This window comes from Sphingobacterium sp. ML3W, assembly GCF_029542085.1.
In the GTDB taxonomy this organism is placed as follows: domain Bacteria; phylum Bacteroidota; class Bacteroidia; order Sphingobacteriales; family Sphingobacteriaceae; genus Sphingobacterium.
The window spans coordinates 2,767,155-2,882,497 of record NZ_CP107036.1; the positions used below are offsets into that span (position 1 = coordinate 2,767,155).

88 protein-coding genes and 1 pseudogene (2 of these 89 cut by a window edge) are annotated in these 115,343 nt (G+C 41.1%); 44 read left to right on the forward strand and 45 right to left on the reverse strand.

The window, feature by feature from the left end:
* From OGI71_RS11900 to OGI71_RS11925, 6 genes and pseudogenes are all read right to left on the reverse strand, one after another.
* A protein-coding gene (locus OGI71_RS11900; RefSeq protein ID WP_282255675.1) for a hypothetical protein crosses the window boundary here: on the reverse strand, positions 1-701 show its start. It extends 1,711 nt beyond the left edge of the window; 701 of the gene's 2,412 nt are visible here — the first part of the coding sequence; it begins with the start codon at positions 699-701; its stop codon lies off the left edge, out of view.
* Positions 702-754: 53 nt separating this feature from the next.
* A pseudogene (locus OGI71_RS27115) lies at positions 755-2,757 on the reverse strand (DUF5054 domain-containing protein).
* 352 nt (positions 2,758-3,109) lie between these two features.
* The gene (locus tag OGI71_RS11910; RefSeq protein WP_282255676.1) at positions 3,110-4,975 is read right to left on the reverse strand and encodes a RagB/SusD family nutrient uptake outer membrane protein; all 1,866 of its coding nucleotides are present in this window, start codon (positions 4,973-4,975) and stop codon (positions 3,110-3,112) included.
* A 25-nt stretch (positions 4,976-5,000) separates the two neighbouring features.
* Positions 5,001-8,174: a SusC/RagA family TonB-linked outer membrane protein gene (locus OGI71_RS11915; protein ID WP_282255677.1), complete on the reverse strand. Its 3,174-nt coding sequence runs from the start codon at positions 8,172-8,174 to the stop codon at positions 5,001-5,003.
* Between the two features lie 285 nt (positions 8,175-8,459).
* Positions 8,460-8,849, reverse strand: coding sequence for a hypothetical protein (locus tag OGI71_RS11920; protein WP_282255678.1), 390 nt, complete (start codon positions 8,847-8,849; stop codon positions 8,460-8,462).
* A gap of 11 nt (positions 8,850-8,860) precedes the next feature.
* Positions 8,861-10,261 carry an MFS transporter gene (locus OGI71_RS11925; RefSeq protein WP_282255679.1) on the reverse strand — a complete coding sequence of 467 codons (1,401 nt, stop codon included), beginning with the start codon at positions 10,259-10,261 and terminating at the stop codon, positions 8,861-8,863.
* Between the two features lie 77 nt (positions 10,262-10,338).
* Here OGI71_RS11925 and OGI71_RS11930 point away from each other — a divergent pair, with 77 nt between their 5' ends.
* The 3 genes from OGI71_RS11930 (at position 10,339) to OGI71_RS11940 (ending at position 13,084) form a co-directional block, all read left to right on the forward strand.
* Positions 10,339-11,187, forward strand: coding sequence for an AraC family transcriptional regulator (locus OGI71_RS11930; protein ID WP_282255680.1), 849 nt, complete (start codon positions 10,339-10,341; stop codon positions 11,185-11,187).
* A gap of 510 nt (positions 11,188-11,697) precedes the next feature.
* On the forward strand, positions 11,698-12,273 hold the full coding sequence (locus tag OGI71_RS11935) for a cyclic nucleotide-binding domain-containing protein (protein WP_282255681.1): 576 nt from the start codon (positions 11,698-11,700) through the stop codon (positions 12,271-12,273).
* Positions 12,274-12,388: 115 nt separating this feature from the next.
* Entirely contained in the window at positions 12,389-13,084 is a 696-nt protein-coding gene (locus OGI71_RS11940) for a type 1 glutamine amidotransferase domain-containing protein (protein ID WP_282255683.1), read from the forward strand.
* A 155-nt stretch (positions 13,085-13,239) separates the two neighbouring features.
* On the opposite strand, the gene OGI71_RS11945 is transcribed toward OGI71_RS11940, so the two are convergent.
* From OGI71_RS11945 to OGI71_RS11960, 4 genes are all read right to left on the reverse strand, one after another.
* Positions 13,240-13,683 carry a hypothetical protein gene (locus OGI71_RS11945; protein WP_282255684.1) on the reverse strand — a complete coding sequence of 148 codons (444 nt, stop codon included), beginning with the start codon at positions 13,681-13,683 and terminating at the stop codon, positions 13,240-13,242.
* Between the two features lie 62 nt (positions 13,684-13,745).
* Complete coding sequence (locus OGI71_RS11950; protein WP_282255685.1) at positions 13,746-14,237, reverse strand: hypothetical protein; 492 nt, start codon at positions 14,235-14,237, stop codon at positions 13,746-13,748.
* 382 nt (positions 14,238-14,619) lie between these two features.
* Positions 14,620-14,799 (reverse strand): hypothetical protein, encoded by a 180-nt coding sequence (locus tag OGI71_RS11955; RefSeq protein WP_282255686.1) that lies wholly within the window; start codon positions 14,797-14,799, stop codon positions 14,620-14,622.
* An 18-nt stretch (positions 14,800-14,817) separates the two neighbouring features.
* Complete coding sequence (locus tag OGI71_RS11960; protein WP_282255688.1) at positions 14,818-15,120, reverse strand: hypothetical protein; 303 nt, start codon at positions 15,118-15,120, stop codon at positions 14,818-14,820.
* Between the two features lie 346 nt (positions 15,121-15,466).
* On the opposite strand from OGI71_RS11960, the gene OGI71_RS11965 reads away from it, so the two are divergent.
* Together OGI71_RS11965 and OGI71_RS11970 are read left to right on the forward strand one after the other, a co-directional pair.
* Positions 15,467-16,234: a DUF4382 domain-containing protein gene (locus OGI71_RS11965; RefSeq protein WP_282255689.1), complete on the forward strand. Its 768-nt coding sequence runs from the start codon at positions 15,467-15,469 to the stop codon at positions 16,232-16,234.
* A 457-nt stretch (positions 16,235-16,691) separates the two neighbouring features.
* A complete protein-coding gene (locus OGI71_RS11970; protein ID WP_282255691.1) occupies positions 16,692-17,150 on the forward strand; it encodes a copper resistance protein NlpE in 459 nt (152 codons plus the stop codon).
* A gap of 10 nt (positions 17,151-17,160) precedes the next feature.
* Here the strand turns inward: OGI71_RS11970 and OGI71_RS11975 are convergent, their stop codons facing one another.
* Positions 17,161-19,623: a PIG-L family deacetylase gene (locus OGI71_RS11975; protein ID WP_282255692.1), complete on the reverse strand. Its 2,463-nt coding sequence runs from the start codon at positions 19,621-19,623 to the stop codon at positions 17,161-17,163.
* Between the two features lie 135 nt (positions 19,624-19,758).
* A complete protein-coding gene (locus OGI71_RS11980) occupies positions 19,759-20,775 on the reverse strand; it encodes a hypothetical protein (protein ID WP_282255693.1) in 1,017 nt (338 codons plus the stop codon).
* 265 nt (positions 20,776-21,040) lie between these two features.
* Here OGI71_RS11980 and OGI71_RS11985 point away from each other — a divergent pair, with 265 nt between their 5' ends.
* Entirely contained in the window at positions 21,041-22,072 is a 1,032-nt protein-coding gene (locus OGI71_RS11985; RefSeq protein ID WP_282255694.1) for a fatty acid desaturase, read from the forward strand.
* A 324-nt stretch (positions 22,073-22,396) separates the two neighbouring features.
* Positions 22,397-22,612 carry a hypothetical protein gene (locus tag OGI71_RS11990; protein WP_282255695.1) on the forward strand — a complete coding sequence of 72 codons (216 nt, stop codon included), beginning with the start codon at positions 22,397-22,399 and terminating at the stop codon, positions 22,610-22,612.
* A 250-nt stretch (positions 22,613-22,862) separates the two neighbouring features.
* Here the strand turns inward: OGI71_RS11990 and OGI71_RS11995 are convergent, their stop codons facing one another.
* The 4 genes from OGI71_RS11995 to OGI71_RS12010 all read right to left on the reverse strand — a co-directional run bounded on the left by OGI71_RS11995 (position 22,863) and on the right by OGI71_RS12010 (position 28,192).
* Positions 22,863-23,120 (reverse strand): hypothetical protein, encoded by a 258-nt coding sequence (locus OGI71_RS11995; protein WP_282255696.1) that lies wholly within the window; start codon positions 23,118-23,120, stop codon positions 22,863-22,865.
* Between the two features lie 206 nt (positions 23,121-23,326).
* Positions 23,327-26,137, reverse strand: coding sequence for a sugar-binding domain-containing protein (locus OGI71_RS12000; protein ID WP_282255697.1), 2,811 nt, complete (start codon positions 26,135-26,137; stop codon positions 23,327-23,329).
* A gap of 394 nt (positions 26,138-26,531) precedes the next feature.
* Complete coding sequence (locus OGI71_RS12005) at positions 26,532-27,038, reverse strand: pyridoxamine 5'-phosphate oxidase family protein (RefSeq protein WP_282255698.1); 507 nt, start codon at positions 27,036-27,038, stop codon at positions 26,532-26,534.
* A gap of 158 nt (positions 27,039-27,196) precedes the next feature.
* Positions 27,197-28,192 carry a hypothetical protein gene (locus tag OGI71_RS12010; protein WP_282255699.1) on the reverse strand — a complete coding sequence of 332 codons (996 nt, stop codon included), beginning with the start codon at positions 28,190-28,192 and terminating at the stop codon, positions 27,197-27,199.
* Positions 28,193-28,352: 160 nt separating this feature from the next.
* On the opposite strand from OGI71_RS12010, the gene OGI71_RS12015 reads away from it, so the two are divergent.
* The 13 genes from OGI71_RS12015 (at position 28,353) to OGI71_RS12075 (ending at position 48,970) form a co-directional block, all read left to right on the forward strand.
* A complete protein-coding gene (locus tag OGI71_RS12015; RefSeq protein WP_282255700.1) occupies positions 28,353-29,039 on the forward strand; it encodes a class I SAM-dependent methyltransferase in 687 nt (228 codons plus the stop codon).
* 436 nt (positions 29,040-29,475) lie between these two features.
* Positions 29,476-30,069: a sigma-70 family RNA polymerase sigma factor gene (locus OGI71_RS12020; protein WP_282255701.1), complete on the forward strand. Its 594-nt coding sequence runs from the start codon at positions 29,476-29,478 to the stop codon at positions 30,067-30,069.
* Between the two features lie 117 nt (positions 30,070-30,186).
* Positions 30,187-31,254, forward strand: a complete 1,068-nt coding sequence (locus OGI71_RS12025) for a FecR domain-containing protein (RefSeq protein WP_282255702.1) — start codon at positions 30,187-30,189, stop codon at positions 31,252-31,254.
* Positions 31,255-31,406: 152 nt separating this feature from the next.
* Complete coding sequence (locus OGI71_RS12030; protein WP_282255703.1) at positions 31,407-34,919, forward strand: TonB-dependent receptor; 3,513 nt, start codon at positions 31,407-31,409, stop codon at positions 34,917-34,919.
* Between the two features lie 10 nt (positions 34,920-34,929).
* Positions 34,930-36,369 carry a RagB/SusD family nutrient uptake outer membrane protein gene (locus tag OGI71_RS12035; RefSeq protein ID WP_282255704.1) on the forward strand — a complete coding sequence of 480 codons (1,440 nt, stop codon included), beginning with the start codon at positions 34,930-34,932 and terminating at the stop codon, positions 36,367-36,369.
* Positions 36,370-36,407: 38 nt separating this feature from the next.
* Positions 36,408-37,487 (forward strand): thioredoxin-like domain-containing protein, encoded by a 1,080-nt coding sequence (locus OGI71_RS12040; protein WP_282255705.1) that lies wholly within the window; start codon positions 36,408-36,410, stop codon positions 37,485-37,487.
* A gap of 40 nt (positions 37,488-37,527) precedes the next feature.
* A complete protein-coding gene (locus tag OGI71_RS12045) occupies positions 37,528-38,676 on the forward strand; it encodes a TlpA disulfide reductase family protein (RefSeq protein ID WP_282255706.1) in 1,149 nt (382 codons plus the stop codon).
* Positions 38,677-38,704: 28 nt separating this feature from the next.
* Complete coding sequence (locus tag OGI71_RS12050) at positions 38,705-40,978, forward strand: redoxin domain-containing protein (RefSeq protein WP_282255707.1); 2,274 nt, start codon at positions 38,705-38,707, stop codon at positions 40,976-40,978.
* A gap of 445 nt (positions 40,979-41,423) precedes the next feature.
* Positions 41,424-43,895 (forward strand): mechanosensitive ion channel domain-containing protein, encoded by a 2,472-nt coding sequence (locus tag OGI71_RS12055; protein ID WP_282255709.1) that lies wholly within the window; start codon positions 41,424-41,426, stop codon positions 43,893-43,895.
* A 148-nt stretch (positions 43,896-44,043) separates the two neighbouring features.
* Positions 44,044-46,401 carry an ABC transporter permease gene (locus OGI71_RS12060; protein WP_282255710.1) on the forward strand — a complete coding sequence of 786 codons (2,358 nt, stop codon included), beginning with the start codon at positions 44,044-44,046 and terminating at the stop codon, positions 46,399-46,401.
* A gap of 111 nt (positions 46,402-46,512) precedes the next feature.
* The gene (locus OGI71_RS12065; RefSeq protein ID WP_282255711.1) at positions 46,513-47,109 is read left to right on the forward strand and encodes a porin family protein; all 597 of its coding nucleotides are present in this window, start codon (positions 46,513-46,515) and stop codon (positions 47,107-47,109) included.
* Positions 47,110-47,194: 85 nt separating this feature from the next.
* Positions 47,195-48,235, forward strand: a complete 1,041-nt coding sequence (locus OGI71_RS12070) for a histidine kinase (RefSeq protein ID WP_282255712.1) — start codon at positions 47,195-47,197, stop codon at positions 48,233-48,235.
* A 6-nt stretch (positions 48,236-48,241) separates the two neighbouring features.
* Positions 48,242-48,970, forward strand: coding sequence for a LytTR family DNA-binding domain-containing protein (locus OGI71_RS12075; protein ID WP_282255713.1), 729 nt, complete (start codon positions 48,242-48,244; stop codon positions 48,968-48,970).
* Here OGI71_RS12075 and OGI71_RS12080 read toward each other — a convergent pair.
* Positions 48,967-49,878, reverse strand: a complete 912-nt coding sequence (locus OGI71_RS12080) for a DUF6268 family outer membrane beta-barrel protein (protein ID WP_282255714.1) — start codon at positions 49,876-49,878, stop codon at positions 48,967-48,969. The genes OGI71_RS12075 and OGI71_RS12080 overlap by 4 nt on opposite strands.
* 269 nt (positions 49,879-50,147) lie before the next feature.
* Here OGI71_RS12080 and OGI71_RS12085 point away from each other — a divergent pair, with 269 nt between their 5' ends.
* Entirely contained in the window at positions 50,148-51,383 is a 1,236-nt protein-coding gene (locus OGI71_RS12085; protein WP_282255716.1) for a hypothetical protein, read from the forward strand.
* 299 nt (positions 51,384-51,682) lie between these two features.
* Here the strand turns inward: OGI71_RS12085 and OGI71_RS12090 are convergent, their stop codons facing one another.
* Both OGI71_RS12090 and OGI71_RS12095 read right to left on the reverse strand, forming a co-directional pair.
* Positions 51,683-52,630 carry a hypothetical protein gene (locus OGI71_RS12090; protein WP_282255717.1) on the reverse strand — a complete coding sequence of 316 codons (948 nt, stop codon included), beginning with the start codon at positions 52,628-52,630 and terminating at the stop codon, positions 51,683-51,685.
* 46 nt (positions 52,631-52,676) lie between these two features.
* Positions 52,677-53,084 (reverse strand): hypothetical protein, encoded by a 408-nt coding sequence (locus tag OGI71_RS12095; protein ID WP_282255718.1) that lies wholly within the window; start codon positions 53,082-53,084, stop codon positions 52,677-52,679.
* Positions 53,085-53,527: 443 nt separating this feature from the next.
* On the opposite strand from OGI71_RS12095, the gene OGI71_RS12100 reads away from it, so the two are divergent.
* The 4 genes from OGI71_RS12100 (at position 53,528) to arsB (ending at position 56,090) form a co-directional block, all read left to right on the forward strand.
* On the forward strand, positions 53,528-53,860 hold the full coding sequence (locus tag OGI71_RS12100; protein WP_282255719.1) for a metalloregulator ArsR/SmtB family transcription factor: 333 nt from the start codon (positions 53,528-53,530) through the stop codon (positions 53,858-53,860).
* A 69-nt stretch (positions 53,861-53,929) separates the two neighbouring features.
* Positions 53,930-54,403 (forward strand): DUF6428 family protein, encoded by a 474-nt coding sequence (locus OGI71_RS12105; RefSeq protein WP_282255720.1) that lies wholly within the window; start codon positions 53,930-53,932, stop codon positions 54,401-54,403.
* A gap of 22 nt (positions 54,404-54,425) precedes the next feature.
* Positions 54,426-55,040 carry a protein-tyrosine-phosphatase gene (locus OGI71_RS12110; protein ID WP_282255721.1) on the forward strand — a complete coding sequence of 205 codons (615 nt, stop codon included), beginning with the start codon at positions 54,426-54,428 and terminating at the stop codon, positions 55,038-55,040.
* Between the two features lie 3 nt (positions 55,041-55,043).
* Positions 55,044-56,090, forward strand: coding sequence for an ACR3 family arsenite efflux transporter (gene arsB / locus OGI71_RS12115; RefSeq protein ID WP_282255722.1), 1,047 nt, complete (start codon positions 55,044-55,046; stop codon positions 56,088-56,090).
* A gap of 198 nt (positions 56,091-56,288) precedes the next feature.
* Here the strand turns inward: arsB and OGI71_RS12120 are convergent, their stop codons facing one another.
* The 4 genes from OGI71_RS12120 to OGI71_RS12135 form a co-directional block, all read right to left on the reverse strand.
* Positions 56,289-57,155, reverse strand: coding sequence for a helix-turn-helix domain-containing protein (locus tag OGI71_RS12120; RefSeq protein ID WP_282255723.1), 867 nt, complete (start codon positions 57,153-57,155; stop codon positions 56,289-56,291).
* Positions 57,156-57,197: 42 nt separating this feature from the next.
* Positions 57,198-57,584: a hypothetical protein gene (locus OGI71_RS12125; RefSeq protein WP_282255724.1), complete on the reverse strand. Its 387-nt coding sequence runs from the start codon at positions 57,582-57,584 to the stop codon at positions 57,198-57,200.
* A 17-nt stretch (positions 57,585-57,601) separates the two neighbouring features.
* On the reverse strand, positions 57,602-58,096 hold the full coding sequence (locus OGI71_RS12130) for a cytochrome c (protein ID WP_282255725.1): 495 nt from the start codon (positions 58,094-58,096) through the stop codon (positions 57,602-57,604).
* Between the two features lie 268 nt (positions 58,097-58,364).
* Positions 58,365-58,742, reverse strand: a complete 378-nt coding sequence (locus OGI71_RS12135; protein ID WP_259182355.1) for a hypothetical protein — start codon at positions 58,740-58,742, stop codon at positions 58,365-58,367.
* A 221-nt stretch (positions 58,743-58,963) separates the two neighbouring features.
* On the opposite strand from OGI71_RS12135, the gene OGI71_RS12140 reads away from it, so the two are divergent.
* The 11 genes from OGI71_RS12140 (at position 58,964) to OGI71_RS12190 (ending at position 71,543) form a co-directional block, all read left to right on the forward strand.
* A complete protein-coding gene (locus OGI71_RS12140) occupies positions 58,964-59,194 on the forward strand; it encodes a hypothetical protein (protein WP_282255726.1) in 231 nt (76 codons plus the stop codon).
* 158 nt (positions 59,195-59,352) lie between these two features.
* On the forward strand, positions 59,353-59,556 hold the full coding sequence (locus OGI71_RS12145) for a hypothetical protein (RefSeq protein WP_282255727.1): 204 nt from the start codon (positions 59,353-59,355) through the stop codon (positions 59,554-59,556).
* A gap of 157 nt (positions 59,557-59,713) precedes the next feature.
* Positions 59,714-61,048, forward strand: coding sequence for a sigma-54 dependent transcriptional regulator (locus tag OGI71_RS12150; RefSeq protein WP_282255728.1), 1,335 nt, complete (start codon positions 59,714-59,716; stop codon positions 61,046-61,048).
* Positions 61,049-61,315: 267 nt separating this feature from the next.
* Complete coding sequence (locus OGI71_RS12155; RefSeq protein ID WP_282255730.1) at positions 61,316-61,459, forward strand: hypothetical protein; 144 nt, start codon at positions 61,316-61,318, stop codon at positions 61,457-61,459.
* 100 nt (positions 61,460-61,559) lie between these two features.
* On the forward strand, positions 61,560-61,943 hold the full coding sequence (locus tag OGI71_RS12160; RefSeq protein ID WP_282255732.1) for a hypothetical protein: 384 nt from the start codon (positions 61,560-61,562) through the stop codon (positions 61,941-61,943).
* Positions 61,944-62,126: 183 nt separating this feature from the next.
* Positions 62,127-63,815 (forward strand): potassium-transporting ATPase subunit KdpA, encoded by a 1,689-nt coding sequence (gene kdpA, locus OGI71_RS12165; protein ID WP_282255733.1) that lies wholly within the window; start codon positions 62,127-62,129, stop codon positions 63,813-63,815.
* Positions 63,816-63,837: 22 nt separating this feature from the next.
* Entirely contained in the window at positions 63,838-65,847 is a 2,010-nt protein-coding gene (gene kdpB, locus OGI71_RS12170; protein WP_282255734.1) for a potassium-transporting ATPase subunit KdpB, read from the forward strand.
* A 79-nt stretch (positions 65,848-65,926) separates the two neighbouring features.
* The gene (locus tag OGI71_RS12175) at positions 65,927-66,493 is read left to right on the forward strand and encodes a K(+)-transporting ATPase subunit C (protein WP_282255735.1); all 567 of its coding nucleotides are present in this window, start codon (positions 65,927-65,929) and stop codon (positions 66,491-66,493) included.
* A 131-nt stretch (positions 66,494-66,624) separates the two neighbouring features.
* Entirely contained in the window at positions 66,625-67,746 is a 1,122-nt protein-coding gene (locus OGI71_RS12180) for a sensor protein KdpD (protein ID WP_282255736.1), read from the forward strand.
* A 1-nt stretch (position 67,747) separates the two neighbouring features.
* Entirely contained in the window at positions 67,748-69,487 is a 1,740-nt protein-coding gene (locus tag OGI71_RS12185; RefSeq protein ID WP_282255737.1) for an ATP-binding protein, read from the forward strand.
* Positions 69,488-69,590: 103 nt separating this feature from the next.
* Positions 69,591-71,543, forward strand: a complete 1,953-nt coding sequence (locus tag OGI71_RS12190; RefSeq protein ID WP_282255738.1) for a KUP/HAK/KT family potassium transporter — start codon at positions 69,591-69,593, stop codon at positions 71,541-71,543.
* Positions 71,544-71,676: 133 nt separating this feature from the next.
* On the opposite strand, the gene OGI71_RS12195 is transcribed toward OGI71_RS12190, so the two are convergent.
* From OGI71_RS12195 to OGI71_RS12205, 3 genes are all read right to left on the reverse strand, one after another.
* Positions 71,677-72,600 (reverse strand): pentapeptide repeat-containing protein, encoded by a 924-nt coding sequence (locus OGI71_RS12195; protein ID WP_282255739.1) that lies wholly within the window; start codon positions 72,598-72,600, stop codon positions 71,677-71,679.
* A 184-nt stretch (positions 72,601-72,784) separates the two neighbouring features.
* Positions 72,785-73,672 carry a CorA family divalent cation transporter gene (locus OGI71_RS12200; protein ID WP_282255740.1) on the reverse strand — a complete coding sequence of 296 codons (888 nt, stop codon included), beginning with the start codon at positions 73,670-73,672 and terminating at the stop codon, positions 72,785-72,787.
* 287 nt (positions 73,673-73,959) lie between these two features.
* A complete protein-coding gene (locus OGI71_RS12205) occupies positions 73,960-74,559 on the reverse strand; it encodes a GNAT family N-acetyltransferase (RefSeq protein ID WP_282255741.1) in 600 nt (199 codons plus the stop codon).
* A gap of 354 nt (positions 74,560-74,913) precedes the next feature.
* Here OGI71_RS12205 and OGI71_RS12210 point away from each other — a divergent pair, with 354 nt between their 5' ends.
* The 4 genes from OGI71_RS12210 (at position 74,914) to OGI71_RS12225 (ending at position 81,790) form a co-directional block, all read left to right on the forward strand.
* Positions 74,914-75,501, forward strand: coding sequence for an RNA polymerase sigma-70 factor (locus OGI71_RS12210; protein ID WP_282255742.1), 588 nt, complete (start codon positions 74,914-74,916; stop codon positions 75,499-75,501).
* 59 nt (positions 75,502-75,560) lie between these two features.
* Complete coding sequence (locus OGI71_RS12215; RefSeq protein WP_282255743.1) at positions 75,561-76,661, forward strand: FecR domain-containing protein; 1,101 nt, start codon at positions 75,561-75,563, stop codon at positions 76,659-76,661.
* A gap of 177 nt (positions 76,662-76,838) precedes the next feature.
* Positions 76,839-80,222, forward strand: a complete 3,384-nt coding sequence (locus OGI71_RS12220) for a TonB-dependent receptor (RefSeq protein ID WP_282255744.1) — start codon at positions 76,839-76,841, stop codon at positions 80,220-80,222.
* A 50-nt stretch (positions 80,223-80,272) separates the two neighbouring features.
* Positions 80,273-81,790 carry a RagB/SusD family nutrient uptake outer membrane protein gene (locus OGI71_RS12225; protein ID WP_282255745.1) on the forward strand — a complete coding sequence of 506 codons (1,518 nt, stop codon included), beginning with the start codon at positions 80,273-80,275 and terminating at the stop codon, positions 81,788-81,790.
* A 454-nt stretch (positions 81,791-82,244) separates the two neighbouring features.
* Here the strand turns inward: OGI71_RS12225 and OGI71_RS12230 are convergent, their stop codons facing one another.
* From OGI71_RS12230 to OGI71_RS12255, 6 genes are all read right to left on the reverse strand, one after another.
* A complete protein-coding gene (locus OGI71_RS12230; protein WP_282255746.1) occupies positions 82,245-82,514 on the reverse strand; it encodes a hypothetical protein in 270 nt (89 codons plus the stop codon).
* Positions 82,515-82,733: 219 nt separating this feature from the next.
* Positions 82,734-84,248, reverse strand: a complete 1,515-nt coding sequence (locus OGI71_RS12235; RefSeq protein WP_282255747.1) for a tetratricopeptide repeat protein — start codon at positions 84,246-84,248, stop codon at positions 82,734-82,736.
* 212 nt (positions 84,249-84,460) lie between these two features.
* Positions 84,461-84,835 carry a response regulator gene (locus tag OGI71_RS12240; protein ID WP_282255748.1) on the reverse strand — a complete coding sequence of 125 codons (375 nt, stop codon included), beginning with the start codon at positions 84,833-84,835 and terminating at the stop codon, positions 84,461-84,463.
* A gap of 160 nt (positions 84,836-84,995) precedes the next feature.
* Positions 84,996-85,352 carry a hypothetical protein gene (locus OGI71_RS12245; protein WP_282255749.1) on the reverse strand — a complete coding sequence of 119 codons (357 nt, stop codon included), beginning with the start codon at positions 85,350-85,352 and terminating at the stop codon, positions 84,996-84,998.
* Between the two features lie 631 nt (positions 85,353-85,983).
* Positions 85,984-86,148 (reverse strand): hypothetical protein, encoded by a 165-nt coding sequence (locus OGI71_RS12250; RefSeq protein WP_282255750.1) that lies wholly within the window; start codon positions 86,146-86,148, stop codon positions 85,984-85,986.
* Positions 86,149-86,196: 48 nt separating this feature from the next.
* A complete protein-coding gene (locus OGI71_RS12255; protein ID WP_282255751.1) occupies positions 86,197-87,744 on the reverse strand; it encodes a hypothetical protein in 1,548 nt (515 codons plus the stop codon).
* Between the two features lie 615 nt (positions 87,745-88,359).
* Here OGI71_RS12255 and OGI71_RS12260 point away from each other — a divergent pair.
* The 3 genes from OGI71_RS12260 (at position 88,360) to OGI71_RS12270 (ending at position 90,932) form a co-directional block, all read left to right on the forward strand.
* On the forward strand, positions 88,360-88,551 hold the full coding sequence (locus OGI71_RS12260; RefSeq protein WP_282255752.1) for a hypothetical protein: 192 nt from the start codon (positions 88,360-88,362) through the stop codon (positions 88,549-88,551).
* 28 nt (positions 88,552-88,579) lie between these two features.
* Positions 88,580-90,331 carry a hypothetical protein gene (locus tag OGI71_RS12265; protein WP_282255753.1) on the forward strand — a complete coding sequence of 584 codons (1,752 nt, stop codon included), beginning with the start codon at positions 88,580-88,582 and terminating at the stop codon, positions 90,329-90,331.
* A gap of 211 nt (positions 90,332-90,542) precedes the next feature.
* Positions 90,543-90,932, forward strand: coding sequence for a helix-turn-helix domain-containing protein (locus OGI71_RS12270; RefSeq protein ID WP_282255754.1), 390 nt, complete (start codon positions 90,543-90,545; stop codon positions 90,930-90,932).
* Positions 90,933-90,988: 56 nt separating this feature from the next.
* Here the strand turns inward: OGI71_RS12270 and OGI71_RS12275 are convergent, their stop codons facing one another.
* The 13 genes from OGI71_RS12275 to OGI71_RS12335 form a co-directional block, all read right to left on the reverse strand.
* Positions 90,989-92,467, reverse strand: coding sequence for a tetratricopeptide repeat protein (locus OGI71_RS12275; protein ID WP_282255755.1), 1,479 nt, complete (start codon positions 92,465-92,467; stop codon positions 90,989-90,991).
* A gap of 1,007 nt (positions 92,468-93,474) precedes the next feature.
* Positions 93,475-94,434 (reverse strand): ornithine cyclodeaminase family protein, encoded by a 960-nt coding sequence (locus OGI71_RS12280; protein ID WP_282255756.1) that lies wholly within the window; start codon positions 94,432-94,434, stop codon positions 93,475-93,477.
* A 139-nt stretch (positions 94,435-94,573) separates the two neighbouring features.
* The gene (locus OGI71_RS12285; protein WP_282255757.1) at positions 94,574-95,599 is read right to left on the reverse strand and encodes a DUF5007 domain-containing protein; all 1,026 of its coding nucleotides are present in this window, start codon (positions 95,597-95,599) and stop codon (positions 94,574-94,576) included.
* 29 nt (positions 95,600-95,628) lie between these two features.
* Positions 95,629-96,333 carry a hypothetical protein gene (locus OGI71_RS12290; RefSeq protein WP_282255758.1) on the reverse strand — a complete coding sequence of 235 codons (705 nt, stop codon included), beginning with the start codon at positions 96,331-96,333 and terminating at the stop codon, positions 95,629-95,631.
* A gap of 34 nt (positions 96,334-96,367) precedes the next feature.
* The gene (locus OGI71_RS12295; protein WP_282255759.1) at positions 96,368-97,990 is read right to left on the reverse strand and encodes a RagB/SusD family nutrient uptake outer membrane protein; all 1,623 of its coding nucleotides are present in this window, start codon (positions 97,988-97,990) and stop codon (positions 96,368-96,370) included.
* A gap of 10 nt (positions 97,991-98,000) precedes the next feature.
* On the reverse strand, positions 98,001-101,138 hold the full coding sequence (locus tag OGI71_RS12300; RefSeq protein ID WP_282255760.1) for a SusC/RagA family TonB-linked outer membrane protein: 3,138 nt from the start codon (positions 101,136-101,138) through the stop codon (positions 98,001-98,003).
* Positions 101,139-101,330: 192 nt separating this feature from the next.
* Positions 101,331-104,390, reverse strand: coding sequence for a beta-L-arabinofuranosidase domain-containing protein (locus OGI71_RS12305; RefSeq protein WP_282255761.1), 3,060 nt, complete (start codon positions 104,388-104,390; stop codon positions 101,331-101,333).
* Between the two features lie 162 nt (positions 104,391-104,552).
* Positions 104,553-106,796 (reverse strand): prolyl oligopeptidase family serine peptidase, encoded by a 2,244-nt coding sequence (locus tag OGI71_RS12310; RefSeq protein WP_282255762.1) that lies wholly within the window; start codon positions 106,794-106,796, stop codon positions 104,553-104,555.
* Between the two features lie 73 nt (positions 106,797-106,869).
* Positions 106,870-108,291: an amino acid permease gene (locus OGI71_RS12315; RefSeq protein WP_282255763.1), complete on the reverse strand. Its 1,422-nt coding sequence runs from the start codon at positions 108,289-108,291 to the stop codon at positions 106,870-106,872.
* Between the two features lie 20 nt (positions 108,292-108,311).
* Positions 108,312-110,087 carry a DUF885 family protein gene (locus OGI71_RS12320; RefSeq protein ID WP_282255764.1) on the reverse strand — a complete coding sequence of 592 codons (1,776 nt, stop codon included), beginning with the start codon at positions 110,085-110,087 and terminating at the stop codon, positions 108,312-108,314.
* Positions 110,088-110,265: 178 nt separating this feature from the next.
* Positions 110,266-110,412 (reverse strand): hypothetical protein, encoded by a 147-nt coding sequence (locus OGI71_RS12325; protein WP_282255765.1) that lies wholly within the window; start codon positions 110,410-110,412, stop codon positions 110,266-110,268.
* Positions 110,413-110,532: 120 nt separating this feature from the next.
* Positions 110,533-111,435: a dihydrodipicolinate synthase family protein gene (locus tag OGI71_RS12330; RefSeq protein WP_282255766.1), complete on the reverse strand. Its 903-nt coding sequence runs from the start codon at positions 111,433-111,435 to the stop codon at positions 110,533-110,535.
* Positions 111,436-111,549: 114 nt separating this feature from the next.
* The gene (locus OGI71_RS12335; RefSeq protein ID WP_282255767.1) at positions 111,550-112,413 is read right to left on the reverse strand and encodes an AraC family transcriptional regulator; all 864 of its coding nucleotides are present in this window, start codon (positions 112,411-112,413) and stop codon (positions 111,550-111,552) included.
* A 215-nt stretch (positions 112,414-112,628) separates the two neighbouring features.
* Here OGI71_RS12335 and OGI71_RS12340 point away from each other — a divergent pair, with 215 nt between their 5' ends.
* A protein-coding gene (locus OGI71_RS12340; RefSeq protein WP_282255768.1) for a DUF5695 domain-containing protein crosses the window boundary here: on the forward strand, positions 112,629-115,343 show its 5' portion. The gene runs 15 nt beyond the window's last position; 2,715 of the gene's 2,730 nt are visible here — the first part of the coding sequence; its start codon is at positions 112,629-112,631; the stop codon falls past the right edge of the window.

The window sequence follows — 115,343 nt, forward strand, 5'->3', positions numbered from 1 at the left end:
ACTTTAGCTCCAACGATTAATCCATCGGGACCTTCAACTGGCAAGGTCATCATATTGTTCAATCCTTTCACCTGTTGCAATTCCCTCTCACTCCGATTTTTGGCAGACAACTGAAATATAGTTCCATTTCCAGCATCCACTGCTGCAAAATGACCAAATGAAATACTAGCTACGGATAGGTCACTACTTGCTCCCTTATAGCCAAAAGTTGCACTATAATTCCCAATATAATCTTCGGGAATACCGGCAATGGTTTTAACATGTAAAGACTGCATGCCAAAAGCCAGATCTTCCCCCTGAGCTACCCCTACGACCTCACCAACAACCTCGTGAAGCTTAATTTTTACAGGGCCAAACACCAGCAACTTATAAGCCGGTGATAGCTTTAGAACTTCATAGGTAATCGCTTCCTTATGTTGACCAACTTTCAGTTCGACAGCCTGACCGTCCTCCATCGTTAGCGAAAAACGATCCCCATTAACCTTAAGTCCTTTTGGTTGTATGATTTTTTGATCTTTATAGACCGTTAGGATCGGATATTTACCAGCCTCAAGAAGCTCCTTGCCGTCTACTTTAATTGAAGTATAGTAGCCCTGCTGATCAAAGTGTATATGCGTTAAGTTCGTTTTTACTTCTTGCGCCAATACAGGAAATTCCAATCCCGAGATCAATAAGCCAACTAGAAACGTAATATTTTTCATCGTATATAATTTATATGTAAATAACTACCCATTTGTATTCAACCTCAATACGTTTATTTTGCTTGCTGCGGTATCAATTCTATATCAAATCGGTATGTCATTGTACCACCAAACCACATTCTAAAATTAGTTCCCCAAACATTGTTAAATAAGCAAAAATGCAAGCCCCCATTTATATTCGGTTGGCGCACTGAATAATTTAGCAAATCCAGCTCGCCAACGGCTACCAACAACGCATCTTTACTACGAATACGTATTTTACCAGCGTTTGTCACAATATCTACGTAGCGATCCAATCCATGCAGTTGCCTATTTCCTCCTTCCACAACATTCAAAACACGTACTGGTTGGCCTACTTTTTCAACAAGTATATCCAGGACATCCTTTGGATAGAAGCTCAGCCAGTATGCTTCAGGTAAACGGTTAGCCGATTTATCCACCAAGGTGTAGCTCAACTGGATATGATTTGTTGTTTCATTGAAATGATAACTGCTATAGATCTGTTTTGGGAGTACCTGTTGTTCGACCCCGTCTCCCCCCGTTAGACTCAAACTATTGTATATTTCATTTTTAGCTTTATTATAAACAAATTTCTGAAGAGAGGCTACCAAGGTACGGCTTCCGGACATATCCGAGGTTAGTCCCGGTTTTCCAAAATCTCGAATCGCCCAATCTACTTTTTGCGTAATATAGGAATCCATAAAACGGTCAAATTCCTGAGTCGAAAAACTCTGATAGCTAAGTTCCCCCATTTTCATCCGAAAACCTTTTTTATCCAATTGGAATGATCCATCTTCGGCGAATTGCAGGGAGCTATTTTTTCCTTCAAACTGGGCTTAGGAACCAATGCCAATTGCTGTAGAACACCTTCGGCTTCTGCGCGCAGATCTTTTGGCAAATATTGCAATGACCGTTCAACATGGGCTTCCTTTTCAGCCCAGGAATCTTCTATTTTTTTGAACTCAGGTAATGCTAATGCCTGGGTAAAATCTGAAAAACGATACTTATCCCAGTGCTGCAAATGTGTCTTGACATCCAAACCCCAGGTATGTTCGGCCACGAGCCCCAGATGAATGGCAAAGCGGATAGCAGCATCGCTATTTGGATTTATACGACCATCTTGAACCCAAGTCTCATAACATCTGGATAAGGCTCTAAACCGGGCCATCATTAAAGGCGAACTTCCGAAGCCATGTATCCAGGTGTCGCCGACCTCTTGTGTCATCACAGGGAGCTTATTTCTCATTGGTCGTAATACATCGGCTACATCACTCAGTGTTGAAGCTTGTAATATAGCGTTTGGGTAACGTTTCTGGAGGGATGCATAGATTTCTTTAACCTGCTGTACTGTATGTGGTCCATGATTATCGCCGGTAAATGCGATGGCCATGGCCGTCTTTCCGTCAGGTAAGATCATGTCACTACCGTAATCCTTTTGGTACATCAACATCACTTCGCTACCATCGGGACTTTTCCAGCGACATAGTGCAGGAACATTTGGCACCTTGCTTGCCGGATTTACGCCTATCTGCAGAAAGTCAATGTCATTATTCTTCAGCAAAGGAACGATTCCTCTTGTATGGCCAGGGACATCAGTCATCTTTGCTGCCCGCGTTTTTTTACCAAACTGGCGATCTAATTTTTTGGATAACTGCAACATCGTTCCAAAAAGTGCTTTATTCAGGGATTCCGACTCCACCGTATAGGGGATTGCATTCCACACAATATCGCCACGACGAATAGCTGCTTCCAACCTAGCTTTGTTCTCCGTACTTGCCTGTTCCAAATAAGTAGCAATCAACCAGGAGCCTGTTGTCCATACATAACGCTCCTTTGCCCCAGAATTCCGAAGGTCCTCAGCGACGGCAATGGCTTTGGGAATAAATTCATTGATATAACGTTGCTCCACCACCGAACTAAGTTCGGTAAATCCGATGTCGAGATGTGTTTTGAAGATCAGGTGTACCTTTTGAACTGCATCATTTTGCTGCTGTCCAAAAGCAAAAAAAGAGGTCAGTACAAAAAAACAGGAACAATAAAATTTTCTGCGTTTCATGGTTAATATTAGGTTTTTCTTATATCAAATATCGTTTATTTACTAACAAGACGATTGAAAAGGAGTAATCCCTAGGCGAAAATTGAGAATAACAGAAAAATATATTCCTATAAAGAAGTACATACCTACTACACACCGTTCAGACAAAATTCCATTGTTACACCCTATTTAGGTTTAGTTAACATTGGCAAAAAAGAAAAGATAGAGGAACACTATTCATCAAAAAGGGCTTGTACAAAAAATGTACAAGCCCTTTTTTCTATTATTATTTTAACGTCTTTTTAAACTTAATGGTAAGCAACATTCAAAGACACCATTAGCTACAGCGCATTAACCGAATTATAACCACTCACTATTGCAAGGGGTCAAAGGTCCCACCCCATTCTTTGTTCTGAGGGAGTTGATCTGGTTCAATAGAAATTTGTGCAGGATTTAAAGAATTAAACCAGTGTTTGAGACTCAGTTTATAAAATTGATTAGCGGAAGCCGTTTTATCCAAGTTTTCAATAACGACAGCAGAGAATTTCGATCTTACCGCAGCATTCATAATATTATCTGTATTTCCTGGCAGGGCCTGACCTTTATTTAACATCAATAATAACCCTTTTCTAGTACCTTGCGCATTTAAGATATCATAGCGTTTCCATCTTCTTAAATCAGGGTATCTGAATCCTTCAAAAGCAAGTTCCACCTGACGCTCATTTATAATTACCTGACGGAGATCTGCCTGTCCAATTGCTGTAATACCATAATTTATCGCTGTCCCTGCTGCAATCCCTGCACGTTTACGAATGGCGTACAATGCATTTAATGCTTCACCACTCCGACCAGTTTCATTTGCAGATTCAGCAAGATTCAAAAGAAGCTCAGCATAACGCATTGGTGAAAACCAGCTTTTCGCATTGGCCGCCACTCCCACTAAAGCATTTCTATCCAAAAGCGTATCTAAACCTTTACGTTGAAAAAAACCAGTTACACCATTTTCATCCCCATTTTGGATCAGTGGAGAAATTCCTGAAAACAAACTATTGTCTCTTGCTGGAAGCACGGTACTTGGCGTTGCTGTTGCCTTCCAAGTCCAGGCCTGCCAATAAGAGCGCGACCGCGGAGTTGTCATTCCGATAACATTGACATCAGGTGTTGGATATACTGTACCCCCACACCAGATAGTTGCATAGAAACGATCATCGCGATTGGTATAAAAATCTGTTAAGAACTGTTGATTATAAGCTGGATTGGACAATTGGTTCTGATCAAGCTGCATTGGACTGCCATCACGTTTAGGATATGCAATCAATAAGGGAAGTATCGGTTGGTCATTGTTCGTACTTCCATTCGTGAATGCAATAGGTCTAATCGGCGCAAAATTCATGTAACTATCGGGATAGTAATACTGCCTAACCATAATCTGCTCTTTATTTCGAGAATACCAGATCAATCTATAGTTTTCAAACAGTCCAAAACCCGCAGCATCCGCGGCTTGTACCGCAGCTTTTGCTGCATTATACGCATTTGTCCATCTCGCTTGATCGTTTGTTGCATTAAATAACGGACTGGCATACCACAAAAGAATCCGCGCTTTAAGGCCTAAAGCTGCTGCACGATTTATACGGCCATAGTCAGCCCCACTGTAATTGGGAGGTAAAGACGAAGCGGCTTCATCCAGGTCCTTTACGATCTGTGCAACACATTCGGAGGTTTTACTTCTCGGCACTTTCAATGAATTGAGGTCGCTACCATCTTGTGTATGCAAGATCAAAGGTACACCACCGATCGAACTAACCATCTCCCAATATTTCCAAGCCCGCCAAAATTTAGCCTCACCGATCAACCTATTTTTTGTTGTTGCACTGAGTACCGATTCCGGTACATCCGCCAATTGATCCATAAAATAATTGGCTTTGTCGATATAGGTATAATCCAAATTAGTGAAGTTGACAGCTACATCAACGATCCCCTGCTGGAAACTTCCTAAATTTCCTCCCGCTGCGTTTATACCTTCGTCGGCGTTCGCTCCACTTCCAAGCTCCCAGCGTGGCATAAGACCACCATATATATCATTTAAATAGGCCTTGATCAGAACAGAATCCGTCCAGACATTTTTGGGGTTTATCGCACCAGTATTTTCGTAATCTAATCCTTTCGTACAAGATGAGGCGCCTAAGGCAACTAGTATTACAACATAAAGAATCGACTTAAATTGATTTAGATATTTCATTTTGATTTCCTTTTAATGTTAAAATTTAGAACGTTAAACTGATTCCGGCATTAAATGACTTAACAATAGGGAAAGACGTCCCTCTATCCATCTCAGGATCATAGAATTTTTTATTGAATTTACTAATCACGAAAAGATTAGATCCTGATACATAGAAACGAATATTGTTCGCATATTTCTTATACCAGCTTTGCGGAAGATTGTAGGCAATATTCAAAAACTTTAAGCGCACGAAACTTGCATCGGCCAACCAAAAATTACTTCCGCTCGTATTAACCACTCTCACCTCATCATTTGCACTGTAGCGATAGGGTAACCATGCGCTTGTATTTTCTGAGCTCCAGGATTCGGCAGCCCAAGGTCGCCACATCCGGTTCCACTCTACACCGTCACTCAAATTATTGAAAGACTTTTTATAACCCAACGAACCATTGAAATTAGCGCTGATACTTAAGCCTTTCCAATCGGCACTTAGGTTTAATCCTACAACTTTCGGATTATTGCTCTTATTTAATACAGTGATGTCATTCTCATTAATCGTATTATCTCCGTTGAAATCTCTATATGCAAATTGTCCAGGTTTAGGTGCATTGCCTTTAAAGTTATAGCCCGGGTGAGCTGCTAGCAAACCATCGACATCAGACTGTGTTCTAAGCAGTTTATCCACTGTATATCCAGTGATCATATTGGAAGAACGGCCATTACCAATTAAATTCTGATAATCATACGTGATATTTAAATCTCTTATGGTATACCAAGAGTTTCCATAAGTGAAATTAAGACCGATATTATAGTTCAGATCGCCTGTTCTGTTTGCGTAATTCACACTAAGATCGACACCATTCGCCTTCATTTCTCCATAATTAACAGAGGGTAAAGGTCGGCTGAAAGTAGGTGGAGTAGATTGAATTCTTGTACTTAAAATATCATAAGTACGTGTCTCCCAATATTCAGCTGTTGCATTAAAGTGTTTCAAGAAACTGATATCGACACCAAAATTTTTATTCAGGTATTTTTCCCAGGTAATGTTTGCATTTGGAAGAACATCATATTGTATACCTGGATTGAGTGTTGGTGTTTCGCCAAAAATCGCACTATTACCAGTCACATATTTATCTTCATATTGCCAGCGTTTGGCATTTGCATCATCTTTTCCCGCATTTGGGTTTATTGCGACGAAGTCATTACCAGTTAATCCGACCGAAGCTCTGATTTTCAATGATTCTATTCCATTTACATTTTTAAAGAAATTTTCTTTAGAGATTACCCAAGCAGCTGAAACAGATGGAAAAAAGCCCCATCGTTTATCCTTCGGAAAATTTGCAGAGCCATCGTAACGGTAAGCAAAAGTGGCGACATATTTATCCGCGTAGTCGTAAGCAAATTGTCCAATATAGGATTTACGTCCTACTGTTGGTAAAAATCCATAAGCATTGTTAATTCTCTTTGTCGCTGTACCGTTTACAACGCCCGAACCACCTGTGGACGCCCACCATTGGTCTGTCATATAGATCGGAAAGCCATTGATGGTTGCATCTATACCATCATAGCTTCTTTCCTGTCTTTCATAGACCAATGCTGCATTGACATGATGTTGGCCAAAATCTCTTTCAAAGTTTAGTTGTAAGTTTGTTTGGTCTTCTTGGTTCCATGCAGCCATTTTCTGTATACCTGGCGTATGGTAAGTGAGGCGCTGGCCCACGATATTATTTAGATCCCAAACCACAGGTTCTATCTGAGCCAGCTGATAGTAGGTAAAAGGATGTGAGTAAATTTTCTGATTACTATTGTTAAAGGTTTTGATGTAACCAACTTTTGCACTTAAACCCTCCAAAAACGGCATTTTGTAGGTCAGACTCAAATTTACAACTGACTTAAGACCTTCTGACTTATTATAACCAGAGAGTCCTTGTGCCTCTCCAGATTTATTGGAAATCCAAAAATAATCTACTGGTAAACCTGAAGCCGTGAAAGAGGGCATATAGGGTTGCCATAGTAACAGTTTGGGAAACATATCTCCGGACCAATCTCCTTCAGGTGAATTAAATTTATTATTGTTCAAACTGAGACCAGCAAAAACCGAAACGTTTTTGGTTAAATTGGCCGTTATATTGGTCCGTACATTATACTTTTTTTCGTTGGTGTTCTTGATAAAAGTTTCCTGATTTACATAGGAGGCGCCGATAAAATACTGAAGTTTATCCGTACCTCCAGATGCGCTTAAATTATGCGTAGTAATGGAAGGGTTTACATATACATCTCTTAATTTGTCAAAACCATATCCTTTACCACCACCAAAATCTCTGTCTTTAAAATAAGCTTTTGCAGTCTCTGTCCAAGGTGTATTTGCTGGACCACCAGCTTCACCCCAGATTCTGTTTTGAATCTGTCCCCATTCCATGATGCTCGTTAACTCCATATTCTTTCCACGAACATCCCGCCCAGTATTCACCGAGTAGTTGATAGAAACTTTTCCCGCTTTCCCGCGTTTGGTCGTAACCAACACAACACCTGCACCAGCCCGGGCACCATATGCAGCTGTAGTCGCAGCATCTTTTAAAATAGACACTTCTTCAATTTCATTAGGGCTTAAATTGTTGAATTCGGCAGCATCGATAGTCACCTTTCCATCAATGACATAAAGTGTAGGTGAAGCATTCCATGAACTCGCTGTCCGTATACGGATATCGGGTTGTGCTCCGGGTATACCACTCGGTGTGGACACATATAAACCCGGCATCCGACCGGCCAATAGATTTCCAACAGAGGTAGTTGGAATCTCAATATCTGCTTCCTTAAATTTAACCGATGCGACAGAGCCGGCCAAAAGGCCTTTCTTTTGTGTGGTATAACCGACAACTACAGTTTCATCCAATGTTACTGCGCTGGGAACCATCTCTATGACAATACCCTGCTTCGCCATCACAGTTATAGTCCTGTATCCGATCATGGATGCTTTTAGACTTGATCCTTCGTTTGTGGTAATCGCAAATTTGCCTACAGCATCTGTCTGTACAGAAGAAAACGCTGAATTTCCTTGCGCCCCTACGATAACAACCGTAGCTCCTGCCAAAGGAGCCCTTTTCTCGGAGTCAATGACTGTCCCTGATATCTTAATTTGCGAAAAAACATGGTGGGATTGCAATAGCATGAAGACAATTCCGAGCAACCGTAGGTGCATTTTTAAAATTTCTTTCATAATTTCTAGTTTTTTGGTTTTTCAGAGGCATATTTTAATAATACGTCCGTCAACAACAAATAAAAGCGGAATATTTCGCCCAAACCACGCTAATCTTAGCAAACATCTATGTTTTTTTCACTTATCTATTCAGCTTACAAATGGATCGATCGTTAACAAAAACGCCCTTCACAACATGCTGTGGAGGGCGTTGGATCATAGATATGGATCGTTTTTGTTACAAGTATCCAGCCTATGATTATCCTGTTTAAGTATTTTTTTGCTTCAGGGTCTACGCGGAGATTGCTACAACCAATGCTCGATAAGATGAAACCACAAAGCCTTTCCTTCTTTAATCAGAAAAACAGCAGACGAACTTCGTCGTGTAGTTATATTTCCAGTTGACTGTATTTCGACATACGTAGCCAGTGCATGATCATGCGAGCAGGCTATTTCGATATTTTCCAGGGATACACGACGATCCGGAAATATACCGTATACCGTGGGTAACCAAGTTATAAACGAGCCCAATGGGATCCGGTTACCATCACCGCTCAGCATTTCAAAATCAGCTGAAAATCCTGAGAGGATCCTTTTAGATAGTTCTTCCCTATTTGCCTGCCCTCCTCTAAACCAAAGTTCGATGTCTGTACAGAAGCTTTCCAATACCAATTTTGCTTTTTCTTTATTCTCCATTGTATTAAAATTTATTTATCAATTGTATTAAATGCATTATTTCTCAGTTCAAACAATCTGCGATTGATGAAAAGGCTAATGGTCTGAAACAATGCAATTGTTGCTATTGCCAGCGCAAAGGCTTTGGGAAAACCTACAGTCGCGATCAAACTAAAGAATAACGTCCCAATGATAGCACCGCCAGTGACCCCGCCTATCTGCATACTGATACTCACCAGAGCGGAGGCCTGCCCCGCCTTATCTTTGGGGACAAGGGCAATAGCGGTACGCATCATCACGGGCATCATCGTTCCATGTCCCAATCCCGCTATAAACAGCGTAATATGTGTTGCAAAAAAAGGTTGTTGTCCGTAATAAAACAGCAAGGCTGTCCCCAAAAAACCTCCCATGAGCAGTGTCAATCCGATATAAATAAATGCATTTGTTGTCAATCTCAATCTAGCTACAAGCAGTGGCCCCAAGAAGAATGCTATGCCATAGGGAATAATTGCAAAGCCCGTATCTATGGTATCCCAATGTAAGAATTCCTGTAAATAGTAGGGATAACTGATAAACAGCCCCGCGGTAAAATTGTACAGAAAGATTATTGGTAGACAAGAGGCGAATTGCCGATTGTATAATAAAGTGGGGTCGATCAGAACAGGTCGCTGCAGTCGATGAGCAGATACCTCATGCTTAAAAAATTCATTCAGTAAGATCGCTCCGGCCATCATTACAGCAAATATCCACCAAGGCCAGTGATATCCACGACCAAAAATAAGCGGACAGATCAACAGCAGTAAAGCAATAATCAGTAGTAAAGCACCTTTGTAGTCAATGCCAGACTCCTTTTCAGTACCGTTGTTGTCCATCGTAAAATGAATACCGATAATGCAACAAATTGTGATGGGCACATTGACCAGAAAAACCATTTCCCATGATAAATTGCCCCAATGTGTCATTAATAATACCCCACCGAGCAACTGGCCAGCCACTGCAGCCAGTCCAAATACGGCGCTGAAAAGACCAATAGCTTTGGGCTGTTCATTACTATTAAAAAGTACACGGATAGAAGCCAATACCTGTGGGGCAAGCAGTGAAGCTCCTATTCCCTGAATGAATCTTGACACAATAAGAACGGAAATATTCGGTGAAAAAGCACAGGCCAAGGACGAAAACAGAAAAAGGTACAGACCCCATATAAATATTCTTTTGCGTCCATAAATATCCCCCATTCGTCCACCACAAACAATCAAAGCGGCATAGGTCAGACCATAAATCGCGACCACAAGCTGTAATTGCTGATCACTGGCCCCAAAAACATTATGTATCGCAGGTAATGCCATATTGACAATAAAATAATCCAAAGGAGATAGAAAAGCCCCTGCCACGAGGAAGCCTAGGGCTTGCCATCGCTTCGTATAAATATCCATAGTTATTTTTTATGCAAAATTAACCTCCATTTATACCATATAAATTGTATTTTTAAAGGAATATAACGTATAAATAAATGAATAGCGTACATACAGAGCGGATCGGAGTCCGTGAGCTATCACTGATCAATACATCGGAGACCATCCGTACAAAGACATCCTTATCTTTTGTTTATGTAATTCAGGGGAAGGGAGCTTTTACCTATGATGGGCATACGCTTGCCTTTGACATTGGGAAATTTATCGTTGTTCCGCAACATCAGACTTATCATTTTGAAAGTACCCAAGCCAAACTGATATTCATTCAATGCCCATTGGCTTTTGTTGATAAAATACGTCTCGAAGCAGATCGGATAGAAAGTTGTGAAAACCTATACAAACTACAATACATCAGCAACAGTTACCATGCACGTGCGGGCTGTGTATTCAAGGAAAAATCGGATGAAAATTTTGCCGAAATGCTCGTTCTTCAGATTGCAAGAGAATTCAGAAATAAAACCGGCGATTACCTCATCATCCGAAACAGCATTTCCATTCTCTTGAACTTGATCGCTCGAAATCTAATCGGACAGGAGCTATCTGATATCCAGGAAAATCAAAAGGCCTTCTCAATTTTAAAGATCATCACGTACATACAGCAGTATGCCAAAGACAAAGAGAAAACCCGCATTCAGGAGATAGCCTCCCACTTTGGTATAGCTAAGAATTACTTCGGTGAGTATTTCAAACAACAGACCGGTATATCCTACCAAGATTACCTACTCGATTACCGATTGAAATTGGTCGAAACCTATCTGCGGTATAGCAGCATCCGCCTCGGAGAAATTGCACATGAATTACAGTTCAGTGACGAAAGTCATCTTTCAAAACTATTTAAAAAACATAGAGGGCTTACGCCAAATGAATATAGAAAACAAAAGTCTTAATAAAAAAAACACCCGATAGCATGGGGTACTCCGGGTGTTTTAGCCATATTATTAACCTATTTTATGAAAAGTGCCCGTGATGGGCAACACTAAAGTAGAAAATAACTTTGTATAAACAAAATAAAAAATGAAAAAAATCGGTTTTTCTTATCACTGCTAAACCGGTTGAACATTGATTTAGGCAAACAACGTAGTCTTCTTTATCTAGTGCCCAAGCTCGGAACTAATTAATCCCAAATCCTATAATAACACCATAATTACAGGGGATTAATAGGGGGTTAATAGGGGGTTAGCAGGGGTAATTCCCTATTAACCCCCTGTTAATTCGGTATAAAAATAGTCTTATTTCACTTTTAATTTATAACATGATATCAGCTTGGTAATAAGATATATACTAGAATGCTGTTCTATCCTCCCTTTCTAGTGAATATCCAAACTCCCAAAAGGAGATACACCGCGCTAAGATTACGAGATTTTGCTTAATTTTAGTTCATTAAATAATGATAAGCTATGACCGGTCGAGAAATTCTCAGGCAACATATCAATAAAACCGTCCAATTGAATGATGAACAATTTGATTATTTCTTTTCTTTTTTCAAACCGGTATCCTTTAAAAAGAAACAATCGATTATCACCATTGGTGATAAGGTGGAATGTGAATATTTTGTCCTCAATGGCTGTCTAAAAACTTTTGTGGTCAATGATGAACAAAAAATGCATATCCTACAGTTTGCCACACAAACCTGGTGGGCATCTGATTATAATGCCTTGCACAACAATACGAAAGCAACGGTCAACCTGGATTGTGTAAGCGTCGCGGATACGCTTTGTCTATTTGCTGAGGATCGTGAACGTGTATGCAAGGAAATTCATGAAGTTGAAACATTTTTACGATGGCGTTCGAACAAGGGGTATATCGGTCTACAAAAAAGAATTCTATCCCTGCTCAATAATGACGCCCGCAGTCGCTATGAGGAATTGATGCTCCAATATCCTGAATTGTACAATCTTGTGCCAAAACATCTGATTGCAGCCTATCTTGGGGTTTCCCGTGAGACGCTCAGCCGGCTCTATCACAGCAAATAATGTGATCTATGTCACCAAAACAAACCTTTCTTTAAAATGTGATGTATATCACATAAGGGTCTAACGATTTATGCCCTATTTTGTGTTATCATTTAAACAATTAATTTTTTCAAAGATGAAAAAAGAGAACTTAAAGGTATTGGTCGTTTTGACTTCACATGACCAACTGGGAGATACAGGAGCTAAAACAGGTTTTTGGGTTGAAGAGTTTGCAGCCCCCTACTATGTTATGGCCGACGCAGGAGTTGCTATAACAATTGCTTCACCCAAAGGCGGCCAACCGCCCATTGATCCCAAAAGCGCACTCCCCGATTTCCAGACAGCAGCAACAAAACGTTTTGATGCAGATATGGAACTTCAGAACAAACTGGCAAACAGCATTGTCTTAGCAGAAGTTAATGAGCAGGACTATGACGCGATCTTCTATCCGGGCGGCCATGGGCCACTCTGGGACCTTGCAAATGACAAGACTTCCATTGCTTTGATCGAATCATTTTGGAAACACAACAAACCCGTGGCCGCTGTTTGCCACGCTCCTGGTGTTTTCAGGTTTGTTAAGAATGTCGATGGTAGTCCATTGGTACAGGGCAAGAAGGTAACAGGCTTTTCCAATTCTGAAGAAGATGCTGTACAGTTGACAGATGTCGTCCCTTTCCTTGTTGAAGATGAACTGATCAAACTTGGCGGACACTACAGCAAAGGCGAAGATTGGGGCAGTCATGTCGTCAGAGATGGTAAACTGATTACCGGCCAAAATCCCGGCTCATCAGAAGAGAGTGCGAAGGAACTACTAGCCTTGCTGGAGCAATAAAATGCTATCAAATGTAATAGCGTTTCCATGTTGAATATACAAAGATACGTTAGGTTATCGGCGATGCTAATAACATAATTAGAAAATCCCATTTTTATACGTTGAGAACGATAAAAATGGGATTTTTGTTGGCTGTCGCCGAATGACGTATATCTTTACTTAACGAGTTTCGTTTCTAACTCCTTCAGATTATTGGCGCTTGTGATATTTCCGAGGTCGGCGGCCTGTTTCCAATAGAGCTTTGCTTTTTCAATAACATTTAGTTTAAAATAAGCCACCCCCAGATCGTTTAACAACATTTTACGATCATTGTGACTGGGCTTTCCTATCTGTAGATATTTATCAAATTTGACAATCGCTTTTTGAGGAGCACCAGATTGCAGGTAAATGGTTCCCGAATATTTCAATGCTTCTCCAATATCAAACTCTTCAGCTTTTTCAAAATAAAACAAGGCTTCCTTGTATTTACCCTCCCTAAAATATTCTTTCCCCTGATCCAGATACTTCTCTCCATCACTTCTGAACAAGAAATAGTAAGCCATTCCATTGAGTAGAAGAATTAATCCCAAGATTGCGATTACTTTTCTAAAAATCTCCATACAACTGTTAACTATATTTTTTTATTTATTTAATTCGAAAACCGCATATAACAAATACCCACCTATACCCTTTGTACACTAAGCTGACTTAATTGGATCAGCTGTTGGATTTCCCTCAATATAGGTTCCACATTTTTGGTTCTACCGATACGCTCCAGCATTTTTATGCTTTTATTATCCTTTGTTACCACAATGATGTCAGTTCCATTGTGTAGGGCAATAGCAAGATGTTTGAGGGTTTCGAATTTTTGGATTTCTTTGATGCGAATCTCCTTTTTGAATAGCCCAAAATAAGATTTGCTCATCGTGCCTGCTACACAATCAATCGTCAGCTGCTGGGCAAAGATCCTAATCTGCACACAAAAGACAATAAGCCCAAAGATCCAATACCAATTCTTTTCACCAAAAATATTTCCATCTTTAATTCCACCAATTAAAATACCGATGGCTATAAATAGCCAGAATAAGGCTAAGCAAAGCGCATAATAACCGATCCTTTTAGAGGTATATCTACTGCTATCTTGTGTGAAATATTTATAATTATGCTCTTCCATTTTCATTGTGTTTTTATTTAGGGTTTCACCTGGTTTAAAAAATTATTTACGATCAAATATAGACAACAATAGATTTGTATTTAGGTCCATTTAAAATCCGATAATATCCATTTAATATTCGCAAGGATTGAGACAAATCATCTCTTAGGCATTAGTCCAGTCCTTCTTCCAAAAGAAGGCTCATATAATTTAACTGGTTGTTCCATCCAATCTCGTCCTCATATGCCAAAGCATTACACTTAAGGTAATTTTTATGAAACAAGTTCCTTCCAGTTGCTCTTTGTACTATAGACTATTTGTTGACTATTAAACTCCATGATTTTTCGTTAAAAATAACATCACTAGTTCAGGTTTTATCATACTGGTTCCAAAGATGTATCCATTAAAAAATAAATAGTTTCATATCCTCAATAATGGCCGGAAAAAGAAAACTTTCAATCTTATCATAATCCATTCTCTTTTTTAACTCATCAAAATCCTCTTTTTTCACTTTCTTCGAGATCAAAATTAAAAATGAACCAAAGGCATCATAGATAATATCCGCATAAATCCTTGGAGACATAAGGGGCTCAATTTTTGTTTAGATCACAGAGAGTAGCGCAAACTTTAAACTTCGCTGTTTGTTAAATCTTGGTTCAGGACGAAATTTATCCTCAGTGGTATTGAAAGGACAGTCTGTAAAGAATTTATGCTTTTCAGGATCAAATTTCTTTAGATCCAAAGTAATTCTATATTTAAACTGATCATCGATCAATATCTTTTTACCCACCAGTAGATTATGATAAATGTAATCCCAGACATATTGGGCCACCTCAGGTGAAATCCTTGGTGTAGATTCTACTTCTGCTCTTTCAACCATTGTCCTTATTTCGAAATATGCCATTTTATATAATATTGGTTAGTCCATTTTGTCAAATTTATAACTGCCTTCTCAGGCTATTTAAAACTACATTATTTTGACCATATAAAATTAGGCCCATTTAAAATCGATAACATCCACTTAATATTCGTAAGGATTAAAACAAATCATCACTTAGACATCATTCCAGTTCCTCTCCTAAAAGATATCTCACAGAATTAATAAGATCATGTGAAAGACATAAAAGCACGAATTAAATTATACTTGGATAGATCTTTAGTGCAAAATAATTCACAAAAACAATTGTAATATTTGTAATACATTTGATCTGGCATAGCATTTGCAATGGCAATCCTATAAGTTACTAACTATGAAAATAAATTCAATTTTTGTTGCTTTGGCAGCCGTAGTGCTACTAGGCAGCTGCAGTAAGGACGATAAGCAGTCTACACAGACGACCCCTGTAACCATTAAAATGACTGATGCCCCTGGTTATTATGATGCAATTCATTTAAACATCGATGAAATAGAAATTCGTACGAACTCAGGTACTGAAAGTCTGGACGTTGATGGAAGTCCGTTTAATATTCTTGCCTATACCATGGGGAGAGATACCGTGATTGCGGGAGATGATGTACCGTCGGGTATGATCCAGGAAATTAGACTTAAGCTTGAAGATGAGGGGAATGAAATTTGGGTTGATGGCGTTCGCCATCCGCTAAAAACGCCTAGTGGGCAGTCCTCGGGTGTTAAGATAAAGGTACACGATGAGTTGATTCCGAATGTTGCCTACACCCTTTTGCTTGATTTTGATGCGTCGAAATCAATCGTAAAAACCGGTAACGGCCAATATTTGCTTAAACCAGTTATCCGCGCGATTCCTGTAGCAACATCAGGAGCAATTACAGGCACGATTAATCCGGCTGCCTCCTTAGCTCACGTGTTCGCCATTAATGGAGTAGATACTGTTGGAACTTTGGCGAATTCAGTTGGAAAATTCTATTTCCCGGGTATGTCAGAAGGTACATATAAAATAGTTATTCAACCTTCAGTTGCAGGCTACTTGGACAAAACCATTGAAGACGTTCAAGTGGTAAAAGGAAGCGTCAAAGATTTAGGTAGTATCTCAGTACAATAATGTACTTTGGTTAAAAAAGGAGCTTATCCTTGCAATCTCCAAAAAGTCAGTAGATTTTTTGGAGATATGACATAGATAATATGCTCCTTTTTACATCTCTATGTAAAAGATCTCGTTCAGAGTAACCTATCAACTTCCAACTACCTCCATTTCCTCTATCGGAATTTTGTATATACAAAATTAGTTTAAATTTACTGCTCTAATCTTTAGATAGAAACAGCCCGCGATCCTGTATATAATTGGCAAAATTATCCTATTCAATTTTGTTGGGATAATTCATATACATTCCAACCTACATCTTAGGTATGGAAATATAAGAGAGGCACTACTCGATGATCAGTGAACATTTACAAATGTAAGTGATATAAAAAATGTTGAATTTACTGGTATAGTAGTTGTGTATTCCACTTTATAAACATACATATATGAACAAAATCTTCCATTTTTTTTCATCGGAATGACAGGCATTACGATTTCTTCTTGCCAAAACAGAGGTAAAACACCTGCTAGTACATCTATTGATACAGCGGCAATGACAGATACACTATCAGCTACTGGAAATACCGAACAGGCAAACGCTATATCTGCAATACAAACTCGTTATGCTGGGACACTTCCCTGTGCAGATTGTGAGGGGATCAAAATGATATTGACTTTGCTGAATGAAACCTATAGTCTTGAGGAAACCTATTTGGGAAAATCAGATCAAGCCCTACAGTCCAAAGGTCCAATGTTGATCGAGCGTGGCTACGAAAAAGACAATGATGCAACCTTATACATCCTAAACCCCGATAGTGATACTGAAAAGCGTTATTTTGTTCGCCTGACGGCACAACCTGGTAAGTTGATCATGCTGGATAAGGATCAAAAGATAATCACCTCGAAATTCAACTATACGCTATCTGAGGAAAAATAAAATCAGTGTTTCACGAATGAGACTGCGATCCACCGATCGAAAGCATATTGGCAAAAAGACGATAGGCTCCGGACACAGCAGCAGGAAGCTGTCTAAATAAAGACAGGCTACTGTAAATATAGTATCCTTTTCCCTTTCTATTGACAAGCAACAACCCATCTTCATTTCCTCGGTCCGAATTTTGGGTACGCAAGACTGGTTTAAATTCACTATTCCAGTCTTTGGGTAGAAACAACGCGCGGTCCTGTACCCAATTGACAAAATCTTGCTGTTCTATTTTATTTGGATAATTCAAGATTCGATGCGTGGGATCCAAGAAGCTAATGGTCGATTCCATATTGGTAATCCGTTCGCCAGTAACAGTTAAAGGATAAGCCCCCACCTCTTCTAACGGTAGATCATAAGGGGTATTATATTGGGTTATCAAAACACCACCGGCTTCAACGTATTCACGCAACTGCGTATGAAAATTCACCAATTGTGGATCCGTATTATAAATTCGGATGCCTAAGACTATAGCATCAAAACTCGACAGATCTGCATCTTTCAAAGCAGTCACCGATAGAAGTTCTATCTCATTTACCAATTGCTTCAGGCTTCCTACAAGTTCATCCTTTTTTCCAGCGATATAGGCGATCTTCTTAGCGGTGTTCACAACTGGACTATCTAGAACCTGTAAAACAGCTTTGGGATAATATACGACATCCTCAATATGAGGATAGCTGAGCGATTTTAAACTACGTTGGTGGATACCATAAGTACTTTCTATCTCAAATCCAATCCGTTGTATCTGTTCAGCTGATCCCAAAGAAGTCAACTGAAAGTGAATTTTTTCGGAAGCATTACCCTTTAAGGTCAATGTATGTTCTTTAGGAGATATTGTCAGCCCATCCCCTCCCTTTAACCTCACAGTGACTGACTCCGCTGTAGAGACATTGGATTGTAGTTCAAGCGAGACAGAACGAATGGTAGAATCCGCCAGAACGATAATATCTGTATTAAAAGTGCCGGTAATAGCAGGAGAAATACTGATTGGTTTATGGTTATTCAGAACAGGTATACTAATCGCGATGGATAAACCTCCAAACTGCAACTGTAATTGTGCTGCGATCGGATTGTTATGTTGAGCGAGTACAATATCGCTGAAAGACTGCGGAGAATAATTACCCTTATCTCCCTCCTCTGTTAACCAGGATGGCAATGAAGGATCAATGGTGTGACTAAGCCGACCTGTAATTTCTATACGTTCTGTATGTGATAATTGATGAGGCTGATGATATAGCGTTTCAAAAAAGGGAACTGTCACATGGGTCAATACCATATCAGAATCCTGGGGTATATTCGCCTGCAAAAATAAGTTAACATCGGTGCCGGGCACCCAGCTATCAACCAATGAATTTATTTCAAAGGATACCCCAAGTGCGCGAAGCAAAAGCTGCTCCAGGTCAATACGTTTTTCATGGATTACACTATTTTTAGATACAGTTCTCATCCAGATCAAAATTGTTGCGATCGCCACTGAAAGTTCACGGCTATCTCCCTGGGCCTGTTTCGCAAGCAAACCATCGACAAGTTTCTTAAAAGCAGGAATATACTTGTCCTCCGTTTCAGTTGAAGTAAATAAAGCGTCAGCAGCTGTTGGATCAACAGACTTTCCCTTCAATAATTCAAAATATTCAAGCGTGGGCGTATGTTGTGTTAAGCTAGCCATCGCCTGAGAACGGTGTTTATTACGGCTTTCAGCAGCAATCTCACCATGATGCAAGCCCGTATAACGATTATACACAGGAATAGTGACCGAAAAATGCCGTGGTAAAGGTATTACCTTACCACCAATATCTTTGACGCCACTCTCCTGATAAACATTCCAAAACAAACGCTGTGTCTGCCAGACAGACAATTCCTCCAATTGTTCAGGATAGGCCTGCGGATCCGCAGCGAGATCATAGGCCTTTTGTGCCAGGATCGCCGAACTCTGGTGGTGTCCATGGAGATCTGGAATATGCGGTGAAAATCTAGTAATAATAATATCTGGCCGAAAGTACCGGACGGTCCATACGATATCCGCAAGCACCGCTTGCTCATCCCATCGGAGCATTGTTTCAGTTGCAGATTCTACAAATCCAAAGTCTTTGGCCCGTGTAAAAAATTGTCTTGTGCCCTCGGTCTTCCGCGCAGATAAGGATTCCTGTACCCGAAGTATGCCAAGGTCGGCTCCTTTTTCGGAGCCTATAAAATTCTGTCCCCCTTCGCCGCGCGTAAGCGACAAATAAGCAGCATCTACAAGCTTATCCTGGGCAAAAAATGTCAATAGCTTATTGTTCTCATCATCTGGATGGGCACCTACATACAAAATCCTTCCAAAAACCTTCAACTTGCATAACTCACGCATGAAACCAGCATGGTCCATTTGCGAAGAAATTCCGTTTCTAGGTTGTTGGGGGGATTGTTGTGCGAGAAATTTTAATGCCATATCCATCTATTTTTAATAAGTGCGATGGCCAAATATAGTAATAATTTCCAAAAGACTACCAAATCTATAGATATTATTAATAACACTAAGAATAATATAGTCGAAAGCTTACGAAAACGGTTGCTCAATATCTTGTTATTTCTTCGGTCTAATTACATAGCATGTACCTTGGTCTATCCCTCTTAATAAAAGATATTTTTTATCCTTTGACCGATACACTTTATAATTATTTAATTCTCTTGCTTTTAATTCCTCGTATATTTTATTGGGTTGTTTGAAATACAGTGTTTTATGGGGCATCACAATTTTGAAATAACTAGTTCCCTCCCAATGGTCGATATGAGACTGATTACCTGCGCCCCATCGTAGGTATCTGCCGAAATCCCAAAATGAATATTGAATCCAATTGTCTTTATGGATATACTCACGCCGGATAAAATCCAATCCTTCATTCTCGTCTGTAAGTTCTCCAGCATATGTTATTTCCAGTTTGCTATCTCTAGATTGGGGATCATCATAGTCGTCCGTAAGCAGGTAGTTCCACTGACCATGGCCATACAGGAATAATTTGTATACCCCCTTTTCTGGATCGGAAGGTGATGCTTGGATCTCCTCCGTTACATATTCTTTAGCTACATATTCTTTAGTGGAAAGCAATTTTTCAATTTCCTTTTTTGAAAACCTTCGGTCCCGATCTAAATTGTTAATCAAATAGTTCGTTGTATCACCCTTGGCTATCCAGTTGTTATAGCTGTCACTTTCTGTATCAATGATATAGCGATCCACTGTTTTATAATTATGCGGTATCGTATTAGGGTAGATATATGTTAAGGAGTCTACGACATATCCATTTTGATCGAGCTTGTACCAAAAGTCCTCGATGGTTATTTTCTCATCATTTTCCTTATCCCTACTACCGGCAATCAACAAGGTGCTGTCATTAATCTGGAGAATAGGTTCAAAATACTGCGCTTGGATCTCCAGTACATCATAGTCATCATCTTTCAGACTATCCAATGTGCGACATGTTCTGTACACTTCCGGAACCCGTTGAAATTTCACTGCTAACCGTTTATAATACTTCCCAGTATCGGGAAATATAACGATACAGCTCAGAATGACTACTCCTATTATTACTTTTTTTATCTTCATTTTTTACTATCTCTCAGAACACTTACGGAATATCTGTCTTCGCCATAAAGATATCGAGTTCTATGTAAATAGGGACCGCGAATATTAATTCGAAACACTCAATTAAAAAATGAGATAGTTATTTTTTCCTTATTAATTGCCTCAAGAAGCCTATTTATAGCATTAAAAGATTTACGGTCATATGTTAAACTTTTCGAATTAACACTTTTTAACCGATATATACCGTAGCTTAGCGCTTTATCAACAATTAGATCAACCAAACAGAATGCCCTTTTTAGATCATGTGCTCCAAAAACCCAGCTACGGATGGAAAGACGACAACGGAGACCTTATTAAACCCAGCCCAAAACAAATATTCAGCGAATTTTTCAAAAGATTAAATGTTTTTAAGGACCAACGCAACTGGCTACCTTTTTTTAGTTGGCTGAAAGTAGCTTGCCTTATTCCTTTTTTCTTTATCTTTCTCTTTGCTCACCTTAGCTGGTGGACTGTGCTGGCTGCTTTTATCTACAGTATGATCATTATGGGGACGCATGGCACGATCTGGCACCATCGTTTTTCCACACACGGCGCCTTTAAGTTCAGCAATCCCTTCTGGCGCTTTTTCACACAGAACCTCACAATCAATGTGATCCCTGAGGAGATCTATGTGATTTCACATCATGTACACCATGCTAAATCAGATCAGCCAGGGGATCCATACAACGCACAGGCAGGATTTCTATATTGCTTTTTGGCCGATGTTAACCATCAGCCGATTGCTAAAGATCTGAATGAAAACTCCTATAATCGCGTCAAGTTGCTTATGAAGCATACCGGTGTTACAGCTAATACTTATGCACAATATCAAAAATGGGGATCCTATGTCAACCCAACACATGCAATCCTATCATGGGTACTAAATTGGTCATTTTGGTATGTCGTATTCTTTTTAATCGGTGGACATGCCTTGGCCTGTTGTCTATTTGGCGCGGCTGGTTTTTGGGCCATCGGTGTACGTACATTTAACTATGAAGGACATGCCAAAGGAGAAGATAAACAACGCGAAGGGATAGATTTTAATGAAAAGGATAAATCCATCAATCAATTGTGGCCTGGTATTGTCGCCGGGGAATGGCACAACAACCATCACCTTTATCCCAAAAGTGCGCGAAGTGGTTTCAAACCCTACCAGATTGACTTAGCTTGGTGTTATATCAAAATGATGCACAGATTAGGCGCTGTCAGCAGTTATCGCGATGACAAAAAACGGTTCGATGAACAGTACCATAAGCCTTACCTCGATGCCAAAAAATAAAAATAGTAGGTAATCTGATTCCAGGTATGAGACAAAAATCATTATACAGTAAAACAGAAAAATAGCTAGCACTAGCTATTTTTTTGTTTTGGAACAAGCCAATTTTAGCTGCGCGTCCAACAGGAAAAGCATCTCATCAGGAGCTTATATTTTTTACACAAGAAAGGTATATTCTTCGCGATCTAAAGCCTCAAAACATTCTATTAAAAGAGGAAAATGAAATATTAACAGCAAAGATCTCTGATTTTGGCATCAGTAAACTAATCGATTCACAGACCAATAACGCTTCCCTGACCATATTGTATTGAGGCAAGATTTCATCGAATGTCGAACTTTGGTATTATGATGTATGAGCTAGTATCCAACAAACCTCTCTTTGAACATCAGAGTGGAGACACCATCGCAAAACAGATTATAACCTCTATCTTATCGGCAGATCTTCTCAAAGAAGTTGATGATACCCCCGAACCTTATCAATCTGTCATTAAAAAATACTGTGTTGCAGATGCCTGGAAACTGATCAAAAAAAACCGCAAATGAACTGATCAAGACATCGAACCCAAAGTTCTTGACCTATCGTAAAAAAGCAGCCCGAAGGAGGCTCCTAAAAGCCAAAAGGCCATAGCACCGATCAGAAGTTTCAAACCCAGTAAAGAATCTCCTTTTAGATTAAAAAAAACATCTGGAAATTTCCCAATGCACTGCATCTGTTTATCCATTTTTTTCTTCATAACAATAATACCGAAGCTTTCATCGCTTCGGTATTATTATCATACAGTACCTCCACGGGTTAGTTTTCGTTCAGATTTCTGGATTTCAGTTCATTGTCCAGCGCTTCATCCGATTTCCTCCAACGAATAAAAGCCCAAGCGCCCATAACAATAAGCATAAACGTAAAAATAGTAATTCCCTTATTTACGACACCATAAACAATAACACCTGCACAAAATCCGACAAGTATGGCATTGATCAATTTGCTACTTTTTTGCTGCTTTTTTCTATCCAACAGTTCCTGATCGGTCAATTCAGTTAGTTCCTTTTCTTTCATAGTTTTAATGTTTTGGCCAATATTATCTGAATCAAAATTAGAGAATTTACTTTTTATAAGCAATTTAATTCCGTACCATAAAGAACCAATTTGTCGATCTTTGCGCAGCCATTGAAAACCTTTTTATATACAAACTGAAAAGTAACTATTCCGCCAGAAAGGTAAATGCATTTTTAAAAACGATTGGCGATATGATCATGGCGATATTAATAAAACATAGCAGCTACTTTAGTCTGGTCAAACATATTTTTGGGATCGAACGAATCGGAATTCATATACTTAAGTAATGATTTTTTCATCTGTTTTATTTCCAGTCGATTTGCCGACTCATGAAGCAGGTCAGCAGTTGAAATGATCAGTTTTCCAGCACCGACCTTGCCCTCCACAATTAATCCAAGCGACCTATTGCTAAACCAGTCATCTATTATACGGACTATAGGCTGTACATTTTCTTCAAGTTCATCCAATAACATCACGTTCGCATGAGAGACCAAACCCCACCATTGAAAATCTAAATGAGAATCCGTAGGGAATAATGAAAACGCAGGATGTTTTGGATCTACCATTATACCCATCACATGTGGGGGTAACTTTTTCGTCCATGACGTATTCCAGAAAATCGGCGAATACCCCATCACGATTTCACCACCTTTTTCAGGTTTGATGGTTCCTTTACGCGGCGAAAAAAGTACTTTTCCACCTTTCTCCAAGGCCAGATAAGCTTTGGCATCCAAGGTATCGGTTACGTAAACCTCTCCAGGATCAACTTCAGCTATATGTGGATATACCCAAATCTTCCATTGATTACTATACTGGCCAACCTTTACAGTCAACAATAAAGCCTCAGGTTCACTAATGTCAGCCAGATCATACTGAATGTTGCCAAGCATGGTTCCATTACCCAAAGGTATGGTTCTCCGCTCCAATACGCCACGACCAATCAAACTACCGTCATCTTTAGTGATTTCCCATACTGGTATAATATCCTTTATTTCTTCCCGGCCAAAATGGGCAATTTCTACAGTGGCATTCAAAACCTCGATGTTCTCGTAAACCATTTTCGGAAGCCTCACCAATGGTACTGTCCCGCCAGAGAAAGATTTAAATTCGTCAGGAGAAATATATCCCTTTTCTTCCCAAAATGCGTCAAGTACACCAACTAATGCTGTCCCTTGCCCTGGAAAATCACTCAGCCCCAACAGTTGGAACCCAGCGAACCCCGGCGTTCGTAAGGCTGCTTCGATATCGGCTTTGTAGGTCAGTGCCTGGTGTCTTCCACTTGCCATCAAAAAGTCATCTGCGAGATCCCCCAATTTATTGTCTTGTAGTGTTTCCTGAAATACTTCAAAATTACGCGCCTTCAAAACACCATCGTACTTACGGATTTCCTTGAAATTGGGATAGGCACACCATTGCCCCACTTCATGAGAAATATACGGCATTTTGTACTTGCCGATAATTTTAGCCCAATCGAAATCTGTCGATGGCGGATTTGCGTTGTTCTGACTTTCCAAACCATCCCCCCATACATATAAGCGCGGATACATCGCATCATAGAATTCATTGGCTTTTATATCTGGCCATCCTGCCCCCGCTGTATACAGATGCCTATTATCATATTTCTTCAAATAGTCGGTCAAACGACCAAGAAATTCACCTTGGCGATCACCGTCAGGTTCATTACCATAGGTATACAAAATAAAAGAAGGATGATTGCCATAAGTATCTAAAATTTGCTCTGATTCTTGATAGATCCATTTATCAAATCCATTTCCTTCCCCTACGACTGTCCATCCACCACCTTCTACCTGCAAATATATGCCCAATTCATCCGCTGCCTCAAAGGCTACTTTTGGCGGACACCAAGAATGAAATCGAACATGATTCAGACCATGATCCTTAACAATTTGAAAAATACGTTTCCACTCCCCGATAGCCGTCGGAGGATAGCCCGTTTTGGGAAACACGGCACAGTCTAATGTCCCGCGGAGAAAAGTCAAACGATCATTGATCTCAAATTGTGTCCCTTTAATCGATAACTTCCTCATTCCAAAAGTCGTAGCATAGGATTTTTTGTCTTTTCCGTCACCTGTACTTATCGTTAGATTATACAAAAAAGGTGTAAACTCGTCCCATTTATAGAAAGTTTCTCCCATCGGATAAATCAGTTCCAATCGGCCTTTTCCAATAGGAACAGGATATTTTTTATGTATTGGCTTGACCTGATGAACTTTCGGCGCTAATTTGGAAGAAGCATTTAGCGTAAAGTTTATATTCTTTTGCGTTTCAGTTCTGTTGTTAGTCTCCAGAACCACCCTGATCTGCTTGTTGTCGACATCTGGATAGACAGCAATATGCTCGATCGAAACTACCGGAACAGCGCTCAAAGCCATTTGGCCGATAATACCATTCCAATTCGTTTGCGTATGGTCAGAAACACTGTGCGCATTTGCACCCACATCAATATCTTTAATTCGGTTATCTACCCGAATTGTAATCCGATGTGTACCTGATTTTAGCTGCCCGATAGCATAGTCATGGGCAGTAGCCAAAGAATTTCGCATGCCTATTTTCTTTCCATCAATCCAAACGGTAGTTTCCCAATGTGGTCTTTCCAAAGTAAGTAGCATCTGCTCCGTGCTCATAGACTGAGTGATCGTGAATTTGCGACTATACCATGCCGAACCAACAAAACTTCTATTAGGTTGCAGCCAAAAAATTGTCTTATAATTATCCGCTGTACGAAATTTGGCATAACGCTCGGATTTGAACCAGGTAGAATCCACGATGGCTCCAGTCCATTTGGTATGTGCGCCTATCAGATAGCCCTGATTGTTAGAAGCTAAAGATCCCGGCAAGGTTAATGACTCCTTAAAATCACTCATCTGCCAATTGTTTTTCTCCCCTTCGTCTTCCGGATCCAGCCTAAATTGCCAATGGCCCCTTAAGTCAATTTCCTGTGCATAAATAGGGCACAGACAAAAACTAAACATGACAAAAAACAATATTCTATTCATTGGGATTCTGTTTTATTTGTGTATAAGATTCGGTAGATAGAGGATTAACCGGTTATAACCAATAACAGTGAAAACCGACAATCCTCAACAGTTTACAATTGTAGCTTTACGTGACATCATTAACAAAAAAACAAATATTTACTCAACTAGGCATGTAGAAAACTATTAAAACCATGTAAAAAACAACACGCTGAAAACAAAACGAGGTGTCCATTTTTTTTGGACACCTCTATTTTTCTTTGACTGTATCAATCTCCTTCGATTACTTTTCAAATATTCGATTCTAAGCGGATTTACTGATACATTTTTATAGCCTCTTTTTAGATCTATTTTTTTGCACGGGCATACCCAGTTAGGCTATCTTCCTCAACGTCCTCTTTGGACCACTGCCCGTTTAAAGATTTAAGTCACCTTCCTTGCCAATATCTTCCGTATTTCCTGTTATCGCAGCTTTCAGCATTTGAAAAAGATTGACAATCATATTCGAATTCGAATCCCAATAATGAGCATCTCTGGGACTTACCTGCAATAATCTGATGTTAGGATCTTCTTTCCCTTTTTCAAACCAGCCTTCCATCATTTTGTTCCAGTAGCGATCTATTCTATCCTGATCTCTAGATAAGCTAGCCGTACCGTTAATACTTAAGAAAGTATAATTTTTAGGATCAGCATAAAAAACCGAAACTTTTGGATCGTTCTCAATATTCTTATATGTCTCGCTCTCCGCAGAGCAGATATACCAGATATTGCCTTCATTGTCTACCTCCTGCCTACTCATCGGGACACCATGTGGGTACGGTGATTCTTGACTAAAAGAACAAATTGTACCAATGTCGATCTGATCAACGATCGACTTTAACTTATCAAATGCTTCTTGGTCGTGCATATTTTTCTCTGCCATAATCTATTGTTTACTAACTAAACAACTGTTCTTTTCAAATAGTTCAATTGAGTTTACTTTTTGGCTGGCTTCCTTACAAGCATGCAATGGGTACGGTTATAACGACAATTTCACTGTATTCTTAAGTATTGTTTAAGTCGTTTGCAGACATGATAGCGCTAAATCTTATCAAGTGCCAGCATAAGCGCTTTGAGATCCTGCTTCATAAGTGTAATACTAGATTCCAATTGATCATACATATCTGCGCGGTTCTCCAGTTCATCCGTAGAGTACTTCCCTCCTTCACCAAAGAAGAGCGGTACGGACGACTTCTTCGGATCTAGATTGATCTGCCCTAGATTGGTCCATTTTTCTACGATCTGCTCTCTTAAAGATTTATCTTGGCCGATAGACGCATTTTTATATTTCAAATAATACCAGACCAAGGGAGGAAAGATCGCCGAAGTCTCTACGTTATCCCACACGTCCTTTAAGGCATTTCGTTTGTGATGAAACTCAACAGACTCCTTATTAAAAATCATCATCAAGCCCAGGCCCGCCTCACCAATACCCGCCGTAATCCCGATGGTATTGCTTACACCTTCATTTTTAACCACTCCACCGGCAAGAATAGCACCAAGTGCCCCCACCACAATGGCTCCTTTGGTCAATTTGGACTCACGGTCCCCCTGCCTGCCTTTGAGGTAATTGGCTACCTGACTTACCCTTTCTTCCTCACAGTCCATCTCCGAAGAAACTGCAGAAATCTCGATTGAAGCAGCATTTATCCGATGGTCAATATCCTGCTTGATCTCCAGGATACGAAGCCGGGCCTCCACACTGGTACTATCTCTCCGAGTCCGCAGCTGCATATACTTATCGATCAGATCCAATATCCCTATGGCATTCGCCATGTTAAGCGTGTTGTGATCAAATTTTTCCGTCAGACGTTTTGACAGTTGCTGTTGGTACAGGGCCACAGGAAGCTGATCAGCGGTATAACTATATAGGTTCCGTTGATTGCAGTTGCTGTTATAAAGTGCATCCCGTATACCGGGATCTTTGATGGTCCGACAGGAGGTCATCAAAACCACTCCGATCATCAACATCCAACAGATATGTTTATTGCCAATAGCCGGAACGACAAAACGCCTCCGATAAAGTACCTTGCCCATATATTTAAGTTATCTTGGTGTAAAATTAGCCTCGCTTACTTTTCCAGTACCAGACTAATCCCTGTAATCTAATTTATGAAAAAATATATTCGTCTTGACATAAATTCAACCCTTTGTTCAGGATAATATGGATAAATTTGTATGTACTAAAAGTATCGAGATGATTGAAAGAATAGCAACTTATTGGGATGGAAGAAGTGCTTCATGGCGCAAGGAACGAGATGATGCCTGGTCGCGCCCCGAAACCGAACGATGGCTTGATTTTTTTAAGTCAATCCGGCACCAGACAGCTGGAAACAGCGTACTCGAAGTCGGTACCGCAACAGGATATTTTGCGAATATCCTGACACTCGCCGGTTTTGAGGTGACAGCCATTGATCTTTCACCGCAGATGATTGAAGCGGCAGTGCTTGTGAGCGAGGAACTAAAGCTAAATGTAAATTATAGCGTCATGGATGCGCAGTCCCTGCAATTCGAGGACGACACCTTTGATCTGGTGTTCACACGTCTAATGACCTGGACTATCCCCGATCTGGAAAAATGCTACCGCGAGATGCAACGCGTGCTCAAGCCCGGAGGTAAGTTAATCAACCTGGATGCAGATTTTGGAAAAACCGTTTTTAGCACAGACAGACATGACGAATGCCCATCTGGTGCAATTGAAGAGGTGAATGCCATCAAATCGGCACTGGAAATCAGCCAGCACGAACGTCCAGCCAAAGATATCGACATATTGCAAACAATCGGATTCGGTTCCATTGAAGTTGACATCTATGCCCAAAACCGTATTCTAGGGCTTCCATTGACAACCGAAGGGCTTTTTATGCTCGAAGCAACAAAAAAATAACTATCTAATAATCGAAGGTATTCAAGAATAAAGAACCCTCAGTTTTGAACAACTGAGGGTTCTTATTTATTTTCCAAACCGAGTTGATTAAAATTTATAGCTAACACTTCCGACCACGTTCAATAATCGTTGTGCATTAGCAGTTGTATAACCGATCCAGTAAAGCGTATTGGTCAGGTTGTCCGCTTTCAACCCGACTCTGAATTTTCTGGCGTCGTAGAATGCGTTGGTGTTCCTCCTCCTTGGCGAAGCCTTAAAAGAACTATTATCAGATCTATGACAACAGGATATAGGTTTTCAGAGTTGTTAAGCTGGCAAGTGTTGCATCGCGAAACGGTTTGATAAATTTTGCTGCAGTCACTTACCATTGGTCCATTTTTTAAAACATTGTCGTTTTATATATCATAATGTTACCTTTGTAGAGGATAAGACATTCATGAGTAAGGATCGCGACATACTAGAAATACAATTGTGGGAGGCGCTACGAAGTGGAGAACAAGCTGCTTTACAGCAGTTATATATGTCCTATTACAAAGGCCTGTTGCAATATGGACTGCGGTATACAGACGATCGGGATACCTTAAAGGACAGCATCAACAATACCTTTCTTTATTTCTGGGAAAAACGCGAAAGTATAGGCAACGCCAACCATGTTGGCAACTATATCTTCAAAAGTTACCAGCGACAATTAGTCAAGGACCTCAACAACACAAACAAATTTGAAACGCTCCTCGAAAACAATGAAGATACCAATACCGTTGATGTAGAAGAGTTTCAGTTCATTATCCGACAGGAAGAAAATACACGCGTTAATATCCTTAAAAATGCGATTCTCCAATTACCCAAACGGCAACGTGAGCTCGTTCTGCTTCGTTATTACGAGGGACTCAGTTACGATGAAATTACCCTAAGGACAAACCTGAGCAAACGTGCTGTCTACAATCAGATCCATAGCGCCATCAATACATTAAAAAAAGACACTAGTCTGCAAAATCTCAAACAGATTCTCCCCCTATTAATCTTATTTTAGTTTTTTTTAAAAAAATAATAAGCAGACACACAGTATTTTAGGTATTCAGCTAAAAAAATAACTGGTAAAAACCAAACTCGATACGCTCTATCTATATAAACGACTAATTTTTAGACCATGAGTGCATACCAGTCTGTTCAGGATTTTATATTGGATGAATCTTTCTTTCGCTATGCGGTAAGACAAGATCCATCGGAAATCTTGAAATGGGAAAGTTATATTAAACAACATCCCGAGCAGCAGGAACTTATACAGCAAGCTAAGCAAGAATTGCTGGCGATGCAAGATGCACTGTATATGATTGATGCCGAGCAAAACTATGTCCGGCTTGTATCTCATTTGGATCCCCCCGTCAAAAACATACCACTAAAGAAAAAATGGACCTATTATGCAGCGGCGGCTATTGTCTTTCTGTGTTTGATCACGTCCCTATATGTCTTCCAATATCATTTCAACCAGTCGCAGACGATTGCTTACCTAACCCAACCAGCTGAAAAGAAAACAATTAAACTCGCTGATGGTACACTGGTCAAATTAAACGCAGCAAGTAAATTGGAGATCGCTGATGGATTTGGTAAAACAAACCGCGCGGTCAAACTTGTTGGTGAAGCGTATATGGAAGTTGCTAAAAACAAAGCATTACCCTTTACCGTAACGACTCAAGCGCTGCAAGTCCGGGTATTGGGAACAACGATCAATGTCAGAGCATATGCCAACGAGGAACTTACTGCTGCCTCACTGATTGAGGGCAGTGCGGAGGTTATTTTGAAGAGCAGATCCCAAGCGCCTATCCGTCTAAAACCAAAAGACAAAGTTGTTGCTCCCCTAGCAGAAGCAAAGCCTAGTTCCGAAAACAATACAGCAGACATCGAAACAAAATCCGATTACAAATTGGAAACCGTTACACAGTATGATGCTGAGCAACGATTGGCCGAAACCTCTTGGGCCGACCAGAAACTTGTCTTTGTTAACGAACCGCTATCTTCAATTGCTAAAACATTAGAACGTTGGTATAATATCACTATTGAATTCCAAAATTCGGACATCAGTTCCCGAAAATATACAGCGGCATTCGATGACCGCGAAGAACTACAGAATGTGCTCCAGAGCCTACGGAGCAGCATCCCTTTCAACTATCGGAAGATCGGGCCACGTAGCATCAGAATTTACCTAACTAATCCATAAAATAAAACTTATGAAAGATACAGTTACCTAACCAACAGAGAATAAAAAAGGAGCATGCCAGGCATACTCCCAAAATCGTTAATTAACACAACAGGCTATGACTGCGAATCCTAGGCGCTGTTGTCAATTGTTTACATTAACCTTGCAAACTTATGAAAAATAACGCAATTCGCGTTAAGGGGAGATATTACCCTAAACTTTTTAATACGATCATTCTCGTGAAACTGACCATCATCCTAACCCTGCTGTTCCACCTGACTGCGATAGGTAATTCTTTGGCTCAAAATGAACGTGCTACCTTACATCTCACATCGGTAAAGCTGAGCACGGTTTTAAAAGAAATTGAAAGCCAGACCAAGTATCGCTTTGTTTACGGTGACGATCTCGTCGAAGGTCTGGGCGCAGCATTTGCTGTGCACGCCCAAAATCAACCTGTCAAAGATATCCTCGATGAACTATTGACGAATACTGACCTCAGTTTTCGGATGCATCGGGAATACCTTATCATTCTTTCAAAGGAAGAAAAACAGGCACTAGCGACCCAGTCGAATATTCGAGGGCTCGTTCAGGATAGCCAAGGCCGACCATTGCCTGGTGTTACGGTGAATGTGTTAGGGGAAAACAACAACACTGTATTAACCGATCAAAACGGAATTTTTCGGATCCGAGCGTCCGTTGGACAAGTACTCCGGATTTCGTATGTCGGGCATGTTTCACAAAATATCAAACTTACGACAAAACATAGCATAGAAGGAATCAAGGTACAGCTCGAAACTGGGGTAAATACCTTGGAGGAAACCGTCGTGGTTGGATATGGTAGTGTCAAACGGAAAGATCTGACCGGATCGGTTGTCTCTGTTGACGTGAAGGAGATCAGGGATGTGCCTTTTACCAGTATTGATCAGGCCCTGACAGGAAAGGCTGCCGGTGTGCAAGTCATACAGGCTGATGGCTCGCCAGGCGGGGTTGCCAAAATCCGTATTCGAGGCGGTACCTCGCTTATGGGCGGTAATGATCCCCTTTATATTATTGATGGGGTTCAGATGACCGTACAAAATCGTTATGTGAGCAATTCAGCCGAGGTGGTCAATCCGGTAGATCGCTTTGGATCTGACGACCCAAACAGTGCTGTATCGGGCTCATTTGCACGCGGACTCAATAGTCTGGCCGGACTGAACATCAGCGACATCGAAACAATAGATGTATTGAAAGATGCATCTGCCACAGCAATTTATGGATCTCGGGCTGCCAATGGTGTTGTCATTATTACCACCAAACGTGGAAAACGTGAACAAAAACCAACTTTGGAGGCCAATTATTATCATGGTATTAGCAAGCAACGACCGATCAACCTACTTAATCGTGACCAATATATCATGATTATGCAAGAGGCTAATCGCAACCTCCTCGATGCGCGCAAAGCTGCGGGAGAAACACTCACACCTGAGGAACTTGTCGATTTTGACAACCGGATCAACAACCCTAATTTTTATGGTCCTGCGAATACTGACTGGCTAAATCTAGTCACCCGGACTGGAAAATCCGACAACGCTGATCTCTCTGTTAGGGGGGGGGGTAATGCTTCGCAGTATTTTATTTCTTTAGGATATACCGGTAATCAAGGCGTTGTATTAGGCACCGACTTTCAACGTTTGTCGGGACGGATTAACCTAGACAACGAGATCACTAGTAAGCTACGCACACAAGCCACATTTGGTTATGGCTATACCATCAATAATATCACCAATGGTCTTTATACGCAGGCACTCTTTGCCCCTCCGACTTTTGCAGCTTATAATGCGGATGGTTCCATTGCTAAATATACAGGAGAATCCCTAGGTGGATATGATTATCAGGGCTATCAAAATCCAATTGTACTCCTTGACGGAATCAACAGAGCAGCCAGCCACTCCCTCCTGGGATCAGTGGCAGCCGATTATAAAATTTTACCGGAACTTATTTTTCGAAGCACTGCATCAGTCAACTATAACAGTACGAACCAACGCAATTACGTGACCGGTGATGCCTTAATCGCCGCATCAAACGGTGTGGGGACTTCCAGTCTAGGGACTGGATCGCAGTCGCAAAACCAGTTGACAGACCTGTTTTTTGAAAATACATTGACCTGGGACAAAGTTTTCAATGCGCAGCACCGATTCAATATTGTTGGTGGTACTTCTTGGCAGAAAACTCGTTCTCAACTTTTTGGTGTTACCGCACAGGGTTATCCTGATGACAAGTATTTGAACAACCTTTCATCAGCTAGCTTGGTGACAGCGGCCGTTGGCACCAGTGGCCAGAACTCCCTACTGAGTTTTTATACACGTGCGCGTTATGCCTGGAAAGACCGTTATATTGTCACCTTTACAGGTCGTTCGGATGCTTCCTCCAAATTCCCAAAAGTCAACCGTACCGGATTTTTCCCTTCTGGGGGCGTGGCTTGGCGCATCTCCGACGAACCCTTTATGAAGGGCCTAAAATGGGTAGATGACCTCAAATTACGGGCAAGCACAGGTTACACAGGTACCCAAAATATTGGCGATAACATGTTCTACACCTTATACAGCCCATATGCATACGGCGGTAAAAGTGCCATGGTACCTACACAACTCGGCAATGAAGCGATCCGTTGGGAATCTACTCTGCAGAAAGACGCAGGCTTGGATATCAGTTTATTTAACTCCAGGTTTGGTGCCAGTATAGAAATTTACGAAAAAGCGACTTCTGGTATTTTGTTTACACGAGCAGTTGCTGGTAGTTCTTCCTACCGTAGTGTCATTGCCAATCTGGCCAATATTCGCAACCGGGGTCTGGAAATCGCCGTACGTGGTACCTTTCTAGAAAAGAAGAACTTATCTTGGAATGGTGCTTTTAATATCTCGTTCAACCGCTCCCTAGTAACCAATGTGAACCGCGACTTTACCAATCCAAATGACATCACAGACTATAACCTCGGTAATGCAATCGTCCGAGAAGGTGAGCCGCTCGGACTGATTTATGGTAAGGTATTCACGGGTCTATTACAAACACAGGAACAGGTGGATGCCTATAAGGAAAAAAATCAGTATTGGATGTATTTTGACCCTTATTTGGGAATAGGTGATCCAAGCTATAAAATTCCAGAAGGTGAATTTTTCCCTGAAAATGAAATCATTGGACGTGCAGAACCTAAGTTTTACGGTGGTTACACCAATAGTATATCCTATAAAGGACTCAGTCTGACAACCTTATTTACTTTTAGCTATGGAAACGACATTCTGTACCAAGGTGATATCCAGAATAACAATGTGAGTAACAGATCAAACAAGACAACAGAAATTTTAGGTCGATGGACACCGGAGAATCCTACATCTACACGGCCAAGACTTCTTTATGGACAAAATGGAACTGCTTACACAAATAGCTCAGCAGTATATGACGGATCATTTTTACGCCTTAAATCATTGACCTTAACCTACGTCCTCCCTGCGGGATTACGTAAACGGATCGGTATTCCTCAAGCCTCGGTATTCGGTTCAGCGACCAATATTCTGACATGGACAAGCTATCCTGGTGTGGATCCAGAGGTCAGCAACGACCCCTATAGCCTAGTCAACGGCGCAAGTGACCCAGGCACATTCCCTGCTGTTAAACAATTTATTCTAGGACTACGTTTTTCACTTTAATGACGAGAATATGAAAAGAAAACTCATCTATATACTATTTGGATTAACCGCTATAACGAGCAGTGTGAGTCTAACTTCCTGCGAAAGCCAACTCGGTGCCCTACCTGAAAATGCAAAGGTCGATGGCAATACTGTATTGGATGCGCCAACAGCTCGCATCGCACTGAATGGCGTATATTTTCGCTTTGCGAACGTGTCTCAAGACAATGGCATCACCCAATGGACCAACAATGAGCGACTTCCCGCCCAGTTGACCGGATACATGATGTATGGATATGGTACCGGCGCCGGGGCACCAGAAGATAACCAAATGCTCAGTTCGTCCGATATCTACTGGTCCTATAGCTACGGTATTATCAATGCCGCAAATTCGTTGATCGGCGGTATGGATAAATTACCCCAAGGTCGTATTCCAACCGCGGAACGTGAGCCTATCGAAGCTGAAGCACGATTTCTAAGGGCCTATGGGAATTTCAAATTATTAACCTTCTATGGACAATGGTTTGATTACTCCAGTCCTTATGGCGTATTATTACGCTATGAGGCTGTCACAATCGGCAATATCCCTAAGGCTCGCTCCTCAGTAGCAGAAAGTTATACTTCGATCCTACAGGATCTGGATTACGCCATTTTGCACTGTCCCGCTCAGCATGAAAAATATTATGCCACCCTGTGGGCAGCAAGAGCTTTGAAGGCCCGCGTACTGATGTGTCGTGGCCAGGCAGGTGATTATGCTGAAGTCATCAAGCTATCCGATGCGATCATCAACGATAGTCCTTACCGACTTGAGCCACTCGCAAAAGATATCTTCCGGACCAAAGGAGCCAGTAGCACAGAAGTCATGCTCAGTATAGCTCCGCAGCCCAACCAACCTGCCTATGCCTACAGCCGTAGCCGACAGTTTTATCCTGGTGCATCATCCCTATATTGCGCAACGCAGGGTCTACGCGATCTCCTGACAGCTGATCCAAGACAGGATTGGATGGTCGGTAGTTTTCGTAAAAACTACGCCAACTATTTTTTCACAAAGTATATCGCTGAAGGTACAGTCCCAACAGTCGTTTCGGAAACGTATTATGCGATCCGCCTGACTGAAGTACATTTATTGAAAGCTGAGGCTTTGCTGCGCAATAATGGATCTATCACTGAGGCCAAAGCGATCCTCAAAGAAATAGGCTCACACAATGGCTTATCCGATTTTTCCAAACTTGATGCACTGACGAGTCGTGAAGAAATGTTAAAGTACAACTACCAGGAAACGTCCAAGAGCCTTGTAGCAGAAGATGGACAGGAATGGTTATGTCTGCTGCGTTTGCCATTAGCTACCGTGACGTCCATCCGTCCTAAATTAACCAATATCCAGCAATATATATTGCCAGTACCAAAAAGTGAATTTGCAGATAATTCCAAATTTGGCGAGCAAAACCCGGGTTATAATATTGATCTGTAAGATAAAAGACTTTGATAAAAAATTTAAAAGATAACAATATGAACTGCAAAAACTATATACTTAGTGCTTTACTACTCACAACAACACTAGGTGCCCTGGCACAAAAGGCAAAAGTTTCCGGTCTGATCAAAGGTATTGGCGACGCTCAAGTGGCTATTGGTTACCTAAAAGATGGCAAGATGAAAACAGATACGGTTAAGATCCAGAAAGATAAATTTGTTTGGGAGGCAGATATGCCCGAACCCCAAAAGATCTATCTGATGTTCCCATCGCGTTACGCCGAACTCTTCCTCGAAGCGGGCAATATCAGCATCACTGGCCAGGCCGATTCATTACACTTATTAAAAGCCAAGGGCAGCAAAATACAAGCTGAGGCCGAACGTTACCAAGCGACCTTAAAAGACCTGGAACAACAATCCAACCCACTTTATCAGCAATGGGGAAAAGGTACGGAAGCAGAACAATTAAAACTCGAACAACAACTGGATGCAATCAGTACCGAACGTCGGGCTCGAGCAGCAGCCTATATCAGCGTACATCCAAATAGTGCCTTTAGCCTGAGTCTGGTCTCTGACCGATCGGCTATGGGAAGCTACGAGGAGGTGAAACCTCTTTACGATGTACTCGACAAAACCGTACTTGCTATGGCGACAGGTAAACAGCTTACCGAACGTCTGGAAGTACTCAAACGTAGTGCTCTGGGAGCCACAATTTTGGATTTCACACAAAATGACCCCGAAGGCAAACCGATCAGTTTCAGCAGCTTCAAAGGAAAATATGTATTGGTCGACTTTTGGGCAAGCTGGTGTGGCCCCTGCCGTGCCGAAAACCCCAATGTCCTTAAAGCTTATAACAAATACAAGGACAATAATTTTACTGTTATTGGGATTTCTTTGGATGACAACGCCGAAAAATGGAAAAAAGCCATCAAAGATGACGGTATGCCCTGGTCGCAAGTATCTTCATTAAAAGGCTTCGAAAATGAAGTATCCACCTATTATGGTATTCAGGGCATACCAAGTTCGTTACTGGTAGATCCCAATGGAAAAATCATTGCCCGTAACCTACGTGGCGCATCCCTACAACAAAAGCTGAACGAGATTTTTAAAACACAATAAGATGAAATACACCTTACTATCCCTTGTAGCCCTGCTACTTATGCAGGGTTGCAAAAATTCACAAACGGACGGAAAATACACATTACATGGACAAATCAAAGGCATTACCTCAGGGACAATCAAATTACAACGTCTCGATGATGTTACCAGACAGTCGATTACTATCGATAGCACAGCGCTACAAAACGGCAAGTTCCAGCTAACAGGCTCCATTGATCGGCCAGAGATGATGTCTATCAAGATCGAACCTGGCAACTGGTCGGCCACCCTGTTTATCGAATCGGGTGAACTTCAATTCCAGGCAGATACGAGTGGATCTACCCATTATGATTATACCGCTTATGGTGATAGTAAAGGCGCCATCTTACGCAATTTCAGTTTGAGCGGTTCCGAAAACCAGGACATGTTTGATGCATTTGAAAACCATCCCAAAAGCCTTGCCGCCAAAAAGATGTTTGAACAGCTCAACAAGAAATACGAGGCCGCAGGCAAAACTGAAGAAAAAGAGGCCATCCGTGCAGAAATGGAAGCTTTTGGAGATAAACACAAAATCTGGGAACTTCACTGGATCGATAGCATCACTCAGCAGCATCCATCACTCGTAGCAGGAGCCTACCTCTTGCAGCGCTATCAGCTCTTTAATGAATCCATGCCGGTTACGGAACTCGACAAACGTCTTCAAGTGTTTCAATCTCCCGCAAAAGAATCCAAATACATCAAAGATCTTCAAAGCAAAGTGGCCGTAAAAAAAGCGCTGTTGCCCGGTAATCAAGCGCCAGATTTCAAAGCTTTAAAACGTGACAGTAGCAATTTCCAGCTTTCCTCACTACGTGGCAAGTATGTCCTTCTCGATTTCTGGGCCAGTTGGTGCGTACCGTGTCGCCAAGCCATCCCCCATTGGAAGGAAGCCTACAAAACATACCATGATAAGGGCTTAGAAATCGTTGGCGTCACCAATGACAGCCGCTGGCCAGACTGGTTCAAAGCACTCGATCAGGAAAAAATGCCATGGATCCAAGTAGCCGATGATTTCCCTATCAAGAATAGTCCGGCGAGGATCGCAACCCTGTACGACATTCCGAGCTTGCCGACGTATGTTTTATTGGACAAAGAAGGAAAAATTATTATTCATACCACCTCTAAAGAAGAAATGGATGCCCAATTAAAAGCAGCATTCAGCACCTTATAGCTCATACGAGCATATAGACAACAGCAATATGAAAAAGAGCACATTATCATTCCTGTTTTTAGCCCTGGCCAGTCAGGCTTTTGCGCAAAAAACAAATACCGTACTGACAGGCAAGCTAGACAATCTGCCTAAGGACCAATGGATTTATCTTTCCGGATTCGGAAACGGACAGAAGGACTCAGTGCAACAGACTGAAAAAGGCTTTCGGTTTGATCTGGATATCCCTGAAGGTGAAGGTGATTTTTACATTTTTCAGGTAGGCAAAATGAAAGCTTCGGGAGAGATGAACGGCGCCTTTATATTCTTAGAAAAAGGCAAGCTTAATATTAGCAGCAAAACCCCAATGCTCAAAGATGCAAAATATAGTGGCGGCAAACTCGCAGATTATTACAACCTATTCGAGCAACGCTCCAAAGTAACGGGGTTGGATGCCTTATATGATCAGTTTGGTGAAGCCCGCAAGAACAAGGACCAAGATAAAATCGCCACATTACGAAAAGAGATAGACCACAAAAATGCTGAGCAGGCCACGCTGGACAAGAGCTTTGTATTAAAACATAAAAACAGTCCCGCAATCGTATATCCGATGTTTTTTACTCTGCGCAATGGTGACGATCTTGCTTCACTGGATGAGCTGTTACAACAGGCTAGTCCACAAGCTAGAAATAATGCCCCGATCAAAGCTATCGAACATAGCATCAAAACCGATAAACTGACTGGTATTGGCCGCACAGCACTGCCTTTCACACAAGCCGATACCTTAGGAAACAAAGTTTCTCTAGCTGATTTCAAGGGTAAATATGTCCTAGTTGATTTCTGGGCCAGCTGGTGTGTACCCTGCCGTATGGAAAATCCCAATGTAGTCAGTGCCTTCCAGCAATACAAAAACAAAAACTTCACCGTATTGGGTATTTCATTCGACTACCCCGGACAGCAAAAACGTTGGTTGGATGCAATTCATAGTGATCATCTAAACTGGCCCCAACTTTCTGACCTCAAAGGCTGGAAAAATGAAGTCGGCGTGCTTTATGATATCAAATCCATCCCCTCTAACCTTCTGATTGATCCGAATGGTGTGATCATCGCCAAAAATCTTCGCGGAGAGCATTTGGACAAGAAATTAGCAGAGCTCCTGGGGGCGCCCGCCATGGACAAAAATACCCTCGTCATTAAGGGAGAAATCGAAAATCCAGCAAAAGCATCTTGGTTCCATATACATTATACCGATGCTACAGGGAAGAAAGTTGTTGACAGTACCCAGATTTTCAATGGTGTATTCAGTTATCTTGGCAAAATACAAGGCCCCACACACGCCACAGGCTATTTTAGCGATGGAAAAAGCGGCGCGCCACAGTCCTACGAACAATACCTGCAGTTTTATATTGAACCAGGTGTTTTACAGATCAGCGGTGATGCTAGTTCTCCACAGGAGATAGTCCTATCTGGTTTAAAAACTCAGGATGAATTCAATAGCTACAACAGCTTGATTAAAGCCGAAATCGTTGCCTTAAAACCACTCAACGCGTCGTACAATAATAAAAACAACGAATACATCGCCTTGAAAAAACAAGGAGCTTCGGAGGAAGTTCTCAACGCTAAACTTGATGAACTTGAAAAAATCAAAGAAGACATGTCCCCTATGCAGCAAGCAATACGCGACAAACAGTTTTCCTATATCAAACAGCATCCTAATTCAGTTATTTCCGCGGCACAACTTCGCTTTTTCGTTAGCAGTATAGACCTAGCAGAACTTCAAAGCATTTACGAGCAGATGGGACCTGAAATCAGAAACTCAGCCAATGGTCAGGAACTGGCGGAGGAAATTACGAAATTAAAATCAGGTTCACCGGGAAGCACAGCCACGGATTTCGCAGGAATAGATATCAACGGTAAGCCACTTAAACTATCCGAATACCGTGGTAAGTATGTGTTACTGGATTTTTGGGCGAGCTGGTGTGTGCCTTGTCGTAAGGGCAACCCGCACCTCTTGCAACTCTACAGCAAATACAAAAAGAAAGGCTTTGAAATTATCGGTGTCTCAGATGACGATTCTAATCCCAAAGCTTGGAAAAAAGCGGTCGATCAAGACAAGATTGGTGTATGGAAGCATGTCTTACGAGGCTTAAAGACAAGTCCTCAAGGTGATTTTGATAAATCAGAAGACCGCTCAGAAGCCTATGGCATCCATACATTGCCAACCAAGATCCTCATTGATCCGAATGGTGTTATCGTGGGTCGTTACGGTGGTGGTGGTAGTGATGACGATCTAGACGCTAAACTGAAGACTGTCTTCAAATTTTAAAAAAAAGAGCCGTATCGGATAGTTAAGGCTTGATACGGCTCCTTTTTGAGTTTAAATTTCCAAAACACAATTAATGCCCTTCGATATCAAATAACAATACCAAAATCTAGTTCTCATGGATTCGATAATTGTATGACAGTTTTAGTCTTCCCAATCTGCATATAAATAGGCCAACTATCACTTTTCGAATGCGTGTTCTACACTAGTCAAATAAAGTAATACATCATTTTTGATCTCATTCTCATCTTCGCTTTCGTCACTGTGAGTATGCCGTTCGTCAAATAAACAGAAAAGCAAATCCGTGGGATGGTTTTATCATATCTTGAAGCCCAAAACCATCGTGACCAGAACTATTAATGATCTGGCCTATTTCTCCTTCAATGATGGCTATCAAATCTCCTGTTTTTTTATTATTTTTACCACTATCGAAACCCAATTTACTAGTATGAAAAGGAGGTATGCATTATTATACATTTCGTTGATTATTTTGTGCTGCCTTAAGCCATTGCCAAAATCCATTGCCGCTACGGTACAAAGCGCAGCTGTGCCAGCTGATTCAGTGAAAGACAATTATGTATCGCGGATGCAGGATTTTTTCAGCAAGTCCGCCAAGCAGAGTGTCATCGACTTCGAACAGGATCGTGCATCAGTAAGGCGAAATCAGGTTTTCGAACAGATAAAAACGATATCACGACATGCCGGATCTTTTCTAAAAAAAGGATTTGATACCGCAGCAGTCCGTACAGAATTAAAGGAAATTATTCGGTGGCATCAGCTGTCAAAAGATGGCGTATTCAACAACCAGGGATCTGCCCATTCTTCCAGAAATTTAACAACCACTTTTAATATTCTAAATACCCTCACAACCGAAGTATCAACCTACAAAAAACGGGTAGACAATTATCAGGACCAATTGATCAATTACCGTTTACAAATAGACTCAATCACAACAGATAAATCCCTCTTTGTCGTTTCGGAAGATTCCGTACAACTGAGTCAATACTTGGGCAGGTTACACGTTTTATCAAAAGAGATATCGCCAGTGAGCAAGCAGCTTACAAAAAATATCAGTATTATCCAGACACTCCAGAATGAACTGAATCTCGAACTGATGGCTTTGGAAAATGATACGGAGGAAATACGCTACTATCAACAACAGATTGCCGAAAAAACCTTCGATAAGGAGTTTGCACCACTCTGGGAAGAGAGCGTTTACAATAGGCCGATACAAGAGATTCTCCATTTGTCTGTTATCAAGGCGAAGCTTGCACTCATCTACTATTTAAAGGGCAACTGGGCGAGGCTTCTGTTTTTAATCGCTGCAGTGATAATGGCTGTTTATTATCTATTTTCATTGAAAAATAGTTTAAAAAATCAGGGACAGATGCTAGCGGAATCAGCCATGCTCTTAGCGCAACCTCTCATTTCAGGAACGGTCATTGCGCTGAGTGTTGTACAGTTTCTGTTTGTCAATCCACCTTTTGTATTTTCAACAATCTTTATCATTACCCAGGCGATACTCATTAGCATTATACTTCGTAAACATATTTCCAGTTACTGGATGACAATCTGGCTCGGCTTATTGGGTTTATATATTTTAGCTGTCCTAGATAATATGGTTCTACAAGCCTCACGATCGGAACGATGGTGTATGATACTTATTGCATTATCGACTCTTTTACTCGGTTTGTTTTCGTTAATAAACAGATCTCGTCATGCGGAACTCCGGGAGCACTGGATCCTGTTTCCGATCGGATTGATGACAGTAATGGAACTGTTATCACTTGGACTTAACCTCGCCGGTAGTTTTAATATTGCCAAAGTACTACTGATTGCGGGCCTATTGAATGTAGTGGTGACAATTATCTTTCTATGGGTCTTACGTCTGGTTAATGAGGGACTTACTTATGCCTCCTCAATCTATAAAAAGCAAGAGAGAAAGCTCTTTTATATCAACTACGACCGTGTTGGCAAACGGGCACCTTTATTTTTCTACCTGATCCTTATTTTAGGCTGGTTTGTGCTATTTGGGCGCAATTTTTACGAATTCAGGTTGTTGTCAGAACCTATACACGATTTCTTTTACAACACGCACAAGTTGGGCAGCTACAGTTTCACGGTCATCAACATTGTGGTTTTTGTCCTGATCATGGCTTGTGCAACCATACTTTCCAAGATTGTCTCTTTTTTTGCTTCCGGTCCACAGCCTCACCACAACGAACGTGAGGGATCACAATTTCATATTGGAAGCTGGTTACTGCTGATTCGTATTACAATTATTTTCACGGGCTTTTTTCTTGCTTTTGCTGCCGCAGGTATTCCTATTCAGCAGATTACCCTGATCATTGGAGCATTAGGTGTAGGTATAGGTTTTGGTCTACAGACACTTGTCAATAATCTGGTCAGTGGTTTAATTATCGCCTTTGAAAAACCCGTCAATGTAGATGATATGATAGAGGTTGGTGGGCAATCCGGTCGTGTCAAATCCATCGGATTTCGGAGTAGTGTTATCATGACCACAGAGGGGGCAAACCTAATTATACCCAATGGAGACCTACTTGGTTCGCGCGTCACCAACTGGAGCCAGGGAACAGCCCGCAAACGCCTGAGCAGCCATATAGAAGTCAAATATGGGACCGATTTAGAAAAAGTAAAAAGTTTGCTCTTAGCAATTACAGAAAAGAATGAGCAGATTCTTAGCTTCCCAGCACCTATTGTACAGTTCGCATCTGTCTCCGCACAATCTGTTGCACTAGACCTCTTTTTCTGGGTCAAGACAAACAAAGATACAGGTCAGATTAAAAGTGATGTCATGGTAACCATCAACAATATATTTCGACAAGAAAATATTGCACTGGCTTTGCCGGCCCAAGAGCTGATCGTAAACAAGCAACAGCCAAACGACCAGATTGATTAATTTCAACAGGCGATGTGTATGTACGCTTCCGTACAAAAAACGTCCGACATCGAACAGTTTAGAATCTTAAATAAAAAATAAAACACTAAATATCAGTAAATTAAAAAATTGGCAGACGAATTGGTGGAAATAACTTAAACTGATCAATATGCTTAAAAATTATCTCAAAATAGCCTTTCGTAATCTTCAGAAGAATAAAGGGTTTACAGCAATCAATATTGTGGGTTTAGCTATCGGAATGGCGGCAGCAATCTTGATCATGCTTTGGGTAAGAAGTGAATTTACCTATGATAGGTTTTATTCAAAAACTGATCAGATATATGCTGTAGGAATAAAAGATGTTTGGGGTGGTGAGACCGTAAAACATTTTTATACCCCCAAACCCATGGCTGCTGCCTTAAAAACTGATTTTCCGGAAATAAACAATGTAGCCAGGGTCAATAAGGGGACCGGTTTTTTATTAACACGAGGAGAAATTAAATTATCAAAAGAACAGGGCGTTTTTGTTGACAGTACTTTCCTGAAAATATTTGACTATAAAGTCCTAGCTGGAAATCCGGTTGAAGCGCTGAAAAAACCTAATCAGATTGTTCTGACCAAATCAATCGCAGATCGATTATTTGGTCAGACCGACCCGCTGAACCAAGCCATCAAATTGGACAGTACACAGATTTCCACTGTATCTGCAATCATTGAAGACATACCCGACAATTCCTTTATGAAGGGGACGACTTATCTTGTTCCATGGACATTGATGGAAAAAATAGGGTATTCAGATGATTACTGGGGAAATAATTCCATTCAGACCTATATTGAATTGGATCAAAATGTTAACATTGATCAGTTTCAGAAAAATATAAAAGGTTTCTTACAAAAACATACTGAAAATAAAGCCGAGAATTTTATTGAGCCTATTGCGGATCAATGGCTTTACAGTAATTACACCGAAATGGGTAAGCCGACATCCGGTAGAATCGGAATGGTGCGATCCTTTATCGCTATTGCCTGCTTTATATTGATAATCGCCTGTATCAATTTTATGAATTTAAGTACAGCACAAAGTGAAAAAAGAGCGAAAGAAGTTGGCGTAAGAAAAGTAGTGGGTGCAAATAAAGGTCTATTGATTTATCAGTTCTTAATCGAATCCATTCTCATTGCCTGTATCGCGGGTATATTAGCGCTGCTGATAACGATGCTGGCACTGCCCTACTTTGGTCATTTAATTTCAAGAACATTGGCTATGCCCTATACAGATATCCCTTTTTGGTCTGTTTTTATAGTCTTTGTCCTCTTTACTGGCATTCTTTCAGGCAGTTATCCTGCCTTTTATCTATCCTCTTTTATACCGGTAAAAGTATTAAAAGGCAAGTTGTTGCACGCCCAGCGGAATTTCAATCCCAGGAAAGTACTGGTCATTGTCCAGTTTTGTATTGCCATTATCCTCATCGTTACAACAATAGCCATTCAAAAACAAATAAAACATGCTCAGAATAGAGAAATTGGCTATAACAAAGATAAATTGATCAATATTATAGATCAGGGAAAGATCGGTAAAAACAAATTGCTGATAAAAAATGCTTTAATTTCCTCCGGTATTGCTTCAAATGTTTCACGAACTTCATCCCCCTTAACAGAAAACTGGAGCAACAACTCCATGAACTGGGATGGTAAACCAAAAGATAACAACACGATGTTTACACGATTTGGAGTAGACGATAATTTAGTCAATACGGCTGGATTGAAATTGATCGCCGGACGCGACTTTGACCTGACCACATTTCCTACGGATTCTTCCGCCATGATAATTAACGAATCGGCTGCCAAGGTATTTAATTTTGATGATCCGATCGGAAAGACAATAGTTGATGGAAGGGATTGGCATATCATCGGTGTCATCAAAGATTTTGTTCAAGAATCACCATTTAATCCCGTCACACCGCTGGTTATCCAAGGAGCTTTTGCAGGCACTACAATAACCAATATTCGACTCAATGACCATATTGAAACACAGGATGCATTGGCTCGAATTGAGAAAATATTTAAGGAATATAACCCCGAATACCCCTTCGAGTACGCTTTTGTTGATGCGAATTATGCAAAAAAATTTAAAGATTTCAATCAATTAGGTAATCTTTCCAGCCTTTTTGCACTACTGACAATTTTTATCTCATGCCTGGGATTATACGGTTTGACAGCATATATGGCGGAGACCAGAACCAAAGAGATCGGAGTCCGGAAAGTTCTTGGCGCGTCTATCATTTCGATCACAAAGATGCTTTCGCAAGAATTTCTTCTCATGGTGTTGTTATCATGCCTTATAGCATTTCCGATCGCCTATTATATTTCCGACGACATGCTCAGTTCTTATACCTATCGCATTCAGATTACCTGGGACATTTTTCTGATTGCAGGATCAGGTACCTTCGTACTCACCCTGTTAACTGTCAGCTATCAATCGATCAAAGCTGCCATGGTCAATCCAGTGAAGAGCCTGAAGGACGAATAGCAGAGTTGACATCACCGTTTTTACTTTCGTCACCGCGAGTATACCGTTCGTCAAAGACTTTTCTGTATCGCCGCTGGCCTTCGTTTTTTTGTACATATCAAAACAATAAAAATGAACAGAAAAGCAATTTTATCATGCGTTGTACTCTTCGCGATGATGTTAAGTAAAATGGTATTTGCCCAAGAGCAACCTCTTATTCAGATTGGTATCAAAGGTGGAAGCAGTATCAACAAGCTCAACACCGAGCTTGCAGACCTGGACGACAAATATGCAATGGGTCTCCACGTCGGTGGTATGGCACGTGTCAACCTCGGAAGAGCATACATTCAGGGCGAGGCACTTTTCAGCAAACGTAAAGCAGCGCTCAAACCACAGGGACAGACTACATCCAAGCTCAAATGGAATGCAATCGATATTCCCGTGATGGTTGGTTATAAAATATACCAGCAGCAGGATATGAACTTTCGTCTATTTGCCGGTGCAGTATATAACTATACCCTGAATGACAATCTATCCCCCTTGAAGGCTATCAAAGAAGGCGTCAAACATTTTGATAAGTCCAATGTACAGTTTACAGGCGGTCTTGGGGTCGACATCCAAAAATTCAGTATCGATGTCCGCTATGAGCGTGGTTTTTCAGACTTGTCTAATTCTTTTAAATCCAAGCCACAGGCATTTTCCATTGGCGTAGGTTACTTCATATTCTAATACAACCCTTAACGCTAAAACCTTTGAAGGCAATCCTGTATTCGCCTTCAAAGGTTTTTGTGATATATTTGACTATTTTTGTCCCATGTTTCCCAAAAAAAATTACCTCCATCGGCACCTGTTTCTCACGCTCTTCTGGCTTGTCCTCTGGTTTGCCGTCTGGATACAAGTGAAGCAGGATATGGACGCCATCAGCGCGCTGATCCATAGTTCATCGGTCATGATCTGTTCCATTAGCATCTCGCAACTCCTAAGTGACAGTATCTTACCCAAAGCCATTAAGACACAAAAAATGAAACCCTTTGTTTTCAAAGCCATCTTTTTCGTTCTTATTTTGGCACTGCTGATTGGTGCGGTAGATGCGTACTTTATTATCCATAGCCAGGCGCTGTCGGAGGAGAGTCGCGCAACACTTTTGTTTGTGCAGAGCTATAAAGCTATTCCCTCCTCCGTACTGATCAATGGTACGGCCTGTGGTATCCGATTTTACCAGGAACATGCCAATATTCAGCGGGAACATAGCCAGTTGCAGCAGAACTTTCTGGAAAGCCAGCTCAAAATTTTACAGGATCAGGTCAATCCACACTTTATGTTCAATGTATTGAACCACATCCATATCCTAATGAAAAAGAATGTGGATATGGCCGATTTTTTACTATTAAAATTCTCAGATATACTGCGCTACCAACTCTACGAATGCAACCAACCATTTGTACTGCTGAGCCGTGAGCTGCAGTATTTACAGAATTTTATCACAATTGAACAGATGCGCTGGGGAGATGAGCTGGAGGTTGAATGCACCTGGTCACAGTCAACAGAAGATCTACATATTGCACCGCTGATGCTCATATGTTTTGTGGAAAATGCCTTCAAACATGTGGATCGACTTCCGAATCAAAAAGGCAAAATCAGCGTCAGCAGCACTGAAAAAGACGGTTATTTCCAATTTCATATCAGAAATAGTTATCATCCCTATCCCCTGCAGACATCAACAAGACACTCTGGCATTGGGCTGGAAAATGTCAAAAAGAGGTTGGAGCTGCAGTATGAAAATCAGTACACCTTAACCATTGACAAACAAGACGACAGTTTTTGCGTCGACCTAACAATCAATCTTAACTGCTAAACGACTATGGAACAAACAAAGATGAAATGTATCATCGTGGACGATGAACCCCTGCTACGGCAGCATATTGCTGAGATGACCGAACAGGTTGATTTTCTCGAACTCGTCGCAACTTTTCCTTCAGCCCTAGCGGCAGCCTCCAGATTGCAACAAGGCGATATTGACCTTATCTTTTTGGATATCAATATGCCTTATCTCAATGGTATTGATTTTTTGGAATCACTCGAAAATCCTCCCCTGTGTATATTCATTACAGCCTATTCGGAGTATGCCCTGGAAGGATTCCGTCTTCAGGCGGTGGATTATCTCCTGAAACCTATTGTATTCCAGCGTTTTTTTCAGGCAGCAACAAAAGCCTTTCAGCAATTTGTAAAACGCAATAAATCGACACAGGAACCCGTTGCCAATGATACAATGCTTTTTGTCCGACAGGGTGATGCATTCGTCAAAATCTCCTGGACAGATATCCTTTATGCCGAAAGCATGCAGAATTATACCAAGCTCCATTTTAAAGAACGGACCCTCACCATCCATCAGACCATGCTTGCATTGGAAGAAGCTTTACCGGGTAGCCATTTTTTCCGTATCCACAAATCCTATCTGGTCAATGTCAATCATATCGATATCATCTCGGGTGGAAGAGTATACATTAGGGAACAGGAATTGCCCATCTCCCGCACAAAAAGAGAGGAGCTTCTCCAAAACGTAGTTTTTAAGAAGCTCCTGAGTCGTTAATAGGGCATATTCCATTTAAATCCTATCGAAGTATAGAAGGTCGGTGAAAATCGGGGATCGGCCTGCTTCTTATCCTTAAAGAAACTCTTTAAGGACCTATCGTTTTCAACATACATCCGGGCGAGTGTACTTCCCCCCGTTAGTTGCAATTTAAGATTCTTACCGAGGTTGAATTGGGGCTGAAGACCTGCGGTTAACAACATAAATCCACCGAGTGTAGACTTCCCGTTCTTTTCCCGTTCAGCCGTCATACCATCCAGATTGACTACCGCACGGAGATCCATGAACTTGTTGACCTGATAAGCAGCGGCAAGCCCCTGCGGGAAATTCACATTGAACTTGACCTTGCCATTGGTCTTCCAGTCAAAATACAGTCCCGGCAGGACCATGGGCACACCAAAACTATTGCTCAATACTGGCCCGAAGCCGAAGGCAAGATTCGGTTTAAACCGTTTGATGAAAAGAACTCCCCCCTGCCCCAGCACATCTTTACCATTGACTTTGACCAGATCCGAATAGATACCGACCGAAGCAAAAGTCAGTAGAGACCAGTTTTTCTTTAAAGAAGTCAAGTATTGCAATCCGATTTCGGCATTCAACATTTCAGTCGGAAAAAGCTGCTGTTCATAATCGCGGTTTTGCATCTTTGCGTAGGCAGCCCCCATTTTCCATGACCAGCGTTTGATATTGCCCAAAGAATCAACTTTAGTCGACAAAGGTATTTCAAGATTGAATTGTATCCTTTTAAAATCACTTTTAGAGCCAGTCTTTACACTGTCTTCTGGTCGGATATAGTTTGACAGCGGAACATAATCGGCAATAACCTGTCCAGATACAGCATTTTGGGCATGTGCTGTCAGCGTCGCTAAGCTGCTGAACAAGATGGCACATAAAACTTGTTTCTTCATGTTTTTTCTGCAAAGGAAGCCCTTGGTTCTCGAAAGCAGTAAACATTTTGACGTACCGCTGCTTTCCATTGACCAAATGCAAAGCTATTGCGATCTCAAAAAAACTGTAGAAGCTTTTTCGGATCATAAAAGGCTTTCCACGGATTGTAAATAATTCTATTTTCTTCTTTATCAAATTAATAATTTAGTGGTCAACAGCCCTATCCAGCTGGAATTGATAGCCATCTGTTTCTGAAGGATAAACTGTAAGAACATTTAACAGATAAAAAATGAGCAAAATATTTAAGATTGTTTTCACCATTTTGTTGATCACCAACAACAGCTGTTCCAACGGACAATCCAGACAGCAATGTCAGGATATGCTGGATGATAACCTCGCTTTGCTTGAACATCTTTTGAATAACGATAAACATGTCGCCTCAGATTTCAAAGAAATGCAGGCTGTTTTCAGCAATCAACCATATAAAAAAGAAAATAAGACCAAATTTGACGAAAGCTATCATTTTCGCAAGGGATATCCGCCCCTAACGGAATATATCTATCCAAATACATACATTAAATTAAAATTCGACAGATTTAATATTGCTCATACATTAGACAATGATTATCCTTTTACAATGGATTTTATCAATAATATTGATCAGGCGATATTTAAGTTGAAAAAAATCTACTTTCTGGACGGATCAGTCCAGGATAAAGAAATTAAGATTGTTGACAAAATCGTTTCAGAGCAGTTAGGCGACCAGACCCTGATCCTCCAGGGAATAAAACCCATTAAGAGTTTCGACTACAGTATGGAAACCCATCTGAATAAAGAAATTAACTATGAAATTACTGGTACAGGACAGCGTATAGCGACTTCGGCCGGTATCATTGAAGTGATACATTGTGGCAATGGTTATGTACGCATTAGAACATCTGAGCCCATGCGGCATCTTGTACAAATTTTGGCTACAGATGAAACAGGACGCCAATTGACAACAGTAGCAGCTGAACAACGAAACGCCTACAAAAAAGAAGATTTACGTGTTCTTGTTGCAAACATGAAACAGGCGAAAACCCTTTTGGACAAAGATGAAATCACTTGTGCAGAGATCCATCAGAAGTACTCATCTGAAAAATTGAATGCCGACCTGGATGAGATGACTGATTCCTTATTTCTGACGCAATATTTCGTATCTGATTTTAAAAAAGCATCTATCGCATTTTGGGATAATGCAAAAGTTGTCAAACAAGTGTATGAACGGAATTCCGCAGATCAATCGGACCTGCGGCATGAAGACTTTTACGAAGCATGCTCCTGTGTTATTGCACAGGATAAAAAATCCGAGCTGTACGGTCTTATTGGTTTGGACGGAAACTGGATCATTGAGCCAAAATTTCTAGAACTTAAAGCACAATGGGGAACCGAAGGACTATTTTGGGGCCTGACTGATGCTGATGAGAGACAGGTTGAATATGTATTTGATAAGGAAAATAAAAAGCTCACAAAAAGCAGCGAATAGCAAGTTCTTTCAGCGGTTTCCCTACCGCTGAAAGACCTGCTTCGTGGATATCGATAGCTTTTAGATTTTTATTTCCTTAGTATATCCTAAAAGCGGGATCAATCCCTATGTAGAGTCAATAGATCACTATTAGCGACTTCTAAGTTTCTTCCTAATGTATTCATTCAAAGTAACAATTCGGATGTCGTCATAGTAGACCACACGAGTCGTGTTGGTCGGAATAATATAAAGGCCCACTTGATATACCCATGCTATCCATTCAGCATCTCTTTTTTATTCCACGGAGCTACTGCTCAGTTTTAACAGGGAGACCACCAATGTATAGATTGCGCTTTACCGTCTTTAAAGTACATTCTGATATGGCCATCCACAATCCCTTCATTGTCTTCACGCAATCTGATTACCCACAATTTTCCTGCTTTATCCATCCCCTGTCGTTCATTGACAGCTGTAGGGAAAAGCTGTTGTATGTCTTCTATCGTCGTGCTGGCATCTATCCGGATCCCATTGTAGCTCATAAAATTCCCATTTAAAAACCAGAATTCTTCTACTGCGACACTATCGCCGCTGGTTTCAAAACGTGAACCATTTTTGTACAGGTATTTGTCATCTGGAGCTTCAGTATCAAAAATAGTGACACAGGGGGCTTCATCCTTCAGCAATTGAATACTATCGGGCCGTCCGAAAACTTTTTCAAATTCATTTCGGGTAAAAAACCTACCCAGCTTACCGTTAAACTTGATATCCTTGACCAACATCACATCTCTTAATGCATATCCACTGCCCGGCTTGAAAACCATTGCTGAGGAACGGCATAACTTGGAAAGATCATGTTCTTGCGCAATACGCTTATCATACCGCAAGGTTACGGGATGATCAGGGTCGTTTGTTATATCCAAAAGTTGTCCGGTTTTCTGATGAAATTCCAACCAGCCCACGGCATGTTCTACCAATCTTTTTTCTGAAGGGGTTTCCGAAATATCATTAATGACATACAACTTGATCGTCAGCTTTTCAGGGCCGAGGTAAGCTACTTGGGCATGAACAAGCGTATCGCCAAATTGACTAAATGCGACTGCATTACTTGACTTAACCAACTTTTTTACAAGTTGCTCGCAAGAAATAGCATTATTTTTCGGAACGATAATTTTTGCATCAACAGTATCGGTTTTCTGCTGTGCCTTGTTGGTAGACTGTCCCTGGCATGAGAAAAGGACTAGTGCGAAAAAGACTACTATTCTTGACATATCATTTATTTAGTTTCGGAGAGAGTCTCTATTTCCCTGCGGATCTTTATTTATCTTTGGCAGTACGCTTAAAAATTCTTGTTTCGACAGTTCCGGTTTTCATCCTATTTCCCATTTCGTCCCAGATGATCTGTTTTGCCCTTAAATTCAATTTACCTTTTATTACTTCCATTTCCAACTCGTCATTAAGCCCCTGCTTGGCTGGTATAAACAAGACCTCTCCTTTTACTTGGGCCCGAAAAGTCCTTGGAGGAGCTTCACCGCTGCCAATGTCTTTAAAACTTGCATAATCCTTGCCCAGCTCAAATTTTATGATCACTGTATTGGTTTGAAACTTGGTCTTATACTCCCAGTTACCGGTAAAAGCAGATTTTATACGATTAGGTATTTCCATGGTCTGCGCACCTGAATGCCCCATGAAGAGGATGAATATGATCAATAAAATAAGTCTCATCTATCGTTAATGGCTAATTTAAATTTGTTTATGCAGGCATTTTCAGCATAAGATCAATCCTCAAGCGGATTTCGGTTTATGTATAATTTTATCGTATAACACCATTTTGGCGCTCTAATCAAAGTACCCCTTAACAAATTTTTTGCCAAAAAGTGTACAAAGCAAATTATCGAATATCAATCATACCAAACCCCATTCCATACATTTACGTACAAAAAAGATACAACAAATTTTGCGTGATAGCAAAAATTTACCATGATCAAAAAACGGACAATACATAGTTCCGCACTTTTTATCAATTTAAAAAAGCGAAAGATACAGCACTGACAGCCACCTTGAGGAAGCAAACGAGGTATAAGATTTTCTAAAATAAACAAATGGAACAAGTTCTATTTGTTTATTTAAAATTATCATCGTAATATTGCAATATAATATTAAACAACATGGGACTTACAAAGACAGAAATTTTCGCTGATGAACAGAATAAACTGGCAACAGCATTTAAGGTTTTAGGACACCCCGCACGTATAGCTATCCTTCAATATATCATTGACAAGAAAGCATGCATCTGCAATGATCTGGTTGATGAACTGGGACTTGCCCAAGCAACCATTTCCCAACACCTTAAGGAATTAAAAAATACAGGAATAATACAGGGGACAATCGAGGGAAAATCTGTTTGCTACTGCATTAATGAAACAGTCTGGAAACAAATACAACAGGAGTTCAACGCATTTTTCAATCAGGACGTAAACATTTCAAGTTGCTGTAAGTAACTTTTTTTAAGAATATCTATCGTAATATTGCAATATATAGTTTTTAATAAATAATAAAATCAATCCTTTATGAAATTATCAGAAATCAAAGAAATTTTAGCAACATTGGATCATGTTGACTTTCAGCTGGAAAATGGCACATTTGTTCCTGAACACTTCCATGTCACCGAAGTAGGTCAGATCACAAAAAATTTCATTGACTGTGGTGGTGTTATCCGTCAGGAGAAAGTGGTCAACTTCCAGCTCTGGAATGCGGATGATTATGAGCACCGTCTAAAACCAGGCAAACTATTACATATCATCAATTTATCTGAAGATAAATTGGGTATCGAAGATGGGGAAATTGAAGTGGAATACCAGAGCGGTACGATCGGCAAATACGATCTTGACTTTAATGGTAAGACCTTTATCCTGAAAAACAAGACCACAGCCTGCCTTGCCCAGGACGCTTGCGGCATACCATCCGAAAAGCTGAAAATAAATCTTTCTGCGTTGCCAGTTAGCGGATCCTCTTGCTGTACGCCAGGCTCAGGCTGTTGTTAATCACTTAAAATTCACCGCAGCAATGTATCAAAAAATAAAAGAAATAATCAGCACGATTACCAGCAGACAACACCTGTCTGAGGAGCGTAGATCGGCATTGAATCCCTTGATTCAATTTATTCAAGACAAGGTTGATCGCGGACAGCCGGTCAACCTCAATTTTATCTGTACCCACAATTCCCGTAGAAGCCATTTATCTCAGCTTTGGGCGCAGGTGGCGGCATCCTTCCATCATACCCCAGTGGTCAACTGCTACTCAGGGGGTACGGAAGAGACCGCATTATTTCCTAAAATCGCAGAAACATTGATTTCGCAGGGATTTGAGGTTTTTAAGATCGCTGATACGGACAACCCAATCTATGCAATAAAATATGGCGACAACGACCCGCCGGTTATCGGCTTTTCAAAAAAATATGATAGCCCATTCAACCCTATCTCTGGGTTTGCTGCAATCATGACCTGCTCGCAGGCAGATGGCGGATGCCCTTTTATTCCGGGTGCCGAAAAAAGGATACTGATTACTTTTGAAGATCCCAAGATTTCAGATGGCACACCCGAACAAACAGCAGTGTATGCAGAACGTAGTTTAGAAATTGCAGCCGAAATGTGCTATGTATTTTCAAATATTAAGATCTAACCCATGCAATCGAAGTTAAAATTTCTTGACCGTTACCTCACCTTATGGATATTCCTGGCAATGGTTCTCGGTATTTCTTTGGGCAATTTTTTCCCCGCGTCTGCACTATGGATCAATAGCTATAGCAGTGGCACAACAAATATACCGCTTGCTGTCGGACTGATTCTCATGATGTACCCACCATTGGCCAAGGTACGTTATGAGCAGGTTGGAAAGGTTTTCCGAAACCTAAAAATTCTCGGCACTTCTTTGGTCCTCAACTGGATCATAGGACCGGTTTTAATGTTTGTATTGGCACTTTTATTTCTGAACGGATATCCTGAATATATGGCCGGATTGATCCTAATCGGACTTGCTCGCTGTATTGCAATGGTTGTCGTATGGAATGAACTCGCAAATGGTAATAGAGAGTATGCAGCAGGATTAATTGCGTTGAACAGTATCTTTCAGGTCTTACTCTATAGTTTATATGCCTACGTTTTTATTACTGTATTACCTCCAATTTTTGGTGTGACAGGACTTTCCGTGAATATTTCCATTGCTGAAATTGCAAAAAGCGTCGCTATTTACCTAGGAATACCCTTCCTCGCCGGAGTTTTGAGCAGATATGGACTGATCGCCTTAAAAAGTGAAAATTGGTTTCAGAACCGTTTTATACCCTTGATCTCTCCGATTACTTTGATAGCGTTGCTCTTTACCATTGTAGTGATGTTCAGTCTCAAAGGCGAAATGATCTTACAGTTGCCTATGGATGTATTACGTATAGCGGTCCCTTTGGTGATCTATTTTGCGCTGATGTTCATGATCAGTTTTTTTGCTGGCAAACGAGTCGGTGCCGATTACTCACAAAGTACAGCCATTGCTTTTACGGCTGCAGGCAATAATTTCGAATTGGCCATTGCGGTCGCAATTGGCGTATTCGGCATCAATAGCGGGCAGGCTTTTGTCGGAGTGATTGGCCCACTGGTCGAGGTACCCGCACTGATAGCACTGGTCAACCTTGCATTTTGGTTCCGAAAAAAATACTTTGTAAAAGAGCTTTCTGCTTAAGTATAGACTTATAAGAAATCCGAGGCCATGTTTTTTGACATGGCTTTTTTGTTTAGGATATTCCCCTTCTTATCTATCCATTCAGCCGCCCCCTTACACTCTAGAAATCAAAAGAAAACGATTCGGACAGTAGGCCAATGCTTTAAATACGATCCTACTGCCGAATCTGAGGTTGCCACCTCTTACTGCTGTTCTCGCCTATTGGTTTTTCCTAAATTCCTCGGGGCTCTGCCCTTTCTTGGCTTTAAAAAATGTAATAAAATAAGGCACATTGTCAAAGCCTAGTTCAATGGCTATTTCCCTAACCGTTTTAAACGTATGATACAGCAGACGTTCTGCCTCTAATATGATCCGATTTCGGATCAGTGTGCCACAACTTGCGGCTCTCTTTTCGCGGCAAATGCGGTTGAGATGATTGACTGACATATTCAGTCTTTCGGCATAGAAAGACGGGAATCGCTTCTCTCTATAATTTTCGTCTACCAAAGTCTCGAAAGTCATTATCCGTTCCTCCTTTTCGTCCATCCGCACAGCGCCGATATTTTTTGTAATCCGGTGCCCCAACAGCTGTAGCAAACTATCCAGGTGGTTGTGTAGCAACTCTCGTGAGTCCAATTTTGCTGTATGATATTCATTCTGCATCAGCTCCATCAGGTGGCTACATCTTTCGATGTCTTCACTGGTCAATACAAAGCCGTTCATCCCGTTACATTTTAAATAGTTAAAGTAGTGTGTCCTTTCCATATTGTAGCGCTGCACAAAAAAGGATTCTGTAAAAAGGACGATACTTCCTTCGACAGGTATATTATGCTGGAAGCTACAGACACAATCGGCGCTGATGCTCAGAATATCATGCCTGCCCATGGCATACATTCTTTTATCTGCCACCATCGTCAGGCCACCACTCTTAATCAGCAATACACTATAGTATGAATGCGCGTGCAATGTCTTTTGTTGAGCTTTGGCATGTAAATATTCGGCGATAGGCATAATAACAATCCCATTGGAAGCCGAATCAATATTTTCTAGTCTTAAAAAATCTAGTTTTTCTTTTCGTATTACCATGATCTTATTCTTTTTCTTCAATAAAAAATTTAAAGGGAATGGTTATACGATTGGAGGTTTAAAAATCCTGTCAAAGATCCCCTGACACAATGGGTTACCTTCCGTTAGCGGATGGGTTATTCTTAAAATTCGGGTAAATGGGCGTTGCTGGGTCAGCTCATAAACAAGCTGCACAAACAGCGGTATCTCAGCACTTTTCACTTTGATCAGCACATCGCTGGCTTCTTGTTGTTCCACTGTTTTTTCACTCAGGTAGCAGAACCCCTTACAGGTTGCCACAGGTTCATACCGATAGACACATAGCTGCTGCTCGATATAATCCCGATTGCATTCAAAGCCAATAAATACCCACAACAGATTGGTCGCCTGTAGGCAAAGTGCCCAGGCCATCAACAGACAGAACAGTCCTTTCAGCTTGTAGGATTTCATCAATATAGATTATTTCTTTATTTCGTTGTGCTATTCCGTTCGCGAAGGTACTCCAAAATTGCGCGTGCATCTTCCTGTTGCAACCCCAGACTGATCATGGGTGACGCAAACTCCTTGCTCAATGATTTTGCATCAGGATCTTTTTCAAGCATTGTTGCCGGATCGAGCATCATATTCATGATCCATTCCGGTGTACGGCGTTTGACAACCCCATCTAATGACGGACCTACCAAGGTGCGATCAAAACCATGACACATGGCACATTTGGAGACAAATAGCTCTACCCCCTTATTGGCAAGCTGCGCATCAAAGGGTTTGTGCTCAAAAGATGCAACAGGACCTACCCCTTTGGTTCCATCGGTTTTATAGTCCAAGATCTCGGTTGCTGGAGATGGCGCCACCGGCACAGCAGCTTTGTCCGTTGATACCTTTTTCTTATCCCTGTTATCCGCACAGGCAAGCAGAACGATAAAGCCAAAACAGGAAAGGATTATTGTGATTCTATTTTTCATTACTCTCTTTTCTAATTATTTAAAACAGTATACAGTATTCCCATGTGCTACCCTTCGATCAATAGAATATTTGATCGCCATCAATAAGCCTTATTCAGCCAGATCAATAGCGCCAAAGGGACTTCTTTCTTGGACGAAGAATATTCCAACCGTTGTATAAATCACATAGCAGCATGAGTACAGTTATTCTTCTCAGGAAAACACATACAGATTGGACCGTTTACATAAAACGCCAATTTTTGCATCCAATAAATTCGTTAAAAAGGTATTAAACGAGTGGAGGGTGGAAAATAGAAAAGATGGGGCGGTAAGCATAATCTTCTTTCAGTTCTGCAAAGGCCAGTTTAATATATGCTCCCTCAGATGAAGAACTGTCAAAGGTAAAATTCAGGCTGTTGTTGATAAAAACAACATCGATGATGCGTGTCTCGAGTTTCTTCTGCTCTTTTTCTTCATGTTCACGCATCTTTTTCATCAAGATACATTGCCCTCTACAGGAAAGAGCCTTTTCGTTAAAGCGGTTGATACATTCATTTTTGGCAATATAGTCTCTATTGAGTTCAAAAACAGTCCATACCCATACCGTAGAGAAACTCTGGAGGAGCATCAATGGCAGTAAGATCCATATGAATTGTTTCGCTTTCATGAATTGACAGTATCGCAAATATAATAATTGTTGTCATTGAAGGTACAATAATTTTGGAAGTAACAAAAAACTACTAGTCTATAGTATTTAAAGAGAGGAAATAAATGCATTCTTCAGGGCAAGTGCTTTCGAACTTGAATTGTGAACATACAATTAGGTAAAGGGGCCTTATACACATACCATCAGGCATCCCAAGTTTATCAAGCACACATACCGATGTATTGTATGCAATTGCGATCTATTTTCCTGCAGATTTTTTACTCCAGCTGACCGACGAACATCAGACCATCCAAGCGATGCAGCATTTTATCCGTAAAGCCCAACGTGGCCTCCGTTTTTATGGTGAAACTAAAGATAAGGCGCATACGCTGATGAAAAACGTCAGTGAGAAAGAAGGATTTTCAAAGATTATTGAATTTCTTAAACTTATCCAATTGCTACAGGAACAATAGCCTATCATTTTGAAAATTACCCTCTCAAAATGATAGGCATCTATTCAATCAATGACGGCATCAAGTAAAACACAACAAACTAAACAACAACATATTACAAATAAAAACCTATTACTGGAGTAAATTTTGATTTAAAATAAAACTAATATAAATCAGAAATGAACAGATTGAATGTAAAATGGAAACAGGAAGTGGAACCGCCATCATTTCCAAAGTGGCTTAAATCCTATCACCTCCTGCTATGCGCCGTTATCGTAGTAGTCGCTTTTGGCGCAGTTTTAAAACATTTTGGTGCAAAAAGAATGGATAACAATAACCATTACAGTTCAAACAAGCTCAATATAACAAGATACCCTGATTAGGTGATTTTATAATATTCTCAGCGATCAAGCAAGCTATTGAATCTCAAAATTCACAAATACACAGACTAACTTAAAGCTAAGCGACAACATGTTCAAGCGATCAACAAATTGGACATGTTGGGACTGCTATGCTTTTATTTACAGGAAATTATATCACGTGAAAGTACTTATCATCGACGACGAAGACAAGTTGAGGAACTTGTTATCAAAAATTATTAGCTTCGAAGGCTTTGAGGTCTTTCAGGCCTCCAGTATTAAATCGGGCTTAAAGCAATTGGAATTGGAAGAGATAGATGTCATCGTATGTGACGTCAAACTCCCCGATGGGAATGGCGTAGAGACAGCCAAGATTATAAAAAGTAAGCATCCCGCTGTTGAAATTATTCTTTTGACTGCTTTTGGGAATATTCCTGACAGTGTCGATGCCATCAAAAACGGAGCCTTTGACTATATCACCAAAGGGAACGACAACGACAGGATAATTCCGCTGTTGTACAAAGCCGGTGAAAAGGCCGTGCTCAATAAAAAAGTTCAAAAACTCGAAAAGCAGCTCGGTGAAAAACATTCTTTTGATAAGATCATCGGACAGTCTAAATCCATCATTAAGGCAATTGATCTCGCCAAAAGAGTCGCTACTTCCGAGACCACTGTATTACTGACCGGAGAAACCGGAACCGGAAAAGAGGTTTTTGCTCAGGCAATACATCTGGCCAGCTTACGTGCAAATCACAATTTTGTGGCAATCAATTGCTCAGCATTCAGCAAAGAGCTTCTTGAAAACGAGCTTTTCGGACATAAAGCCGGCGCTTTTACAGGTGCGACCAAAGATCAGAAAGGGCTCTTTGAAGAAGCGCACAAAGGAACAATCTTCTTGGATGAGATCGGTGAAATGGAAATAGAGCTACAGGCCAAAATATTACGTGTACTGGAAACAGGTGAATTCCTGCGTGTAGGGGATAACAAACCCACCAAAGTAGATGCCCGCATCATTGCGGCCACAAATCGCAATTTAGAAAATGAAATTGAACTCGGTAATTTTAGGAATGACCTCTTTTATCGCCTGTCGGTCTTTGCAATACCACTTCCCTCCTTGCGCGAAAGACCCAAAGACATTCGATTATTGGCAGAACACTTTGTCAGTTGGTTTTCTATAAAGTCTAATCGACGCACATTAAAATTAACAGACGAATATCTCAACGCATTAGAGAGAAACGCATGGAAAGGCAATATCCGTGAACTGAAAAACGTGATCGAACGAAGCGTGATATTAGCAGACGATGAGATCCTCACCTTAGATACCCTGCCAATAGACCTGCAACAAGACAACAAAGACACAGCGATGATGTCAACATTTTCGATGGCCAATGTAGAAAAAACACATATCCTGAAAATACTGAACTACACCCACGGCAACAAAACAGAAACGGCGAGACTCCTAGAAATAGGCTTAGCGACACTCTACCGAAAGATAGATCACTATAAGATATCTTAAGAAATGGGTAAATTTATGCCCCGCGAAGTCTAAACCGATAACATACACCACTACTGCCTGCGGCAGTAATTTGACAGCTCTACACATCCGCTTTTTATGTAAAAAAACAATAACCTATCATTTTGATAATCCACCTTATCAAAATGATAGGTTATTTATTTTTAACGCATAAGGAAATAAATCTCAACAAACTAATAAACAACTAATTACATCTAGCTAAAAACTATTGGAATACATTTTGGCATATCGGATATAAAATAAATAAAAATGAGCAAGACAGATGTTAAATGGGAACAGGAACAAGAGCCACTATCGTTCCCTAAATGGTTAAAATCTTATCACTTATTGTTCTTTGCAACGCTTGTGGTATTGATTTTTGGAGCAATGATAAAACATTTTAGTACAGTCTAATCAATAACAAAATGATAACACTAATATTAACGCTGGCGGGAGTAGCCTGCTTCGGTCTATTCATTAAGTCAATTGACTTTTTTGATAAAATCTAGTAAGAATGAATAAAATAAATGAACAATCCGCAAGTCAATATCTTGCCGATCATTATGGGGAAATCAAAGAAGAAATCAAGGACCTGTCATCCCGAAGGAATTTCGCAGGGATATTTCAGGCCATTGTGAACCATATCAATTACTTGCTTTCTAATGGCCAGATCGAAAAAATCGGCATTCGATTAAAATATATCGGATGGCTTTATAAAAGGGGGAACGAACAGGTCCGCAATATCATCGAAAATCTTTTTGTACGTTCTTTTCGGGGCATGAAAAGAAGATGCACATCCGAAGAATGGATCTATATGTATCAACAGATTCCTAAAAATCTTAAACAAATTTATTTGTTGCAAAGCAACAGCTATATCACTCAAAAATCTTTTATATGACAGCACTATTTGTGGTAGCTATTGGTGTATTTATTTACATCTGCTACGTACTGCTAAAACCAGAGAAATTTTAAATCACTATAACAGATGAAAGAGGACAAAAAGGTTAAAATCTTATGTAGATAAAAGGGCCACGGGCTTTCATCAGGTAGTTTGTAGAGAAATTAAATAATATTAACAGAAATGAATACAGAAATTTTAGGAATAATCGTAATGTTTGTCATAACAGTATTGCTTGCAATACCATTAGGCAAGTACATTGCAAAAGTCTATGGAGGCGAAAAAACACTACTTGACCCCATATTTAATCCCATAGAGCGGATCTTTTATAAAGTCAGCGGTATCAATCCACAGACGGAAATGAACTGGAAACAACAAATGGTTGCGATGGTCAGTATCAATATGATCTGGTTTTTATTGGGGATGCTCATTTTAATGACACAGGGCAGTCTGCCATTGAACCCCGACAATAATCCGAGTATGTCGGCAGATCTCGCATTCAATACCGTCATTTCATTTGTCGTTAACTGTAACCTCCAACACTATTCAGGTGAAACCGGAATCAGTTATTTGGGACAATATTGGCTGATGTTCCTACAATTTGTAAGCGCTGGTATCGGTATGGCGGCAGCTGTACTTGTATTCAGGGCTTTCCGGGATCGTACGGCAAGTACTTTGGGAAATTTTTACAACTATTTTGTAAAATCATGTACACGTATTTTATTGCCGCTTTCATTGGTTGTGGCTATCATCCTTGCCTTTGAAGGTACACCAATGACCTTTGAAGGAAAAGACACCATTACAACGTTGCAAGGTGATACTGTCGCAGTATCAAGAGGCCCTGCTGCTGCCTTTATAGCCATTAAACATATTGGAACAAATGGTGGTGGATTTTATGGTGCAAACTCTGTCCACCCATTTGAAAATCCTTCCTATCTCTCCAATATGGTCGAGATGGTCGCGCAGATGATTATCCCCATAGCCATGATTTTTGCGCTGGGTATCTTCATCAAGCGGCGGAAGCTCTCCTGGATGATATTTGGTGTCATGACGATCGGCTTCCTTTTGCTTGTTATTCCGAATATTATGATGGAGGCCAAAGGTAATCCCGCGATTGCAGCGATGGGAGTCGATAATTCTCTCGGAGCAATGGAAGGTAAAGAAGTCCGCTTTGGAGCGCCCGCATCCGGTTTTTGGAGTATCGTGACCACGGTAATTTCGACAGGTTCGATTAATGCCATGCACGATAGTACCATGCCCCTGTCTGGTATGAATGAATTACTTGCCATGATGATCAATGCCTTCTATGGCGGCTGTGGCGTAGGTATCCTGAACTTCTTTATTTTCATCATCCTCGCTGTGTTTATCAGTGGACTGATGGTTGGTCGGACACCCGAGTTTTTAGGTAAAAAAGTGGAGGCCAGAGAAATGAAAATCGCTATGATTATCGCACTGCTGCATCCTTTTCTAATTCTGGTAGGAACAGCTTTAGCAGCTGCACTACCGCAATACACCGCAACAACGCTGAACAATCCCGGATTCCACGGCTTTAGTGAAATGCTTTACGAATACACGTCATCGGCGGCAAATAATGGTAGCGGATTTGAAGGATTGGGAGACAACACTATATGGTGGAACGTCAGTACAGGTTTCGTACTCATTCTGTCCCGCTTCTTACCGATTATAGGCCCAGTTGCCATCGCTGGTTTATTGGCTGAAAAGAAATTTATTCCTGAGGGAGATGGAACACTGAAAACAGATACAGCAACTTTCGGACTTATGGTATTTGCTGTCATAGCCATTGTAGCTGCACTATCCTTTTTCCCAGCATTGGCATTAGGTCCTATTGCGGAGTACTTCTCACTTTATTAAACATTGATTAAAGAAATTAGAAATGAACAAAAATACATCACTGTTTCAAAAAGACATGGTACAGGAAGCACTGAAACAGTCTTTTGTGAAACTAAACCCGAAAACAATGTTCCGCAATCCGGTTATGTTTACTGTATGGATCGGAACTGTGGTCATGCTGATCGTCAGTTTATGGACCTTGGCAGGAGCAAAAGGACAGGGAAGTTTTGGTTACAACTTTGCCGTATTTGTCATATTATTACTCACACTGTTGTTTGCCAACTTTGCTGAGGCCATTGCCGAAGCAAGGGGAAAAGCGCAGGCAGATAGCCTGCGCAAAACAAGAGAAGAAACTCCAGCCAAACTTAAAAATGGCCAGACCATCTCTTCTGCCCAGTTAAAAAAAGGCGATATTTTCGTCTGTGAAGCCGGCGATATTATCCCCTCAGACGGTGAAATCGTAGAAGGACTTGCGACAATTGATGAAAGTGCCATCACCGGTGAATCTGCCCCCGTCATTCGGGAGGCTGGTGGAGACAAAAGCTCTGTAACCGGTGGAACCAAAGTGCTTTCCGACAAAATAGTCGTGCAGGTAACCACACAACCGGGTGAAAGCTTCCTCGATAAAATGATCGCCTTGGTAGAAGGTGCCTCAAGACAAAAAACACCAAATGAAATTGCCCTGACCATCTTACTGGCAGGCTTTACATTGGTATTTATTATCGTCTGTGTGACATTAAAACCATTTGCGGATCATGCCAATGTTGGTATCACCATTGCATCCTTTATCTCCCTATTTGTCTGTCTCATCCCAACGACGATTGGAGGATTGCTTTCAGCAATCGGTATCGCCGGAATGGACAGAGCCCTACGCGCAAATGTCATTACCAAAAGTGGTAAGGCCGTCGAAACAGCAGGTGATATTGATGTATTGTTGTTGGACAAAACAGGAACAATAACCATTGGTAACCGCAAGGCTACTCACTTTCACCCCGCACATGGTATTGATGAGAAGAAACTAATAAAAGCAGCTGTATTGAGCTCTATGGCTGATGAAACGCCTGAAGGTAAATCTATTATAGAACTTGCTGGTATTAATCCGCTGAGCTATGAAGTGAAGAACCCCGCATTCATCAAGTTTACAGCTGAGACACGAAGTTCAGGTATAGACTATGAAAACATACGTATCCGAAAAGGTGCAACTGATGCGATTAAAAATCTTGTTACAGGAGCTGGCAATAGATTCCCAGAAGAAGTCGAAGAAAGTGTTAAGGCGATTTCCCAAAATGGAGGAACACCCCTAGTAGTTTCTGAAAATGACATCGCCCTAGGCGTAATCGAGCTACAGGATATTATCAAACCCGGTATCCACGAAAGGTTTGAACGTCTTCGCAAAATGGGGATCAAAACAGTGATGGTAACAGGTGACAATCCCTTGACAGCAAAGTTTATTGCCGATAAAGCCGGTGTGGATGATTTTATCGCCGAAGCCAAACCAGAGGACAAAATGAACTACATCAAAAAAGAGCAATCCGAAGGCCGCTTAGTGGCTATGATGGGTGACGGAACAAATGATGCTCCAGCTTTGGCCCAGGCCGATGTGGGCGTTGCCATGAATTCGGGTACGCAGGCAGCAAAAGAAGCTGGAAATATGGTTGATCTAGACAATGACCCGACAAAACTGATCGAAGTGGTTGAGATTGGGAAACAATTATTGATGACCAGAGGGACATTAACGACCTTTAGTATTGCCAATGATGTTGCTAAATATTTTGCGATTATTCCGGCCCTATTTATCACCGCTATTCCAGCGCTACAGGGACTCAATATCATGAAATTGCACAGCCCAGAGAGCGCTATTCTATCTGCCGTTATTTTCAATGCCATTATTATTCCAATGCTGATTCCATTGGCACTTAAAGGTGTTGCCTATAAACCAATTGGAGCAAGTGCCTTATTGCGCCGAAACCTACTCATATTTGGATTAGGTGGGATTGCAGTTCCTTTTCTAGGTATTAAGGTGATTGATATGTTCGTCGCCATTTTCTTTTAATCCGTAAAATAAATCAAGAGGGATGAAATCTCACAGAACATGTTTCTTTCTGATTTTACCCTCATAAAATATAACTGAAATGAAAAAACACATTTTACCCGCAATAAAGCTGACCATCATTATGATTCTGTTCTTTACAGTGATCTATCCATTAGCTGTCTGGGGAATGGCCCAGTTTTCCTCCAACGCGGGAAAGGGAAAAATCATTGAGCATAATGGTAAAAAGTACTATTCAAATATTGGTCAGGCCTTCACAGCCGACAAGTACTTTTGGTCGAGACCGTCTGCCGTAAATTATAATGCTGCCGGTTCGGGAGCGAGTAACAAAGGACCTTCAAATGAAGAATACCTCAGTCAGGTACAGGCACGTATCGATACTTTTTTGGTACACAACCCCGGCATCAAGAAATCCGAAATACCCGTCGATCTGATTACGGCAAGCGGAAGTGGATTAGATCCGAACTTCTCAATTCAAGCAGCCAAAGTTCAGGTCAAACGTATCGCAACGATACGAGGTATTGAAGAACAGAAAATAAATCAATTGATCGAGGACAATGCCGAAAAACCTTTGTGGGGAATTTTCGGTCCTCAAAAAATCAATGTTTTAAAACTAAACATCGCCTTGGATAAGGTGGCGAGCAGATAAAAAACTCCAACCATGAAACTATCAGGCTTTGTTTAGCCGCTATTTCGGCTAAGCAGGGCGGATAGATTAATAATTCCCCTTGGCAATTTGTTTAAGGGGAATTTGTAAGTTTATAAAAGTTATCACATGTTATGGATGAAAGAAAAAGTGCAGAACATTTTTTAAATCTGATTCAGAAATCCCGAAGAGGTAAATTCAAACTCTATATCGGGATGAGTGCCGGAGTTGGTAAGACCTTCCGTATGCTTCAGGAAGCACATGCACTTTTACAGAGTGGTATCGATGTCAGGATCGGCTATATCGAAACCCATCAGCGCATCGAAACCCATGCGTTGCTGGCTGGTCTACCCATTATCCCAAGGAGAACCTTATTTTACAAAGGCAAGGAGCTTGAAGAAATGGATGTACAGGCCATTGTTAATCTTAGGCCCGAAGTGGTTATCGTTGATGAACTGGCACATACAAATATAGAAGGCAGCAAAAACGAAAAAAGATGGCAGGATGTGATGGATATCCTTGATGCCGGTATCAATGTCATCAGCGCTGTAAACATCCAACATATCGAGAGTCTCAACGATGAAGTCAGAGATATCACAGGTATTGATGTGCAGGAACGGATTCCGGACAGTGTAGTTGCCCAGGCCGATGAAGTTGTCAATATAGACTTAACGGCAGAGGAGCTGATTAATAGGCTGAAAGAAGGTAAGATTTATGAAAGTTCAAAAATAACCGCAGCCCTCAACAATTTCTTTAAAAGTGAACATATTCTGCAGCTGCGCGAACTAGCATTAAAGGAGGTCGCCTCACAGGTGCAAAGGAAGGTCGAAATGGAGGTTGTCCTCAATCGAAATGTTAAAAAAGAACGTTTTCTGGCCTGTATCAGTTCAAACGAACATACGGCCAAAAATGTCATCAGGAAAACTGCCCGTCTAGCCAATTACTATAATAGCAAATGGTTTGTCATGTATGTACAGGTTCCCAAAGAGAGCGTGGACCGGATCGCCTTGGATAAACAGCGACACCTTATCAATAATTTTAAATTGGCCACCGAACTGGGTGCTGAGATTATTAAGGTAAAGGCCAAGAACGCTACCAAAGCCATTATTAAAGAATGTGAAGAACGTATGATCACAACGGTCTGTATCGGTAAACCACATATCAATCTGATTAAGATCATCCTCGCAACCGATACATTCAATGCTTTATTGAATAAATTGTCCCAGGAAAATATTGATCTCGTAATATTGTCATAAAATGAAAATTAAAGCAAAATTAACATTTGGAGTAGGGCTCCTATTTATATTGATCGTAGCCTTAGCTGTTATTAGCGGATGGTATGTTAATCAGCTCAAAAGAGACACGAATAATATACTTGTTGCCAATTACAACACCTTGCTCTATTCCCGGAATATGCTCCTGGCGCTGGAAGATATCAGTAAGGATGCAGCGGCAATTGATACGTTTCAAAATAATTTGACGCTACAGATGGGGAATGTGACTGAAATCGGCGAGATCGAAAGGACAAACCTAATTGTCAAGCACTTCAATTCGCTTAAAAATAAACCCGACGATGCACAACTAAGCTCATCCATCCGAAAAGACATCACCGAATTAATGCGGCTTAATATGGATGCGATCAGCAGAAAAAGTAACATTGCAGATGAAACCGCCCGTAGAGCGATACTGATCATCTCATTTACAGGAGCATTATGTTTTCTGATCGCAGTCATATTATTGGTCAACCTTCCGTCCAATATTGCCAATCCTATACGAGAGCTAACCGAAAGCATCAAGGAGATTGCCAGCCAAAATTATTCAAAACGCGTCAATTTCGGCGGACACAGCGAATTTGGAGATCTGGCGCGATCATTTAATACCATGGCCGAGAAGCTGGAAGAATATTCGGACAGCAAATTAGAAAAGATCCTAAAAGGGAAAAAGAGGATCGAAACCTTGATCGACAATATGCATGATCCTGTTATTGGGATAGACGAAAATAAAAAGGTCCTGTTTGCCAACGATGAAGCCTTGAATATCTCAGGACTGCGGAAAGAAGATTTCATTGGAAAAGCTGTACAGGATATCGCCGTAACCAATGACCTGATCCGGGATATTATAAAAGATATCTTTCTACCAGCGCCAAAAAGCAACAAAGCAGAACAGTTAAAGATCTATGCAGATGGTAAAGAAAGTTATTTTGAGAAGGAAGTAATCGACATCAATATCGTTCCCACAGGCGAAACAGATATTAAATTTATCGGCCAGGTAATCCTATTGCGTAATATTACCCCCTTTAAAGAGCTTGATCTCGCGAAAACAAATTTTATGGGAACAGTATCTCATGAATTTAAAACGCCAATTTCATCCATTCAGATGGGCGTACAACTATTAGAGAATGAAAAAGTAGGGGTTTTAAATGGCGAGCAAAAAGACTTGATCAACGGGATAAAAGACGATACAGATAGACTACTGAAAATAACAGGAGAGCTGCTCAATATAACACAGGTCGAAAGCGGCTCCATACAAATCAATCTGCTGCCATCGGAGATCAAGCCCATTATCGACTATGCTGTCAACGCGAATAAATCTGCAGCCGACAATAAAAACATACAGATAGCAATTGAAATGGACGAGAACGCCTCGACAGCGGTGACCGACAGTGAAAAATCGGCTTGGGTGCTGACCAATTTAATTTCCAATGCCATACGTTATTCGTATGAAAATTCGAAGATATCCATCAAAACGGAACGGGAGAATAATCAGGTCAGATTTTCGGTCTCGGATACCGGACAAGGAATACAGCCCCAATATCTAAAAAAGATTTTTGAACGGTATTTCCGTATTCCCGGGACCAAAAAAGAAGGTACTGGTTTAGGCCTGAGTATCAGTAAAGAATTCATTGAGGCACAGGGCGGAGGAATCTGGGTCGAAAGTGAATACGGTGCCGGAAGTACCTTTTATTTTACACTTAATATGGATAATAAAGCGGTGTAATCAGCTGTCCTATATTTCGTCTAATTTGTGCTAGTTAGCAAAAAAAGAAAAGACTCTAGATTTCAATGCAAATTTTAACTTAATTTGCAGGAAAAACTAAATTATGTCTGGACATAACACCGCAGAATTCCATAAGAGGATCACTCTCGCCGGCTCACTGATTGCAATAGGGATTGTTTTCGGTGATATCGGTACGTCACCGCTGTATACACTCAATGCTGTCTTTCATCATCGGGTGATTACAGAAGCAATAGCGCTTGGCAGTTTAAGTTGTATCTTTTGGACACTTGTTTTTCAGACAACGATCAAGTATGTCCTTATTACCTTGCAGGCTGACAACAAAGGAGAAGGTGGTATTTTCTCTCTTTATGCCTTAGTCAGACGTTACAGCGGTAAATGGCTTGTTTTTATAGCCATGGCAGGAGGTGCCTTTTTGATGGCTGACGGTATTATTACGCCGCCAATGTCGGTTGCTTCGGCTGTTGAAGGTGTACAAGCCGTTGTTCCTGGTTTTAATACCGTTCCCATTATTGTTGGGATCTTGATCTTACTATTCGTTTTTCAGCAGTTCGGCACTGATAAAATCGGGAAGATATTTGGCCCCTTGATGATTATATGGTTTGGCTTTATTGCTGTAATAGGCATCCTATCTATTGGAGATAATTGGAATGTCTTTAAAGCGCTGAATCCATATTACGCTTATCAAATGCTGGTCAATGAGCCCAAAGGATTTTGGTTATTGGGCAGTATTTTCCTTTGTACGACTGGTGCCGAGGCACTGTATAGCGATATGGGACACTGTGGGCGGAACAACATCCGGATTACCTGGGTATTTATAAAAATTGCGCTTATACTTTGCTATGCAGGACAGACAACATGGTTACTCAACCATGTTGGTGAAGAAGTGGGCAGTCTCAGTCCTTTTTATCATATTGTTCCGAAATCCATATTTTGGTTTGCATTAGGGATTGCAACATTGGCGACCATTATTGCCTCTCAAGCCTTGATCAGTGGCTGTTTTACGTTGATCAATGAAGCGATTAGACTCAATATCTGGCCTAAACATCTTGTACTATTCCCAAGCAATGTAAAAGGCCAATTGTATATCCCTGCAATCAACTGGTTTCTGATGTGTGGCTGCGTTGGGATGGTTTTATATTTTAAGCAAAGTACAAGAATGGAAGCCGCATTTGGTCTAAGTGTTACACTCACCATGCTGATGAGCACAATTTTGATCAATGCCTATCTGCGTATCAAACGTGTGCCATTTATCTTTAATATATTGATCACCCTCATCTTTTTGGCGATAGAACTAAGCTTTTTGTCTGCCAATCTGCTTAAAGTGAAAGAAGGTGGCTGGATAACTCTGCTATTGGGCTTTTCGCTCTTTGCCGTGATGTACGTCTGGTGGAGAGGCCGGCAGATCAAATCCAATATTCAGTCCTTTGTCAAACTATCGGAACACCTGCCCTTGCTTACTAAATTGAGTACTGACGAAAAACTTCCAAAGTATGCAACCAATCTCGTGTATTTGACGACTTCAGATTCTGAAAAAAAGATCGAAAAAACAATTATGGATTCGATCCTAAAATTCGGTCTTCCAAAACGTGCTGACATTTATTGGTTTGTGCATGTCAATATTTTAGATGAGCCCTATTTACAACGGTATTCAGTCGAAACTGTTATCCGAAACGATGTCTATTACATCCAATTTGATCTGGGATTCCGTGAAGATCCCCGGATTGGCTATTACTTTAAACAGGTCATCAATGATATGATCGAAAAGAATGAAGTAGATGTCGAAGATTCGCTGGAACAGGCTTATCAACAGAACAAAATTGGGGATTTTAAATTTATGATTATGGACAGTTTTCTTTCCTATGATAACCGAATGCCGTTCTGGAAAAATTTTGTTATGAAGGGATACTACAACTTACGTTATTTCTCCGTAAAAGACTATATCAATTTTGGACTGGACAGGAGCAATATTGAAACAGAGAAATATCCGCTAGTAATCGTACCATTTGCCGAAAATAAGTTAGAGCGAAAGGCATAACCATCAACAGCGGTTTTAGCGGAAACTACACTACTACTGCTGTAAGGATCTCTGTTATTTTTTAATAAACAAGGGTGTACAAAACCACAATGCCCCCAAAAAGCTAAACACTTTTTGGGGGCAGCTTTTCAGATCAGTACGCTGATTCTTCTAGAAGGGTTATCCCCGTTAAGTTTGCTTCATTATTCTTCAGAAAAGCATAAGTCAGTCTGTCAACCTTGCAATCGGAGAACTCTACTTTTTTAAATTTGCTATTGTATTTAAAAAAGGTATTCAAGATTGTGGCTCCCTGAAATTTAACTTTATAAAAACCACAGCCCTCAAAATGACAGTCTTCGATTATACCTTCAAAAATAACATCACTGATCCCCATATTTTTAAATGAAGTATGTTTCAACACGGCATTGGTCATTTCATTGCTCTCAAAACAGCCAGTATCAAATCTGGCACCGGTAAAATCTGCATCAGAGAAATTACACTTTCCGATATTGCTCCTCGAAAAATCTGCATCTATAAAGGAGCAACGGTTAAACTGATTCTTTAGCAGGTTGGAAGATTGTATTTTACTGTTTGTGAGGTCTGAAGATGAGAAATCACATAATTCAATATTGTTCTTGCCAAGTATCAACCCCGATAGATCTGCGTTTGTAAACTTGCAATTTTTGATATTGGAAGAGCTGAACTGTTCTTTCAGATTCTTTAAACCCGAGAAATCAGCATTTTCCCAGTTGCCTTTCGACATATCCCAGCTGCGGCCAACCTGATTTTCGGATTTCGATACCGGCTCAGTCAGGTAAATCTGCTGATCTTTGGGCTCCCGATCCGTATGGTCAATCTGATCCCTATGAAAACTTTCGGAAAAGTAATTGAGGTCTACAGCAAGTATTTCAGCAAGCCTGTTCAATGTCATGATATCTGGCATCGATTCACCCCGCTCCCATTTACCTACCGCTTGTGGACTGATCGAAACCTGCTGAGCAAGTTCGGCCTGTGAAAGATTTGTTTTCTTTCTTGCTTCGGCTATTTTATTGCCGATTGATTTAGAATTTAGCATCATGTCTTTTATTTGTTTGATACTACAAAGTTATTTTGCAGGCCAGTATAACAGCGAATAAACAACGCTACCATTAGTTGTATTTACACTACTTATTGTTGTATTTAACAATGCATGGTTGTATTTCTTTCTTTTAATGATAGGCGTTATTTTCTGATGATACCAAGTGCATCACAGCATTGAAGGTTTATAGAATTCGTCTGCGTTTGAACCATAGGTAGATAATTATCGAAATAATCGCCATTACTCCAAGCGTGATAAAATAGCCGAAGCGCCACTTCAATTCGGGCATGTTTTCAAAGTTCATCCCATAAATTCCCGCTAAAAAAGTCAAGGGTAAAAAGAATGCTGAAAAAATTGTCAGCAATTTCATGACATCATTGCTTTTTTGGGCATTGACCGAATGATAAGTGGTCAACAAATTGTTGGCATTTTCGATGACTTCATCATAACTGAGTATCAGATTCAATAATTTGTCTTTTATATCCTGCAAAGCAGTCTTATTATTTTCCGCCACTTCAATTTGGTGAGTTACGTTCTGAAAAATCTGTAAAAGTTTCTTTGTAATCCGTGTCTGCGCTTTCAGGAAATATAGATCTTTTAAAGATACCCGCGCATAGTCTTTGAGAAATATTGTTTGTTCTATTTCGATGATCTTTTCGTCCAGTGTATCTAATGGCGTTTGGTAAGTTTCGACCATTTTATAGATCAAATAGATCAGTAGTTCTTCCGAAGTTTCATATTTTTGCTTTACGGTGTCTAAGAAAGCAAATTGGCTACGGTGTATTGTAATAAGCTTGTGTCCATTGTAGAAAAAGGCTATTTTATTTGATAATTCATTGATTGTCGTTGCCCCCTTTTCAATCGTGGAAGTAAATGCCCTCAATATCAAAAAATTATAATTGGGTTGACTTTCAAACTTGGGCAGATGCCCTGGTTCCAGGCTATCCTTTATCTGAAAATAGTCTAGTTGATACTCCTCAGCAATTTTGTTCAGACTTTCTTTGTCTGGTTGACAGATATCTATCCAAACGAAATTATCAAATTGGGTTCTATGTTGGTCAATAGTTTTCATCGAATTTTTTATTTTCTTCTACTTTAAAAGCTGATCTTAAATGCACATCTATCTTTCCAGCTAAGTGGCTGTTCACCCTTACATTCCTTTTCGAAATTAATAATATTTCAATGGATTAGTTTGCTCGGCCAAGAATTTTTTTTGAGATGATGAACATCTTATACGTCAACTTATTTATATAAAAAACCTCCCTTCCGTTGTATAAAGGAAAGAAGGTTTTTGGCGAGGTCAAGCGATAGATAACGATTTACCAATTTATAAATCCGCTCAATCAGAATAAAGTATGATCAATGGATGGTCGGACTACTATAAGATCTTCGGGTCTTTTCTATATTAAAATTTTGTACTGCACTGGGGTCAAAAAGCATGGCTGTGCAGTAACAGTTTTTGAATCCCTTTTTCTCTAGATCTGGGTAGTTGATGCAGTTCTGGCATTTGTTCCAAAAGGAAGGATCCTGAGTAATTTCCGAAAAGCTGACCGGATATAAACCCAGTTTTGAATTGATCTTCATAGTAGCCAGCGAAGTCGTAATGCCAAAGATCTTTGCCTTGGGATATTTTAGTTTCGAAAGTTCGAAGATCTGTCTTTTCATAAGTGTTGCGATGCCCTTACGTCGCCAAGATGGCGAGACGATAAGACCGCAATGCGAAATAAATTTCTCCTCGCCGTAGGCTTCCAGGTAAATGTAGCCAACCCATTCCCCCGTTTGAGTCAATGCGATGACCGCATTACCGTCAAGGATCTTGTTGCATATCGACTGCGGGGTCCGTGTCCCTATTCCTGTACCTCGTGCTTTCGCTGATGAAGCCGTTTCCGCTGAAATCTCCATCGCATATTTTAGGTCCGCTGCTGTCGCTGTTCGTACGATTATACGATCTGTTTCCATAACATTTATTTTATTTGTCAAAACCTGTCTCCCATGCATCAGGAAGTTCTTCTAATAGTTGTATATACCCGGCCAATCCATTTGCTATTTTTATTTTAGGCTGATGCCAAAAAGTATTCCATAACACACAAAAGAGCTATATAACTCTGAATACAAGCAATATGAAGCAACACATTCAAAAAAATAACGAGCAAAGTCTTTCATTTTGATAGCGAAAATTTCCATTATGAGAAGGAAATAAACAAGTGCAACCAAAAACAACATCTAGAGACAACACAAAATTCCAGCTCCGTATTTTTCAACATAAATTTGTTACAATCCACATTGTTTACTATAATTGCCAGACGGATAACCATGCAAAGTGTGCTATATAATGATGAACAAGAGCTGCTAGCCAAGCTGCAGCAAGGCAGTTCCACCGCTTTTCAGGAACTCTATAATAAGTATTATGGATTGCTTTATTTGCATGCTTCCCAAAAATTACAGGACCGCGAAGCAGCCAAAGATCTTGTCCATGATCTTTTTTCCAATATCTGGCAAAGAAAAACAACGCTGATCATTCAAGGAAAAATATCCTCCTATCTCTATACGGCTATTCGGCACCGCATCATTGACTATCTTGCCAAAGAACAGTCCAAGACAAATTATTTGGACTCACTTTCGATGTATCTGGACAATAAGGTATCGGAAACCGATCATCTCCTGCGTGAACGGCTTCTGCAGGAACAGATTGAACAAGTACTTAAAAAGCTTTCGCCTAGAGTACGGGAAATATTTGAATTGAGCCGCAAGCAGTACCTTAGTCATAAGGAGATTGCCGAAAAACTAAATTTATCCGAGCATAGTGTCCGCAGCTACATCAAAGAGGCCCTGCGCCTGCTGCGGGCCAAACTTGGTGGCCTGCTCTGGACATTATTGGTTCTATATTGCAAAATATTTTAAATTCTCCCCCCTATCCCCCACTTTCATCCGTCCTATATACGTAACCATACAAACGTATCATGGCAAAACAAAATCTGTTTAAAGCGAGGCACCTATTGGAAAAATATCTTTCAGGACAATGTGATGAAAACGAAAAAGCAAAAGTAGAGGAATGGTATCTCACCTTCAATCAAGAGGGCTTTGATCAGACAGATGATGAAATAATTTCAGATTTTGTTGAGCTACAGAAAAGATTAAAGCAAATCCCTGATGTTGCCATGCCCAAGCGCAGACGCTATATTGCTGCCGCGGCGGCTGTTCTATTCTTGCTACTGACTACAGGTCTGTTATGGCAACAAATATCAAAAGATAAACCAGCAGCGTCACATACAACCCATGATATTCTACCGGGCACCGACCGCGCCCAGCTGTCTATAGATGGCCAAGCTCCCATTGAGCTCGACGGTCAGAAAGAGGGACTGATTTCAAGAGGCCTCGCTTTGCGCTATGGCGATGGAACAGCCATTACCGAGACGAATAAAGTACAGCTAGTTACCCTATCGACCCCCATCGCTGGGCAGTTTCAGGTCACACTACCAGATGGCACCAAAGCCTGGCTCAACGCTTTGTCTTCTATACGCTATCCTACGGCCTTTGATGGACCCGAGCGCAGTGTCCATATCACCGGCGAAGTATACCTGGAAGTTTCGAAAAATCGGGCGAAGCCATTTATCATCCACACCGAACAGCAACGTATCGAAGTTCTAGGCACCAGCTTCAACGTCAACGCCTACCAAGACGATGACCAGACACTGACGACGCTCGTATCCGGCAGCCTTCGGGTTACTGACGCAAAATCAGCTATGCAAGTTACCTTAAAGCCCGGACAGCAGGCTATCGTAGGCAAGGAAAAAAATATCCAAGTGAACACAATCAATGTCGAAGACAGCTATGCCTGGAAAAATGGCTTATACATATTAAACGAAGAGCCATTAAGTCAATATGCCCGTAAAATTGAACGCTGGTATGATGTGCAAGTCGACATGGGGCCTTACGGAAATACACGGTTATCTGCTATTATACCACGGGATGCAAAATTATCGGAAGTATTGCAGGCGATAGAGCTCAAATCCGATGTAAGATTTAATATCGAAGGAAGGAGGGTGACTGCTATGCGATAAACAGACTATTATGCCATCCGGTTGCTAATTACCCGAGCGCAACTTAAAGCTTCCAGCTACCGGCTTGCCTAATATAACCATCATTATAAACCAACAATACAGACTTAATTTTTGAGGATTATCGTCCCCAATAAATACGATATTCCCTAAGGATGTATTGCGATATGAACTTAAAATATGAGTAAACAACATTTAAGGTATATTATAAAATACCTGAAACTTTCACTATCCCATCTATCGATGAAGCTGACTATCGTCGTTTTTTTCGCGTCGGTCATGGTTTCATTGGGCAATGCGAGCGCACAACGCATTACGCTAGACCAGCATCAGGCGCAGCTAAAGAATCTTCTGATCGAAATCAGTAAACAGTCAGGATATACGTTTATCTATGACGAGAAAGACCTAAAATCCATCGGACCGATTTCCATCAATCTCAGCAATAAGAGCGTTACTGAAACCCTGGACCAGCTTTTATCCGGACAGCCGCTCAGCTATCAGATCAAGGGCCGTTCCATTGCGATCTCAAGACGGCCAACGCCAAAATCAACTGTTAAAACTCCAGGAGATGGAATTCTTCAAAAAAGAACAATCACCGGCCGGGTGATCAATGAAAATAATGAAGCACTGGCCGGAGTCAATGTCCTTGTCCGCGGCAGCAGTTTGCGGACCAGTACAGATTCACAGGGACAGTTTTCTATCGATGTTCCTGATCAAAACAGTGTATTGATCTTCAGTTCTGTCGGTTTCACTTCGCTCGAAGTATCCACGCAGGGCAAAAACCAGCTCAGTGTCGTATTACAAACAGCCAACAGCAATCTGGAAGAAATTGTTGTCGTTGGTTATGCCATGCAGAAAAAAATAAATCTCTCGGGATCAGTGGCCAGCGTTTCGGGCAAAACGATCACCGAGCGTCCGGCACCCAGTATTCAAAATCTATTGCAAGGCCGTATCGCCGGGCTCGATGTCGTACAGCCTACCGGTGAACCGGGCCGCGACAATGGCAGCATGCGTATCCGGGGCCTGGGATCGAGCGGTGCATCTTCCAATCCACTTGTTTTGGTTGACGGGGTCATCGGTTCGATCTCCAACCTTTCTCCACAGGATATTGAGAATGTCACCGTACTCAAGGATGCAGCCTCAGCATCTATTTATGGTGCACGGGCAGCCAATGGTGTAATTTTGGTAACCACAAAAAAAGGTAAAGCAGGCACAAGCAATATCGAGTACAGCGGCAATTGGGGAACCAGCGCGGCGACCAAATACCCCAAGCTCATTACCAATTCGGTTACCTATATGGAAATGTACAATGCAGCACGGGCACGTAGCGGCCAGCCTGCCATATACACACAGGCCCAGATCGACAGCTACAAAAATAATCCCAATAACGATGCCTATCCCAACTTTGACTGGCTTGACTATATCCTGGGCAAAGGGCCTATTCAGAACCATAACCTAAGTTTCTCCGGCGGCAGCGAGAAAAGCACGCATAATGTATCGCTCAATTACTTAGATCAGAATAGCATCACCAAAGGATATGAATATAAAAGATACAATGGCTTGTTTGATTATGGCACACAGGTACATAAACGAGTCAAAATTGGAACTAATGTAAACTTTTCCTTTCAGGACCTCAGAGCTCCCTGGATGACCAATGACAATCTGCTGCTTTTGGCCTATGCCGCGGCACCTACCTTCAAACCCTGGTTGCCTGACGGCAGCGGCCGGTCTGCAGGGCGCGACTATATGAGCACCGGCGGCACAAACCGTACGCCTGAAGAAGTTTACAACACCGGTGCCCAGCTGACTAAAAACTATAATGTCAATGCGCAGGCCTATATGGATGTGGATATTATGACAGGACTGAAATGGTCTACCAAAGCAGCTTTTACTTTCTTTAACCAAGACTATAGACAGCGCTTATTTGGAAATCCTTCCTATGCCTATCACCCCAACGCAAATGGCGAATATCAGCAGTCAGGAAATGGCAATCCAGATTTTGTCGGCTTACGCCAAAGCTCGGGACGCGACCTGACAAAGACCTTTTATTCGACACTACATTATATGAAAACGCTGGCTAATGACCACCATGTCAGTATCCTGGGGGGGTATGAACAGCAGGACAACAGAAGCACCACCATCGGTGCCGGTCGCTATGACTTTCCCAACAATACGATTATGGAATTAGATGGAAGTTCACCGAAAGAACAGAACCTCAACGGAAGTTCGTTTGAATGGGTCCTCAAGTCGTTATTCGGTCGGGCGAACTATGACTATAAAGGAAAATACTTTGCGGAGGCCAACATCCGTTACGATGGAACATCCCGTGTGGATCCGAGATATCGATGGGGGACATTTGGTGGTGGATCCGCTGCCTGGCGTATCTCAGAAGAGGATTTTATCAAGAATAATGTTTCCTGGATCGATAATCTGAAGCTTAGAGCATCTTATGGAGCATTAGGGAATCAGGAAATAACCCGAGGAGGAAACCTTGATTATTACCCCTATCAGGATATCCTCAGCACGACCACCTATCCCTTTACAGCACTTGAGTCCGGTGCAATAAAAACCCGTTTGGTAGAAAAAAACCTGCGCTGGGAGAAAACAGCAATCACCGATTTTGGGCTGGATGTGGATATTTACAAAGGGCTCTTTGGCGCTACAGTGGACTGGTATTATAAAAACACAACCGATATCTTAGAAGAGCGTACTGATGTGCCCACAAGCATAGGCTTAACGCCGCCCATTGTCAATGCGGGAGCCATGGTCAATAAAGGTATCGAGATTGAATTGCGCCATCAGAATCAGATTGGTGAATTCAGCTATGGTGCCAACTTGATCTTCAACCGTTACCGCAATAAAGTAACGAAGCGATTAGCGGAAACAGTAGGGACAATAGAAATCGGGCAACCCTATAACAATTTTTTCCTGTATGATTGGATCGGCATCTTCCAGAGTCAGGCCGAGATTGACAGTTCACCAAAACAGCCCAATTCAGGTACGCTCAAACCGGGCGACCTCAAAATACGGGATGTGGATGGCAACGGCACAATCGGACCTGAGGACCGTATCCGAATCAGTCGCTTTCCCGATTATTCCTATTCGTTCAATCTGTACGCTGGCTGGAAAGGATTTAATTTCAGTGCATTCTTCCAGGGGGTACAGGGCCAAAAAGTACAGGTAAGCCAATGGGGCTACGAGCCTTTTATGCAAGGATCAGCCCCACCGACCAAATTTTTGAATGCCTGGACACCGACCAACCCAAGCAATACTGTTCCGGCTGTCTATTTAACTGGATATGCAGGGGTCGCAGGTTATCCGTCCACCTATTTTCTCCAGGACGCATCTTATCTGCGGTTGAAAAATCTGTACCTGTCCTATACCTTTCCAGCGTCAATCACCGATCGTATCGCTGCAAAAGGAATTACCGTCTATGTCTCCGGTGACAACTTAATTACCTGGACGAAATATGAGGGCAATGATCCCGAAAGATCCGGATCTGGACGGTTCGCACAGTTCCCGCAGATAAAAATGTATACAGCCGGTATTAAGGTTAGATACTAAGCAAACCTATTTTGAACAAAAAACGGATGTTAATAATAAATATAACAGCGATGAAAGTAAAACAAATTGGCCTAATAGCAATTGCAACAATCGGTATGCTTACCTCTTGTAGCAAAGACCTACTTGACAGAAATCCTACAGTAAACATTTCCGGCGAAACATTCTGGAAAAGTGATGCCGATGCAAAAATGGGTCTGGCAGGTGTATATAGAAGACTACAGAGCGGTTTTTATGGTCACGGCAAACTGTGGCTGGATGCCTATTCCGATAATGCACTGGACCGGCATTCCTATTATGGTTTTGGCGATCTCACCCAGGGTATTGTCAATTCGACCAATGTGAGCAGCGCCTTCTACAATACGCCTTATGCAGGCATCGCGGGCTGCAACTTTTTTCTGGACAATATCGACAAGGCCCCGAGCACAGAAGCACAGAAAACCAGCTACAAAGCCGAAGTCAGATTTATCCGGGCCCTTTTCTATTTTGATCTTGTACAGGCCTTTGGCGGTGTAGTACTCTATCAGACCGAACCGAAAACTGTGGACGAAGGCAAAATCGCCAAAAGCTCAAAAGAAGAAGTCCTGGCGTTCATTCACAGTGAGCTGGATTTTGCCATCAGCAACTTACCGGATGTGGCATACGCTGGGCATGCCGTTAAAGGTAGCGCACAGGCACTCAAAGCGCGCGTATATCTTTTTCAGCAAAACTGGTTAGCCGCTGCTAATCTGACTGAGCAGATTATCAAAGGCGGTAAATTTCAGCTTTACCAGGGTGGTTATCAAAATCTTTTTCTGACGGCCACGCAGCAAAATAATCCGGAGATCATGTTCTCTACCAAATTCCTTGCCCCTAACAATCCGCAGGGAGGTGAAGGTGTCTTGGTCGAAATCGGTTGGTATGGCGCTATTGCACCTTACCAAAACCTGGTCGATGCCTATGAGATGAAAAATGGAAAACGTATCGATGAACCGGGATCGGGCTACGTCGCTACTGATCCGTACAACAACCGGGATCCACGGCTTAAGCTCACGATCAAAGTACCAACGGAAAAATATATCAATCCGGATGGATCGGTATTTGAAGAATCAGATCCAATGTTGACAGGCTATTCGCAAAAAAAATACATAAACTTAGCTATGCTTCCTTTTAACCGGACAAAGACACCTATGACCGATATGAACATTGTCCATATTCGTTACGCGGATGTATTGCTCATGTATGCTGAGGCAAAAAATGAAGTAAGCGGACCCGATCAGAGCATTTATGATGCGTTGAATGCAATCCGCGAGCGGAGTGGTGTGGATATGCCTAAAGTCAACATAGCCGTGTACAGCACAAAAGAAAAATTACGCGATTTTATTTTGCATGAAAGACGGATTGAATTGGCCTTGGAAGGACATCGATATTATGACCTCAAAAGACGCAATCTGATGCAAAGTACGTTGGCACCGCTTAAAAATCCTGGTGGCGCGCCGCTGCGATTTGGCGAAATCAACAATGTCTTGCCTTTTGCGCAATCAGAACTAGACCGCAATCGGCAGCTCGTTCAAAATGAAGGTTATAATTAAGCAGTTCATTCGCTTCACTTTTTATGGTTCCAAACAAGCAAGGTTTGGAACCATAATCCGTTACTGCGGATCATATCGGTTTACATATGTCCTATTTGCTCGACCATTCCTTCAGAAGCACAATTTCACGTATAGAGTTCTTTCGAACTCCTTTTATAGAAAAATTTAATTTTCTATTACTCTCCTAATACCCTGCCAACTTTTTATCCAGCTCAGTATCCGTTTCGGCTCCGCTTGCCCTAGAAGGTAAAAAAATCTAATATACAAATGGATGAATAACTTTATTGATCCGTCGATAGTAGCGCAACGATGGATCAATGATTAAATATCTTTTTCGTATCTTATCTCACTATGAAAATAGTAGAAATAACGAAAGAGAGACTAATGGATGCTCAAAAAGATGGGTATACTGTGTTAATAAGTCTATTAGTTTCCATTCTTGTTTCGAAATACCCTATTCTCTCTGTCCGAGCGGGTCTTTTCCACCATTTCCACACCTGCCCACCTCCAATGTACCCGTCAGCAATTCAAATTTTCCCGAAAATAAGGTATGGTAGTGCCAGGGCGTTTTAGCTCCGGGCAACAGGTCACATTCGGTTATTGTTGAACCACCCGTTTCCGCAGATTGAATAATGCGGAAATACATCTCAGGAGCACCAAACTCATGCTCCTTTTTTCGTATCAGCGGGATTGATCCTGTGACGATACAAATGCCCACTGCCACCAGATGGGCGATGGTAAATTGCCAATCATTCCCGCATTGGCCGAGAACAATCATAAAATCTCCCAGGGGAACAGCCTCTTTTTAAACCAATTATTCTTAACAACCGTTCTTATGAAGCTATCGATTGCAATCGGATTTTTTTCCAAAAAATCAGTAATTATGAAAACCTACTTTATCGAGTTCGAAATAGAATATATATTTCAGCTGTAAACTCAAAGCTTATTCAGGAAAAGACAGCGGTAGGCCTGCTGTTTGCTTCGACATATCAGCCAATCCACGCATCCAATTATTAAAATCCGCATCGGAAGGGATCTCCAATTTTTTACGCAATCGGTTCTTGCGGACCTGTACCGCCCGGATTGTGACATAGGTATACTCTGAAATATTTTTTGTCGAAAAGTTAAGAAAGGCCATGGCGCAAAACTCCAATTCTGTCGTTCTAATTTTCGGGTCGAGAGATTTCAACGCCTGTATAAACTCCGGATATAATTCGGTAAATAAAGTCAAGAACTCCGGATTATTACTTTTGGCCAAGTCGATTAGATTATTGAATTTATTTTCTCCGATCTGCTCGGTCAGCTCCCTGTTCACTATTTCTGTCTCCTGTAGAGCCAATTCTTTTTGACCCAAAATCTTACGGTTGCGTCTAGCACGCCATACAAAAAACGTAATAGCGATAACGAGAGATACCAGTGCAACTATTGATAACTTAACTGATTTTGAAACCTTGTTTTCGGATTCCTGATCTTTTAATTTTAAAATCAGGTTGAGCACCTGATCGACGACTGCTCTATTTTCATTTTCTAAAGAATCATTGAGCCGGCTAAAGGCCATTTCATAGCGATCAGCTTTGCCTTTATCCAAGTTGGTTGTTCGGTAAAAATCAGCCAGCTCTCGGTATGAATTCTTCATTCCAATTCTGCTACCAGCTGCCCGCTTTTTTGCTAGGCTCTCTTCATAAAAAGCCGCAGCCTTTTTAAAATTCCCTCTCTTTTTCTCCAAAAGGCCTAAGGTGCCATAGGTATTCATAACGACTGGAATTTTATATTTTTTCATGAGCTCCAGCGATTTATCAAGGCATTGCTGCGCTTTCGCGAAATCGCCTCTCTCAATATATAGCCTTCCCAGGTTTTCATAAACTATCTGATAGCGCATGGCCGCATCTTTCTCTTGAAAGACTCTCAGGTTCTTTAATTGGAGTTCGGTATATTTTTGCATAGAATCCAGTTGCCCCATGCGTAGAAAAACGACTGATAAAGATTCATAATTAAACTGGTAGGATTTTATTTGTTTTTCGCCAGTCAGTTTTTTGATCAGCCCCTGTTGTAGACGGAACGCTCGAAGGGCTTGTTGATTTAGCTTGAGTTCGCCATAGGCTCTTCCACGTAAGCGTTGGACTTCGGATTGTATGAAAATTTCATTCTTATAATAGTTTGTGGTTTCAATAAAGTCCAGCTGTTTCAGTCCTTCCTTAAATAACCCTGCAGCCATAAGACCTTCCGCTATATAAGAGCCTGATTTTGCTTTTCCTTCATCATAGTCGGCAGCATTGGCCAAATGAAACGCTTTTATTGCAATCTCAATATACGTCACCAAATCTCCTCTCTTAGCAAATTCCATCGACTTCACTAAGAGAGAATCTACCGTCTGCTTCTGGTGATCGCTTGCGGTTAACTTAGCGGTTGATTTAAGTGTAAATAATAATAAAATTGAAAGTAAAAGGTGCTTTTTCATCTAATAGGTTATCAATTATCAGGTAGTTACTTATTCCTACCATTAAAGGCTATTTGAGCGCTAAACCAGTGCATACAAATCTAAGCATTCCAATACATTAAACCGTCATTAAATTATTCCCAGCAGACCGTTTTTTATAGCGACTTGATTATTTTGATATCCGCATGACGCAGACATGGAAAGTGGTTAAAAATTCAATTTTTCAAAGTGAATCAACCGACGCCCGAGACCAAAGCTTTATTAACAATCGATAATAGTTCATATATCTCAAAGGGTTTGGGAAGAAAGTGGTCGGCACCTGCATTAAGGGCAATGTCCCTACCGTTATAGGAAGCTGAAACGCAAAGAATAAACATCTGATCAAGCTTTTCATAGGCGCGAATCTGTTTAATTAGATCTTCACCATTTAATCCGGGCATTTGTAAATCACAGATAAAAATATCGGGTTTTTCTTTTATAATGTAATCCAGGGCTAACGAACTTTTGCTTTCGCTTACAACAATTGCATCAGTCATACTCAATATCAGTTCCAAAGCCTGCAAAATTAAGAGGTTATCGTCACATAAAAAGATCTTTTTGCTCATCATTTATAACTCATCATTTATAATCTATCATAAAATCTACCATACATTTTTTCTCTTTTTTTGGTATGATGGACGAAAAAAGTTTGACTGATACTATTTCTAAAGAATTATTCTAACCCGCCTGAGCGATATAATACGGCAAGAGGAAAGCTTGATATTTCCATTATTGCATCGTGGCGCCCATCGAAATGTTTTCCCGCTCAACAATTGGATTTCGTTGAATCTGATCGCGCATCCAGTTATTAAAATCTATATCAGAAGCGATATTAAGTTTTTTGCGCAGTCTATTTTTGCGTACCTGTACAGCACGAACCGTTACAAAAGTATATTGTGCAATATTTTTGGTCGAAAAATTCAGAAAGGTCATAGCACAAAATTCCAATTCGCTACTACGGATTTTGGGGTTGATTGACCTTAATGAGGCAACAAAGTCGGGATAGATTTCACTAAACAAAGCCAAAAATTCAGCATTATTGTTCTTCGCCAAAGCAATTAAATTATTAAAGTTATTCCTTTCCATTGGATATCGTTTTTCAGTAAATTTTCGTTCTTATATTTCCGTCCTTTGATAAACCCATTCAATCAATAGCTGACATTATTTTTAGAGGGAATAGGCAATTCGAGTAATTAAACTCGACAGGGCTCAAATGATCCCCGCCGAGTTAATCCAAATATATTATCACGGACCCTCACGCAAATTAGGCCCGAGCGATAATTCATTACAGCCAGCATTCAAAAGTTCTTATCAATATCTTTTTGCAGTGCTTTTATCTAGCAACACCCAAACTGAAATGTCCTCCCTTATTCTGCTTGACAAATATTTGCATTAAAAGAAAGAAACAAAAAAAACCGCCTTTCACATAGATATCACACTTTGTAAAAAACTGAAAAACAAGACATTACCATTACAAAAAAGACATATAATCTAAATCCAAAAATCCGGCGAATGTAATTCTACTCCAAAATCAAAGACCTTCTCATCAAAGAAGGCCTTTGATTTTTCCATTTTCTATAGCTACCACACCCCTATTTGAACTCATCTGCTCATGCGTTTGAGATTAAAATCTTCATCCCCATAAAAAAGCTCGACAGGTGTCTAGTTAATCCTGTCGAGCAATCTTGGCTATTAAACAATTTTTAGTTCAGATAATTTACCAGTTGATCAAGCGGTCGTCATCATCCGCTTGGTCCCAAGATTCTTGGGGATTGTTGGTAGTTGTTGCTGCAGAACCCGCGGCAATCCCTTGTTCCAATTCGATATTTATCGCCTCGATTTTTGGGCTGACATATATATTTTTTGACTGATTTGTTTTCATATTATAATATTTACGCTATTCTGAATACATTTTGAATTTTGAGATCACCTATTGTGTACAGGCAACTTTCTTTCTACCACTTCCAGCCCCAACCATTTTGGTTGCACCCTGCACAACTTGGGTAATTTTAACATTATTAGCAGTAGAGCTCCATGGTACGCTATTGAAAGAGCCTTGGGTCAACAGCAAAGGGAATAATTCTCCACCATTGCTTTTGCTACCATACATAGATACCTCACCAGAACGGCTAATGACCACACGAATAACTGGATTTGTCGAAGTACCAGTCAGTGAATAGACCTGTGGAACAGTTCCCGAACCATAAAGAGATCCATCTGCAAATTGAACGTTTCTTGGAGCTATAGCGATTCCACTTTCAAATTGAATTTCCTGCGTTGCCAATTTTGTTCCATTTACCTCCATATTAAACGAGTTGTCCAGTTGAAGGATATCAAATACAAATCCGTAGTCTGCTCCCGGAGCAGTAAGATCTTTGGTTACTACATATCCTGCTGGTTGAGCTGTTCCATCAACAACAGCTCCTGATCCTGAAGCTGGGTAATTCCAGTTGAGATCAGCTCCACCTGTCACAGGTTGTGTACAAGTTTTGAAATTCAGGTTTAAATTATAGCGTTGTCCTGGCAGGATCGCCAAACCTGAGACAGAAACATTCGATTTGGTTTCCCCATCAATTGTAATTGATCCAAAGTTGAACTGGCCATTGGTCTCGCCGGGATGAATCAATAGTGTTGGATTGCTTGATATTGTCCGCAAGCCAGCGCCCAAAGCTGGGAATTGTACAGCGGTAGTTGACGTAGTACCATTATAGGTTATTACGCCATCTGCCAATTTTAAACTTGCGCTAGGATGCGTAGGATTTATCGTCGGCGAAACCAAATTTGTTATCGCTCCAGTCATTTCTGTAGCCATGCTTAAGTTGGTAGTTACTTCACTATACTGATGTTTCAATACCACGTCCAGATTATTATCACCGGAATGAACCGTTAGATCTTTCTTAAAATACATCAGATCTGCGCTGATATTATCCAAGCTGGCATTCGCTAAATCAGCCTGTGCAGTCACTGCTGGAACAGCAGCTGTACTATTGATCGAATAAGCGACAAAAGTATAGGTCTTTTCAGCTTCCAAAGATATTTCAGCACTGTTGTCGACTGAATTGGTATAGGTTTTTTCAGTCACATAATCACCGTCAGCGTTATACACCACGATTTTATATTTGATGTTAGCCGCCAATGGCGTTCTTTCTTCGGTTACCGCCGCGCGATTACCGGACGAGGCCCGTAACTGGTTGCCATTTGTTACGGACGACTCGCTGGTCAATGTTGCCTCAAAAGAGCTTGAATTTGTTAAAGGGATTACCACAGTCTGGCCTGTCCCCACAGTGTTACCTGCCTTACCTGCTTTCTTAGTTGTTACGATAGGGTTTTCTACGCCAAGTAACTGGATACTGACGCTAGCTTTACCGCTTGCTGCTACACTGTCTTTGCTTTCCTTACAGGAATACAACGATCCACACACCAAAGCCGATAGAACTAATGCTCTCCAGCTTACTTTTGTCTGTGCTTCTAAAATCATTTTTTTTAATTGTTTTTGATGATTAATAAACATTTTAATTAATTCGCTGCAAATATTCAAAAACTTTCTCGAAAAGAAACAATAGACACATATCACAGATATATCACATATTAAATTTCATTTCAAACAGACATATTACACATAATAAGGAAACATATTGTCATATAAAAAAATAACGTTACAACACATAAAATCATGGAAGATAAAGACAGTTTATTTTTGCTAATAATTTTGACAAAAACGCAAAAACTAAACACAAAATACTGTTTATCAAGTAATTACAAATAATGTGATAGATCTGTGATAAATATGTGATATATCCGTAGTACTGTTATCTTTTTATTCTAGATTATCTTTGAAGCAACAGTTTCGATCAATATAGATCGCTCAAAGCTATATCCAACTTAGGAGAAATCATTGTTTGGCTAATTATTTAAATGAAGAGAAATTAATAGAAGACACTAACTATATTAAATCGACAAAAACAGTACTAGCAACTGAAAATCCGAACTAATAAAAGGCATTTATCTGCTGTATGCTCCTGTTTTAATTCATGATAAAACGCTGGGCCATGTATAAATAAATGTTAAGCATAAACCAAATAAAAATATACACATGAAAAAGAGAACTGAAAAAAAGATTTACGTGAAACCCGTAATCGAGCAGTTACAGGTGGTAATGGAAGAAGGTGTGGCTGCAGGATCGGTAGGATCGGCGCAACCCGGAGGCGGAAGCGGAGTTAATGAAACTGACTGGAATAATGGCGGATCAGAAACCCAGGACCCAAGTGGTGAATGGTGGAACTAATACCAATCAAAAATTATTTATAACAATTATGAAAACAATGTATCAGACCATAAAGATAAAACTAGCCTTTTTTATTCTTCTAACAATTGCCGTATCCTGTAGTAAGGAGAAAGGTGAAAATACTATTGAAGCAAATAAAGGGATAAAACTGGCTTTAACAGAAGCCCAATTCGCTGGAGATAATATATCTGTGGCGAAGGCTTCAGCAAAGGCTAGCGCGGCTAAACCGTTAACGATCACTCAAGAAGTTCAGTCGGGGCCGTTTACCATTACCGCAGAACTTACAGAAAATACCGCAAGCAGCAGCGGACTTAAAGCATCTAGCAGTAAAAAGGCTGCAACGTCGTCCTTGTCTTTGAGAGGTCCGGTTACCTATCGGGTAGTAGCCTATGAAACTGACGGTACCTATATCGACCAGAGCGTTGGTGACGCTGCCGATTCAACCCAGGTATTTTTTGGAGATAAATTGATCGCAGGCAATAAATATACCTTTGTTATCTATTCATTGGGTTCTACGACCACCCCTCCTCCTGCTGCTCCAACAACAAACCTATATACTGCAGGTACGGTTAATTTCGATTTTACCGGATTTCAAGAGAATGGAAGTGACTTAATGTACGCCATCGAAAAAGATGTCACCATCCTTGGTAACAATACTCCTACACCATTGACGGCGCCATTGCAGCATATGTTTACCCGTGTCTCTCTTCTTGTCGACAATAGCGATGCTACGGGTACTTTTGGTACTGCAAACTATCTAAAAGGAGGTTATCTTTCAGAAGTTCCGGTTCAAGCTGAATGGCTTTCACCTTTCGCTGATGCCACTGTCGACCTAAGTACTGGCGAAGTCGTAGCGGCAGTTAATGAGAGTAATGTACCTCCTATTGCAAATCTTAATGCAACAGCCCGTACTTTTATCGTCAACCAGAATAGGTCAAATACCTTTTCAATTGCATTAACGATACCAAGTGGCCAGATCAAAATCGGTCATGATGTCAATGCACAGGCAGTAAGCTTTAATTTTTCAAATACGGGCCTAGGTTTAAAACCTGGTTTTTCCTACACCATGAAATTGCGATTTAACAGCGACCGTTACGTCAATGCGCTTAATGTAACTAGAAGCGCTACTGCTGCTGATGCGCGCTATGCCGTAATTGGTGGCCATCGTTGGGATCGCTATAACCTTGGTGTAGCCAATGTAAACCCTGCAACCAACAATCCTGATGCAAATCCTTCGGTACAGGCCTTATATGGTAATTACTATCAATGGGGCCGTCAAGTACCTGTAGCAAATGCTTACAGTGGCGATGGCGCGATAGCGGGATGGAATACCACACCTGCTGCAGATGGTTCATGGAATAATGGCACGGCAGCTGCTCCAGTGAAAGCAGCATTAGACCCATGTGGTACAGGAGATAGAGTCCCTAGCCAAGCTGAATATACTCGTTTAGGAACTTATACCCGCCATACCGTCATTGGAAACTGGATTACTTTTAATGGTAACATTACAGTTGGATTATCTGACTTTACGGCCGCACATATTATGACCAGTAGAAAGAGCAGTGACATTAAATTAAGCTTTCCTGCTAATGGTCACAGAAGTCCGACAACAGGAGCCCAGCTTATCCGCCAAAGCTCCGCAATTTATTGGCTAAACACTGCAGTCGGTGGTAATGATTATGCGTTACACGGACGTGGATTCCAAAGTGGTTCTTGGGATACATCGAATTATCTTAAAAATGCAGGTTATCCGGTACGCTGTATCCAGGATAAATCATAAATAAATCAAAAATTTTATAAGTAGTCATTCTATTAATCCCTATTTGACTAGAAATCTCCTATTGAAAAATAGGAATCAATGCTCGGCTGGTTTTTCCAAGCCGGGCTTTTTCTCCTATAGTTTATTCTCGAAAGTAACACAAGACCGCGCTAACATAGCCACTAGCGAAACAAAGCCAGAGAAAATCAGAAGTGATACAGTTTGTTAAGGTATGAAAACAGAAAGTAGAGGTACCCAAATAACCAATCAATATTTATTATTTTTGGATAGACACATCGATGATGTCATACAGGGGCGCACGATGGAATTTATGGAGATCAACACGATTGCGCGTGAGCTGGCCATTTCACACAAACATCTTATTTATATCCTCCAAAAAGAGAAAGGGAAGCATCCCAGTTACTTCTACAACCTGAAAATTATAAGCAAAGCAAAAGAAATGCTCAGCAACTCACCGCTATCCATCGCTAAAATTGCCTTTATACTTACCTACGATGCCTCCAATTTTTCAAAGTTATTTAGAAAATGGACCGGGGAGACTCCTGGAAATTTTAGAAAAAGTCACATGCCCATCCTTATCAAACCAGCCGCACGAAACTAGCGCACAAAAAAATACAATAATCCGACTAGCATAACTGATTCATTTTTTCAAAACCTTTAGATTTTCAACTGGCCATTATCGGACAGTCCGCGCATCCAAGTATTGAAATCGACCTCCGAAGGTATATTAAACTTCTTTCGCAACCTATTTTTGCGGACCTGTACAGCCCTTACTGTCACATAGGTATATTCGGAAATATTTTTTGTTGAAAAATTAAGAAAAGCCATCGCACAAAACTCCAGTTCAGTCGTTCTGATATTAGGATCAAGTGTTTTCAAGGATTGGATGAACTGCGGATAGAGTTCAGTAAATAAGATCAGGAACTCCGGATTATTGCTTTTGGCCAGATCGATCAGATTATTGAATTTGTTTTCGCCAATTTGTTCAATAAGTTCCCGATTCAATGATTCCGTTTCGTGCAGCGCCTCCTCCTTTTGGCCCAGAAGCTTACGGTTATGCCTTACGCGCCATATAAAAAATGTAATGGCAATAACAAGTACCACTAGGATGATTACAGAGACAGTCACTGATTTTGAAACCTTGGTAGTGGCTTCCTGATCTTTTGCTTTCAGAATCAGGTTTAGTGCCAGATCGATAACCGCTCTATTTTCGTTTTCCAGAGAATCGTTGAGCCGGCTAAAAGCCCGTTCGTATGCATCGCCTTTCGCTTTATCGAGCTTGGTCTCTCGATAAAAATCAGCTAAATTTCTGTAAGCATTCTTCATTCCATTTCTCTCACCAGTCGTCCGCCTATTCGCCAAGTTCTTTTCGTAAAAGACCAATGCCTGTTTATAGTTTCCTTTTTGCTTCTCCAGATTAGCCAAGAAAAGATAGGTATTAGAATATTGAATAATATTATATTTAGTCCCAATTTCCAGGGATTTATCAAGGTAGTGTTGCGCTTTGGCAAAATCGCCCTTCCTCACATACAATTGCCCTAATTGATTGTAAACCCCCAGATAAATTTGCGCATAATTCTTTTCATCAAAGCCCTTTAGTCCATCCAGTTCCAGCTCAGTATATTTCTGGACGGAATCAAGTTGCACCAGATTATCGAAAACAGTAGATAGGTTTCCATAAGTATATTGATAAGATATTTTTTGCGCTTGCCCCTCCAGATTCTTGATGACCCCTAATTGCAAATAATACTCGCGGATGGCTTGCTGGTTCAATTTAAGATATGTATAAGCTCTTCCCCGCACCCGGTGGACTTCAGATTGCATGATGGCTTTTTCTTTATAATAGTTTGTGCGCTCAACCTGTTCAAGGTGCTTTATCGCCTCCTTATATAACCCTACATACACAAGTGCATCAGCCATCGAAAAATGAGCCCGTGCTTTTCCTTCGTCATAATTATATCTATCGGACAAATTAAGCGCCTTGATTGCCATCTCCAATTGTGGTAAAAATTTACCTTGGTTCTGAAGTTCTTTTGCTTTGCTTACAATCGAATCAATCTCCTGCTTCTTGTTATCCTTGGCAATCGTCTGAAGCGTCAATAGGCATAAAATAAAAAATAAAAGTGGTTTCCTCATTAAATCATAGGTTGTTAACTCAAAAGGTTACTATTGTCACTATCCTTTTGTGTGCTAAAAATAGGATTTTTATAACAAATTATACTATCGATTTCAATAAACACAAAATAAAGTTTCCAGCATTTTCTTGATAACAAAATCTGCATGGGACGCTATGTTCGTTCTTATCACGAAAATAGACCTGATCCCAACTCTGTTTATGAAAACCTTTAATCGTCTTAAAAACACGCTCGGAATGAATCATCAGTTTCTTAAAAAACTCCTCTTTCGGTTCGCGATGATTGTTCAATATCTGACTTAGCGACACCGGTATAATATCCAAATCTTGCGCAAACTCCTGTTGTTTTCGTAGAAATCAAGCCCAATATATCTCTTTCCCTTGAATCGTCAATTTTAATATTTCAAAAGCAGCTTCTTCATTCCAGTCAAAGAAATACCTATCCGCACCCAAGTGTTTGAAATCACTTTTCAAAACCGGAGCAATTTCGATTAAATAGGACTGACCCCTAGCTACTTCGACAACATTCACAATAATAAGATAACTAAAAAAGTTTACAGTATCCGTAAACTTTTTTAGTTATCTTATTGAATAAAAATGAATGGAGACTAATTTATCAACTCACCTTTGTATGGCTCTGGCTAGAGCTTTTCGATCTCTTTGGCAAACAACTCAATAGCTTTTTGGTACGCACCTTCTGTTATACCCTTGGCATGGCCTTCTGCCAAACCTTTGAACCTGAAATAGCTATACTGAAGAACCTATCCCAAATCTAATCAAATTTTATTTTAAAATGCCGAAGATTTTTATTGTTTTCAGCGTTTCATTGAGCGTGATATCCAGAATAAATTTAACACCCTATAGTCATCACCAGCTCTTTTACTTTGAGTTAAGGCTTCGTTAGGTAAATTGATTCTCTAATATTTCCTTAGGGATCCACAATCACCATATAAACTATAGCGCTAAATGGAAAGTCTTTCATAACGACTCATTTTTGTACATCGTTATTTCAGAGAGAAACGTTTTTAGCCTCAATCACACGTTCATATACAAGCAAAGCCGCAGCCAGATCTTCTATCGCTAATCCCGCCGATTTAAATAAAGTAATTTCCTTCAAAGATGATCTTCCCATAATCTCGCCACAACAAAGTTCTTTGATATCACCCTTAATGCTGTCAGGATCCAGTACACCTGTTGCAATTGGAATTACAAGTTCTCCCGTCTCGTGGAGCGCTCCCGCGCGCGAATCCACAAAGATGCTACTTTTAAGAATAGCGTTATCATCTACTTCGCGTGTTTTAGGCGTATGGGATCCAATCAGGTCCAGATGTGTACCGGCTTTTATCCACTCTCCTTTGACCAAAGGTTCATGACTTAGTGTCGCACAGGAGATCACATCTGCCCTAGGTACAGCTTCTTCCAAATTATCGGCATAGGCAACGTTACTAAATCCTGCCTGCTGCAAGTTGGCTACCAAATCTGTACCTTTCGATGCATTTCTCGTCCAGATCAAAATTTGGTCATACTCACGCACAACAGAATGTGCTTGCACAAGATGTTGTGCAACTTTCCCGCCGCCAACAATTAACAAGGTTTTTGAGTCTTCCCGCGCTAAATAAGAGGCCGCTAAAGCAGAGGTACAGGCTGTTCTTCGCGAGGTAAGCCCTGCGGCATCCATCTGAGCTAAAAATTCTCCAGTGACTGCATCCAGCAAGGTATATAAGGCATGGATTGCCGGTAGTTTTTTGTTATGATTACCGGGAGCGACAACAACCTGTTTGATTCCGATATAAGTATCCGTCCAAGAGGGCATCAAAATAAGCGTATTTTCACTTCCCTCTTTGTTTTGATAAAAGTGATGATGCCGAACAGGCATCGTAAACGTCGATTGAAAAATCTGCCGCAGCGCTTCAATCAATTTATCATATTTAAGCACTGCATCAACCGTCTCTTTATCAATTATTTTCATATTTTCAACAGCATATGGTAAAATCATAAACATAGTGAATAATTAGCCCTTCACATCCTTATAAACTAACCATTGATCACCGTTTTTTACCCAAAGCGTCGCAAATGCTTCATAAACAATGCGACGCTGCTATACCTTTTTACAATCCTCCCGCGGGTGGTCCAGATGAATTAACTGCAGCCACATTTGTCAGCTTTACTTCCACCTCAAATGTTCCCTCCATCAGGACACGAAAGCCAAAAACTGGGTTAATATTATGGTTAGGATGTCCATCCATTGCTGCAAAGCGCATCGGTATACGGTAATAAATATTGTAATCCCAATTTGTCTTACCATCATTAAATTTTGTGAGCGGAAACGGAGCCACTTCATAATCACATACCAATGCAGTATTCGTTGCAACAACCGGATTAAAACGGACGTGTGATTCAAACGTCGGACGATCTCCCCGTTTGATCACTTGACCAGCACTTGGATCCCATGCACGACCATTTTTATCGACAACTTTTAAGATTACACGTGCCCCCTCGTCAGAGACTTTGGTACAGGTCAATTTGATATTACTATTATAAGCCGGAGTAAATGTTTCAGCGGCATTAGAGCCTGTCAATGAAGCATAAGTCAACTCGAAAACATCCTCCAAAAAAGGTTCGATGACATGGATCTCCGCAAAGGATTTATAGATCTTAGTACCTTTGCGGTTCGTTGCCTGCAAATCAAAAGTATAGACCCCTAGTGGTAAATTTGCAGATGCGCGATTAAAACTAATCTGTCCGCTAATGGGGCTAAATTCCATCGGAGTTACCTGCTTGGTTTCCCGCTTTGCTCTCAGCAGAGCGACCGTTGTATCCGTTGCCGCATTGAAAGTCATGCCTTCCTTAAAAACTTCAATTTCGTACATTTTTGAGAATTCCTCAGGTGCAGGCTCCCCCGTCAACTTATTCCGCAGGTTTAACATTTTAAATTCAAATGGCGGAGTCGATCCATCTGCATTGATCCGATCCGAAAGTGTGAGCGTCATCCCACGCTTACAATAGATCACACTGTCCCGATAGCGAATGGTATCACTTAAAAACCCTTCCTCTATTTTTGAACAGGAGGAGATGATTATACCGATCATTATTCCCAATAGGATCGTGTACCTCGTTATAGTATTCATTTTCATTAGCGTATATTTTTTTAAACCCCTCCCCATTAGTTAGAAGCCATTTTTTCTTTATTAAAAAATAAACGATGATCACCGTGCAACACGTGTATCACACCCGTAGTCGTGATAATTCCTGAGGTCTGTACATCTACACGCACATCCCGCTCTGCTTCCGGAATCGCATTCTGGTTTGGTTCTTCCGAATCCAGCGTTCCATTCACTTTCGTATAATATAAATAATCAACAAAATCAACATAAGAGCTATAATCTCTCGTTCGTCTCAATCCCAACTGAAATCGAACAGCAGGCATAGGGCCAAACAAATTGGCAAAGTATGCACCATTCACATCCAGCTTATTACGCTCGATCTTTCCTTTAAACATATATATCTTCAGCGAATCCAATCTTTTTGGATCAATATCATCAATGCTAAAGGAAATATTTTCATCGCCCACCTCAGCGATACGCTGTTGTTTTTTAGCACTCACATACTCCGCTACCCCCCAATTTGTTGTCGCATAAAAGGTGATATCACTGTTCACCAGCTCTTTTAAGTTCGCACGATCAATGATCCGCACCAAAGAATCAAATTTTGGATGCGATGCCAGATAATCATAGGTGGTCATATTTACTTTCGCTTGATGAACACCGCCGTCGTTGATGTAATCGTTTTTCGAGCATGAGGTCAATACCTGAAAAAACAATAGGGCAAATAATAGATATGCACAGGTCTTTTTTATGATTGTAGTCATTATTTCTAAAGATTTTAAGTTGCTAATGATGTCATTAAATCTTTCCACGCCAGTATTCGGTCTGAACCAAAAGTCTATTCTCGCTAAATAAACGAGGATCTACTGGCCAGAAAAAACCACCTTGTTTAAACCTGGCCTCGCTCAGCCAAGTGATATGATCCGAGTAGGCCCGCGTGCGAATCATATCGAAAAATAGATGACCTTCCAGATACAGTTCTTTTCCGCGTTCGATCATATATTCTTTCATCACTTCCGTTTTGGCCAGCCCCGGTTTTAACAGACTCGAAGGATCAGCGCCATAGCGTGTTCTTGATGCATTGATGATGGTAATTGCACGATTGGGATTATTTTGGTAGAGGGCTATTTCCGCCTGCAGCAATTTGATATCGCTCAATCTAAACAAAATCAAATTATTACTATTATAAGGTTCAAGTTGCTGTCCCGGGTTCCGAAAGACAATATTGCTATATTTAATACATACCGGTTTATCCGTCGTATAATTGACAAAATTATTTTTGAAGCGTACATCCAACGTATCAAGACCTCGGGTTTGTACAGTTTCCCAGACCCATTGCCTGATATCTTCATGCCAGACCCAATCCTCTTTCTCTTCGATCTTGTAAAAATGACTGCTTAAATAAGCCGGTTTGGTAAAAAAATCGGCTGTTGCAGCATAGGTCGGAATATAGTTATTATTCAAAAATTTCATCCCAATATGTGCGCTCGATCCTTCTAAGGTATTTTCACTGACATTTAGTTCAAAAATACCCTCACTCGATCTTCCTTTAAAAATATCCGCATATTTGGCGGTATCTGCAAGTGTATACCCACCTTGCGCGAGCAAGGTATTGATGGTCGTATCAGCACGCGTTACATCATCCATTATCGGTGTATTTGATGCTAGATCTGTTGTTGTCGCCCGCCAAAGATACAGGTGTGCCATTAGCGCATAAGCCGAACCTCTATTTGCTGTAACAGCGCGTTCTGCCGCTGTTTTATAGCCCCAACTCAATAAGTCTATTGCATGACGGCAATCCTCCTCGATCTGTTTCATGACCTCAATGCGGGAGCTACGCCCCAGATGAGGTGCACTGATCGGATCGTCATATGCCGCTGTAACAAGGGGCACATCACCCCAAATTTTGGTCAACATGAAATAAGAAAAAGCCCGAATAAAATAAGCTTGTCCCATAATTTTTTTTCGGAAAGCCTCCGGATCTGCCTGTTCTAAAATCAAGATATCATTCGATACCAAAGGCATTTCTTTGAGAATGATATTTGACATGGCTATTGTTTTATAAAATACGGTCCAATTGCCATAAGACTGTGCAAAATAATTGCTGGTCCAATTTCCTTTTCCAATTTCCGGGTGACTGTAGCTATCCCGATTGATACCGATATAAATATCCGGCGTCATGTCCCCGTAGATATAATACCGATTTCCAACGCCATAAAAACCATCCATCAAGGCATTTCTCAACAGCGCATAATTACCCGCTATAGCAGTTTCTCCTGCTTTTGGATCTTTCCAATACACCTCTTTATAGGTGGAATTTCGAGGCTCTTCTTCCAAAAATTTGTTGCATGACATCGTGCTCAAGCCGATAGCGACAAGAAGAACCCATTTCCAATAATTGATTATAAATAATGTTTTCATGACTCTCTAATTAAAATTGTAACTCTACACCAAAGGTGAACTTCCGCGGGATAGGATAACCATTACCTTCATATTCGCCATAATAATTTACAGCCTCGGCATCCGGCAATCTTTTCGAACGCTGGAACATCAGTAGATTATCGACGATACCATACATCCGAATACTTTTCATTCCCCATCCCGATACTAAACGATTAGGCAGACTGTACGAAAGACTCACACTTTTCACTCTGAAATAGTCGCCTTTATCCATGAAAAATGTTTGACCAGCAACAGTATAATAACGCCAAGACCCTAAAGGGTAAGCCGGATAATCTGCGCGATCACCCGGCTGTCGCCAGATATTGATCTTACTAAAATCTGGTGTCGCATACTGCGCAAAACCACTGGTTGAATTGGTTGCTGCACCATTCTCAAATAGGTCCGATTGATACAGATTGAGCACATCCCTGTCGAACAAAAAGGTGAAAAGTACCCCAACATTAAAATTCTTCCAGGTCACATTATTTGTCCAACCACCCGTGAATTTAGGGTTTGGATCACCCAGCGGAAGTTTGTCAGGGTTGATGCCATCATTGAACGGATCGATCATGTAGTCTCCATCCACATCTCTGATCCACATATCACCCGGCGCATAGGGGCTTCCACCAGCATTAAAACGGTCACCTGTCAGAGGATTGATCGGAATATCGTTCAGTGTTGAGTAGATTCCTAAAGTTTGGTACAAGTAGAAGGTATTGATCGGGCTACCCACCGATAGAATATGGGCTTTATCAAAACGGGAACCGGCGACCACCAGATCCCGGCCCGAATTAGGAAGATTCATAATTTTATTCCGCACATAGGAAACATTCAGGCGACTGAACCACTGAACAGGGCTGGTCCTTGGAAGCGGATTGGCCATCAAAACTACCTCCGCACCATAATTACGTACGCCCACCGAATTGGTCAATGCGCGGTCATATCCGGTTGTAACAGGGAGGGCCACGTCAAATAAAGATTGTTTATTTTCCTTATTAAAAACGTCCAGTGCAAAAGAAAAACGACCGTTGGCAATCTCTCCGTCCAGACCAATATTCCATTGCGTAGAGCGTTCCCAGCTGATATTAGGCTGCGCCACCCCATCCACCAGATTAGGTGTGATGGCGGTAACACCATTATAGGAAGTTGCATTGTCATTTCCCCAAAAATTTCCAGCATTGACCCTGTAAAGATTATACTGTAGATAATTATTTCCTGGCAATCCACCTGTTGTGCCCAAACTGGCACGGAGTTTTAACATGGAAAACGGGGACTGCCCGTCTTTCATAAAAGATTCTTCCGAAATGAGCCATGCAGCCGATGCGGAAGGAAAATACCCCCACTTATTGCCCTTCCCAAAACGAGATGATCCATCGCCACGTATACTGGCTGATAGTAAATACCGCGAATCATAGTCATATGCGAGCCGCGAATAAAAAGAAGCCATGCTGTAAGCCTGATAATCCGAAAAAGCCGTTAGATAACGTTGCTGAAATCCTTGTATGACTTTAATTTGGTCCGAAGCACCATTCGAAGCACCAGCCCCTACTGACCGGTATTGATTATATTCCAGATCACTTCCCAAGATCATGCTCAGGTTATGTTTATTAACTTCTTTATTATAACTAAAATAATTAGAAGACAACACGTTGACTTGGTTATCGGAAAAGACATCCTGTCTGTTGCCGGTAAAATTAGCCACTGACGAAGGTGTGCTGACATCACGTCTACTGTTTGAATAGATATAAGAAGTTTGGGACGTAAATTTCAGTGCTTTTGAAAAATCATACCCAAGATTCAGGTTGAATGTAAATTGATTGCCCGTATTTACATCCGAATCATCGTTATACATTCCGAGGAGATAATTTTTTCGCGTCTCGCTCAGGTTAAAATAAGATGCCGGCGTGTATCGAGCCGTCACACCCACTCCGCCACCGCCAGCCCGGGTACGTTCTGTTCGCGAATAAGCAACAATCGGATTGATCATCAAGCGTTCATGCAGTGCTTTGGACATTAAATTCAACCGTGTTGAATAGCGCTTAAAACCTGTCGCTTTGACAATTCCCTTCTCATCATATAATCCGGCACTGAAACGATAATTAGATCCGCCCGGGCCGCCGCCACTCAAGCTCAGATCGGCATTGTTCACCATTCCTTTCCGGTAGTACATGTCCTGCCAATCGGTTGATCCATTAAAAGCCGGGTTTAAACTATCCGTAAGCAAAAAAGATATATTTCTATTATCGATATCGGGACGATATTGCTGTAATTCTTCCAAGATGCGCATTTTTTGCCTTCTCTCTTCCGCTCCCAATGCCACATCCCGCAACTCGGGGCGTTGTGTCAATCCCGTATAGGCCGAAACCATCACCTGTGGCTCCCGGCTGATACCTTTTTTGGTCGTGATCAGGATCACACCACTGGAAGCTCTTGATCCATAGATTGCAGCAGCCGAAGCATCTTTCAACACATCGATACTTTCGATGTCCTGTGGATTTATTCCAGCGATAAAATTTGTACCCGTTCCCGTTACCGGAGAAGTGTACTGTTGTGGTGGTTGCGGAACACCATCAACGACATACAAGGGTGCATTTCCGACACTAAATTCATCGTACTCCCGATTTAAGCTTGTATTTCCACGTACTTGAACCGTGGGAGATGCGCCGGGTTCGCCAGTAAAGTTCTGGACATTTACCCCCGATAAACGCCCCTGAAGGAGTTGGTCAAAACTTGCCGCTGGAAGGTTCGCCAATTCTTTTCCTGAAATACTAGAAATCGCCGCGGTAGCTTTCTTTCTGGAGACTTTCTGATAACCGATGACAACGGTTTCATCTAAGGTGGAAAATGTCGTGTTCAATTCAAAATTGAGTGGCGATTCCGAACCGACTTTTAGGCGCTTTGATTCATATCCAATCAAGCTTGCCTCGATAACATCTCCTGGCTTTGCTACCATCGTAAACCCTCCTTTGCTATTGGTTTGTGCACTGATCTGCGTGGACAAATTTCTCAGCGTAGCTCCTACCATTGCACTTCCCGAAACATCCCGAACCACGCCTGTTACCTGTTGCGCAAATAAATCAAACGAAAGGAAAACCACGAGGACCAATAAAAGACCTGCGTTTTTCATAATTAATTAATTTGGTTAATTGATATTAGTTGTTAATAGATATTCGAAGATAAAGTAGAAGCAGGTCTGATTTCAATCCGAATTTAACCAATCACACTTCGATTGTGACCAAAAATCTAGCATGGGAAAGAAATAATAAAGGGGCACTTCGCCAAGCAAAGTACCCCTCAAAATTTTTAGTATATATTGCAATTATTTCAATGTGACATCCAGATAAACCGAGTGTCGTCCATAGGTATCATAGAATGGTTTAAAATCAACCCCATCGATCTTGAACGCTAAACGTTGTGGGTCGCCGGTAATAGACTTGCTGATATCTTTCGCATCCAGCGTCACTTTACGCCAATCTTTTCTCGCCTCGGATTCTTGAGCCGCTAACAAGATCGGACCATAAAATAAGCTGGCAATATTCTGTTGATCCATGACCGGATCTAAATGAAATTGGAAAGGCATTTTCAGCGTAATGCGATCGCCATTCTTCCAGTTGCGGCTCAATTTCAAATAAGTACCCGGCTCTGCCTTTACTTTTTGATCTTTACCGTTGATCGTTACATAAAATCCTTTGGTTGCCCAACTCGGTACACGGACATGAAGATCAAATTTGCCGTTCCCTTTTATGGTCAGCTCAGTCTCGTCTTGTTTTGGAAAGCTCGTTTTCTGCACTACGGTCACTTGACGTTCAGTCCATTCCAAAGTAGAAGGAATAAATAGATTGACATATAAAGCCTGATCATCCTTGCTTTTAAAATAAATACTATTTTGCAATTTGGTACTACTTTCAATTGCGGTACCATTACAACAGGTAAAGCCCGTCATATTGGGATTACCAAATTGCTTGATCGCACCGGGCCTTAACGGTACATGGTACGTATTGGCCGGGGTATTTTCGGCAACAGAAGCCAAAATATGGTTATACAATCCGCGTTCGTAGTAATCCATATATTCGGCGCGTTGATCAAAAAGAAACAAGTTGCTCGTTAATTTAAGCATATTATAGGTCGCACAGGTTTCATTCTGTCCACCTTCGGAAAAACCATTTTCATATAAGGTGGCTGGTTCTGCGGTAAACACCTCTGCATTGGCCGGATTGCGCGCACCGGCAACGCCACCTATGCTGTACATGTAATCATTGACAGCTTTGTACCAAAAATTGTCTGCTACCCGATAGTATTCCGGAAGATTGGACACCTGATATAGCTCGATACTACCCACAATTTGTGGAATATGCTGATTGGCATGCAACCCACGAAAAGTATCGACATTTTTCGCCAATCCATGTGTATGCTGCGCATTGCCAAAGAACATATCGATATTATCAAACAATTGCGCTGTCTTCAAATAATGGTCCTTATGGGTGATGCGGTACAGATGTGCCATTGTCTCATTCATTCCTCCAAATTCGCCAGCTATGTATGTATTCCATACTTTTATCAGCGTATCTTTAGGCAATTGACTAAGACGCGCATGCACCCAGTCTGCCATTCCTGTTGCCACTTGAAGGGCCTTTTCATTGCCACTTACTTCATAGATATCAATTAATCCGGCCAAAATTTTATGCAAGGTATAGTAAGGAGCCCAGACTTGCGTTTTCTGCCCCCCGTATTTCGCACCCTTTTCCAACATTATAAATTGATCGGGCGGATACGCGCTGATATAGCCTAAACCCCAATTCCAATAATCCGTACGGATACCTTCGTGGCTCAGATCCGAGTCATAGGTTGATCTGCCCGGACCATAAGGTACAGCTGTCGGATCCGCCACTGCCACAGCTCCTGCTTGCTGCGGTTTACCCGACAATTGTGCCAGTTCGTAAAGCGTATTGACCATATAGGTCATTTTCTCTGCGAAATTTGCCTGCAAAGTTTTATCATATCCCGTACTTGCATAAGCCTGTGCGATAGCCGTCAAATAGTGACCTGTTGCATGTCCTCTAAGTTTGGTGTCCTGACTATCCCATACCCCTAAAGGTTTAGCCCCTTCAGGCTGCGGTTTACCAAATGCATCACGAAACATATAGAGAAAAGAATTGGGATCAGTGGCCGCCAAGGTCTTGATAAATTTATTCCGATTTTCAATAAATTTTGTTTCTTGATTTTGCGCATCAGCTTGCAAGGAAACCTGACTAAGATCAAAAGCTGCTAATTTCAAACGTGGTGCAGTAGTCTTATTGCCCCCCTTAACAGTTACGATCGCTTTAGGCTGTAAATTTGTTCCGGGAACTCGTCCTGTAATCGTATATCGGCCAGCTTCCAAGACCGTACTGTTGTCGTTTGGCGAAGGCCACAATACCCTGACTTTAGGGCCAACCATCTCCTCTTTATATATTCCCTTTACATAACTTGGTAAACGTGGTAAATCTCCCAATGCTGTTTCCACCTGCACATCTGGCACAGCAACTAAGTAAGCATTATAGAGTTGCGTTTGGGTCAATGGAAACTCAGGTAAGTTATCCTCCACTTTGGTCACATTTACGGAGCGATTACTTACTCCACGTTGCGAATTGGTATAAATTCCAGTAAGCTGATTTTTACTTAACGGAACACGATAGATCCGAAAATCATGCAACATACCATCCAATGTCGGCGATCCTGCCAGCAGTGATTTTCCAATATACAACTTATTCTTATCGCCGGATGATCCAAACACTTCGGTCAACTCACGCGGGATCTGCTGCGATTCACCAACAGGCACAGCATCCACATAAGTCATCATCTTCTTAGCTGGAATATCCACCACAATGGTCAAGTAAACCCACTTATTCAACAGTAATGCTGGAGAAACAGCACCTTTTTGATTATTTTTGCCTGCAGTAATTAAACTTTGAAAACCATCTTGAAGGTTTGTTCCAAAAGGAGCGGCAAAGAAATGTTTATGCACATCCTTTCCAAAGTCAAAAAAAACTTGATCTTTTTTTTCCGAACGAAGATACACCCAGCCCGAAATACTCAACGACTCCATATCGGTTAGTGCGTCAGCAGGGATTTGGATAAAATCATTTTTCTCACCCGATAGTGACAGCACTTTTCCAAACCGCTTGTCATTGATAAATGAAACATCCCGACCAGCTATAGCATGCAAATTATTCCGAGACCAATCTTTCAGATTTCCATCAAATACATATCGTGCGATCATTCCCGTTTCTCCGATTCCATCCAATATCTGATCACCACTTTGCGCCTGCACTGTGCTGCCCCCTTTAGATAGTATCGTGACAATGAGGATAAAACGTAAAAAAACTTTATAACTTTTCATTGATGTATCATTACTGTGAGCTCGCAAGCTCGGTTTAAATTCTATTTTAGCTTAAACGGCAAGCAAGAAGATTTGAACAGTTTATATCTTCCTAGACGATCGGCATGACTGTACGATGTTCTTGCTTCCGTTTGAGAACTCTTGCTCATCTTTATACCTTCGTTAATAAGTATTCCAAGCCGGGGGCTCTACCCCGAGCAAGTGTTTCACGAAATAATCGCGACGTTTCTTTTCTCCAAAATCACCACCAGAAGCATGTCCCATTCCCGGAACCATAATGAAATCATGATCTTTACCATGTTTGATCAACTGATTGACAAACTGGTAAGTCGAGGCAGGATCCACATTATCATCCAATTCACCCACGATCAATAGCAACTTCCCTTCTAATCTATACGCATTTTCGATATTAGAACAAGCGGCATATTCAGGTCCTATTGGCCAGCCCATCCATTGTTCATTCCACCATATTTTATCCATACGGTTATCGTGACAGCCACAAGATGAAACCCCTACCTTATAAAATTCAGGGTGAAACAAAAGAGCGCCAGCAGAAGACTGTCCTCCGGCAGAAGTACCATAAATACCGACTTTTTCGATGTCCATAGATGGATATTTAAGCGCGGCAGCCTTCATCCAGGCAATGCGATCGGGAAAACCTGCATCTTTTAGATTTTTCCAGGCCACATCTTGAAATGCTTTCGAGCGATTAGATGTTCCCATTCCGTCAATCTGCACCACGATAAACCCCAGTTCAGCAAGCTCGGCGAGTCCCGAAGGATTAGCTGAAAATGATTTCGGAACAAAGGCGCTATGTGGGCCTGCATAGATATATTCGATTACAGGATATTTTTTATTCGGATCAAAATTTCGTGGACGGACAATAATACCCCAGATCTCTGTTTTACCATCTCTAGCAAGCGACTTAAACACTTCAGGTTTGCGCCATGCCGTAGCCTCCAAATCCGAAATATCTGCTTGTTCCAGATTCATGACGACCTGTCCGTCAGCTACCCGACGTAATACGGTCTGCGGAGCCTCGTCAACGCGAGAGTATAGATCGACAAATAAAGAATGATCAGGATTAAATGTTGCCTGATGATTGGCTGGTTCCGGAGTAAGTTCTTTCAAGCCCTTGCCATCAAAACCAATTGCATAATAATGGATTAGATACGGATCCTCATCCTTATTCATGCCACTTGCCTCGAAAATAATCTTTTTGTTATCCTCATCCACGTTGACAACTTTACGCACCACCCAATTTCCTTTGGTAATCTGCTGTTTCAATGTCCCCGTTTTAGCATCAAATAGATACAGATGATTCCATCCATCACGTTCCGAAGCCCAAATGATGTCCGCTGTTTTTTTGAGATCATTGCGGTATTTCTTTCCGCTATAATCAATAAATGTAGCACTGCGTTCTGAAATAATGGTTTTCGTTTTTCCGTCCACAGCACTCAATTCCATCACATCGTACCGTTGATGGCCACGCTGGTTATATTCAAATGTGATTCCACTATTATCCGCCTTCCATACCAGTGCAGACAATGAAAACTGATTCGCTACCTGAGCAGGATCTACCGTTATCACCCGCCCCCCGATGACATCAATAATCGTTGGATAATATTGTGACAAAGCATCTCCAGGTTTATTATAGTCTCTGGTCTGTAATTTAGGTTGCAATTGATCTGTCGGCGAAGACTCCAATAAAGTCAATTGTCTGATTTCAGCCTTCCTCACTTTTGAAGCAGCCAATTTTTTTGAATCATTGGACCATAGGATACGGGCGCTATAATATTCCCCGGGACTGCCATCAAAAGTCAACTGCCGCTCACTTTTCGCATCCCCTTTTTTACTGCTATATACATTACTATTTTTAATATAAGCAGTATATAACTTATCGGGCGAATCTACAGATTCACCTTTACTATCATCCCAGCGTGCTCCCCAGTAGCCACCTGATCTACGGTCAGCACCTGTCATTGCGATATCTCGCGTTTTGCTCAGCTTATTTTCCGTCGCATTCCACTTCCACACTACTTTCTCTTCCGTAAACTCCACCTCGTTTGCCGTCAACACTTTCAGATCCCTTCCCCACAAAACGCTTAATTTCACTTCTTTACTCAGCTGAGCGGATAGCTGTTTTTCAATCACAGCAACATCGGTAGCACTTTTTTTTCTGTTAAGCGCATCCACCAGATACAAGCTTCTCGTACCGTTTTTCTGATTCACCCAATAGCAAAAACTATCTCCTTTTTCAGACCAAATAATCTGTTGCGGCACTTGATAGACCTTGCCGAATGAGCTTCTGATCTCTTTGGCCCGTTTATAATCCGCCAATGTCCCCTGTGCCATTGTCGTAAGCTGTAATAGCAGCACTAAAACAGCCGTTAATGTTAACTTCATATCTGTTATTTTTTAAATCCTATATGTTGATCTGCCTCCCCTTGCGTCCAGGCAGGATTAAAAATAAGTAAGTTTATGTCTTTACTTCTTTCTGTTTCACAAAATAATATAATGGAATCCCCAAAAGCGTGATGATAATGCCCGGCCAGGTAAATTGCGGTTTATAGATAACCAACAAAATAATAAACGAGATCCCCATCAAAATATAGACGGCCGGTATAAAAGGATAGCCAAATGCTTTATACGGCCGCGGTACAGCGGGGCGCTTATATCTCAACCAAAAAATTCCGATGATGCACAACACATAAAACATGACAACCACACAGGTTATCATATCCAATAAATCGCCATACTTACCTGTTAAACACCATATTGAAGCTATCACCGCCTGTAACCATAACGCGTAAGCCGGTACAGCATTCTTATTTAGGGTCGCTGTCCTCTTAAAAAACAAGCCATCCTTAGCCATGGAATAATAGATCCTTGCACCAGCCAGAATCAGTCCGTTATTACAGCCAAAAGTGCTGACCATAATCATGATCGCCAAGATGGCGATTCCAACGGGACCGAAGATTTCTTGCGCCACGAGCATAGCCACGCGATCTTTAGGCGCACTGGCCATTTGCTCAATCGTCAATACACCGGTATACATCAGATTGGTCAAAATATAGATCACGGTTACAATCAGGGTACCTAAAGCTAAACTCAACCCAATGTTACGTTGCGGGTTCTTGATTTCACCTGCTACAGCGGAAGATGAATGCCAGGAATCGCTGCTGAACAATGCCCCTACCAATGCCGCAGATATGGCTCCAAATGCACCAAAAGTAGCGTAATTTGATGTCGATCCATCCACATTTAATCGCTGTAGATTCCACATACGCCCTGAAGACCAGTTTTGATTCCAGACCTCCAGATCGAAAGCCGCAAAACCGAAAATGACCAACAGTACCAAACTTAATATTTTGATCAATGTCAGTACTGTCTGTACTGTTTTACCGTTCTTTACACCGCCGGTATTAATAAAGGTGAGCAGCAAAATAACAGCGATAGCCAACACTTGAGCAGATGAAATATGATAGTTTCCTATCACCAGCAAATAAACATCTTCATCCAGTACCGGAAATAAATAAGCTGTAAACTTAGCGAAAGCCACCCCCACAGCTGCAATCGTAGCCGTTTGGATCACAGCAAAAAAAGTCCATCCAAACGTGAAACTGACCACCGGCCCATAGGCTTCTTTAAGATAAACATACTGACCACCAGCTTTCGGAAACATGGCACTGAGCTCGCCATAACTCAAAGCGGCGGCTAAAGTCATAAATCCGCAGATCAACCACACCGCCATCAGCCAACCGGCAGAACCTGTATTGCGGGCGATATCCGAGGATACAATAAAGATCCCTGAACCGATCATACTTCCGGCAACGAGCATCGTTGCATCCAATAAACCCAATGACTTTTTGAAATCTTGACTATTTTCCTGATTGCTCATAATTTAGGGTTGGATTGCACTTATTTAAAATTATAAAATTTCCATTTTGCTTGATGGTTAGGTTCAAGCTTTTGGTTTGTCAATATCGCCCTCAGCATCTCCATCGGTAAGTAATTTTCCTTAATGACCCGGTCATGAAATTCAGTGTAGGACATTTTCCCCGATCCTACCAATTCATCACTGATACTCAGTAGCTGTAAACCACCGATCAAATAAGCCAATTGATATAAAGGATCGTAAGAACCTTCAAAAGATCGCTTCACTTCTCCATGTGCATTTGCAGGCTCATGACCTACCTTGTTGACTAAGTAATCTATACATTGTTGTGGTGTCCATTCGCCCAAATGAAATTTAATGCTGAAAGTAATCCGCGCACAACGATGCATTCGCCAAAATAACATCCCGATACGTTCTTCCGGAGTCTTGGCAAATCCCATTCTATAGAGCAGTAATTCCCAATATAAGGTCCATCCTTCGGTCCAGAATGGTGTATTGAAATTCTCCTCACGATAAGGCTTATACCTTTTATTCATAAAATACTGGAGATGATGCCCCGGATTGAGTTCATGCTGCACCGTACCCAAAGAAAAGTATGGATTATTACCACGCATGCTCATCATTTTCTGGTCATAGGTCATGGTATTGGTTGGATATGAAATACTGATCTCACGTCCTCCGGTAAAAAAAGGATTCACCAATTGCCGCTCAGGGGTCATCATAATCATGCCCCAGGTTTCATCCGCCAGTTCAGGAATATCGATCAGCTCATGCTGTTTGATAAAGGTCTGGGCTCGATCATATAACGCATTGATCAGACCGGGCTGCTGTCCTTCTGGCACATAAGTATTTTTAACCTTTTCCTGCGCTGCTTTCCAATCGTCTCCAAGTCCCATCTCACGGGAAGCTTTTAATAACTCCGCCACACACCATTCCCATTCCTGGTCTGCGATACGCAAGAGTTCATCCGCATCGTAGGCAATCATTTCTTCGCGCAACTGTTTGTTGAGTGCCGTTTTTCCGATCGGCTGTCCGCCAATATTACTGCCATCATTAAAGACTTTCCAGTTGCTCTTGGCCTGCAAAGCGCTTTTATATTGAATTAATTTTTCGTTTAAGCTTTCATAAGATTTGGGCACCCACCAGGTAAACATCGGATCATATCCATTATAGAAATCAAACGCACGCTCCAAACGGGTTCGCAATGACTCCACCATATTGACTAGAAAATTGACATCAGCAGATTCGATCGCTGCAACATTTTCTAGCTTTTGGATCGCTTCAGAAACCTGATCGGTGGTTTTTTCAAATATTATCGCCACATCCTTTCCTACGACAGCGGCACCTCTGCGACGCTGCTGTTCAAATTGAAAAATATTTTCGGCAAAGGGTAAGTAGGCCTTCAGTCGGTTGTAAGAAGCGAATATTTCTTTAAGCTCTTCTTTATGCCGTTGCACTTTCTGGCTCAATAGAATATAATCAACCTGGCCGTTTGTATTCAGCTTATTATAATCAAATCCTTTTAATTTAGCTAAATAGTCATCATCGATCTTGACCAGTCTATTGATCTGCTCGGGTGAGGCCGCGGACTGCTGAAATCCCCAGTCTTTGGGCATAGGACCATAAAAATAATTGACAGCCTGCAGATCATGACGATATTGAATGATATAAGGCTCAATAGGTGTTGTGTGTTGATACAAATCCATATTTTGGGCATCTGTTAGCGAAGAAGCCATACAAAGCACTCCAATGACTATAAATTTCTTTATGTTAGGGTTATTGTTGTTTTTCTTCATCATTTCGATTTATTTTTGTCTATTGAAACCGATCCGGATGAAAACCCTTGATATCCGTTTCGGCGGCTTTGTTGGACAGTAAGGCCGTAATTGCTTTTCCATATGCAGGCCCCAGCTCAAACCCATCATACCCCACGCACCCGCAGTGCTGACATTACTGTATTTGGAAGTCTTGCCCAAATTAAGGAAGTCCATCCGATGAACAAGGCCAGTAACCAAACCAGATATGCTGCGGATAATCGACCTGTAGATCCGGGAAATAGTTAGGGATAGATTCGACGATATCCACCCCTATAACAGCCACTTTTCCTTTATTATGTATTGACACGTTTTTTTTCTATTTTAATAGTAAATACATCACCTGAAATCCTTCTTTATAAAAATTACCTTAGGCGAACAGTGTCCACCACTCGCCTACAGTATCTTATTTCTATTTAATCAGCAGCTCTTAATTTAACTGAGGACGACTGGCAATACCGTCAGCAATAACCTGATTGATTCTTTCCGCTTCTTCACCAATTAATGGAAGTCTAGGAGCACGAAGATGCGGAGTACCTATTCCTTCAGCTGTTGCAGCGAGCTTTATATATTGAATAAGCTTAGGGTGAATATCCAATTCCAGTAACGGCATAAACCAGCGATAGATCTTTAGAGCTTTATCGTAATCACCATTTACGGCATAATTATACATCGCAACAGTCTCATTTGGAAAAGCATCAACCAAACCAAAAACCCATCCATCAGCACCTACTGCTATTGACTCCAAAGAGATTGTATCCACACCACCTAGTATTTTAAACCGGTCACCAAATTTATTTTTCATCCGGGTTATATTTGTCAGATCCCGGGTGGATTCTTTTACCGCGGCAATAGTTGGACAATCTTTCAATTCATCAAACATAGCAGTTGATACAAACACCGCATAATCCACAGGATTGTTGTAAATCAAAATAGGTAAGTCTGTCGCATTCGCTACTGCTTTAAAATAAGCAACCACTTCACGGTCGTCAGCTCTATAGCGCATTGGCGGCAATAACATTAAACCATCTGCACCCAGTTCTTTGGCTTTAACAGCAAAATTAACAGCACTTTTAGTTGTATTTTCTGCAATGTTTAATATAATCGGTACTCGACCCGCAATAACCTTGATTGCGTAAGTCAGTAATTCAAATTTTTCATCTGTATCCAAAACTGCTGCATCACCCAATGATCCTGCAATGATAATACCATGCACTCCTGCTTTAATCTGTGCTTCTGTATTCTTAGCAAACATATCAAAGTCAATCTCACCATTCTCTTTAAAGGGAGTCAGCACTGCCGGGTATACACCCTTCCAATTTAATTCAGCCATAGTTGGTTTTTACTTAATTAGTTTAAATATTTTCTTTTATCAAAGGAAGCAACTATATAAGAAGTAAGCTAACCGACTTTTAATAATTACTTATTGGATATTAACCTCCCCCTCCTAATCATATAACAAATGCTTATAATTTGCGACATACATTTTTGGCGATATTCCCAAAATATTTCTAAAAACGCGATTAAAATTGGTAATACTATTGAAGCCCGAATTATAAGCAACGAAGGAAATACAGTCATAATCTGCCCCGCCCAATAGACGGCATGCTTCCCGTACCCGCAGTTCATTCAGATAAGAAACAAAAGTCTTACCGGTACTTTTCTTGAAATAACGACAAAATGCCTGTGGCGTCAAATTAGCCTTTTCTGCAATCTCATTTAGACCAATATTCTCCTTATAGTTTTTTTCAAGAAAATCACATAAGGTCGTAATCCGAAAAGAACCCCCTGCGACAAAATCCACTGCAGTAATACCCGAAAGTGGCTTAAGTTTGCATGAAAGTCGGTTTAAAGACTTCAACAGATAAAAAAAACTAACAAGCTGACCTAAGCTGTCGGAGTTTTTCAGCGCCTCTATCCTCCTGCTGACTTGTGCCAGATGTATCTTGGGAACCTTAAAGCCACGTCCGTTTTTGTCAATAAATTCCAACAGCATACTCAGTTCGGGCATATTCAAAATGGTAGACAGCGATCCATTCAAATTAAAGAATACAGATACCGACTGAACATACTCACCCATAAAATCATTCTTAAATACATGGGCTTGGTTAGATCCTAATAGGAAAATATCACCCCGTTCAAAATAATGTACATTATCATCTACCAATAGCTGTCCGGCCCCCTCCTTAATCCAAATTAATTGATACTCCTCATGACAGTGCATATAAGGATAAAACTTATCCAACAAATCCTCCTGAATAAAAACAGTCCTGTCCTTGGGAACAGGAACTCGGTATCGAATTGGTTTCATAATTAGAATGGTTTAAAATAGAACGTTTTATAATAAATGTCATTTATACACTAAATTTATGTTTTAGCTGTCGACAAAACAACTATTTCAGCTAATTATATCAATAACGTGTTGCATTAGGTTAAAATCTGGTAATTAAAAAAGAACTTTATAAGTCAAATTTGTACCAGTTCACTTTATATCTATAGGAATAATAACTCTCTTAACCGCGCGAAATGAATTTAACGAAAAGTTGCTACCTGTTAGCGAGTCTACTCTATATCCAATCTTTACAGCCCGCATTTTGTCAGCAGGATGAGCATCCAGTATGGAAGGCTACAAAAAATCAGCCGGCAACATTAGGTATTGACCAGGGCGCCAAAAGCTTTGCGCTTAGCCAACTGAAAGTCAAGATACTCAACGCCTCTCAAACGTTATCCGCATTCCAGCAGGTCCAGGGCGATACGGCTTTCGATTATACAGCAGTAGAAATGTTGGCGAAGCGGGACCGCAACAATTTCTTTCATATCGGCGATATCAACATCAGTCTTAAACGTCAGGGAGAAACACCGTGGTCGTATTATTCTTCGGCCAAAGACCGTAAGAAAGTAGTTGAAATCAATCCTTCCAAGACTATATTGACTGCTGCAGATATCACCCCTACATTGGGTGACATTCCTTTAAAAGTGGTGCGCAGCTGGGAAAATGTAAACGGAGACCTGATCTTGAAATTTCAAATAACAAATCCTACCGATCAGGCTATTGAAATCGGAGCCTTAGGTATACCTCTCCCTTTCAATAATAATATGGATCGGAAAAATTTGAATCAAGCGCATGCACAAAATGTATTTTTCGACCCCTATATCGGTAAAGATGCAGGTTATATGCAAGTCAACCATTTACATGGGAACGGACCGAGCCTATTAGTCATGCCCTATATCAATGCCGGATTTGAAGCATATAATCCCCTAAATACTGATCCTACTCCCAAAAGTATTACTTTCGAAGGCTTCCATGAGTGGATGATCCATAGCAAAGCCCTTGCAGAAACCGAGTGGAAGGGAATTGAACAATGGAACGCCCCCACATCGACCATTTTAAAACCGCAAGAATCCAAAACATTTGCCCTCAAGTTTGTCTTAGCTCCGAATATCAAAGAAATTGAAAGCACCCTTTTGAAAAACGACCGACCTGTAGCGATCGGAGCTCCCGGCTATGTTGTTCCTTTGGATAATCCGGCCAAATTATTTATCAAACACCATAAAGCGGTAAAAAATATAACTGTTTATCCTGAAGGTGCTTTAACCGTTTCCAAGCTGAAAGACACACCACACAAATGGCATCAGTATGAAATAAAAGGTCAACGCTGGGGACGTGCACGTCTGACCATCACCTATCAGGATGGCATCGAACAAACGATTCAGTATAAAGTCATTAAGTCCGAAAAAGATGTGGTCAATGATCTTGGAAAATTCCTGACAACCACACAGTGGTACGAGAATGACAAAGACCTTTTTGGCCGATCACCATCTGTTATCACCTACGATTACGAAGAAAAAAAACTCGTTACCCAAGAACAGCGCGCCTGGTATGCCGGCCTAAGTGATGAAGCCGGAGCAGCAAGTTGGCTGGCGGCTATCATGAAACAGGTGGTACAGCCCAATCCTGCTGAGATCAGCAAATTAAAACGTTTTGTCAACGAAACGATGTATGGTCGTATCCAGCACAGGGAGGGAGATCAAAAATATGGGGTGGTCAAGAGCTTATTTTACTACGAACCGGATTCCATGCCTGCAGGGACTTATCAGGCAGACATCAATTGGAAGACCTGGTCTGCATGGCCGAAAAAAGAAGCAGACAACATCGGACGCTCCTACAACTATCCCCATGTTGCAGCAGCACATTGGGTCATGTACAGGCTAGCCCGCAATTATCACCATTTGGTACAGGAAGAAAGCTGGGATGTCTATTTAGACCGTGCGTTTCAAACCAGTATGGCTATGATCGAAAAAGCCCCTTACTATGCCCAATTCGGACAGATGGAGGGCAGTATATTTTTGCTTATCCTCCAGGATCTGCGACGTGAGGGCCTGACCGAGGCGGCCAATAAACTGGAAACTGTGATGCGCCAACGTGCCGAACACTGGAAAAGCCTTGATTACCCATTCGGCAGCGAAATGCCCTGGGATTCAACAGGTCAGGAAGAAGTCTATTTATGGTCACGTTACTTTGGTTTTGACGACAAAACCCGGGTTACTTTAAATGCTATTCTAGCGTATATGCCTACCCTACCGCATTGGGGGTACAACGGTAGTGCCCGTCGCTACTGGGATTTTGTCTATGGCGGGAAATTATCCCGTATCGAACGCCAACTTCATCATTATGGATCGGCACTCAATGCCATTCCAGTATTAACAGCATACCGTGACCATCCCCAGGATTTCTACCTCCTTCGTGTAGGTCATGCTGGTATGATGGGCGCATTGGCCAATGTCACCGCAGATGGCTTTGGTCCCGCAGCATTCCATTCTTACCCAGCTACATTAGCTAACGATGGTATATCGGGCGATTACGGGACCGGCTTCTATGGCTATGCGGTCAATTCAGGCACTTATATCGTAGAACATCCAGAATTTGGCTGGCTGGCATTTAGCGGTAATCTTAAAAAAGATAAAGATAACATCGAAGTGGTCATAAAAACAGCTTCCAAAGGCCGCATTTTCTTAGCAAAAGAAAATCTGTGGTTGACCACTGATGCCGGAGAAATCGAAACACTAAAATACAATCAAACGGATAAAAGTGTGGTGTTAAATTTTAATACAAATCAATCGGCTATGGTTCCAAATATTTTACTTACAGTCAATCCGGAAAGTGGCTATGAAATTGAAGGAATCAAAAAAGACAAACTCAATCGTTACGAAATTCCTTCTTCTACCAGCATGCTGATACTT

Coding starts and splice junctions, on each gene's coding strand:
- OGI71_RS11910 (WP_282255676.1), bottom strand. CDS start 4,975: ATGAAATATCTAAATCAATTTAAGTCGATTCTTTATGTTGTAATACTA.
- OGI71_RS11915 (WP_282255677.1), bottom strand. CDS start 8,174: ATGAAAGAAATTTTAAAAATGCACCTACGGTTGCTCGGAATTGTCTTC.
- OGI71_RS11920 (WP_282255678.1), bottom strand. CDS start 8,849: ATGGAGAATAAAGAAAAAGCAAAATTGGTATTGGAAAGCTTCTGTACA.
- OGI71_RS11925 (WP_282255679.1), bottom strand. CDS start 10,261: ATGGATATTTATACGAAGCGATGGCAAGCCCTAGGCTTCCTCGTGGCA.
- OGI71_RS11930 (WP_282255680.1), top strand. CDS start 10,339: ATGAATAGCGTACATACAGAGCGGATCGGAGTCCGTGAGCTATCACTG.
- OGI71_RS11935 (WP_282255681.1), top strand. CDS start 11,698: ATGACCGGTCGAGAAATTCTCAGGCAACATATCAATAAAACCGTCCAA.
- OGI71_RS11940 (WP_282255683.1), top strand. CDS start 12,389: ATGAAAAAAGAGAACTTAAAGGTATTGGTCGTTTTGACTTCACATGAC.
- OGI71_RS11945 (WP_282255684.1), bottom strand. CDS start 13,683: ATGGAGATTTTTAGAAAAGTAATCGCAATCTTGGGATTAATTCTTCTA.
- OGI71_RS11950 (WP_282255685.1), bottom strand. CDS start 14,237: ATGGAAGAGCATAATTATAAATATTTCACACAAGATAGCAGTAGATAT.
- OGI71_RS11955 (WP_282255686.1), bottom strand. CDS start 14,799: ATGTCTCCAAGGATTTATGCGGATATTATCTATGATGCCTTTGGTTCA.
- OGI71_RS11960 (WP_282255688.1), bottom strand. CDS start 15,120: ATGGCATATTTCGAAATAAGGACAATGGTTGAAAGAGCAGAAGTAGAA.
- OGI71_RS11965 (WP_282255689.1), top strand. CDS start 15,467: ATGAAAATAAATTCAATTTTTGTTGCTTTGGCAGCCGTAGTGCTACTA.
- OGI71_RS11970 (WP_282255691.1), top strand. CDS start 16,692: ATGACAGGCATTACGATTTCTTCTTGCCAAAACAGAGGTAAAACACCT.
- OGI71_RS11975 (WP_282255692.1), bottom strand. CDS start 19,623: ATGGCATTAAAATTTCTCGCACAACAATCCCCCCAACAACCTAGAAAC.
- OGI71_RS11980 (WP_282255693.1), bottom strand. CDS start 20,775: ATGAAGATAAAAAAAGTAATAATAGGAGTAGTCATTCTGAGCTGTATC.
- OGI71_RS11985 (WP_282255694.1), top strand. CDS start 21,041: ATGCCCTTTTTAGATCATGTGCTCCAAAAACCCAGCTACGGATGGAAA.
- OGI71_RS11990 (WP_282255695.1), top strand. CDS start 22,397: ATGTCGAACTTTGGTATTATGATGTATGAGCTAGTATCCAACAAACCT.
- OGI71_RS11995 (WP_282255696.1), bottom strand. CDS start 23,120: ATGAAAGAAAAGGAACTAACTGAATTGACCGATCAGGAACTGTTGGAT.
- OGI71_RS12000 (WP_282255697.1), bottom strand. CDS start 26,137: ATGAATAGAATATTGTTTTTTGTCATGTTTAGTTTTTGTCTGTGCCCT.
- OGI71_RS12005 (WP_282255698.1), bottom strand. CDS start 27,038: ATGGCAGAGAAAAATATGCACGACCAAGAAGCATTTGATAAGTTAAAG.
- OGI71_RS12010 (WP_282255699.1), bottom strand. CDS start 28,192: ATGGGCAAGGTACTTTATCGGAGGCGTTTTGTCGTTCCGGCTATTGGC.
- OGI71_RS12015 (WP_282255700.1), top strand. CDS start 28,353: ATGATTGAAAGAATAGCAACTTATTGGGATGGAAGAAGTGCTTCATGG.
- OGI71_RS12020 (WP_282255701.1), top strand. CDS start 29,476: ATGAGTAAGGATCGCGACATACTAGAAATACAATTGTGGGAGGCGCTA.
- OGI71_RS12025 (WP_282255702.1), top strand. CDS start 30,187: ATGAGTGCATACCAGTCTGTTCAGGATTTTATATTGGATGAATCTTTC.
- OGI71_RS12030 (WP_282255703.1), top strand. CDS start 31,407: ATGAAAAATAACGCAATTCGCGTTAAGGGGAGATATTACCCTAAACTT.
- OGI71_RS12035 (WP_282255704.1), top strand. CDS start 34,930: ATGAAAAGAAAACTCATCTATATACTATTTGGATTAACCGCTATAACG.
- OGI71_RS12040 (WP_282255705.1), top strand. CDS start 36,408: ATGAACTGCAAAAACTATATACTTAGTGCTTTACTACTCACAACAACA.
- OGI71_RS12045 (WP_282255706.1), top strand. CDS start 37,528: ATGCAGGGTTGCAAAAATTCACAAACGGACGGAAAATACACATTACAT.
- OGI71_RS12050 (WP_282255707.1), top strand. CDS start 38,705: ATGAAAAAGAGCACATTATCATTCCTGTTTTTAGCCCTGGCCAGTCAG.
- OGI71_RS12055 (WP_282255709.1), top strand. CDS start 41,424: ATGAAAAGGAGGTATGCATTATTATACATTTCGTTGATTATTTTGTGC.
- OGI71_RS12060 (WP_282255710.1), top strand. CDS start 44,044: ATGCTTAAAAATTATCTCAAAATAGCCTTTCGTAATCTTCAGAAGAAT.
- OGI71_RS12065 (WP_282255711.1), top strand. CDS start 46,513: ATGAACAGAAAAGCAATTTTATCATGCGTTGTACTCTTCGCGATGATG.
- OGI71_RS12070 (WP_282255712.1), top strand. CDS start 47,195: ATGTTTCCCAAAAAAAATTACCTCCATCGGCACCTGTTTCTCACGCTC.
- OGI71_RS12075 (WP_282255713.1), top strand. CDS start 48,242: ATGGAACAAACAAAGATGAAATGTATCATCGTGGACGATGAACCCCTG.
- OGI71_RS12080 (WP_282255714.1), bottom strand. CDS start 49,878: ATGAAGAAACAAGTTTTATGTGCCATCTTGTTCAGCAGCTTAGCGACG.
- OGI71_RS12085 (WP_282255716.1), top strand. CDS start 50,148: ATGAGCAAAATATTTAAGATTGTTTTCACCATTTTGTTGATCACCAAC.
- OGI71_RS12090 (WP_282255717.1), bottom strand. CDS start 52,630: ATGTCAAGAATAGTAGTCTTTTTCGCACTAGTCCTTTTCTCATGCCAG.
- OGI71_RS12095 (WP_282255718.1), bottom strand. CDS start 53,084: ATGAGACTTATTTTATTGATCATATTCATCCTCTTCATGGGGCATTCA.
- OGI71_RS12100 (WP_282255719.1), top strand. CDS start 53,528: ATGGGACTTACAAAGACAGAAATTTTCGCTGATGAACAGAATAAACTG.
- OGI71_RS12105 (WP_282255720.1), top strand. CDS start 53,930: ATGAAATTATCAGAAATCAAAGAAATTTTAGCAACATTGGATCATGTT.
- OGI71_RS12110 (WP_282255721.1), top strand. CDS start 54,426: ATGTATCAAAAAATAAAAGAAATAATCAGCACGATTACCAGCAGACAA.
- arsB (WP_282255722.1), top strand. CDS start 55,044: ATGCAATCGAAGTTAAAATTTCTTGACCGTTACCTCACCTTATGGATA.
- OGI71_RS12120 (WP_282255723.1), bottom strand. CDS start 57,155: ATGGTAATACGAAAAGAAAAACTAGATTTTTTAAGACTAGAAAATATT.
- OGI71_RS12125 (WP_282255724.1), bottom strand. CDS start 57,584: ATGAAATCCTACAAGCTGAAAGGACTGTTCTGTCTGTTGATGGCCTGG.
- OGI71_RS12130 (WP_282255725.1), bottom strand. CDS start 58,096: ATGAAAAATAGAATCACAATAATCCTTTCCTGTTTTGGCTTTATCGTT.
- OGI71_RS12135 (WP_259182355.1), bottom strand. CDS start 58,742: ATGAAAGCGAAACAATTCATATGGATCTTACTGCCATTGATGCTCCTC.
- OGI71_RS12145 (WP_282255727.1), top strand. CDS start 59,353: ATGAACAGATTGAATGTAAAATGGAAACAGGAAGTGGAACCGCCATCA.
- OGI71_RS12155 (WP_282255730.1), top strand. CDS start 61,316: ATGAGCAAGACAGATGTTAAATGGGAACAGGAACAAGAGCCACTATCG.
- OGI71_RS12160 (WP_282255732.1), top strand. CDS start 61,560: ATGAATAAAATAAATGAACAATCCGCAAGTCAATATCTTGCCGATCAT.
- kdpA (WP_282255733.1), top strand. CDS start 62,127: ATGAATACAGAAATTTTAGGAATAATCGTAATGTTTGTCATAACAGTA.
- kdpB (WP_282255734.1), top strand. CDS start 63,838: ATGAACAAAAATACATCACTGTTTCAAAAAGACATGGTACAGGAAGCA.
- OGI71_RS12175 (WP_282255735.1), top strand. CDS start 65,927: ATGAAAAAACACATTTTACCCGCAATAAAGCTGACCATCATTATGATT.
- OGI71_RS12180 (WP_282255736.1), top strand. CDS start 66,625: ATGGATGAAAGAAAAAGTGCAGAACATTTTTTAAATCTGATTCAGAAA.
- OGI71_RS12185 (WP_282255737.1), top strand. CDS start 67,748: ATGAAAATTAAAGCAAAATTAACATTTGGAGTAGGGCTCCTATTTATA.
- OGI71_RS12190 (WP_282255738.1), top strand. CDS start 69,591: ATGTCTGGACATAACACCGCAGAATTCCATAAGAGGATCACTCTCGCC.
- OGI71_RS12195 (WP_282255739.1), bottom strand. CDS start 72,600: ATGATGCTAAATTCTAAATCAATCGGCAATAAAATAGCCGAAGCAAGA.
- OGI71_RS12200 (WP_282255740.1), bottom strand. CDS start 73,672: ATGAAAACTATTGACCAACATAGAACCCAATTTGATAATTTCGTTTGG.
- OGI71_RS12205 (WP_282255741.1), bottom strand. CDS start 74,559: ATGGAAACAGATCGTATAATCGTACGAACAGCGACAGCAGCGGACCTA.
- OGI71_RS12210 (WP_282255742.1), top strand. CDS start 74,914: ATGCAAAGTGTGCTATATAATGATGAACAAGAGCTGCTAGCCAAGCTG.
- OGI71_RS12215 (WP_282255743.1), top strand. CDS start 75,561: ATGGCAAAACAAAATCTGTTTAAAGCGAGGCACCTATTGGAAAAATAT.
- OGI71_RS12220 (WP_282255744.1), top strand. CDS start 76,839: ATGAGTAAACAACATTTAAGGTATATTATAAAATACCTGAAACTTTCA.
- OGI71_RS12225 (WP_282255745.1), top strand. CDS start 80,273: ATGAAAGTAAAACAAATTGGCCTAATAGCAATTGCAACAATCGGTATG.
- OGI71_RS12235 (WP_282255747.1), bottom strand. CDS start 84,248: ATGAAAAAGCACCTTTTACTTTCAATTTTATTATTATTTACACTTAAA.
- OGI71_RS12240 (WP_282255748.1), bottom strand. CDS start 84,835: ATGATGAGCAAAAAGATCTTTTTATGTGACGATAACCTCTTAATTTTG.
- OGI71_RS12245 (WP_282255749.1), bottom strand. CDS start 85,352: ATGGAAAGGAATAACTTTAATAATTTAATTGCTTTGGCGAAGAACAAT.
- OGI71_RS12250 (WP_282255750.1), bottom strand. CDS start 86,148: ATGAAAACAAATCAGTCAAAAAATATATATGTCAGCCCAAAAATCGAG.
- OGI71_RS12255 (WP_282255751.1), bottom strand. CDS start 87,744: ATGATTTTAGAAGCACAGACAAAAGTAAGCTGGAGAGCATTAGTTCTA.
- OGI71_RS12260 (WP_282255752.1), top strand. CDS start 88,360: ATGAAAAAGAGAACTGAAAAAAAGATTTACGTGAAACCCGTAATCGAG.
- OGI71_RS12265 (WP_282255753.1), top strand. CDS start 88,580: ATGAAAACAATGTATCAGACCATAAAGATAAAACTAGCCTTTTTTATT.
- OGI71_RS12270 (WP_282255754.1), top strand. CDS start 90,543: ATGAAAACAGAAAGTAGAGGTACCCAAATAACCAATCAATATTTATTA.
- OGI71_RS12275 (WP_282255755.1), bottom strand. CDS start 92,467: ATGAGGAAACCACTTTTATTTTTTATTTTATGCCTATTGACGCTTCAG.
- OGI71_RS12280 (WP_282255756.1), bottom strand. CDS start 94,434: ATGAAAATAATTGATAAAGAGACGGTTGATGCAGTGCTTAAATATGAT.
- OGI71_RS12285 (WP_282255757.1), bottom strand. CDS start 95,599: ATGAAAATGAATACTATAACGAGGTACACGATCCTATTGGGAATAATG.
- OGI71_RS12290 (WP_282255758.1), bottom strand. CDS start 96,333: ATGACTACAATCATAAAAAAGACCTGTGCATATCTATTATTTGCCCTA.
- OGI71_RS12295 (WP_282255759.1), bottom strand. CDS start 97,990: ATGAAAACATTATTTATAATCAATTATTGGAAATGGGTTCTTCTTGTC.
- OGI71_RS12300 (WP_282255760.1), bottom strand. CDS start 101,138: ATGAAAAACGCAGGTCTTTTATTGGTCCTCGTGGTTTTCCTTTCGTTT.
- OGI71_RS12305 (WP_282255761.1), bottom strand. CDS start 104,390: ATGAAAAGTTATAAAGTTTTTTTACGTTTTATCCTCATTGTCACGATA.
- OGI71_RS12310 (WP_282255762.1), bottom strand. CDS start 106,796: ATGAAGTTAACATTAACGGCTGTTTTAGTGCTGCTATTACAGCTTACG.
- OGI71_RS12315 (WP_282255763.1), bottom strand. CDS start 108,291: ATGAGCAATCAGGAAAATAGTCAAGATTTCAAAAAGTCATTGGGTTTA.
- OGI71_RS12320 (WP_282255764.1), bottom strand. CDS start 110,087: ATGATGAAGAAAAACAACAATAACCCTAACATAAAGAAATTTATAGTC.
- OGI71_RS12330 (WP_282255766.1), bottom strand. CDS start 111,435: ATGGCTGAATTAAATTGGAAGGGTGTATACCCGGCAGTGCTGACTCCC.
- OGI71_RS12335 (WP_282255767.1), bottom strand. CDS start 112,413: ATGAAACCAATTCGATACCGAGTTCCTGTTCCCAAGGACAGGACTGTT.